Genomic DNA, 110640 nt, shown 5'->3' with positions numbered 1-110640 from the left:
CCCAGCGACACCGCCGCGCTCTGCCCGCTCAGCGGGTGCTCGCGCAGCAGGAACGCCAGGAAGAACGTCAGGAACCCGGACAGCCAGCGCAGGGACGCGTTGGCACCCAGGGCGTGGGTGACCGCGCTGCCGACCGTCCGCAGGCCGGGGCGCTTGACCGGACGGATGTGCGGACCGTGCAGGTGCTCCTCGTCGGCCGCGAGCAGCGCCCGGTCCTCCCCCTTGGCCGAGTCCACCTTCGGGGGCAGCGAGAAGGACAGGAACGTGCCCACGACGAAGATCACGAAGGCGCCGTAGAGCGGGTAGCGCGGGCCGAGGAGCTGCAGGCCCCCGCCCACCGGCGCGGCCACACCGGTGGCCAGGAGGCCGCCCAGGGTGACCCGGGAGTTGGCCTTGACCAGCGAGAAGCGCGGTGGCAGCAGGCGCGGCACGACGGCGCTCCTGACCACGCCGTACGCCTTCGACGCCACCAGCACGCCGAGGGCCGCCGGATACAGCTGGAGGCTGCCGCTGACGACGGCGCCGGACAGCACCAGGGCGAGGAGCGCCCGCGCGGCCATCGCGCCCGCCATCGCCGCGCGGCGGCCGTGCGGCAGCCTGTCGAGGAGGGGGCCGATCACCGGGGCGAGGAGCGTGAACGGGGCCATCGTGATGGCCAGGTAGAGCGCCACCCGGCCGCGGGCCTCGTCGGTGGGGACCGAGAAGAACACGGTCGAGGCGAGCGCGATGGTGATCATCACGTCGCCCGCGCCGTTCACGGCGTGCAGTTCGATCAGTTTGCCGAGCCCGGACTCGCCCGCGCCGTGCGCGTGCGTGGCCTTGCGGATGCCACGGGCGGTTCCGGTGAACGGCAGGTGCAGGGCACGGCCGATCGCGCGGACGGACCCGTTCACCCGGCCCGAACCGCTCACCCGGTTCCTCCCCTTGTAGCCCTTCGCCCCACCGGTCCCGGTGGCGCCCTGGGGTGTCCTTGCGGCTGCCACTCCGCCATAGTGCCCCGAGAAACCGGGATGTAGCGCGGTTGCCGCACGTATGGGCGCGCACTTTCCGGTTCACGGCCCGTTCCGCGGACGGGCCCTGCACGGCGTGCGCAGGGGCCGGGTCCGGACCGGCGCCGGGGGTCCGGGGCGGGGCCGGCGGGGGGACGAGTGCGCGGAAACTCGGCGCGGAGTGCCGTAGAAGCACCGTCGGTGTGGGATGAGCGGCCGCGAACAGGTAGCGTGCGTATCTCAGCCATCCCCCACAATGGATGGCACAGGTGCGCCCGAGCGCGATCGGACGCGGACGTCGACGCGGCCCACTGGTCCGCTCCGTCCGCTCCGCCGCCGGTGGCAACCGCACCCGAGTGACGGCGTAGGAGAGAAGCGATACCTGTGAGCGCAGCGACCACGCGAAGCCGCACCCCCGACCGCCTGTGCGCCGAGGCCGTCGACCTCGCCCGCGCGGCGGCAGAGGAGGCCGCCGCGCCCGGCGTGGTCGGGGAGCACGTAGGCGTCCTCTCCGAGGGCGACCGGGTGGTGACGCACTTCTTCGAGTGCAGGGAGCTCGGCTACCGGGGCTGGCGCTGGGCGGTGACCGTCGCGCGGGCCTCGCGGGCGAAGATCGTGACCCTGGACGAGGTGGTGCTGCTGCCCGGTCCGGACGCGGTGCTGGCCCCCGAGTGGGTCCCGTGGAGCGAACGCCTGCGCCCCGGCGACATGGGCCCCGGCGACCTCCTCCCCACGGACGCGGACGACCTGCGTCTGGAACCCGGCTACACCGGCGAGGACGCCCCGCTGGCCGGCTCGCCCGTCTCGGAGGAGATGGCGGAGCTGGCGGAGGCCGAGGACGCCGAGGTGACGGCGGCGCCGCCCGCGCTGCTGCCGGCCGTCCCGTCCCGCGGCTCCATTCCCGCGGTGGCGGAGGAGCTGGGGATGCGCCGGGCGCGCGTGCTGTCGCGCTACGGCCTGCACACCGCCGCCGACCGCTGGGAGGAGGCGTTCGGGGCCAAGACCCCGATGGCGCAGGCGGCGCCGGCCTCCTGCGTCAGCTGCGGCTTCCTCACGCCGATCGGAGGCTCCCTCGGGCAGGCCTTCGGGGTCTGCGCCAACGAGTTCTCCCCGGCCGACGGGCGCGTGGTGTCGCTGGCGTACGGCTGCGGCGGGCACTCGGAGGCGGCGGTCATGCCGAAGCCGCCCCGCCCGGCCCTGCCGGTGATCGACGAGAACCGGGTGGACCCCTTCCCGCTGCGGCCGTCCCCGGACTCCGGGTCGGTACCGGCGGTGACGGACGAGGAGTCGGCGGAGCTGGGCCACTCCTAAGCCACCCCGCTCCACCCCGCCGCCCCTTCCCGGCCCGGTCCCGGGGGCTGCCGTCCCGGCCCCCGCTTCCGGTCCGCACGGCCCGTCCTCGGATCGCCGGACGGGCCGGGACACCCGGCCTTCGCCTTTCGGCTCACCGAGTCGGGTGGTGGGCGGGCACAGGTCCGGGGGGCCAGGGGGCGGAGGCCCCTGGGCGGGACCGGAGGGGGCCGGCCTTCACGATGCGGAACCGGCGGAGCCGCAGCGCGGTACCTTCGAGCTCACGGCGATGAGGAGAGTGAACCGACGTGAGCAAGTTCGTGCGGCCCGCGGCCGAGGGGGCCGATCCGTTCGGAACGGCCCGACTGCGGCGCGGAGTGCTGGACGCCTGGGCCACAAGTCCCGCCCGTTTCCGGGAGGACGCGAACGCCGAGGAGGATCTGGTCCTCGGCGGCTACCGGGACCGCCTCGTCGTCGAGCTGGCGCAGAACGCCGCCGACGCGGCCGCCCGCGCCGGCGTGCCCGGCCGGCTGCGCCTCACCCTCCGCGAGGGCGTCCTGGTCGCCGCGAACACCGGCGCCCCGCTGGACGCGGCCGGCGTCGAGTCGCTCTCCACCCTGCGCGCCTCCGCGAAACGCGAGGCCCACCGGTCGGCGGTCGGCCGCTTCGGCGTCGGCTTCGCCGCCGTTCTCGCCGTCACCGACGAGCCGGCCGTGGTCGGCCGGCACGGCGGGGTCCGCTGGTCCCTGGCGGAGGCCCGCGTGCTGGCCTCCGAGACCGCCCGCCACAGTCCCGGCCTGGGCGACGAGATCCGCCGCCGCGAGGGCCATGTGCCGCTGCTGCGGCTGCCCTTCGCCGCCGAGGGCACCGCCCCCGACCCCTACGACACGGCCGTCATCCTGCCGCTGCGCGACACCGCCGCCGCCGATCTCGCGGAACGGCTGCTCACCGCCGTCGACGCCGCCCTCGTCCTCGCCCTGCCGGGTCTGGAGGAGGTCGTGATCGAGGTCGGCGACGCTGCCCCCCGCACCCTGCGCCGGGACACCGACGGCGCCCTCACGGTCGTGTCGGACACGCGGGAGGGCACGACCCGGTGGCGGATCGCCGCCGCGCACGGGCCCCTCACGCCCGACCTGCTCGCCGACCGGCCGGTGGAGGAGCGGCTGCGGCCCCACTGGTCGGTGACCTGGGCCGTACCGGTCGACGCGGACGGGTCCCCGGCCCGGCCCCGCACCAGCCCCGTCGTGCACGCGCCCACCCCCAGCGACGAGCCGCTCGGTGTGCCCGCGCTGCTGATCGCCTCCTTCCCCCTCGACACCACCCGGCGGCACGCGGCGCCCGGCCCGCTCACCGACCACCTCGTGCAGCGGGCGGCGGACGCGTACGCCGGACTGCTGGCCGGCTGGCGCCCGGTGACCGCCGGGCTCATCGACCTCGTGCCGGGCCCGCTGGGCAAGGGCGGGCTGGACGGCGCCCTGCGGCAGGCGATCCTGGAGCGGCTGCCGCGTACGGCGTTCCTGCCGCCCGCCGCCGAGCCGGTGGAGGGCGACGACGAGCTGCCCGAGGCGCTGCGGCCCCGGGACGCGGAGGTCGTCGAGGGCGCGGGCGCCGACACCGTACGGGTGCTCGCCGAAGTGCTGCCGACGCTGCTGCCGGCCGGGCTGGAGCGCCGGGTGGAGCTGCGCACGCTCGGAGTGGCGCGGGTCCCGCTCGCCGACGCGGTCGACCGGCTGGCCGGGCTGGAGAAGGACCCGCAGTGGTGGCACCGGCTCTACGAGAGCCTCGCCGGGGTCGACCCCGACCGCCTCTCCGGGCTGCCGGTGCCCCTCGCCGACGGACGCACGACGATCGGCCCCCGCCAGGTGCTGCTGCCCACCCCGGACGCGGCCCGGCTCGACACCGAGGTCCTCGCCCGGCTCGGCCTCAAGGTCGCGCACCCGGACGCCGCGCATCCGCTGCTGGAGAAGCTGGGGGCGCTGCCCGCGACCCCGCGCGCGGTCCTGACCACCCCGCAGGTGCGGGCCGCCGTGGCCGCGTCCCTGGACGACGACCGCGGGGCCTGGGACGACCAGGACACGCCGGACGCGGAGGAACTGGCCGACACGGTCCTCGCGCTGGTGCGCGACGCGGGCCTGGAACCCGGCGAGGAGCCCTGGCTGGGCGCCCTCGCGCTGCCCGACGAGGAGGGCGAGCTCGCCCCGGCCGGCGAACTCGTCCTGCCCGGCAGCCCGTTCGCGCAGGTCGTCCGTGAGGACGAACTCGCCTCCGTCGACCCGGAGCTGGCCGAGAGGTGGGGGGAGCAGCCGCTCGCCGCCTGCGGCGTCCTCGCGGACTTCGCGCTCGTGCGGGCCACGGACGTCGTCCTCGACCCGGACGAACTGGAGCCCCGCGAGGGCGACTTCGCCGAACCCGACGACGCGGGACTGCTGGACGCCGTGGACGTCTGGTGCGAGGACATCCTCGACCGCTTCCCCGACACGCCCGTGCCGCCGGTCGCCACCGAGCTGGTCGCCGTCCGCGACCTCGACCTCGTCGACGACGACCACTGGCCGCAGGCCCTCGCCCTGCTCGCCCGTCCGCCCCTGCGCGACGCCCTCACCCAGCCGGTCCGGATCCTCCTCCCGGACGGCACGCACGAGGTCGTACGCCCCTACACCGCCTGGTGGTTGCGCGGCCACCCCGTCCTCGACGGCCGCCGCCCGGCGGGCCTGCTCGCGGCCGGCGGCGACCCCCTCCTGCACGGCCTGTACGACCAGGCCGACGCGACCGGCTTCGACGACGAGCAGGTGCTGCGGGCCCTGGGCGTACGGACGTCCGTGGCCGCCCTCCTCGACGAGCCGGGCGGCGCGGCCGAACTGCTCGACCGCCTCGCGGACCCGGACCGCCCGGTGGGCTCCGCCCAACTGCACGGTCTCTACAGCGCGTTGGCCGAGCTGGATCCGGAACAGGTGACCCTGCCCGACGAGCTGAGGGCGGTCGTCGACGGCCGGGTCGAGGTCGTCGACGCGGCCGACGCGGTCGTCGTCGACTCCCCCGACCTGCTGCCCTTCACGGCGGGCGTCCCGCTGCTCCCCGTACGGCCCGCGCGGGCGGCGGAGCTGGCCGAGCTGTTCCAGGTCCGGCGCCTCAGCGAGTCCGTGACGGGCGAGATCCACTCCGAGGGCACCGAGCACGACGTCCCGGACCCGGTACGCACCCTCCTCGGCCCGCGCACCCCCGCCACCTACGTCGAACACGAGGAACTCGTGGTGGACGGCGTGGAGATCGACTGGCGCCTGACCGGCGACGGCGTGCTGCACGCCGCCACCCTGGAGGGCGTCGCCGCCGGCCTGGCCTGGGCGGCCGGCCAGTGGCCCCGCCGCTTCGAGGTGGCGGCCTTGCTGGAAGACCCGTCCAGGACGGGCGAGTTGGCGCGGGACCGCTGGTTCGACTGAGCGACCGCCCGCACGGGCGGGGTGCCCCGGATCCACCGGGGCACCCCGGGCGGGCCCGTCCGCGCGTCCGGGTTCCGACGTCCGCGCGTCCAGGTCCCGGCGTCCGGGCGGCCGGAATTCCGTACGAAAATCTCCATCGCTTTCGTACAACCCTTCACATCCGTCGTGCATCTGATCATGTGAGCCAACAGGCTCCGTGATCACCTGGGTCCTGCGCGATGACGATCCGTGAGGAACACCGCCGGCCAGGACCCTCTCTCCTCCCGGGGGAATGCATGCGCATCCGCGCCACCGTGGCCGCCGTTTCCGGTGCCCTGGCCCTGTCCGCCCTCGCCGTTCCGGCCGCGCAGGCCGACGGCCCCTCCTACCGCGAGAGGGCTGCCGAGGCCTTCGCCACCGCCCACGGCACCTCCGGAAAGTCCGCGTTCACCACCGCCGTCGAAGGCGACCTGAACGTGTCCTTCTCCAACTTCAAGATCGCCGCCGCGGTCAAGGTCGGCACCACCGGCCACGTCGCCACCACGGTCACCTACAAGCTGACGCACGGCGCCGAGGTGGACATCCACGCCGAGGACTTCGCCACCGGCCCGTACATCTACAAGGGCGCGTTCGCCGACCCGGACAACATGCTGTTCGGCAACTACGCGGCCACCTGCACCGACACCTCGGCGACCACCGCCACCTGCAAGGGCAACATCGACGTCTACCCGGCCGACGCCGAGCTGCTGAACTCCGACGCCGGCAGCTGGAAGGGCGGCGGGCTCGCCCTCAACTACAGCACCGACGACTACGCCGACCAGGGCGGTCTCGGCTCCACGCTGGTGCAGCGCAACTCGAAGCTGACCGTCAACGCCTCCCCGGAGCCCGTCGTCAAGGGCAGGACCATCACGGTCACCGGCAAGCTGTCCCGCGCGAACTGGGAGGACAACCTGTACCACGGTTACTCCACCCAGCCGGTGAAGCTGCAGTTCCGCAAGAGGGGCAGCAGCACCTACACCACCGTCAAGACCATCAACACCACCACGACGGGCGCCCTGAAGACGACCGTCAAGGCGACCGCGGACGGCTACTTCCGCTACAGCTTCGCGGGCACCTCGACCACCCCGGCCGTCAGCGCCGCGGGCGACTTCGTCGACGTGCGCTGAAGCGACCGACACCACCGAGGGGACGGCCCGCCCCCGCACCCGGCGGGGACCGTGCCGTCCCCTCGCACACCCCATTCCAGCTTCTCCGAGGAACCTGCATGCGCGTACGCGCCACCACCACCGTCGCCGCCGTCATCGGCGCCGTCGCCCTGTCCGCCCTCGCCGTGCCGGCCGCGCAGGCCGCGCCGGCCGGTCCGGCGGTCACCTTCTCCAACCTCAAGGTCAACGGCGGCAAGCCCGTCGTCGTCGGCCCCACGGCCCAGGTCACGGTCACCGCGACCTACACCGTGACGAAGCCCGCGAGCCTGAACCCGAACGCCCTCGGGACGGTGCCGGTCCTCTACCGCGGCGCCACGCTCGGCCTGACCTCCGACGACCTCATCGGCGGCGACGACGCCGGCACCTGCACGACGGTCTCCTCGACGGTCCTGAAGTGCACGGCCAAGATCCAGTTCCGCCCGAAGGCCACCTCCGGCGAGGACATCGACCTGGTCAACAGCCAGGCGGGCAGCTGGAAGCTGGGCGCCCTCGCGGCCAACGAGAGCGGCGGGCTCACCTGGCGGGGCGACCTCGGCACCGCCAAGCTGCTGCGCGCCTCGAAGCTGACCGCCGACGCCACCCCCGAGCCGGTGAAGAAGGGCAAGACCCTCACCGTCACGGGCAAGCTGTCCCGCGCCAACTGGGACAACAACACCTACGCCGGGTACTCCACCCAGCCGGTGAAGCTGCAGTTCCGCAAGAAGGGCAGCACCACCTACACCACGGTCAAGACCATCAAGACGAGCACGACCGGCGTCCTGAAGACGACCGTCAAGGCGACCGCGGACGGCTACTTCCGCTACACCTTCGCGGGCACCTCGACCACCCCGGCGGCCACCGCCACGGCTGACTTCGTCGACGTGCGCTGACCCGACCGACCGACAGAGGGCCCGGCTCCGCAACCAGCGGAGTACGGGCCCTTCCCGTCCGCGAGGACGCGGCAGCGTCGGACCCGCGGCGGCGTCGGGACCGCGTCTGCGGCATGATCCGCGGCGGCGTCGGGACCGCGTCTGCGGCATGATCCGCGGCGGCGTCGGGACCGCGTCTGCGGCATGATCCGCCGGGCAGGACCTGAGCCCTAAGCCGGCACGTGGCGGTCGATCCACCTCCACAGGAGTTCCAGGACGGCCCCCGCGACCGCGGCGACGCCCACCGCCGTCCACGGCATGGCCATGCCGACCAGTTTCAGCGCGAAGAAGTCCTGGAGCCACGGCACCGCCAGCACGAGCACGAAGGCCGCGCCCATGGACACCACCAGCAGGACCCGCCACCAGGTGTAGGGCCGGGCGATGATCGCCAGCACCCACATCGAGATCAGGAACAGGGTCAGCGTCGCCGCGCTCGTCTCGGCCTCCAGCGAGCCCGCCCCGGTGTAGTGGTGCCGGGCCACCAGGTACGTCACGAAGGTCGCCACTGCGGCCAGCACCCCGCCCGGGAGCGAGTACCGCATCACCCGCCGTACGAAGTGGGGCCGCGCGCGCTCCTTGTTGGGGGCGAGGGCGAGGAAGAACGCCGGGACGCCGATCGTCAGCGTCGACAGCAGGGTGAGGTGGCGGGGCAGGAACGGGTACTCCACCTGCCAGCACACCACCAGCAGCGCCAGCAGCACCGAGTACACGGTCTTCACCAGGAACAGCGTGGCCACCCGCGTGATGTTGCCGATGACCCGCCGGCCCTCCGCCACCACCGACGGGAGCGTGGCGAAGCTGTTGTCCAGCAGCACGATCTGGGCCACCGCCCGGGTGGCCTCCGAGCCGGAACCCATCGCCACGCCGATGTCCGCGTCCTTCAGCGCGAGGACGTCGTTGACGCCGTCCCCGGTCATCGCGACCGTGTGCCCGCCCGCCTGGAGGGCGCCGACCATGTCCCGTTTCTGCTGCGGGGTGACCCGTCCGAACACCGTGCCCTCGTCGAGCGCGGCGGCCATCGGCTCCCGCTCGGCGGGCAGCCGGCGCGCGTCCACCGCACGGCCGTCCAGACCCAGCTTGGCGGCCACGGCGCCCACGGACACCGCGTTGTCGCCGGAGATGACCTTGGCGCGGACGTCCTGTTCGGCGAAGTAGCGCAGGGTGTCGGCCGCGTCGGGGCGCAGCCGCTGCTCCAGGACGACCAGGGCGGTGGCGCGGGCGCCGCGGGCGGCCTCGGGGTCGTCGAGACCGTGCGGGGTGCGGGCGAGGAGCAGTACGCGCAGGCCCTGCTCGTTGAGCCGTTCCGTCTCGGCGAGGGCGGGGTCACCGTCGGCGAGGAGGACGTCGGGAGCGCCGAGCAGCCACGTGCTGTTCGCGCCGTCGCCCTCGGTGAAGGCGGCGCCGCTGTACTTGCGGGCGGAGGAGAAGGGCAGGGAGGCGGTGCGGCGCCAGTCCCCGGTGTCCGGGCAGGCGTCGATGATCGCCTGGAGGGAGGCGTTGGGGCGCGGGTCGGCCGCGCCGAGCGCGCCGAGCACCTTGCGGACGTGGCCGTCGTCGTCGCCGTCGAGGGTGCGGACCTCGGCGACGTCCATGCCGCCCTCGGTGAGGGTGCCGGTCTTGTCCAGGCAGACGGTGTCGACGCGGGCGAGGCCCTCGATGGCCGGCAGTTCCTGGACGAGGCACTGCTTGCGGCCGAGCCGGACGACGCCGATGGCGAAGGCGACGGAGGTCAGCAGGACGAGGCCCTCCGGGACCATCGGCACGATCCCGCCGACGGTCCTCGCGATCGACCCCTTGAGGTCGTTGTTCTTGACGAAGAGCTGGGTGATCACCAGGCCGATCGCGGCCGGGACCATCATCCACGTCACGTACTTGAGGATCGTGGAGATGCCGGTGCGCAGCTCGGAGTGGACGAGGGTGAAGCGGGACGCCTCCTCGGCGAGCTGGGCGGCGTACGCCTCGCGCCCGACCCTGGTGGCCCGGAAGGCGCCGCCGCCCGCCACCACGAAGCTGCCGGACATCACCTGGTCGCCGGGGTGTTTGACGACGGGGTCGGCCTCACCGGTGAGCAGCGACTCGTCGATCTCCAGACCGTCGGCCTCGACGCACACCCCGTCCACCACGACCTTGTCGCCGGGTCCGATCTCGACGATGTCGTCCAGGACGAGGGAGGAGGTGCCGACGGCGACGGCGGCCCCGTCGCGCCGGACGGTGGGGCGGGCCTCGCCGATGACGGCGAGGGAGTCCAGGGTCTTCTTCGCCCGCCACTCCTGGACGATGCCGATGCCGGTGTTGGCGAGGATGACGTACCCGAAGAGGCTGTCCTGCACCGGCGCGACGAACAGCATGACGATCCACAGGACGCCGATGATCGCGTTGAACCGGGTGAAGACGTTGGCCCGGACGATCTCGCCGACCGAGCGGCTGCTGCGGACGGGCACGTCGTTGACCTGGCCGCGCGCCACGCGCTCGGAGACCTCGGCGGCGGTGAGCCCGGTCGCCGCGGCGGCCCGGGCGGTGGCGGCGTCGGTGTGGGTCATGGGATCGACGGTACGTGCGGACGGAGGGGTTCACCCGCCGGAGTGGCGGAAGATCCGACCTGGGGAGGACGGCCGTCGTGCGGGGGTATCACGTGCCGGCCACGGGTTCCCCGACTTCCGGCTCAGGGGAACACTCCGACTCCCGGCTCCGAGGACGCTCCGACTTCCGCTCCGGGGTACACCCCGGCTCCGCGGCTACCGCTGTTCGGCGGCGCCCCGCTTGAGCGCCGCGTCCCGCCTGCGGACGTACCAGATGCCGATGAATCCCAGACCGCCGCCCGCGAGGCAGGTCCACAGCCACCAGAGGTGGCCGTGGTCGTCGAACCAGCCGTAGAAGGGCAGCTGGACGAGGAAGAGGGCGAACCAGAGGATCGTGCCGCCGGTGATGGTGGCGACCACGGGGCCCTCCAGGGGCTCCGGCGCCTCGTGCTTGGGGGTCCACTTCGCCATGGGGACAGCCTACGAGGCGATCAGGTCTACGCGCGGAGATGGTGTTCGCCGATTTATGTGTTCATACTGAATCCGTTTGCCTCTGACCATTTTCATTCGTAGGAAGCACCAAAGCGGCATGGGGGATGTCCGCCGGTGATGAGGTTCCACATGTCCACCTCGGCCCCCGCCAAGGTCCCCGCGCCCGGCGAGCCGGGCGGCGCGCCCGCCCATGGCGCGCTCGACCGCTTCTTCCGCATCTCCGAGCGGGGCAGCACGCTGCCCCGGGAGATCCGGGGCGGTTTCGCCACCTTCTTCGCGATGGCCTACATCATCGTGCTGAACCCGATCATCCTCGGCAGCGCGAAGGACATGTACGGGCACCAGCTCGACAACGGCCAGCTCGTCACCGCCACCTGCGTCACGGCCGCGTTCACGACGCTGCTGATGGGCGTCATCGGCAACGTGCCCATCGCGCTGGCCGCCGGCCTCGGCGTCAACTCCGTCGTCGCGCTCCAGCTCGCCCCCCGGATGGCCTGGCCGGACGCGATGGGCATGGTCGTCCTCGCCGGTCTCGTGGTCATGCTGCTGGTGGCGACCGGTCTGCGCGAGCGCGTCATGAACGCCGTGCCGTTCGGTCTGCGCAAGGCCATCAGCATCGGTATCGGCCTGTTCATCATGCTGATCGGTCTCGTCGACTCCGGCTTCGTCACCCGCATCCCGGACGTCGCCCAGACCACCGTCCCGCTCCAGCTCGGCGGCGACGGCCACCTCAACGGATGGCCGGTTCTCGTCTTCATCCTCGGCGCGCTGCTGACGCTCGCGCTGATCGTCCGCAAGGTGCCGGGCGCGATCCTCATCTCGATCGTCGCGATGACCGCGCTGGCGCTGATCATCAACGCGGTCGCCACCGTGCCGTCCTGGGGCCTGACCACCCCGGAGTGGCCCGGCAACCCCGTCGCCACCCCCGACTTCGGGCTCATCGGCGAGGTCAGCCTCTTCGGCGGCTTCGGCAAGGTCGGCGTGCTGACCGGCATCCTCTTCGTCTTCACCGTGCTGCTGTCGTGCTTCTTCGACGCGATGGGCACGATCATGGGCGTCAGCGACGAGGCCAAGCTGACCGACGCGCAGGGCCAGATGCCCGGCATCAACAAGGTCCTCTTCGTCGACGGTCTCGCCGTCGCCGCCGGCGGCGCCAGCTCCTCCTCCGCCACCACCGCCTTCGTGGAGTCCACGGCCGGCGTCGGCGAGGGCGCCCGCACCGGCTTCGCGAACCTCGTCACCGGCGGTCTCTTCACCGTCGCCCTGTTCCTGACCCCGGTCGCCACGATGGTCCCCTCCCAGGCGGCCACCCCGGCCCTGCTCGCGGTGGGCTTCCTGATCCTGGCCGGTTCGGTCAAGGAGATCGACTGGGCGGACCACACGATCGCGATCCCGGCCTTCGTCACGATGGTGATGATGCCGTTCACCTACTCGATCACCAACGGCATCGGCATGGGCTTCATCACCTTCGCGGTGCTGCGCCTGGCGGCCGGCCGCGGCCGTGAGGTGCCGGTCCCGATGTACGTGGTCTCCGCCGTGTTCGCCTTCTACTACCTGATGCCGGCCCTGGGCCTGACCTGAGCCGCGTGCCTGACCTGAGCCGCGTGCCCGGCCTGGGGCGCGTGCCCGGCCTGGGGCGCGTGTCTCGCCGGGTCGCGCGCCCGGCCCGCGCCGTACGGCCTCACCCGGACCGCTTCCCGCGGCTCAGGTGAGGCCGTAGAACTTCTCCGTCTCCTCGACCGCGGTCTGGAACCGCTCGTCGAAGTCGTCGCGCATGAGCGTCCGGACGACGTAGTCCTGGACGCTCATTCCTCTTCTGGCGGCATGGCGCCGGAGCCGTTCGAGCAGCTCGTGGTCCATTCGCAGGCTGAGCACATCGGTCCCCATGGCTATGAGGGTCGCGGCACGATCCGGGACGATGGGTGCCGTTCCGCGTCCACATCACCCGTTTGAGTGACATTGAGGTGATGTGGTGATGCAGTGGCGCGCGTCACGGGAAGCGGTGCGCCCCACGGTGTTCCTTAGCCAGAGTAATGAGTTACTCTAAATACATGCCGGACCTCGAACATGGCGACGACGCTGCCGCCGTGAACTCCCTGCGATCCGCCGTGATGCGGCTGTCCCGTCGGCTCAAGCACCAGCGCGTCGACGAGTCACTGAGCCCCACCGAGATGTCGGTGCTGGGCACCCTCTCCCTGTGCAGCAGTGCCACCCCCGGTGAGCTGGCCCGCAAGGAACACGTGCAGCCGCCGTCGATGACCCGCATCGTGGCGCTCCTGGAGGCCAAGGGCCTGGTCCGGCTGGAGCCTCATCCCGAGGACCGCCGCCAGAAGGTCGTCACGAAGACCGAGCAGGCCGAGGCCATGCTCGCGGAGAGCCGCGCCAAGCGGAACGCCTTCCTGGCCGCCCTGGTCGACGGTCTCGACGAGGACGAGTGGGCGAAGCTGCGCGCCGCCGCCCCCGTCCTGGAGAAGCTCGCACACCTGTAGGCACTTCGTGAGGAGGCGACCCTGTTGAGTACGGGACCCGGAGCACACTCCGCCCCCGCACCGACCACCCACGACTCTCCCCCCGGCCCGTCCGGGGGCACCCGCAGGTCCTCGATGTTCAGCTCCCTGAGGGTCAGGAACTACCGCCTGTTCTTCGCCGGCCAGGTCGTCTCCAACATCGGCACCTGGATGCAGCGCATCGCCCAGGACTGGCTGGTGCTGAGCCTCACCGGCTCCGCCACCGCCGTCGGCGTCACCACGGCCCTGCAGTTCCTGCCGATGCTCCTGTTCGGCCTCTACGGCGGCGTCCTCGTCGACCGCTGGCCCAAGCGCCGCACCCTCCTCTTCACCCAGCTGGCCATGGCCGTCACCGGGATCGCGCTCGCGCTGCTCACCCTCTCCGGGCACGTCGAGGTCTGGCACGTCTACGTCGCCGCCTTCGCCGTCGGACTCGCGACCGTCCTGGACAACCCGGCCCGCCAGTCCTTCGTCTCCGAGATGGTCGGCCCCGACCAGCTCCAGAACGCGGTCAGCCTCAACTCCGCGAACTTCCAGTCCGCCCGCCTCGTCGGCCCGGCCGTCGCCGGCCTGATGATCACCGGGGTGGGCACCGGCTGGGCGTTCCTCGCCAACGGCCTGTCCTTCGTCGCGCCCGTCGCCGGACTGCTGCTGATGCGGGGCCGCGAACTGCACGCCGTCCGGCGCGCCCCGCGCGGCAAGGGCCAGCTGCGGGAGGGTCTGCACTACGTCGCCGGCCGCCCGGACCTGATCTGGCCGATCGTCCTGGTCGGCTTCATCGGCACCTTCGGCTTCAACTTCCCCGTCTACCTCTCCGCCTTCGCCGACGACGTCTTCCACGCGGGCGCCGGCTCCTACAGCCTCTTCAACACGCTGATGGCCGTCGGCTCGCTCGCCGGCGCGCTGCTCGCCGCCCGCCGCGGGACCTCCCGCATGCGGGTGCTGATCGCGGCGGCCGCGGCGTTCGGCGTGATGGAACTGGTCGCCGCCGCCGCCCCGTCCCTGTGGCTGTTCGCGCTGCTCATGGCGCCGATCGGCATGTTCGGCATGACGGTCAACGTCACCGCGAACACCACCATCCAGATGGGCACCGACCCGGCCATGCGCGGCCGCGTCATGGCCCTCTACATGATGGTCTTCCTCGGCGGCTCCCCGGTCGGCGCGCCGATCGCCGGCTGGATCACCGACGCGTACGGCGTCCGGGCGGGCCTCGCGGCGGGCGGCGCGGTCTCCGCGCTCGCGGCGGCGGTCGTCGGCCTGGTCCTGGCCCGCGTCGGCGGCCTGCGGCTCTCCGTCGGCTGGCGCCGCGGCCACCCGGTCGTGCGGTTCGTGCCGCGGGAGCGGCGGAAGGAACTGGCGGCCGCGGTGTGACGCGGTCAGGGCCGGTGGTGACCCGTCAGGGCCGGTGGTGACCCGTCCGGGGCGGCGGTCACCGGTCCGGGGCGGCGGTCACCGGTCCGGGGCGGCGGTCACTGGTCCGGGGCGGCGGTCACTGGTCCGGGGGTGGCGATGACTCCTCCGGGTCCGGTGGCGGAAGGCACACTGGCCCCATGAGACTCTTCGCCGCCGTGCTGCCCCCGCGGGACGTGGCCGACGAGCTCGCCGCCGAGGTCGCCGCGCTGAAGCGGCTGCCCGGCGCCGACCGGCTGCGCTGGACCGGCCGCCCCGGCTGGCACCTCACCCTCGCCTTCTACGGCGAGGTCGCCGAGGAGGCCGTACCCGACCTGTCGGCGCGGCTGGAGCGGGCCGCGCGGCACACCGGGCCCTTCGTCCTGGCCCTGCGCGGCGGCGGGCAGTTCGGCCACGGGCGGGCGCTGTGGGCCGGGGCCGAGGGCGGCACGGCGGCGCTGCGGCTGCTGGCGGGCCGGGCGGAGGCGGCGGGCCGCAAGGCCGGTCTGGACCTCGGCGAGCACCGCCGCTACAAGGCCCACCTCACCCTGGCCCGCAGCCGTGACGCCGTCGACACCCGCCCGTACGTCGACCTGCTGCACGCCTTCGCCGGCCGCGAGTGGACCGTGCGGGAGCTGACGCTCGTGCGCAGCGACCTGCCGAGGTCCGGAGTGCCCGGGGAGCAGCCGCACTATGAGCCGGTCGGCCGCTGGGCGCTCGGCGCGGCCGGTTAGGCTCCCAGGGTGGACCCGAAGACCCGGAACCGGATCATGGCCGTTGCGCTCGTGCTGATGTTCGTCGTGGTGGCGGTGGCGGCAGCCCTCGGAAAGTGACCGCCCGCCGCCGCGCACCGCTGCCGCGGGCCTGACAGGGGCCTGACGGGGCGCCCTCCCCGGACGCCGGTCCGGCTGCCGTCAGCTCGCCCGTGACCGATCCTCGGGCAGCCGGGCAGCCGGGCAGCCGGGCAGCCGGGCAGCCGGGCCGCTGGGCAGCCGGGCAGTCGGGCAGCCGGGCCGCTGGGCAGCCGGGCAGTCGGGCAGTCGCCCTCGGCTCGCCGGACGCGGGCCTGCGGGCGGCCGGGCCCCCTGCCCGCCCGGAGCGGACCTCCGGGCAGGCGCGCCGTCGCCGCTCGCCTACCAGGCGAAGGCCTCCGGTGACGGGCCCGGACCGGGGAACACCTCGTCGAGACCCGCCAGCAGTTCCTCGCTCAGCTCCAGCTCGACCGCGCGCACGGCGGACGCGAGCTGCTCCGCCGTACGCGGGCCGACGATCGGCCCGGTCACGCCGGGCCGGGTGAGCAGCCAGGCCAGCGCGACCTCGCCGGGCTCCAGGCCGTGCTTCTCCAGCAGGTCCTCGTACGCCTGGATCTGCTCGCGCGCCTTGGTGTCCTTGAGCGTGTCGGCCGCCCGGCCGCTCGCCCGGCGCCCGCCCTCCGCCTGCTTCTTGATGACCCCGCCCAGCAGGCCGCCGTGCAGCGGCGACCAGGGGATCACCCCGAGGCCGTACTCCCGCGCCGCCGGAACGACCTCCATCTCGGCGCGCCGCTCGGCCAGGTTGTAGAGGCACTGCTCGCTGACCAGGCCGATGGTGCCGCCGCGCCGGGCGGCGATCTCGTTGGCCTGGGCGATCTTGTAGCCGGGGAAGTTGGAGGAGCCGACGTAGAGGATCTTGCCCTGCTGCACGAGCACGTCGATCGCCTGCCAGATCTCCTCGAAGGGAGTGTCCCGGTCGACGTGGTGGAACTGGTAGACGTCGATGTGGTCGGTCCGGAGCCGCTTCAGCGACGCGTCCACGGCCCGCCGGATGTTCAGCGCGGAGAGCTTGTCGTGGTTGGGCCAGGCGTCGCCGTCGGTGCCCATGTTGCCGTACACCTTGGTGGCGAGCACGACCTTGTCGCGCCGCTCGCCGCCCTTGGCGAACCAGTTCCCGATGATGGATTCCGTACGGCCCTTGTTCTCGCCCCACCCATAGACATTTGCGGTGTCGAAGAAGTTGATGCCCGCGTCCAGCGCCGCGTCCATGATCGTGTGACTGTCGGCTTCGTCTGTCTGCGGTCCGAAGTTCATGGTCCCGAGGACCAGTCGGCTGACCTTGAGTCCGGTGCGTCCGAGCTGCGTGTACTTCATGGACTCAAGCCAACGGCTTGGAGTGGGCTCCAGGCAAGGGGAGGCGGTCAGTCGCGGGGGAAGGCGTCGGTCTTGAGGGTGAGGTCGACGACGGTCGCCGTCAGGTCGACAGGTCCGCCGAAGTCGACCCTCGTGCACACGACGTAGTGACCTTCCTTGGGATCGGTGTAGACGTAGCAACGGCCCTGATAGGGATCCACGATGAGATAGACGGGCACCTCCGCGACCGCGTAGGCGGTCTTCTTCGGGCCGTAGTCGTTGACGGCCGTGCCCTGGGAGATGACCTCGGCGATGAACTCGACGTCCTCATGACGCCAGTGGCCTTCGTCGTCCTTCTCGGCGGAGTCCCGAAGCTTGGCCACGTCCGGACAGAAACCGTTCTCGTGGCCTGGGAAGTCGATACGGACGTCCGAGAAGACCTTGGCATCCACCCCGAACCGGTCCTCGACGGCCCGTACGATCCGGCGGATGATGCCCCAATGGGTGTCCCGCTGCGGTGTCATGAAGACGTTGCCCCCGACGATCTCGACCCTGAATCCTTCGGGGACGGGCATCTGCTCCAGCAGCTCGAACAACTCGTCCAAGCGCCTGGTGTTCGCGTCGGCCATGGCGATCCTGTCGTCTACGACGGTCATCGTGCCGCTCCTCCCCGGCTGCCCCAGCTCAGACGCAGCCGCGCGGTACAACGATACGCACGGTGACCTGGTCACACGGCGCGCACGGCATCGTCGCGCGCCCCCGGTGCGGTGCGGCCCCCGTACGGCCCGCCCAGCCCCCACCCCTGGTGCAGGGCCTTCGCGAAGGCCGACGCCAGCCGGTGTTCGCCGTTCGCGTTCGGGTGGGTGCCGTCGTAGGTGTCGGTGGCGATGTCCCAGGTCTCCGGGACCGGGGCCAGGAGGAGGGGGGAGGACGGCTCGTCCAGGTCGGCGGCCGTCTTCGCGAGGAGTTCGTTGAAGCGGGAGACCTGTGCGGCGAACGGCTCGTCCTGCGCGGCCCGGATGTTGGGGATCACCGGCAGGAGGACCATGCCGACCTTCGGGTTCGCCGCCCGCGCCTGCTCCACGAAGGCGCGGACGTTCTGCGCGGTCTGCTCGGCGTTGGTGTAGAAGCCGAGGTCGATCAGGCCGAGGGAGACCAGCAGGACGTCCGCCCGGCAGTCGCGGACCGCGTCGCCGACGAGCGGGGCCATGTGCAGCCAGCCCTCGCCCCAGCCGGCCAGGTGGCGGCGGGGGAAGCCGGGATCGGCGTACGCCAGCGACGTGGGGGCGTCCGCCGCCTTGTCGTACAGCGTCTCGCGGGGGCCGACGAGCGTGACCGGCCCCCCGTACGTCGCGCACAGGTGCCGCCACAGGCGGTGACGCCAGGTGTGCTCGCCCGCGCTGCCGATCGTCATCGAGTCGCCGACGGGCATGATCCTGAGCATCCGCTCATCATGAGGGATGGGAGTGGCGCGTGGGATGTGAGCCGGACCACGAGTCCGTGGCGCGTGGGATGTGAGCCGGGCCGCGCGTCCGTGACGCGCGGGACGAGGGTCCGCCCGGGAGTCCGCAACGCGTGGGCGGGATGGCAGGCTTGGGGGCATGCGCCGACCGTTCGCCCTCCTCGCCGGGGCCCTGCTCGTGGGTGCGCTCGCCGCGCCCGCCTCCGCCGCCGACGGCGACAAGAGCTTCACGATCGAGGACTCCAGGATCACCGAGTCCAGCGGTCTGGCCGCCTCCCGGCAGCACCCCGGCGTCTACTGGACGCACAACGACAGCGACGACGGCCCCTACCTCTACGCCGTCGACGGCTCCACGGGCAGGACGGTCGCCCGCCTCACCCTCACCGGCATCGGCACCCCGCGCGACGTCGAGGCGATCTCCATCGGCCCGGGCAACCGGATCCTCGTCGGGGACATCGGCGACAACCTCGGCGGCACCTGGCCGTACGTGTGGATCTACGAGCTGCCCGAGCCGAAGGAACTCAAGGACGCGACCGTGCGCGCCACGCAGTACGTCGTGACGTACTCCGACGGCGCCCGGGACGCCGAGTCGCTGCTCGTCCACCCCAAGACGGGGCGCGTCTACATCATCGACAAGAAGGAGGACGGCGGCCACCTGTACGAGGGTCCGGCGCGTCTCTCCGCCTCGGGGAGGAACGTCTTCCGCCCCGTCGCCCCCATCGACCTGTGGGCCACCGACGCCGCCCTCTCCCCGGACGGCGAACGGCTCGCCGTGCGCGGCTACTTCGGCGGCATCGACTACGACTGGAACGCCGGCGTCCCCAAGCGGCTGGGCCGCCTCGACGTGCCGTTGCAGCGGCAGGGCGAGTCCGTCACCTTCTCCGCCGACGGCTCGAAGCTGATGTACGGCACCGAGGGCGCCGGCAGCGAGGTCCAGGCGGAGGACGCGCCCGGGGACGGGTCGTCCAGGTCGCCTTCGGGAGGCGGGACTTCGGCCTCGTCCGATGAGGGCGGGGACTCCGGGACGAGCGGGAGCGTGAAGGTGGGCGCGGTCGCGGTGGCGGTCCTGTGCCTGGCCCTGTTCGGTCTCGGCCGGCTGCGGCGCAGACGCTGAGGGGCCCGTCCCCGCCGCGGGCGGAGCCGGAGTGCACCAGCTGACGTCGACCATCTTGACGTGTCCATGTGATCCCCTCTTCCATGGAGGCGCGGTTGTGGGAGCGCTCCCACTCTTTCCGGGCCGCACCCCGAAAGGAAGCAGCGACATGTTCCGCACCCTGCGCAGAGCACTGTGCACGGCCGCCGCCGCACTCCTGCTGCCACTGATCCCCCTGGCCGCGGCCCCGCAGGCGCAGGCCGCGGACGCCGGCGGAGCCGGGTACTGGCACACCAGCGGCCGCCAGATCCTGGACGCGTCCGGACAGCCGGTCCGCGTCGCCGGCATCAACTGGTTCGGCTTCGAGACCTCCAACAACGTCGTCCACGGCCTGTGGGCCCGCGACTACAAGAGCATGATCGACCAGATCAGGACGACGGGGTACAACACCCTCCGGATCCCGTTCAGCGACGACATCCTCAAACCCGGCGCCATGCCCAACAGCATCGACTTCTCCGCCGGGAAGAACGCCGACCTGCAGGGACTCACCTCCCTCCAGGTGCTGGACAAGATCGTCGGGTACGCCGGCCAGACCGGCGTCAAGGTCATCCTGGACCGGCACCGTCCGGACGGGGCCGGCCAGTCGGCGCTCTGGTACACCGCGGCGGTCCCGGAGTCGACGTGGATCGCCAACCTCAAGGCGGTGGCCGGGCGTTACGCCGGCAACCCCGCCGTCGTCGGCATCGACCTGCACAACGAGCCGCACGACCCCGCCTGCTGGGGCTGCGGCGACACGACGAGGGACTGGCGGCTGGCGGCCCAGCGCGCCGGGAACGCCGTCCTCTCCGTCAACCCGAACCTGCTGATCTTCGTGGAGGGCGTGCAGACCTTCGAGGGGGTCTCCGGCTGGTGGGGCGGCAACCTGATGGGGGTCGCCCGGTACCCGGTCCAGCTCGACGTCCCGAACCGGGTCGTCTACTCCGCCCACGACTACGCGACCAGCGTGGCCCAGCAGAGCTGGTTCAGCGACCCGTCGTTCCCCGCGAACATGCCCGGCGTCTGGGACAAGTACTGGGGCTACATCTTCAAGCAGAACATCGCCCCCGTGTGGGTGGGCGAGTTCGGCACGACCCTCCAGTCGACGGTCGACCAGAAGTGGCTCGCGGCACTGGTGGACTACCTGCGGCCCACGTCGACGTACGGCGCCGACTCCTTCCACTGGACGTTCTGGTCCTGGAACCCCAACTCCGGTGACACGGGCGGCATCCTGAAGGACGACTGGCAGACCGTGGACACGGTCAAGGACGGCTACCTGACGAGCGTCAAGGCACCGGGCTTCGCGCCGGGGACCGGGAGCGGAGACCCCGGCGACCCGGGCAACCCCGGTGACCCGGGCGGCGGTACGGCGGCCTGCACCGCCGCGTACACGGTCAGCAGCGACTGGGGCGGCGGCTTCAACGCCGACGTGAAGGTCACCAACACCGGTACCAAGGCCATCAGTTCGTGGAAGGTGACCTGGACCTGGTCCGGCTCCCAGAAGGTCACCAGCATGTGGAACGCGTCGTACACCCAGGCCGGCTCGACGGTCACCGCGACGAACGCCGCCCACAACGGGGCGCTCGCGGCGGGCGGTTCGGCGAGCTTCGGCTTCGGCGCGGCGCCGGGGGGCGGGAGCGTGCCGAGCGTGAGCTGCACGGCGGGCTGAGCTGTACGGCGGCGTGGGCGGTGCGCCGTAGGCAGGGGTGTCCGGTGGGGGCCGGGCACCCCTGGGGGTTCTTCCGGTCCAGCGGCCGATGGGCCGGTTCCGCGAGGGCATTCCGGTCCGGCCGGGACTTCTCCGACGTCCGTGACGGCGGGCTCTCGCCGAACGCGCCGGTCACTGCGCCGGGCGCAGCGCGTCGGCGTAGAGCGCGAACAGGCGGGGGGCGGGGGCCTGCCCTGCCGGCGGGGCTTCGCGCAGGCGCTCCCAGCAGTCGGCTGCCAGGCGGCGGGCGCGGGTTCCGGGCCATGGCTGGGGGAGGAGCTGCGGCGGCAGGAGCGGGTCGGGATCCATCGCCGCGGTGAACCGAGCGGCGAGCTCGACGGCCGTGGTGAGCCGCTCGGCGTCCTGCGCACGCGGCCCCTCGGCGAGCCGCGTCAGGCGTGCTTCGGCGAAGGTGGCGAGGGCTTCGTGCCGCTGGGCGATCTCGGCGAGGGGCCACAGCGCGGCGGCCAGCGCGCGGGGGTCGGTGGTGTCGCCGATCCGCAGGTCGGTGGTGGTCAGTCGGGTGAGGGTGTGGAGTACGCCGAGATCGCGGGCCTGGGCTTCGACGAGTTCGGCGACGGGGTTGGCGGTGACGTACAGGCCGCTGTGGACGGACGCGGCGCCGAGGTGGCGCAGGTGCTCGCGCAGGGTGTCGCGGGCGGTCCGGCGTGATTCGGGGACGGCGAAGGCGAACAGGTGCCAGGTGCCGTCCCAGGGGGCGAGTCCGGCGTCCTGCCGGTAGGCGTGGCGGACGTGGGCCGCGTCGGGTGCCAGGGATCCGGTGCCGTCGGCCACGGTGTGGAGGGTGGCTTTCCGGCCGCGTCCTTCCTGTGTGAACCGGCCTTCGGCGACGAGGCGTTTGACGCACAGCCTGATCTGCTGGTCGCTCATGCCGAGCAGGCCGGCGACGGTGTACAACTCGCCGGTGTCGACGGTGCCGTCCTCGCGGACCAGGGCGTGCACGAGCAGCCGGGTGGGGATCTCCGGCCCGTCGTCCGCGTTTCCGGCCGGGGTCGGGGTGCTGTTCACCGTGTCCTCCGTTCGTTCGTCGCGTCCGCCGGGGTGACCGGGCGGTGCATGGTGGTGACCGCGCCGAAGCCCATCGGGCCACGCAGCCAGGGGGTCCGCTCGGTGCGGTGGGCGGTGAAGCCGTGCCGTTCGTAGAGTGCCTTGGCGCGGGGGTTGGCGTCGATGACGTCCAGGCGGATCCGGCGGCAGCCCCGGTCGGCGGCGACGGCCCCGATCTCCCGCAGGAGGAGGCTGCCGACGCCCTTGCCCCGGTGCGCCGCCCCGACGGCGATGCCGTCCATGACCAGTTCGCCCGCGGCGGGGGTGCGTTCGAACAGGGCGAGGACCGCCAGCCGGGGCAGGCCGCGGAAGCAGCCGTAGGCGGACAGGACGTCCCGCACGCCGCCGCCGGTCAGGGCGCGGCCGCCGAGCCGGTAGCCGGCCACGCCGACCACTTTGCCGTCGGCGAGCGCGACGACGCCCCGGTCGTGGTGGAGGTGATCCGCCAGGAACGCCCGCCCGGTGCCGGGTGGGCCGAGCGCCGGGGCCAGCTTGCGGCCGAACGCTTCCCAGTACAGCGCCGCCACCTGTTCCTCGCTGCCTTCGGGGATGCCTCTGCGCACCACCGGCTCGCTTCCCGCTGAGTGCTGGGCATCGCCTGCTGTCGTCCGCACATCGCTCCTTCGTCGTCCACGGGACCACCTTGCGTGAACGATGGTAATACGTTCATTCTCAGAACGAGCGTTTTTGTTACGAACGATATGGGGGCCGGGATGTTCCGGACACGGGGTGGGCCGATGCGACGCGGGTGGCGCCGGGCGGTGTGGGCGTTGGTGGGGGTGCTGCTGGCGGCCGCCGGACTCACCGGGGTCGTGGTGTGGCAGAACACGTACGCGCTACAGGAGGAGAAGGTCTCGCTCCGGCACGACGGGAAGGTCCTCCAGGGCGTGCTCGCCCTGCCCGAGACGGGTGACGGACCGTTCGGGCTGGTCGTCTTCGTCCACGGCGACGGGCCGGTCGACGCGACGCACGAGACGTTCTACCGGCCGCTGTGGGAGTCCTTCGCCCGCGCGGGGTACGCCTCGCTGTCGTTCAGCAAGCCGGGGGTCGGGGGATCGGAGGGGGACTGGCTGGACCAGAGCATGACGGACCGGGCCGACGAGACACTGGCCGCCGTGCGGTGGGCCCGGAGCCGCCCCGACATCGACGACCGACGCATCGGGCTCTGGGGGGCGAGCCAGGCGGGCTGGGTCCTGCCCAAGGTCGCCGCGAGAGATGGCCAGTTGCAGTTCGTCATCGCCGTCTCCCCGGCCGTCAACTGGCTGCGGCAGGGCCGCTTCAACCTCGTCGCCGAACTGGAGCGGGACGGGGCCGGCGCCGAGCGGACGAACGCGGCGCTGCGCCGCCGGGAGACCACCCTGCGCCTGCTGGACGGGGGAGCGTCCTTCGCCGAGTACCGGGCCACCGTCGGGGACGTGGAGGGCATGACGAGCGCGCGGTGGGCGTTCGTCGCCAGGAACTACCGCTCGGACGCGACCGCCGACCTGCGCGCCGTGCGCGGCACTCCGGTCCTGCTGGTGCTGGCGGGCCACGACGTCAACGTGGACGTCGCCGAAACCGAGGCCGTCTACCGCGAGGTCCTGCCGGCGGAGTCCCTGACGGTCGCCCGCTATGCGGACGCCACCCACTCCCTGGTCGACCACGACCTGGAGAACTCCGAGTGGCGCCTGACGCTGACCGCCGTCCTCGCGCCCCGCCAGCTGTACACCGGCCGGTTCCTCGCGGACCAGGCCCGGTTCGTCCAGCGGCGACCGGTCGTCGGGGAGGCGCCGTGACTCCCCTCGGAGCGACGACGGGCGTGACATCCCGGCGAGGGATCAGTGCGTGCGGCGGTTGCCGCGACGGACGCCGCCCGCGGCAGGGCGCCGGCCGCCGGCGGTTCGGCGAGCTTCGGCTTCTGCGCAACGCCGGGGGGCGGGGGAGCACCTGGCGTGAGCCGCACGGCGGCCTGAAAGGCGTCACGGTCCGAGGACGTACGGGCGCACCACGTCCTCGTCGGTCCGCCAGGACGGTGGTGCGGGCGGGGGCGGGGTCGCCCAGCAGGCCTCGTCGCAGGGGAAAGGCGGATAGCGGCCGGTGGCGCGGGAGCGCTTGGACCAGCGGCGCCAGCGGGCGTCGTGGGGGTTCGGCAGCCGCCAGACGTAGGGGTCGGGCTGCCGGACCTCCCGCGCGAGGTCGACCGGCGGGGGTTCGCCGCGTCGTGGCCGGGTGAACAGGCGGGCGACCGCGTCACAGAGCAGCCGGAACATGCTCCCGCTCCTGCTGCTGTGCCTCCACCGGTGAGAACCGGGCCCACACGTGTTTCGTGTACGGCTCCTGCCGGCACCCCCAGGCGTCGGCCAGCGCCGCGACGAGCGCGAGGCCGCGACCGCCCTCCTCGTCCGGGCCGGAGTAGTGGAGCCGGGGGAGCCGGTCCCGGTCGGGGTCCGCGACCTCCAGGACCAGTTCGGTCCCGTGGAGGGTCAGCGTGACCTCGACCCGGGCGTCGGAGACGCGGCAGTGGGCCACGGCGTTGGTGACGAGTTCGTTGGCCAGGAGGGTGATCGAGTCGGCGAGTTGGCCGGTGACACCCCAGTCGGCGAGGGCCTTGCGGACGCGTTGGCGGGCGTCGGGGACGTGCCGTCGGTGTTTGGGGATGCGGAAGGTTTCGGTCGCGGACATGGGGGTGCCGTACCTCCTGACGTGTCGTCAAGATGCTGAACTGAAAGCGTCGGACTCCCATGAGGCTAGAGGTGCAGAAAATTGATCCGCAACTAATCCAGGTGCATACATGCTGTTGGATATATGTTCGGTTGCTTCATGCTCTACAGTTTGGCTGCGACAGAGAGGGGGTCGGGGTGCCTGTAGGTGGACGACCGACCGTGCGCAGCAGGCGACTTGGCGCTGCGCTCAAGACGTACCGGCTGGCGGCGAAGATGGACCAGGTCCAAGCCGCCGAGGTGATCGCGGCACACCAGACCAGGGTCAGTCGCATAGAGACCGGGCACGTCTCCGCCCGCCCCCTCGAAATCCGGGCCATGCTGGACGCGTACGGGGTGCGTGATTCCGAAGTACGCGAAAAGCTTGAGGAATTGGCTCGTCAGTCAAAGCGCCGGGGCTGGTGGCTGGAGCACGCGGCGCATCTCCGGCCGGACTACCTCGACCACATCGCGCTGGAGGACGACGCCACCTATATCCGCGAGTGGCAACCCGTCATGGTGCCGGGATTGTTGCAGACGCCGGCCTACGCGGAAGCGGTTATCGCCGGTGGTCCCCACTACATCGATCCCGAACGGGTTGCCCAGCTGGTGAAGGTGCGCGTGGGACGGCAGGCGAAGATCGAGGAGGGTGGGGCGTCGTACACGGCCATCCTCTGGGAATCAGTCGTCGCGCATCCGCTGGTGAACATCGAGATCCACCGGGAGCAGTTGTCCGCGATCCTGGAGATCGGAAAGCGGAAGAACGTCACCGTGCAGGTGCTGCCGTTCAGCGCGGGTGTCCTGGCCGGCTACTCCTCCGCCTTCTACTCCTTCAGCTTCGACGAGGAGCCGACGGTCGAAGCGGTCGCCATGGACAATCTGCGAGGTGCGTCGGTCCTCGAAGGGGCCGAGGACCTTGCCGCTTACGCCAACGCATACGACCTACTACGATCGTCGGCGTTGGCGCCGGATGCGAGCGCGAAGCTCATCCGGGGCGTACTGCGGAACTTGAAGGAAGACGCATCGTGACCGAGGTTATAAGCCCCTTCCGGAAGTCGTCGTACTCGGGACAGGAGAACGCTTGCGTCGAGGTCGCCGACACTGCCGCCGAGGGCCGTGCTGTCCGTGACAGCAAGTGGCAGGACGGTCCGTTGATCGTGGTCTCCGGTCGGAGCTGGCGGTCGTTCCTGGGGCAGTTCACGCAGGGAGAAGCGGCGCGGTGACCTGAGCGGTGGGCCCCCTCATGTCGCCCCCGTCCAGACAACGGCCCGTCCGGAGCTGTCCGGACGGGCCTTCCTGCGCCGATGCGGCCTGGTGGGTGACTACTTCAAGTGGCCGATCCCGTCGGTGGTGACGGTCGGACGCGCGGCCGTGCTGGATCCGCTGTGCGTGCGGGGAGGTCAGCCCACGAGGGCGACGGGGGCGTCCCAGGCGTTGCGGTCCACGGTGATCGTGTAACCGCCGCGGGTCTCCTTGCTGTTGACCATGTACTGGTGGCCGCGGCTGTGGTTCGTGTACAGCTTCGGGTCCCACGGCCAGTCGGTGGTGGTGGTGTTCTTCTTGTCCCACAGGGCGTACCAGAGGTTGCCCGGCAGATCCGTCTTGTTCGTCGCGGTGGCGATCGCCTTGGCGCTGGAGCTGCTGAAGCCGTAGAGCCCGGCGCGGTACGTCTTGGCTCGCAGGGTCTTGGTGAAGGAACGCACGTACATCAGGGTGGCGTCGTTGCACGCCTTGTTCGTGATGTCGTACGACTCCATGTTGAGGTAGATGGGGCTGCCGGGCTTCATGCCGAGTGCGGACGCCTTGGCGACGGCGTCCTCGGCGTTGCTCTTGCCGAGGGCGGCTGCTGTGGTGGCGGTGAACCTCTCCGGGTTCCTGCTGGTCTGGCAGGGCGGCTGGGCGCCGACGTAGAGGGGGATGAGCTTCCAGCCGGCCGTGTTGACGGACTTCACCCAGGACGCGGTGAGGTTGGCCTGGGTGCAGCCGCGGTTCTTGCCGCCGATGTAGACGGCGGCGGCGCCGTAGAAGCCGTCGCTCTTCCACGCCTTCATCGCGGCCTGCGAGGGCGCGGTGCAGGTGTCGAAGGCCCGGCCGGTGTACGTCTTCTGGGCGGGCCAGGTGGTGGCCGCCATCGAGGTCTGCGCGGCGATCCCGGCCCCGGCCACGACCACGACGCCCGCCGTCGACCAGGCTATGTAGCGGCCTTTTCTGGACATCCGGTGACTGGACAATTCCCACCCCATGTGAAAAGCGGCCCACGGCCGCAGCTGGTACGCCTGCAAGGACTGGCGCTCGCGGCCACACGGTGGCGTGGGTGCGGCGCTCGGCGACGCCTGCAACGGGCGCGGCATGGCCCCGGCGTTCGGGGCGTTCCGCACTTTATCCAAGTTCTGATGCCGGTTGGCTCCTGGGCATGACTTTTTGCCACTGCGGAGGGCGGGGCAGGCAGCAGCTCGCCACAACTGGCTGGGTGGTGAACGGCGTTCCGCCGAGATCCTCACCGGCCTGACGCTGACGGGTGCGCGCCTGTACGACCCGGTGAACCGCCCCGGGATCGGTGGAGGCTCCGGAGTGTCCTGAGTTTGGTGGAGTCGCCGGCCGCGACAGCACGCGGCAGGACGGGTCGCTGATCGCCGTCTCCTGTTGGATCCGGCAGGCGTTCTCGGAGCGGTTCGGGTAAGTGGTGATGAGGACGGTCAGCCGGGCCGGCCTCGGGTCGGTGCGTGCCGCGCGGCGGTGATCACGTCATGTGCTTCGGCTCCGTACACCGCGGATTCTCTCAGCGTGTTCCACACCCGTAGATACGTCGCGATGTTGTCGGAATCGTCCAGCCACAGCTCCGCGTGCCAGTCCTCGACGACCACCCTCCGTTCGTCGTAGACCCAGAATCCGTTCCCCGGACAGATCTTGAGGGCGGCTGCCAACGGCACGACGCCGGGTTCCACCGCGTCCGGGCCCATGGCGCTCGTGAGCCGGTCGAGCTGGGCGGCCGGTACCGGAGGTGGGCACACCAGCGTGTGCGGGGCGGCTTCCCACATCGGGATCCGGTACGTCCTGCCGGTGGTCCCGTCATGTCGGGAACCGGAGTGAGTGGCCGTCAGTTTCCGTTGTCGAGTTGGATGTGCTCGATGTCGTTGTCCAGGAAGGTGGTCAGGTCCCGGGCTTCGGTGTGGACGGCTTCTCGTTCCAGGGCGGTGAGGGGGCGCAGGGAGCTGATGCGGAGTCGGTGGTCGCGCACGGCCCAGGTGGCGGTGACGCGTCCGTCGACAAGGACGGTGCGATGGCCCGCGACGGACAGACCGAGGTGGGGGGCGTCGATGATCCGGCTGCGGTCGTGGTAGCCGAGGACGGCGTTGTCGAAAGCCGGGAGGAACCGGACGGGGGCGGGGGTGTCGGGGTGGGGGCGGGGCGCGTCGGGCAGGTCGAGCAGTTCGCGGCCGCGTTCGTCACGGAAGGCGACGAGTTCCTCTCGGGCGGCTTTGACGGCGGCGGGAAGGCCGGCGAGGCCGCACCAGGCACGTAGGTCCGCGCTGGCGGCGGGCCCGAATGCGGCGAGGTAGCGGTGCAGCAGTTGCTGTCCGACGGGATCACTGCCATCGGAGGGCAGGGGGTCGACGTCCCGTTCCAGCCAGGTGCTCAACGGCAGGTTGCGTACGCCGGCGGTCTGGTGCCACAGGCCGCGGGGCGGGAGCTGGGCCATGGGGACGAGGGCTGCGACGAGCAGCTCGCCCAGGACCCGGCGTGGTGGACCGGGCCAGCGGTCTTCGAGAGCCTGCACGAGCTCGGTCATGGTGCGGGGCTGCTGATCCGCCATGACCGCGCGGCCGGCGGCGGCTACCTCGTCCACGTCGATGCCGGCCAGTTCGCGCCGGTAGGTTCCCAGCACTCGCCGGCGCAGCATGGTGTCGTGGCGGGCTCGCCAGGTGAGCGCGTCGTCGGCGGTGACGAGGTGGACGGTGCGGCGCATCAGGTGGGTGCGCACCACCACGCGGCCGGTCAGCGCGTCGTCCAGTTGCCGAGGCTTGAAGTCGGACAGGCGGGACCACAGCCCGGTGAAGGGTTCCTGGGGTTCCTGCGCCTGCAGGCCGCACAGATGGGCCACCGCCTCCGGCACGGATGTGTCGCTGCGCTCGAGCAGGTGCTGGCGGGCGAGGGTGGCGCGGTTGAGGGCACGGGCGTCAAGGACGGTCATGGCATCCTCACGCGGCGGCTCGCTCGTGGGACGGGCGTCGGCGCAGGTCCGTGTGGGTGGGTGAGGGAGGGGTGAAGGAGACGTCCAGAGGGTCGATGTCGGTTTGTCACGGTGTCCCGTCTTCCTTCCGCTGCCGTACGTTGTTCGGTGCCTGCGCCGTCCGGGCCGCCCGCATCGCTGCGGCGGCCCGGACGGCGCAGGCGCGTCAGGCCGGTCGGCCGGTTCAGCCGTTGTAAGCGGCGGTGACGTCCAGGACCCAGGTGATGCCGAAGCGGTCGGTGAGCATGCCGTAAAGCGGTGCCCACTGCGCAGGCTCCAGCGGACGCACGATGCTCGAGCCCTCGGCTAGCTTGCCCCACAGGACACTGATCTCCTCGGCGTCGTCGCCACGCACGGAGACGAAGAACGGGTTCTCGCCCTGGTTCCAGGGCAGCTGCGAGGGCACGTCGTAGGCCATGACGTGGAAGCCGTTGTCGCCGGCCACCTCGCCCCACATCACCCAGTCCGCCTCGTTCTCGTCCTGCACGGCGCCCGCGTCCTTGTAGGTGACCGCGACCGTACGTCCGCCGAAGACGGACTGGTAGAAGTCCAGCGCCTCACGTGCAGTGCCCCGGAAGTTCAGGTGGGTGGTGGTCGTGACGGACATGACCTGCTCCTTGTTTCATGTGACGAATACGCCGCCGACCGTCCAAGTCCAGTGGCGGCTGCCGTGACCAGGAGAGGTGCCTCCCGAACGGCTCGTGTGCCACGATGGCGGAGGTAGAGGACAGGGTGTGTCCGGTACTGCAAGGAGATGGGTGTCGTGCATAAAACGTCCTCACGGCTGCTCGCGCTGCTCTCGCTGCTTCAGACACACCGTGACTGGTCCGGCGAGGCTCTCGCGGGACGTCTCGACATCACCTCGCGCACCGTGCGCCGTGACATCGACCGCCTGCGCGAACTCGGCTACCCGATCACCACCGTCAAAGGACCGGCCGGCGGCTACCGGCTGGAGGCCGGCACTCACATGCCGCCCCTGCTGTTCGACGACGGCCAGGCCGTCGCCCTGGCCGTCGCGCTGCAGACCGCGGCCGCCGGCACCACCGTCGCCGAAGACGCCTCCCGCGCCTTGGCCACCCTCCGCCAGGTCATGCCACCCCGCCTGCGCCACCGCATCGACCTGCTGCGAGTCACCGCTGTCCAGCCGCCCGCGGCTCGTGACACCCCCCGGGTCGAGGCTCAGGTCCTGATGGAACTGAGCCGCGTCGTCCACGCCCGCGAGGAACTGCGCTTCGACTACGCCCCGAGTTCGAGCACCCCGGCCGACAACCCCCGCCGAGTGCAACCCCACCACCTGGTCACCTGGCGTCATCGCTGGTACCTCGTGGCCTGGGACCTCCATCGCGAGGACTGGCGCACCTTCCGCGTCGACCGCATCCGGCCCCGCACACCCACCGGCCCCCGCTTCGCCCCGCGTGAACTTCCCGGCGGGGACGTCTCCACCTTCATCACCAGCCGGTTCCGCGGCAACGACGGCACCACCACCGACTGGCCGTGCCAGGGCGAAGTCGTCCTCCGCCTCCCGGCCGCCGACGTCGCACCCTTCGCCCAGGACGGAATCGTCGAGGAACTCGGCTCCCACCACTGCCGACTCACCCTCGGCTCCTGGTCGTGGACCGGACTCGCCACCGACATCGGACGCTTCGACACCGATATCGACGTCATCGGCCCGCCCCAACTGGCCGCCGCGTTCAAGGACCTCGCCGCCCGTTACGCCCACGCCGCACGCACCACAAGACCAGAGACCGGCCCGGCGCGGTGAGAACGGAACTCACCACGCCGCTCAGGCCCTCCGAACCTCCGGGGCCGACCCGACGCCCGGATACACGCGATGGGGACTGCAGCAGGGCTCGGTGACACCTGATCACGCAGCAGTCCCGGGTGGTGCGTCCGGTTTCCCATCGCAAGTCACGGCCCCGCACCGCTCGGAAGGGAAAGGTCCGTGACCGTCACGCTCGACAGCACATCGCTCATCCGTACCAGGGACCCGAAAGGGCTGCTCAACGCCGTCCAGCCCCACATCGGGCACCTGAGCGTCAACGTTCTGGACGGCGGCATGAGCCTGTGGGACCGCGAGGTCGCCCTGCTGCTGCGCGACCACACCATGGTCCGGGACATGGCGGAACGCGTCCTCGGGAACGCCGTCATGTACACCATCGGCTGCATGGAGCACCCCGAAGTGCACCTCGGTGTCGGCAAGCTCGTCGACATCGGTGTCCACCAGCTCATCCTCGACACCCCGGTCTGGTGGGCCCTCTGCGAGGTCTGCAACGAGGGCCGGTACAAGCACCACGCACCGTTCGTCGAGCGCCGCCGCGACGGCCTGTGCCTGCGCACCGCGGACTTCCTGAAGTCCATCGGCTTCGCCGTCGACGAGGAGTTGTGGGCCATCGACGGCACGGACTGCTCGCCGTGCGACAACAAGGTCCCCGACAGCCACTGAACCGCCCGGCGCCGATCCCTGCCCTCGTTCCGTCCCGAGGGCAGGGTGGCTGCTCCCCGAGAAGAGGAACACCCGCTGTGCCCGTTCCGCACGACATCCCCGCCGAGACCGAACTGTGGGACGCCTACGCCGAGTCCGCGTTCAAGGACGACGCCGAGCCGGTGTTCGGGTGGACGCAGTACGCCGGTCACGGCCCCGGTCCGGAACTGCTCGGCGCCCCGCGCAGCGTGCTGGAGATCGGGTGCGGCACCGGCCGCGCCCTCGCCCACCTCGCCCTGCGCGGTATCACCGCACACGGCGTCGATCTCTCCCCGGCCATGGTGAAGAAGAGCACCGAGCGGTGGGCGGGTACCGGCGCCGTCTTCGCCTGCGGTGAGGTTCTGGAGTGGCTTGCCGTCCCCGGCCGGACGTACGACGCCGTCTGTTCCGTCTTCGGCGCCGCGTGGTTCACCGACCCGGGCCGCCTGTTCCCGCTCGTACGGGCGCGGCTCAATCCGGGCGGGGTGTTCGTGTTCTCGCAGCCGCCCGCCATCCCGGGCGCGTACGGCCCGCAGGGCATGTACAAGGGCGGCTTCGCCGGGAGGGCCATGTTCACCTACCGCTACAGCTACCGCCCGGCCGTCTGGGAGCGCCTGCTGACGCGGGACGGGTTCGCCTCGGCCGAAGCGCGGGTGCTCGACGCCCCGGTGCCCGGCCACATCGGCACCCTGATCGTCCGCGCGGAGACGGCATCCTGAGCCTTGGTGGTCTCCGTACGGCGAGGGGCGCCCGGTGACCCACCGGGCGCCCCTCGCCGTCGTACAGGGAACCGCTACAGCTGCTCGATGACGTAGTCGACGCACTTCGTGAGGGCCTCGACGTCCGCCGGGTCGATCGCCGGGAACATGGCGACGCGGAGCTGGTTGCGGCCGAGCTTGCGGTAGGGCTCGGTGTCGACGATGCCGTTGGCGCGCAGGACCTTGGCGACGGCCGCCGCGTCGACCTCGTCGGTGAAGTCGATCGTGCCGATGACCTGGGAGCGCTTGGCCGGGTCGGCGACGAAGGGGCTCGCGTGCTTGGACTCCTCCGCCCACGCGTACAGGCGGGTCGAGGAGTCCTTCGTGCGGGCCGTGGACCAGTCCAGGCCGCCCTGGCCGTTGATCCACTCCAGCTGCTGGTTGAGGAGGAACAGCGTGGCCAGGGCCGGGGTGTTGTACGTCTGGTTCTTGCGGGAGTTGTCGATCGCCGTGGGCAGTGAGAAGAACTCCGGGATGTGGCGGCCGGACGCGTGGATCCGCTCCGCGCGCTCGATCGCGGCCGGGGAGAACACGCCGATCCACAGGCCGCCGTCGGAGGCGAAGGACTTCTGCGGGGCGAAGTAGTAGACGTCCGTCTCGGCGATGTCGACCGGCAGGCCGCCCGCGCCCGACGTGGCGTCGACCAGGACCAGCGCGCCCTCGTCGGCGCCCGCCACCCGCTTGATCGGGGCCGCGACACCGGTCGAGGTCTCGTTGTGGGTGAAGGCGTACACGTCGACGCCGGCCTCGGCCCGCGGGTCGGGGTGCGTGCCCGGGTCGGAGGAGACGACCGTCGGCTCGGCCAGCCACGGCGCCAGCTTGGCGGCCTTGGCGAACTTGGAGCTGAACTCGCCGAAGGTCAGGTGCTGCGACTTGTTCTCGATCAGGCCGTGCGTCGCGATGTCCCAGAAGGCGGTGGAGCCGCCGTTGCCGAGGACCACCTCGTAGCCCTCGGGGAGCCGGAACAGCTGGGAGATGCCCTCGCGCACCTGGCCGACCAGGTTCTTCACCGGAGCCTGTCGGTGGGAGGTGCCCAGCAGGGACGTGCCGGTCGCGGCCAGCGCGTCCAACGCTTCCGTCCGCACCTTGGAGGGGCCCGCGCCGAAACGACCGTCGGCGGGCTTGATGTCAGCGGGAATCTGGATCTCAGCCACGGACGGGAGCCTAGCGGCTCCGTGAAACCCGGGCGAAACGTCGTCCGGCCGCTGAGACACCGAGGGGGAGGTGCGGGGGGCCCGTTTCCCCCCGCACCGGACGGCTCAGCCGCGCAGGTTCACCGGCAGCTCGTACAGGTCGTTCTGCGTCACCACCGGCTTGTTGCGCAGCTCCGACGCCGGGACCGCCAGGTCCAGGCCGGGGAAACGCGCGTAGAGGGCGGGCAGTGCCACGCCCGCCTCCAGGCGGGACAGCGCCGCTCCGGGGCAGACGTGCGGGCCGTGACCGAAGGCGATGTGACGGTTGGCCGTGTCGCGGGTGATGTCGAAGACGCCCGCCGACGGGCCGTGCGCCTCCTCGTCGCGGCCGATCGCGGCGTACGACACGATCAGCGCGTCCCCGGCCGGCAGCACCCGGTCCCCGACCGGCACGTCCTCGGTGGCGAAGCGGATCAGGACGTGGGAGGTCGGGGTGGCGTAGCGCAGGGTCTCCTCCACCACCGCCGACCAGTCCGCCTCGCCGGACAGGACCAGGGCCCGCTGCTCGGGGTGGAGCGAGAGGTTGACGACGGCGTTGACGATCAGCGAGATCGTCGTCTCGTGGCCGGCCGCGACCATCAGCTGGAGCGTGGAGACGATCTCCTCGTCGGTGAGGCGGTCGCCGTCCTCGGACGCCGCTATCAGCGCGGACGTCAGGTCGTCGCCGGGGTTCTCGCGCTTCTCGGCGACCGCCGCCGCCATGATCCCAGCCAGCTCGGTCAGCGTCGCCACGACCTCGGCCGGCGGGGTCTGCGTCGAGAAGAACTTCTCGAACAGCTCCTTCAGACGCGGCAGCCGGTCCTCCGCGAGCCCCATCAGGTCGGCGATCACGTACATGGGCAGCGGGTAGGCGAACTCGGCCTTCAGGTCCACCGGGCCGGCCGGCAGCTCCGCGAGCCGGTCGAGCAGGCCCTCGGTCAGCTCGGCGATCCGCCCGCGCATCCGCTCCACCCGCCGGGGCGTGAGCGCCTGGGCGACCAGCGTGCGCAGCCGGCGGTGGTCCGCGCCGTCCACCGTCAGCATGGACCGGCCCGGGTTGGCCAGCCCGATCAGCGGCCAGTCGGGGGCGATCTCGCCGCGCTGCCAGGCGCCCCAGACGTTGATGTCCTTGACGATCCTGGGGTCGGTCAGCAGCCGCTTCGCCTCGGCGTGGCGGGTGACCGCCCACACCGGCACGCCGCCCGGCAGTTCCACCGCGGCGAGCGGACCGGCGGCCCGCAGCGCGGCGCTCTCCCCGTCCAGGTCGGTGACGAAGGGGTCGAGGGCGATGCGTTTGTGCTCCGTACCGTTCGGCGCGTCCGTAGCAGCCGTCATGAGAGCGTGCCTCCAAGGGCGGGGGTGGGGGTGAACGTCACCGGCAGTTCCGTCAGACCGCGCAGCCACGGCGACGGACGCCGGGTCAGGGAGTCCGCCGGTACGGCGAGGTCGATGTCCGGCAGCCGGTCCAGGACGACCTCGATGGCCGTCCGCGCGATGACCTCGGCGATCTCCTGCGCCGGGAACGGGCAGCGGTGCTCACCGTGGCCGAAGGAGAAGTGCGCGCTGTTGCCGCCGGTCAGCGCCGAGCCGTCGGTGCGCACCTGGGGATCGGAGTTGGCGCCCTGGAGGCCGAGCAGCAGCAGGTCGCCCGCGTGGACGTGGCGCCCGCCCAGATGGGTGTCGCGGGAGGCCCAGCGGCCGGCGACGTTCTGGGTGGGGGCGTCCTCCCACAGCACCTCGTTCATGGCCTCGGCGACGCTGTTGCGGCCGCCGAACAGGGAGGCCGCGAACCGGCTGTCCGTCAGCATCAGCCGCAGCGAGTTGCCGATCCAGTCGGCGGTCGGCTGGTGGCCGGCCGCCATCATCACCATCAGGTCCTGGACGATCTCCTCGCCGGTGAACCCGGAGGGGTCGGCGAGCATCCGCGAGACCACGTCGTCGGCCGGGGCCTGCGTGCGGTCGGCCACCAGCCGCATCATCGACGTGAACAGGTGGGTCTGGCCCGCCAGGGCCCGCTCCCGGCCGTCGATCATGTCGTTGAGCGCGGTGACCAGGGCCGGGCCCTCGTCGTCGGCGAAGCCGTAGAGGCGGGCCAGCACCCGCACCGGCAGCAGCATCGCGTACTCGCCGACGATGTCGGCCCGGCCGCGCGGACAGATGCCGTCGATCAGCTCGTCGGCGAACTTCTCGGCGTACCGGCGCAGTTCGAACGCGTCGACCGCCTCCAGCGCGTTGCCGAGCATCGCGGCCCGTTCGCGGTGCCGCTCGCCGACCGTGTACAGGATCGACGCCTGCTTGCGGCCGATCATCGGCAGCAGCGGCCAGTCGTCGGGGATGGCGTCCCACTGGCTCCACAGCTCGGAGTCACGGCTGAAGAGCACCGGATCGCCGGTGACCTGGTGCAGTTCGCGGTAGCCGAGCACCAGCCAGGCCGGTACGTCGCCGTCCAGCAGCACCGGTACGACGGGACCGTGCTCGCGCCGCATCTCCCGGTACACCCGGGTCGGGTCGTCCTGGAGCAGGGCGCCGCTGAGGAGGACGGGGGCGGGGGCGGCGGTCACACCAGCTCCTGGGGAAGGGCGGGGGCGGAGTCGGGGGCGGCGTACAGGGCCTGGATGTGTTCCACCAGGGAGATCAGCACCAGCTTGCTGGACGCCCGGGACCGCGCGTCGCAGGTGACCAGCGGCACGTGCGGGTCGAGGTCGAGGGCCTCGCGGACCTGCTCCGGGGCGAAGGCCGGGCCGCCGAAGTCGTTGCAGGCCACGATGAACGGCGTGCCGTGCTTCTCCAGGCGGTCGATGGCGTACCAGGAGTCGTCGATCCGCCGGGTGTCGACGAGCACGACCGCGCCCAGCGTCCCGGAGAACAACCGGTCCCACAGGAACCAGAACCGCTCCTGGCCGGGCGCGCCGAACAGGTACAGCACGTTGTGCGCGTCGAGGGTGATGCGGCCGAAGTCGAAGGCGACGGTGGTCGCGGTCTTGCCGCGCACGCCGCTCAGGTCGTCCACGGCCTCGCCGGCCTGGGTCATCGTCTCCTCGGTGTTGAGGGGACGGATCTCGCTGACCGAGCGGACCATCGTCGTCTTGCCGGCGCCGAAGCCGCCCACGACCACGATCTTGAGGCCGTTGTCGGCCGACGCGCGAAGTGGCGTGCGCGTCTCAGAGGTTGCGGAGTCCAACGAGCACCTGCTCCAGAATGTCGGGGTCGAGTACGGCGGCCTTGCGGGGGTGACGGGCACTGACCCGGCCCGAGGCGAGCAGGTCGGACAGCAGGATCCTGGTGATGCTCACCGGCAGCCCCAGCTCCGCCGCGATCTCGACGACCGCGGTGGGACGGTCGGTCATCCGCAGGATCGCCGCGTGCTCCGACTGCATGCCCGGCGTCGGATCGCACTCGGCGACGACCAGGGTCACCAGGTCGAAGGGACTGTCCGGGCCGGGCCGGCTGCGCCCGCCGGTGAGCGTGTACAGCCGGTCGGGCGCGTCGTCCCTGCCGGGCCTGCTCATGAGCTGCGCGGCGGGGCGGTCAGGTGCTCCCCGAGCTGCTCGACCAGTTCGCTCATGTTGTGGCCGACGAGGCCGGGGTCCGCGTCCTCGGTGGTGACGACGGCCAGGTGCGCGCCCTCACCGGCCTCCACGATGAACAGCACGCCCCCGTAGAACTCGGTCATCGCCGACCGGACGCCTCCGCTGCCGTCCCCGAACTCCACGGACGCGCCGTGCGACAGCGACTGGATGCCGGCGGCGATCGCCGCGAGCTGGTCGGCCTGGTCGTTGGACAGCTCGGGCGTACGGCACAGCTTCAGGCCGTCACGGGACAGCACGAGGGCGTGCCGAGTGCCCGGCGTGCGCGTCAGCAGGCCCTCTATCAGCCAGGTGAGCTTCTCGTCGGCGGTCGTCGTGCCGGTCATGAGGTGGGGTCGCCTTCCAGGTGGTTCTGCGCGTGCGGGGAGCGGGGGGTGGTGGGTTCGGGGGCGGTGTCGTCACCCCGGCCGGGCGGGGCGACGACCGGGGCGACGGTGGCGTCCCGCGCGTGCGGGGCCGCGGGGGCGTCCGGGGCGACGGTGGTGTCCCGCGCGTGCGGGGCCGCGGGGGCGTCCGGGGCGACGGTGGTGTCCCGCGCGTGCGGGACCGCGGTGGCGTCCGGGGCCGCGGTGGTGTTCTGCGCGTCCGGGGCCGCGGTGGTGTGCGGGGCTGCCTCCGCCTCCGGGGCGGCCACGGGTCCGGCGGGGGTGCGTGAGGCGTCCGGGGCGTCCGCAGTGGCCCCGGGGCCGGCGGTGCTCCGGGCGTCCGGGGGACCGGCCGGGTCCTGGGGCGGTGTGGGCGCGGAGCCGCGTACGGCCTGGCGGAAGTCGCTGAAGCGGGAGGCGCGGGCCCGGGTCTCCTCGGCCGTGGGGGCGGGGCGCGGCGTCGCGGCACGGCTGCCGGACCGGGCGCGCTCGGCCTCGGCGAGGGTGCGGCCGCGCCGGCGGCGGGGCAGTCCGAGCGCCGCCGCGTCCGGGGTGCGGCTGCCGTCCCGGTCCGCGGACTCGTGCCGGGGCAGCGGTTCGGGGTCCGGGGATCCGGCGGCGGCCAGTGCGGCGGCGTAGTCGGCCGGGGGGGCGGGCTGCGCGGCGTCCGTCGCGCCGGCCGGTGCCACGGCCGGGCGGGCGCCGCCGCGCCGGGGAAGCCGGTCGGGGGCGCCGGGCGCGGACCTGGGGGCCGGGACGTGGCCGGTGGGCGGTGCGGGGGCCGGGGCGGGCCGGGCCGGGGCGGCCGGAGTGACCGACGGGGCGGACACGGCGGGCGGGGCGGGCACGAGGGGCGTGCCGGGCGTGCCGTCCTGGGACACGAGGATGTCCTGCGGGATGAGCATCAGCACGCCTGTGCCGCCGCGCGCCGAGGGGCGGTAGGAGACCTTCATGCCGTACCGCCGGGCCAGCCGGCCGACGACGGCGAGGCCGAGGCGGGTGCCGGTGAGGCCGCCGATCCCGGCCGTCTCGCCCGAGACCGCGGCCTCGGCGCGCCGGAGCTGGGCCTCGCTCATGACGAGGCCGCTGTCCTCGACGGACACGATGACCCCGGCCGGCACCTCCTCCACGTACACGTGGACCTCGGCGGTCGGCGGCGAGAAGTTGGCCGCGTTGTCGAGGAGTTCGGCGAGCGCGTGCATGACGCCCTCGGCGGCGTGCCCGGCGACGGCGGTGTCGCTGGCGGAGTGGACGCGCACGCGCTGGTAGCCGCCGATGCGGCCCATGGCGCCGCGCAGGATCGACTCCATCGCGATGGGCCGGGCCCAGCGGCGGCCGGACCGGGCGCCGGTCAGGACGGCGACGGAGTCGGCGAGCCGGCCGGCCTGGGCGGTGCGGTGGTCGAGGTGGAGGAGGTCGGCGAGGACCTCCTCGTCGGCGTGCTTCTCCTCCATCGCGCGCAGGTCGGCCAGCATGCTGGTGGCCAGGGCCTGCATGCGCCCCGCGGCGTTGGCGGTGGCGGAGAGGGCGGCGGCCCGCGCGCTGGTGGCCTCCCGCAGCCGGGCGGCGAGCCGGGCGTTGCCGTCGGTGAGGCGGTCGCGTTCCTCGCCGAGGCGGGCCACCTGCGCGGTGTGCCCGTCGGTGAGCCGGGTCAGTTCGGCGGCGTGCTCCGCGGCCAGCCGGGCCAGCTCGGCGGTGTGCTCCTCGGTGAGGCGGGCCAGTTCCGCCGTGTGCTCGGCCGTGCGGCGGTCGTGCTCGACGGCCAGGGTCTCGGCGTGCAGGGCGCGTTCCCGCTCCAGTTCGGCCGCCAGCCGGGCCTGTTCCCGGGCGAGGTCGCCGGTCAGCCGTTCGTGCTGACGGCGGGAGTCCTCACCCAGCCGGGCACGTTCCTGGAACAGCCGGCCGAGGTCCTGGTTGGCGGATGCCAGCCGGGCGCGGGCCAGCCGCGCCGTCTGCCTGCCGTGCGCGGCCGCGGTGACGGCCGCGCAGAGCAGCAGGGCGGCCACCGCCCCGGTCAGCGCCACCGCTCCGCGCGCGGAGGCCGGTGCCAGCGCGGCGGCCGCGGCGACCGCGACCCCGGCCGCGGCCGCGGTGAGAGCGAAGGCGGGCAGCAGGTTGCGAAAGGAGGGGCGGTCGCCGGGGAGGGCGGGGGAGGTCATCAGTCGAATCCTCGGTCGGGTCCGCGGGCGTTCACCGGAGATCCGGGCCGGCCCTCGGGCGATTCATGAGGTAATCCGGCCTCTACTGGGGGCTAGAGCCGTCACCTGCGCGCAACTGCCGGTCACTATATGCAGGTTGGTGATCACTTTGGGAGGGTCCTGGTCAGGTTCTTGTAATTGATGTGGCCGAAAAGCGAAGGGCGCGGTCGGCCACCCTCCGCGGGCACGGATCCGCGGTCCCGGAGGAGGCCGCCGGCTTCCGGGGGCATCCTGAGGGGATGACCGAGATCGCGGAACTGCGGGCCGCGCTGCGGGCCGCCGTGCGCGGCGAGGTGGCCTTCGACGTCACCTCCCGGGCACTGGTCACCATGGACGCGTCCAACTACCGGCGCGTCCCCCTGGGCGTGGTCGCCCCCCGTGACGCCGACGACGTGGCGGCGGTACTGGAGGTGTGCCGGGCGCACGGCGTGCCGGTCGTGGCGCGCGGCGGGGGGACGTCGGTCGCCGGACAGGCGACCGGCACCGGCGTGGTGCTGGACTTCACCCGCCACCTGAACCGGCTCGTCCGCCTGGACCCCGACGCCCGTACGGCCGTCGTCCAGCCCGGTCTGGTGCTGGACCGCCTCCAGGAGGCCGCCGCCCCGCACGGACTGCGCTTCGGGCCCGACCCGTCCACTCACAGCCGCTGCACGCTCGGCGGGATGATCGGCAACAACTCCTGCGGCGCCCACTCGGTCGCCTGGGGGACGACCGCGGACCAGGTGCGCGAGCTGGACGTCGTCACCGCGCGCGGGCGGCGCCTGCGGCTCGGCCGGGGATGGGCCGGCGCGCCGGACGGACTGCGGGAACTCGTCGAGGGCGAGCGGGCACGGCTGCGCACCGGATTCCCCGAACTGCCCCGCCGCATCTCCGGGTACGCGCTGGACGCCCTGCTGCCGGAGCGGGGCGCCGACGTCGCCCGGTCCTTCTGCGGCTCCGAGGGCACCCTGGCCGTGCTCACGGAAGCGGTGGTCGATCTCGTCGAGGCGCCCCGCGCGCACGCGCTCGCGGTGCTCGGCTACGCCGACGAGGGCGCCGCCGCCGAGGCCGCGGCCGCTCTGGTGGCACGCTCGTCCCCCCGCTCGGGCGCGGCCGGGAGCGGGGGACGGCCGCTGACGGTCGAGGGCATGGCCGCCGACCTGGTGCCGTCGGCGGCGGGACTGCCGCGCGGCGGGGCGTGGCTGTTCGTGGAGACGGGCGGCGAGTCGCCCGGTGAGGCACGCGCGCGTGCGGAGGCGATCGCGCGGGCGGCCGACGCCGTGGACACGCTCGTGGTGACGGACGCCGCCGGGCAGCGCGCCCTGTGGCGGATCCGGGAGGACGCCAGCGGTACGGCCACCCGGATGCCCGACGGTATGGAGGCCTGGCCCGGCTGGGAGGACTGCGCGGTGCCGCCGGCCCGGCTCGGCGCGTACCTGCGGGACTTCCGCGCCCTGCTGACCGCGCACGGCCTGCGCGGCACGCCGTACGGGCACTTCGGGGACGGCTGCGTCCACGCCCGCATCGACTTCGACCTGCTCACCACGGCGGGCGTCGGCCGCTTCCGCCGCTTCTCGGAGGAACTGGCCGACCTGGTCGTCGCGCACGGCGGCTCGCTGTCCGGGGAGCACGGCGACGGGCAGGCGCGCGCCGAGCTGCTGCCGCGGATGTACGGCGAGGAGATGGTCGCCCTCTTCGCGCGCACGAAGGCCGTCTGGGACCCCGATGACCTCCTCAATCCCGGCATGCTGGTCCGCCCCGCCCCCCTCGACTCCCACCTGCGCTTCGCCGTCCTGCCCCGCGAGCCCGTCGACGTGGCCTTCGGCTACCCCGGCGACGGCGGCGACTTCACCGCCGCGGTCCGCCGCTGCGTGGGCGTCGCCAAGTGCCGTACGACGACGGCGTCCGGGCCCGCCGTGATGTGCCCCTCCTACCGGGCCACCGGCGAGGAACGGCACTCCACGCGCGGGCGGGCCCGGCTGCTGCACGAGATGCTCGCCGGTGAGGTGGTCACCGACGGCTGGCGGTCGCAGGAGGTGCGGGAGGCGCTCGACCTCTGCCTCTCCTGCAAGGGCTGCCGCTCGGACTGCCCGGTCGGGGTCGACATGGCCACGTACAAGGCGGAGTTCCTCCACCACCACTACGCCGGCCGCCGCCGCCCCGCCGCCCACTACGTCATGGGGCGCCTGCCGGCCTGGCTGCGCCGGGTGAGCCGTACGCGCACGGCGTCGCTCGCCAACGCGCTGGCGGCCGTGGGGCCGTTGGCGCGGGCCGCGAAACGGGTCGGCGGGATCGCCGCCGAGCGGGACCTCCCGCGACTGGCACGCGAGACCTTCAGCCGGTGGTGGCGGGGAAGGGCGCCCGAGGACGGCTCCGGTATCCGCGGCGACTCCGGCCCTCTCGGCGCTTCCGCTCCCCTCGTGGTCCTGTGGCCCGACACCTTCACCGAGCACTTCTCGCCCTCGGTCGGGCGGGCGGCCGTCGAGGTGCTGGAGACGGCGGGCCTGAGGGTGGCGCTGCCGCCGACCCTGCGGATGCGGGGGCGGCCGGTGGGGGACGGGCGGTCCAGGAGCGCGGCGGCCCTGCTGACGGCCCGCCGCGCGCGGGTCTGCTGCGGGCTGACGTACGTCTCCACCGGGCAGCTCGACCACGCGCGCGTGGTGCTGCGGCGCACCCTCGACCTGATGGAGCCGGTGCTGGCGGCGGACGTGCCGGTCGTCGTGCTGGAGCCCAGCTGCGCCGCGGCCCTGCGGAGCGACCTGCCCGAGCTGCTGCACGACGACCCGCGCGCGGCCCGCCTCGCCGCCCGCGTCCTCACCTTCGCCGAGGCCCTGGAACGGCACGCCCCCGACTGGCGGCCGCCCCGCCTCGACCGTCCCGTCGTCGGCCAGACCCACTGCCACCAGCACGCGGTCCTGGGCGACGCGGCCGACCGGCGGCTGCGCGAGGCCGCCGGGCTCGGCGGCGAGCTGAGCGGCGGCTGCTGCGGACTCGCCGGCAACTTCGGCTTCGAGAAGGGCCACTTCGAGGTGTCGCGGGCCTGCGCGGAGGAGACGCTCCTGCCGTCCGTGCGGGACGCCGCTCCGGACGCGGTGGTCCTCGCGGACGGCTTCTCCTGCCGGACCCAGCTCGAACAGCTGGCGGGCGTGCGGGGGCGCCACCTCGCGGAGGTCCTGGCGGAGGGGCTGGAGGAACGGCCGGAGGGTGCGGGGGACCGGCCGGAGGGGGCGCAGGACCGGCCGGAGGAGGCGCAGGACCGGCCGGAGAGGACGGGGGACCGGCAGGAGGGGGCGGGGGAGCGGTGAAGGGGCGTGGCGGTGAAGGGGTGACGGCCGCACGCGCGCGTGCGGGGGCGGGAACGGACACGCCCGCGCCCGGGACCCCGCGGTCCCCGTGACGGGCGCGTCCGGCTCCTACGCTGGCCGCACAGCCGTCGAAGGAGCCCCGCGCATGAGCCTGCGTGTCCAGCCGATCACCCGCGCCGAGCACCTGGCGTTCGTCGCGGGCCGCCCCTCCGTCAGCCACCTGCAGACTCCCGCGTGGGGGGACGTGAAACCGGACTGGCGGGCGGAGAGCCTCGGCTGGTTCGACGAGCGCGGGGCGCTGGTGGGGACGGGGCTGGTGCTGCTGCGGCCGCTGCCGAGGCTGAAGAGGTACCTGGCGTACCTGCCCGAGGGACCGGTCGTCGACTGGTTCGCGGCGGACCTCGTCGAGCGCTGGCTGGACCCGATGCTCGCCCACCTGAAGGCGCGGGGCGCGTTCTCCGTGAAGATGGGCCCGCCCGTCGTCGTACGCCGCTGGAGCGCCGACGCCGTGAAGGCGGCGATCGCCGATCCGGGTGCCCGGCGGCTGCGGGACGCGGCGCCCACCGTCACCGAGGCGCCCGCCCTCGGCGTCGCCGAGCGGCTGCGCGGCGCCGGCTGGCGGCAGACCGAACCGGGCGGCGAGGACGGCTTCGCCGCCGGACAGCCGCGGTACGTCTTCCAGGTCCCGTACGCCGGCCGGTCGCTGGAGGACGTCCAGGGCGGCTTCAACCAGCAGTGGCGGCGCAACATCAAGAAGGCGGAGAAGGCGGGCGTCAAGGTCGTCCGCGGCGACCTGACGGACCTGACGGTCTTCTACGGCCTGTACCTCGAGACCGCCGAACGGGACCGCTTCGTCCCGCGCCCCCTGCCCTACTTCCAGCGCATGTGGACCGCGCTCAACGCCGAACACCCCGACCGCATGCGCCTCTACCTCGCCCACCACGACGGCGAGGTCCTCGCCGCGGCCACCATGATCACCGTCGGCGAGCACGTCTGGTACTCCTACGGCGCCTCGACCGGCCGCAGACGCGAGGTCCAGCCGAACAACGCCCTGCAGTGGCGCATGATGTGCGACGCCCACGAGCTGGGCGCCGCCGTCTACGACCTGCGCGGCATCACCGACACCCTGGAGGACGCGAACCACCTCCTCGGCCTCCTGCGCTTCAAGGTGGGCACGGGCGGCCAGGCGGTGGAACACCTCGGCGAGTGGGACTTCCCGCTGAACCGGGTGCTCCACCGGGCGCTGGAGCTGTACATGGCGCGCCGCTGAGCCCGACGCGCCGGGCGGGCCTGGTAACGGCACCAGGCGATCGGTTCAGGCGGCGGCTGGATGCCCGGCGGCCCTGCCGGTGGCGTCCCGTCGCATGGCTGTCATGCCCAGGTCTGCCATGCGGGGAACGAAGGCGACGTCGAGTTCGTCGACCGGGTGGATCAGGCCCCGTTCGCAGGTCTCCGCCAGCCACACCGTGCAGTCGGCGGGGTAGGCGGGGTTGACGCCGATCTCGCCCTTCGGGAGGAAACCGTTGAACGGCGCCCGGATCTGGTGGTGGTTCCAGTAGTTCCAGGCCCGAAGGGCCTTGGCCTGCTCGAAGGCGAGGTAGAGCTGCGGGTAGCGCTGAAGAATGCGCATCTCGCGGAAGAGTGTCTGCCCCAGCAGGGACGGCGCAGCCTTGGCAAGGCTGTCGAAGTCCTGGTCGCGGAAGGCGAAGGCGGTCGCGTCCTGGCCGGGGGCGAGGGCCAGAGCGGTGAGCAGGTGGGAGAGGCGGTCTCGGGTGTACTGCGCTGCTCCGGGGGCGAGCGAGGGCTCGATGTCGGCGATCAGGTCGTGCAGGCGCTGGTGGTCGGGGTGGAAGCGGGACAGGTCGAACAGCTTGTCCATGCCGCTGACCGCGGAGAACGCCAGACGCTTGTAGAGGCGGTTGTTCATCTCGCCGACCTCCGCGAGCGCCCTCGTCTCGGTGCTGGTGGAGTGGAGCATCAGGTACTCCGACAGCACCTCGAAGTACACGTAGCCCAGGAACGGCAGATTCTGGACGGCGGCGGCGAGCTGGTCCACAAACGTGCCCGGCGCCGTCCTGCGTCCGGTAGCGCCTGCCAGGGCCATGTCCAGGAAGGGGGCGGCCGTACGGATCTGGTGCAGCGCTCTCCCGCGCAGCCGGAGGTCCTCGGCCTTGGTGAGGAAGCCGCGGTGGTCCAGGTAGGTGCTCAGGTGGACGCGGCCGAGCCGCAGGTAGTCGATGCCCTTGGCCGGCGCCGGGGCGGTGGGCTTGATCTCGATCATCAGAGTTCGAGTGTGCGACTTGGTCTGTAGCAGGTAGGCGCCGAGGTTGTGCGGACGCAGGCCTGCGGAGGTCTCGGTCAGCGGTGAGCAGTACAGCGCGGCGAGCAGGCATCCGGAGGAGGCGTAAAGCCGGCCACTGGCCCGGATGGCGTCCAGGGCCGTCGTGGTGTGCATCAGATGGATCGGGCGACCGCTGGTGAGTGCCTGGGTCATGGCGTTGCGGGCGAGCAGATGGCCGCCGGGGGTGTCGTGCTGTAGTCGGCGCCGCCAGTCGTCCTCGCTCTCGGCGAACCCGGCCGGGACGGGGCGGATGCGGGGGTGGGTGTAGTCGGTGTGGGCGTCGTCGAGGTCGGTGTCCATGAGAGGCACGAGAGGTCTCCTACTGGTCGGGGGTGAGGAAGCGTCGGGCGTCGGCGAGGGCGTGCTGGGGGTCGGCTCCGTCAAGGGCGGCTTGCTCACTGCGCACGACGAGGGCGAAGGCGGCCGGGGGCAGCCAGTCGGGCACCGGAATGCGCAGCCGGGCCAGGTCCGGCCACCACCGCTGAAGCGGCAGGCGATAGCGGTCCAGGCAGTCGGCCGCCTTGAGGACGTCAACGAGATGCGGAGCGCGCCGGTAGGCGTACTTCTGCTGTGCGGTGAAGTTTTCGTAGGGCACGTCGTGCACGGCGATCGCCTGCGCCGCCCGGTGCAGCGCGGCGGCCGGGACCTCGCGGCCCATCGCGCGGGTGACCGTGTCGGTGCGGCGGCGGAACCATGCTGCCGCTCGCCGTCCGTGACCGGGGTCGGTCCGGTCATCGCGCCGCCGGCAGTCGTGGACTGCCCCGGCGGCACAGAGCGCCGCGACGTCGTCGTCCTCCAGCCCGTACTCCTGGGCCAGGAGTACGGCGAGCAGGCTGACGCGGGCGTTGTGACGGACGCCGTGGTGGGAATCTGCCTGGCGCTTGGTGGTGAACCACGACCTGGCCGGTACGAGCATGTGTCCCGGGCGTGGGAAGCTGGGCGCGGCGTCGAAGTTCGCCGGACGGTTGTCCGTAATCCACCCAAGCGTCATCTGGTCCATCGGCTGGTGGACGGGCAGTCGGCGCTGGGAGGCGAGTTCATGCAGGCAGGCGTGGCCGGGCGCAGTGGTATCGGTCATGGCGTCCTTCACACAGACGGGTACGGAACAGACGTGAAGCTGGGCGTGGCGATCCTGACGATGGGCACCCGGCCCAAGGAGCTGGCGGAGCTGCTGGCCTCGGTCCATGCGCAGACGACCGGGGCGGCGCGGACGGTGGTGGTGGCCAACGGGTGTGCGATGCCCGATCTGCCGCCGTGGGTCGAGACGGTGCAGCTGGCGGAGAACCTGGGGGTGACCGGCGGCCGCAACGCCGCCCTGGAGCACCTGTCGGACATGGACCTGGTGCTGGACCTGGACGACGACGGCCTGCTGGTCTCCGACGACGTCTTCGCCACGATCACCGCGTTGTACGTGGCGGACCCGCGGCTGGGGATCGTCGGCTTCCGTATCGCCGACGAGACCGGAGTGACCCAGCGCCGCCACGTGCCCCGGCTGCGGGCCGGTGATCCGATGCGCGGCGGCCTGGTGACCGGCTTCCTCGGTGGAGCCCACGTCCTGTCCGTGAAGATGCTGGACGAGGTCGGCTGCTGGCCGGACGCGTTCTTCTTCGCGCACGAAGAGACCGACATGGCCTGGCGGGCGATCGACGCCGGCTGGCGGGTGCGCTACGCGCCGCAGTTGCTGCTCCAGCACCCGCGTACCTCCCCGGCCCGGCATGCGTTCTTCTACCAGGTCAACGCCCGCAACCGGGTCTACCTGGCACGCCGTCACCTGCCCGCGGTGCTCGTCCCGGTCTACCTGGGCGTGTGGGTGGCCCTGACGCTGGCCCGCACCCGCAGCCTCTCCGGGCTGCGGGCCTGGTTCGGCGGCTTCGCCGAGGGCTGGCGCACCGAGTGCGGGCGCCGGAAGCCGATGCGCTGGCGCACCGTGTTCCGACTGGCCCGCCTCGGCCGCCCCCCAGTGATCTGAGCGACTCACGCAGCGGTCCGGGCCTCGGTGTGCAGCCACGCCGGAATCGCCTCTGGGGTCCGCTCCAGCCACTTCAGGTAGCGGCGCACCCCATCCTCGATGTCCACTTGCGGAGCCCAGTCCAGCACGCTGCGCATGCGAGTGATGTCGGCGCAGGCGCCGAGCGGATCGCCCTGTGGCCGCGGGGTCTCGATGATCCGCGCACCGGGATGCCGGCGGCGCACCAGGTCGGCGACCTGCCGGATGGAAGTGGCGCGGCCGGTTCCGACGTTGAGCGTCGCACGGTCCGCGCGCTCGGTCACCGCTGACAGCAGCGTCGCCTCCGCGATGTCGTCGACGTGCACGAAGTCCCGCACCTGGTGGCCCCCGCCGTTGAGATGCAGCGGCAGACCGAGCGCGGCCCGCATGGCGAACCAGGCCACCACCCAGCTGTGACTGTTCTCCTTGACCACCTGCGGCTCCCCGTAGACGGAGAAGTACCGCACGATCGCGTACGAGTCGTCGGTGCCGCCCAGGGTCAGGGCGGTCTGATGCTCGCCCCACAGCTTGGTGTTGGCGTAGACCGACCCGGGCGTCAGCACGTCCTCCTCACCGAAGCGGGCCCCCGCGTCCGGCGAGCCGTTCCCGACGCCGTAGACGCTGGCGGAGGAGACGAAGACCAGCCGCCTCAGCGTGCCGCTGTGTCGGGCCGCTGCATCCAGCACGGTCTGGGTACCGCGGATATTGGCTTCCAGCGCCGCCGCCGGATTGCGGGTGCACTCCGCGACGTCGGCCAGCGCCGCGGCGTGGATGACGTAATCACTGCGAGACAGCAGGTCGTTCATCAGCGGGGCGTCGGTGATGTCGCCGGCGACGACGTCCGGGTTCCCGGGCGAGATGCCGAACACGGAGGAGCAGACGGAACTGCCGTAGGCGTCCAGTCGGCCCACGGCGAGCGGTTTGGCGCCCAGTGCGCGGAGTTTGTGCACGATGCGGCTGCCGACCAGTCCGAAGCCTCCGGTCACGGTGACGGTGGCGCCGGACAGATCGGCAAAGCGATACCTGGTGTTCACGCGAGGACCAGCCCTTCTCGACGGCGCCGCGCGGATGCGCGGCGTCACGCCGTCGAGGACACCACCAGGCCCCGCCGGGCTCCAGGGGATGACTGTGTGGCCGGTGTGTGCCCGGCCTCGGTGAAGCCTCCTCAACCCCCTCCCGAGTACGGCATGGTGAAGGGCGGCGTCAGTATCGGAGGGGGCGACATGGATCTGGACCGTCATCCGCTGGCGCACCTGCGCCGCAGTCACCACTGGTCCGGAGAGGACCTCGCCCGTCTGCTCCGTGCGCAGGCCCGCAGGCGTGGCCTGCGCAGCGGTATCGACCGAAACCGGATCTGGCGCTGGGAGACAGGAACTACACCGAGCGAGGAGAGCCAGTTGCTGCTGGCAGAGGTCCTCGACGTTCCCACCGCCGCGATCGAACATCTCCGATGGCCCGACTGGCTGCCCGCCTTCGAACAGCCCGCCCCGTTCAGTCCCTCGGGAAGCCGGGCCGCCCTGAGAGAGGTGCGGATCACCCGCATGGACCGACGATCCTTCCTGGTACTCAGCAGCAGCACCCTCATCGAGGTCGCTGCCGACTGGGCCCGCATCGAGCCACGCCACCTGTCCCAGGCCCTGGGCGGACAACGGATCGACGAGGAACTCCTGAGGTGGCTGGAGCAGCGTTCCAGCGAACTGCGCACCCTTGCCGCCGGGCCGCACCGGCAGGTCTCCGACCTCATCGACGTCCACCTGAACACTGCGATCGACCTGATCACCCAGAACCGTTACAGCTCAGCAATTGGCCGCCGCCTCCACGCCGTGGCCGCCGACCTCGCGCACTGCGCCGCGTGGCTGCGCTTCGATGCCGACCGGCACGCCGACGCCCAACGCCACTGGCAGGCCGCCGTCCACGCCGCGCACCAGGCCGGGGACCGCGATCTCGCCGCGGTCGCACTATCCGACCTCGGTTACCAGGCAACCTGGTTGTCCAGGCCCGCCGACGCGATCAAAGTGCTGGAGCACGCCCGCTCCCGGACCCGTACGCCGGCCGCCCGCTCCCTGCTCGACGTACGCCGCGCACGGGCTTGCGCCGTACTCCGAGATCACAATGGAACCGGACGTGCCCTGGCATCCGCCGAGGCCGAGCTGGACCGGATTCGCCCGCAGGACACACCCCCCGTGGTGTCCTGGATGTCGATGGCGGATGTCGACGCCGACGCCGGACGCTGCTGGCTCGACCTCGGCGACCCAGGTCGTGCCGGCCGCGCAATCGACTCCGGACTGGACGAGCTCGATCCGCGCCGGTCCCGTACGAGAGCGGTGTTCCTGACCTACCGGGCCGAAGGCTCGCTCCATGACCGGGACGCCTCCGCTGCCGCGGCCGATGCCCGCGCCGCTCTCGACACCGCCCTCGACTCCGGGGCCACTCGCTGCATCGACCTCGCTTCCGCACTCATCCGCCGCCTGGGCGACCGGACCGAGCAACCCATGATCGAGCTGCGTGAGTACGCCCGGGAACGACTCGCGGGGTGATCCGACAGCGGCCGGGGGCCGGCCCTGAGTGAAAGAGGGCCACAGCCGAGAAGTCCTGAAAGCCCCCAGCCGGATTACTTGTCGGTTGGTTCGCCGCTCGTTGACGGCACTCCATCCTGCGGGGAGTCCGGTGTCTGGGCCGCACCTCCCGTGGACAGCGGCAAATCCCCTTCACACCCCTGTCGTGGTCCATTACCCTGGACTGCACAGTGCATCGTGATGGACGCCCGTCCTGGCGCAGAGCCCACCGAACCCTTGGACCGCCCGTGAGCACCCCCGACACCACCGCGCCGAACCGGCAGCCCGTCACCCCGGCCGGCGCGGTCGCCCCGGCGAACCGGCCCGGCCCGGACGGCCCGGCTCCGGAGCCCGGCCGGTGGGCCGCCCTCGGCCCCGTCGGGCTGGTGCTCGCCGGAGGGGTGTCCGTCCAGTTCGGCGGCGCGCTCGCGGTGACCCTGATGCCGCGGGCGGGCGCGCTCGGCGTCGTCGCGCTGCGGCTGCTGGTCGCCGCCGTCGTCCTGCTCGTGGTCTGCAGGCCCCGGCTGCGCGGGTACTCGCGCGCCGACTGGGGCACGGTCGTCGTCTTCGGCGTGACCATGTCCGCGATGAACGGCCTCTTCTACCAGTCCGTCGACCGCATCCCCCTCGGCACCGCGGTCACCCTGGAGGTCCTCGGCCCGCTGGCCCTCTCCGTCCTGGTCTCGCGACGCGCCATGAACCTCGTGTGGGCCGGGCTCGCGCTCGCAGGGGTCTTCCTGCTCGGCGGCGGGGTCCGCGACCTCGACCCGCTGGGTGCCGCGTTCGCGCTGGCGGCGGGCGCGATGTGGGCGGCGTACATCGTCTTCAGCGGCCGTACCGGCCGCCGCTTCCCGCAGGCGGACGGGCTCGCGCTGGCGATGGCGGTGGGCGCGCTGCTGTTCCTGCCCCTGGGCGTCGCCGAGTCGGGCATGAAGCTCCTCGACCCGGTGACCCTCGGCCTGGGCGCGGGGGTGGCGGTCCTGTCCTCCGTGCTGCCCTACACCCTGGAGCTCCTCGCCCTGCGGCGCATGCCCGCCTCCACCTTCGCGATCATGATGAGCCTGGAGCCGGCCCTCGCGGCGACCGCCGGCTTCCTCGTCCTCGACCAGGCCCTGTCCGCCGTCGAGGCGGCCGCGATCGCCCTGGTCGTCGCCGCGAGCATGGGCGCGGTGCGGACCCAGACGGGGCGGCCGAAGGCGGCGGTCCCGGAAGCCTGAGGGGCCCGCCCGAGCGGCGGACCCCCGAGAGGGCCTGCGGGAGACCCCGAGACGGGGCCCACGGGGCCCACGGGGCCCACGGGGCGTCGGAAGGTCTCCCGGAAAGGCCTCTCAATAAATCATGCAAGCATGCTTGATTGTTTCTGGGGCCGCTGCCATGCTCCTCCCCATGGCCGACCCGACGCCCGTGCTCGACGACCTCCGTGCCGAAAGCGACGAACTCGACCGGCTGGTGGCCAAGGCCACCCCGGACCGCTGGGCCCTCCCGACGCCCGCCCCCGGCTGGACCGTCGCCCACCAGATCGCCCACCTCGCCTGGACCGACCACTCGGCCCTCCTCGCCGTCACGGACGAGGACGGGTTCCGCGCCCTGGTCGAACAGGCGCTCGCCGCCCCCGACTCCTTCGTCGACCGGGGCGCCGAGGAAGCCGCGGCGCTCCCGCCCGCCGAACTCCTCTCGCGCTGGCGGGCCGGCCGCACCGCCCTCGACGAGGCGCTCCGCAAGGCCCCGCCGGGCGCCCGTTTCCCCTGGTACGGCCCCCCGATGGCGGCCGCCTCCCTCGCCACCGCCCGCCTCATGGAGACCTGGGCCCACGGCCTGGACGTGGCCGACGCCCTCGGCGTCACCCGCGCCCCCACCGACCGCATCCGGCACATCGCCCGGCTGGGCGTGCGCACCCGCGACTTCGCCTTCGCCGTGCACGGGCTGCCCGCCCCCGCCGACCCCGTCCGGGTGGAACTCCTCGGCCCCTCCGGCGAGTCGTGGACCTACGGCCCCGAGGACGCCGCGCAGCGCGTCACCGGCCCCGCCCTCGACTTCTGCCTGCTGGTCACCCAGCGCGCCCACCGCACCGACCTCGCCCTGCGCGCCGAGGGCCCCGACGCCGACCGCTGGCTGGACATCGCGCAGGCCTTCGCCGGACTGCCCGGCCCCGGCCGCCCGCCGAAGGAAGCCGTCCGGTGACCGCCCGGCCCCTGCGCGTCGGCAACGCCTCCGGTTTCTACGGCGACCGCTTCGACGCGATGCGCGAGATGCTGACCGGCGGCGAACTGGACGTCCTGACCGGCGACTACCTCGCCGAGCTGACCATGCTGATCCTCGGCCGGGACCGCCTGAAGGACCCCGGCGCCGGGTACGCCCGCACCTTCCTGCGCCAGCTGGAGGAGTCCCTCGGCCTCGCCCGTGAACGCGGGGTCACGATCGTCACCAACGCCGGCGGCCTGAACCCGGCCGGACTCGCCGACGCCGTACGCGCCCTCGCGGAGCGGCTCGGCATCTCCTTACGGGTCGCGCACGTCGAGGGGGACGACCTCGGGCCCCGGTGTCCCGGCAGCCTCACCGCCCACGCCTACCTCGGCGGCTTCGGCATCGCCGCCTGCCTGCGGGCGGGCGCGGACGTCGTGGTGACCGGGCGGGTGACGGACGCGGCCCTGGTCACCGGGCCCGCCGCCGCCCACTTCGGCTGGGGGCCCGCCGACCACGACCGGCTCGCCGGGGCCGTCGTCGCCGGGCACGTCCTGGAGTGCGGGACGCAGGCCACCGGCGGCAACTACGCCTTCTTCGGCGAGGGCGGCCGCGACGTCCGCAGGCCCGGCTTCCCGCTCGCCGAGCTGCACGCCGACGGCAGCAGCGTGATCACCAAGCATCCGGGCACGGGCGGCTTCGTCGACGTCGGGACGGTCACCGCCCAGCTGCTCTACGAGACGGGCGGCGCCCGCTACGCCGGACCGGACGTCACCGCCCGGCTGGACACCGTACGGCTCACGCAGGACGGCCCCGACCGCGTCCGGATCGACGGCGTGCGCGGCGAGGCGCCGCCCCCGGACCTCAAGGTGGGCCGCACCCGGCTCGGCGGGTTCCGCAACGAGGTCGTCTTCGTGCTCACCGGCCTCGACATCGAGGCCAAGGCGGCGCTCGTGCGCGAACAGATGGCGGAGGCGTTCGCCAAGTCGGCTCCGGAAGAGGTCCGCTGGGACCTGGTCCGCACCGACCGCGCCGACGCGGGCACCGAGGAGACGGCGAGCGCGCTGCTGCGGCTCGTCGTGCGCGACCCGGACCAGGCCGTCGTCGGGCGGGCGCTGAGCGGCGCGGCCGTCGAACTGGCGCTGGCCAGCTATCCGGGCTTCCACGTCCTCGCCCCGCCCGGCAGGGGCGCCCCCTACGGGGTGTTCGAGGCCGCGTACGTCCCGCAGGGCGAGGTGGAGCACACCGCCGTCCTCGCCGACGGGCGCCGCGTCCCCGTGCCGGCGCCGGCCGCCACCCTGGCCCTGGACGACGTACCGCAGCCGGAGCCGCCCGGACCGCCGCCCGGCGGACCCGTGCGCCGGGCGCCCCTCGGGCAGGTCGCCGGAGCCCGCAGCGGCGACAAGGGCGGGGACGCCAACGTGGGCGTGTGGGTGCGGTCGGAGGCGGCCTGGCGGTGGCTCGCCCACACGCTGACCGTCGACCGGTTCCGCGAACTGATCCCCGAGAGCGCCGGGTTGCGCGTGACCCGGCACGTCCTGCCCGGACTGCGCGCCCTCAACTTCGTCGTCGAGGGCCTCCTCGGCGCCGGGGTCGCCTCCCAGCACCGCTTCGACCCGCAGGCCAAGGCGCTCGGCGAATGGCTGCGCTCCCGCCACCTGGACATACCGGAGGACCTGCTGTGACCGTCCTGCCGTCGACGCTGGACCCCCACGGACCCGACCACCGGGCCCGCCGCGACAGCATGCTCGCCAAGCTCGCCGCCCTCGACGAGGAGCACGCGAAGGCGCTGGCGGGCGGCGGCGAGAAGTACGTCGCCCGGCACCGCGGCCGCGGCAAGCTCCTGGCCCGCGAGCGGATCGAACTGCTTCTCGACCCCGACACCCCGTTCCTGGAGCTGTCGCCGCTGGCGGCCTGGGGCAGCGAGTACACGGTCGGCGCCTCCCTCGTCACCGGCATCGGCGTCGTCGAGGGCGTGGAGTGCCTGATCACCGCCAACGACCCGACCGTGCGCGGCGGAGCCAGCAACCCGTGGTCGCTGAAGAAGGCCCTGCGCGCCAACGACATCGCGCTCGCCAACCGGCTGCCCGTGATCAGCCTGGTGGAGTCCGGCGGGGCCGACCTGCCCTCGCAGAAGGAGATCTTCATCCCCGGCGGCGCGATCTTCCGGGACCTGACCCGGCTGTCCGCGGCCGGCATCCCGACCGTCGCCGTCGTCTTCGGCAACTCCACGGCCGGGGGCGCGTACGTCCCCGGCATGTCCGACCACGTCGTCATGGTCAAGGAGCGGGCGAAGGTGTTCCTCGGCGGGCCGCCGCTGGTCAAGATGGCGACCGGCGAGGAGAGCGACGACGAGTCGCTCGGCGGCGCGGAGATGCACGCGCGCGTGTCCGGCCTCGCCGACCACTTCGCCGTCGACGAACCGGACGCCCTGCGCCAGGCCCGGCGGATCGTCGCCCGCCTCAACCACCGCAAGGCGCACCCGGACCCGGGACCGGCCGCACCCCCGAAGCACGACCCGGAGGAACTCCTCGGCATCGTCCCCGGAGACCTCAAGGTGCCCTTCGACCCGCGCGAGGTGATCGCCCGGATCGTCGACGCCTCCGACTTCGACGAGTTCAAGCCGCTGTACGGGACGAGCCTGGTCACCGGCTGGGCGAGCCTGCACGGCTACCCGGTCGGCATCCTCGCCAACGCCCAGGGCGTGCTGTTCAGCGCCGAGTCCCAGAAGGCCGCCCAGTTCATCCAGCTCGCCAACCAGCGCGACATCCCGCTGGTCTTCCTGCACAACACCACCGGCTACATGGTCGGCAGGGAGTACGAGCAGGGCGGCATCATCAAACACGGCTCGATGATGATCAACGCGGTGTCCAACTCCAGGGTCCCGCACCTGTCCGTCCTCATGGGCGCCTCCTACGGCGCCGGCCACTACGGCATGTGCGGGCGCGCCTACGACCCCCGCTTCCTGTTCGCCTGGCCCAGCGCCAAGTCGGCCGTCATGGGCCCGCAGCAGCTCGCCGGGGTGCTCTCCATCGTCGCCCGCCAGTCGGCCGCCGCGAAGGGCCTGCCCTACGACGAGGACGGCGACGCCGCGCTGCGCGCGATGGTCGAGCAGCAGATCGAGTCCGAGTCGCTGCCCATGTTCCTGTCCGGGCGGCTGTACGACGACGGCGTCATCGACCCGCGCGACACCCGCACCGTCCTCGGCCTGTGCCTGTCGGCCGTCCACACTGCCCCCTTCGAGGGCGCGCGGGGCGGCTTCGGCGTCTTCCGGATGTGAGGGACCTTCCAGTGATCACTTCTGTGCTCGTCGCCAACCGCGGCGAGATCGCCTGCCGCATCTTCCGCACCTGCCGCGCGTCGGGGATCCGGACGGTCGCCGTGCACTCGGACGCCGACGAGGGGGCCCTCCACGCGCGCGTGGCCGACACCGCCGTACGGCTGCCCGGCGACACGCCCGCGGAGACGTACCTGCGGGCCGACCTGATCGTGAAGGCGGCCGTCGCCGCGGGCGCGGACGCCGTGCACCCCGGCTACGGCTTCCTCTCCGAGAACGCCGGCTTCGCGCGCGCCGTCCTGGACGCGGGCCTGACCTGGATCGGGCCGCCGCCCGAGGCGATCGAGGCGATGGCGTCCAAGACCCGGGCGAAGGCCCTCATGGGGCTCGCCCCGCTGAACGCCGACGAGGTGACCGAGTCCGACCTGCCGGTCCTGGTGAAGGCCGCCGCGGGCGGCGGCGGGCGCGGCATGCGCGTCGTGCGCCGCCTGGCGGAGCTGACGCCCGCGCTGGAGGGCGCGCGCGCCGAGGCCGCGAGCGCCTTCGGCGACGGCGAGGTCTTCGTCGAGCCGTACCTCGGGGGCGAGGCGGGCGGCCGCCACGTCGAGGTGCAGATCCTCGCCGACACGCACGGCACGGTCTGGGCGCTCGGCACTCGCGACTGCTCCCTCCAGCGCCGCCACCAGAAGGTCGTCGAGGAGGCCCCGGCACCCGGCCTCCCCGCGGACCTGGTGGACGAACTGCACGCGCTGGCCGTGCGGGCCGCGCGCGCCGTGGACTACACCGGCGCCGGGACCGTCGAGTTCCTCGTCGCGGGCGGCCGCGCCCACTTCCTGGAGATGAACACCCGCCTCCAGGTCGAACACCCCGTCACCGAGGCCGTCTTCGGCATCGACCTGGTGGCCGAGCAGATCCGCGTCGCGGAGGGCCACGCCCTGCCCGCCGAGCCGCCGCCCGCGCGCGGCCACGCCGTCGAGGCCCGCCTCTACGCCGAGGACCCGGCGGCCGGCTGGACCCCGCAGACCGGCACCCTGCACCGCCTCGCCGTCCCCGAGGGCGTCCGGCTCGACACCGGCTTCGGCGACGGCGACACCATCGGCGTCCACTACGACCCCATGCTCGCCAAGGTCGTCGCCCACGCCCCCACGCGCGCGGAGGCCGTCCGCACCCTCGCGGGCGCCCTGGAGCGGGCGGTCGTCCACGGCCCGGTCACCAACCGCGACCTCCTCGTCGCCTCCCTGCGCCACGAGGAGTTCACCTCCGGCCGCATGGACACCGGCTTCTACGACCGCCACCTCGCGGCCCTCACCGCACCCGCCCCCGACCCCCACGCCCCGCTGGCGGCGGCCCTCGCCGAGGCGCACGGCCGCTCCCGCTTCGGCGGCTGGCGCAACCTGCCCTCCCGGCCGCAGACCCGGCGCTACCTCATGGCGGGCGAGGAACACGAGGCCCGCTACCACCACACCCGCACCGGCCTCACGGTGGACGACGTGCACGGTGTCCACGTCGTACACGCCGACGCCTCCCTCGTCGTGCTGGAGGTGAACGGCGTACGGCGCAGGTTCCAGGTGGCCCGGTACGGCGACCGCGTCCACGTGAACGCCACCGCCCTCACCGCCCTGCCCCGCTTCCCCGAGCCCGAGGACCAGCGCGCCCCCGGTTCCCTGCTGGCCCCGATGCCCGGCACGGTCGTCAAGATCGCGGACGGTCTCGTCACCGGATCGAGTGTCGGGGCGGGCGAACCGATCGTGTGGCTCGAAGCGATGAAGATGCAACACGTCATCTCGGCGCCGGCGGCGGGGACGCTGACGGAGCTGCCGGTGACGACGGGACAGCAGGTGCAGGTCGGCGCCCTGCTGGCGGTGGTGCAGACGAGCTAGGCAGGCGGGGCCGTACCGGCACGCGGCTTTGCCGTGTGACCCCCCGTCCCACACGACCCGCACGCGAAGGAGCCACGATGACCACCCTGATCGAGTCCGACGAGCACAAGGCGCTGCGGGCCGCGGTGTCCGACTTCGCCCGGCACCGGCAGGCCTCCGACAACGGCACCCTGTGGCGGGAAGCCGCCAAGCTCGGCTACATCGGCGTCAACCTCCCCGAGGAGTACGGCGGCGGAGGCGGCGGCATCACCGAACTCTCCCTCGTCTCGGAGGAGCTCGGCGCCGCGGGCTCCCCCCTGCTGATGATGATCGTCAGCCCCGCCATCTGCGGCACCGTGATCTCCCGCTTCGGCACGGACGCCCAGAAGCGGGAATGGCTCCCCGCCCTCGCCGACGGCTCCCGCCTCATGGCCTTCGGCATCACCGAGCCCGACGCCGGCTCCAACAGCCACCGCATCACCACCACCGCCCGCCGCGACGAGGCGAGCGGCGACTGGCTGCTGACCGGCCGCAAGGTCTTCGTCTCCGGCGTGGACATCGCCGACGCCACCCTCATCGTCGGCAGGACGGAGGACTCCCGCACCGGCCGCCTCAAGCCCTGCCTGTTCATCGTCCCGCGCGACGCCCCCGGCTTCACCCGGCGGCCCATCGACATGGAACTGCACAGCGTGGAGAAGCAGTTCGAGCTGGTCCTCGACGACGTGAGGCTGCCCGCCGGGGCGCTCGTCGGCGACGAGGACGCGGGACTGCTCCAGCTGTTCGCCGGCCTCAACCCGGAGCGCATCATGACGGCCGCCTTCGCGATCGGCATGGGCCGCCACGCCCTCGGCAAGGCCATCGCCTACGCCCGCGAGCGCACCGTCTGGAAGACCCCCATCGGCGCCCACCAGGCCATCGCGCACCCCCTCGCCCAGGCCCACATCGACCTGGAACTGGCCCGCCTGATGATGCAGAAGGCGGCCCACCTGTACGACGCCGGGGACGACGTCGGCGCGGGCGAGGCCGCCAACATGGCCAAGTACGCCGCCGGGGAGGCCTGCGTACGGGCCGTCGACCAGGCGGTGCACACCCTCGGCGGCAACGGGCTCACCCGCGAGTTCGGCCTCGCCTCGCTGATAACGGCCTCGCGCGTGGCTCGTATCGCGCCCGTGAGCCGGGAGATGATTCTCAACTACGTCTCCCACCAGACCCTGGGCCTGCCCAAGTCGTACTGACCGCGCGGCCACCCGCCGGTCAGCGAGGAGGAACCATGTTCCGCAGCGCGTACGCAGACGTCCCGCCCGTAGAACTGCCCATCCACGAGGCCGTGCTGGGCCGTGCCGCCGAATTCGGCGACCTGCCGGCCCTCGTCGACGGCACCGACGGCACCACCCTCACCTACGAGCAGGTGGACCGGTTCCACCGGCGGATCGCCGCCGCCCTCGCCGAGGCCGGCGTCCGCAAGGGCGACGTACTCGCCCTGCACAGCCCCAACACGGTCGCCTTCCCCACCACGTTCTACGCCGCCACACGCGCGGGGGCCACCGTCACCACCGTGCACCCGCTCGCCACCGCCGAGGAGTTCGCCAAGCAGCTCGGCGACGCGGCGGCCCGCTGGATCGTCACCGTCTCCCCGCTGCTGGAGACGGCCCGCCGGGCGGCCGAACTGGCGGGCGGCGTCCAGGAGATCTTCGTCTGCGACAGCGCGCCCGGCCACCGCTCGCTCATCGACATGCTCGGGTCCACCGCACCCGAGCCGCAGGTCGCCATCGACCCCGCCCGGGACGTCGCGGCCCTGCCCTACTCCTCGGGCACCACGGGCGTCCCCAAGGGCGTGATGCTCACCCACCGGCAGATCGCCACCAACCTCGCCCAGCTCGAACCGGCGATCACGGCGGGCCCCGGCGACCGCATCCTCGCGGTGCTGCCCTTCTTCCACATCTACGGCCTCACGGCTCTCATGAACGCGCCGCTGCGCAAGGGCGCCACCGTCGTCGTCCTGCCCCGCTTCGACCTGGAGACGTTCCTCGCGGCCATCCAGAACCACCGCATCACCGGCCTGTACGTGGCCCCGCCGATCGTCCTCGCCCTCGCCAAACACCCGGCGGTCGCCCAGTACGACCTGTCGTCCCTGCGGTACGTCATCAGCGCCGCCGCCCCCCTGGACGCCGCCCTCGCCGCCGCCTGCGCCGCCCGCCTGAACCTGCCGTCCGTCGGCCAGGCCTACGGCATGACGGAACTGTCGCCCGGCACCCACGTCGTCCCCCTGGACGCCATGCACGAGGCCCCCGCCGGCACCGTCGGCAGACTCGTCGCCGGCACCGAGATGCGCATCGTCTCCCTCGACGACCCCGGCAAGGACCTCGGCGTCGGCGAAGCCGGCGAGATCCTCATCCGCGGCCCCCAGGTCATGAAGGGCTACCTGGGCCGTCCCGACGCCACCGCCGCCATGATCGACGCCGACGGCTGGCTGCACACCGGCGACATCGGCCGCGTCGACGGTGGGGGAGGCTGGCTGTTCGTCGTCGACCGGGTCAAGGAACTCATCAAGTACAAGGGCTTCCAGGTGGCCCCCGCCGAACTGGAGGCGCTCCTCCTCACCCACCCCGGCATCGCCGACGCCGCGGTCGTCGGCGAGTACGACGACGACGGCAACGAGGTGCCGCACGCCCACGTGGTCCGCCGGCCGGCCGCCCCCCGCCTCTCCGAGGGCGAGGTCGCCCTGTACGTCGCCGAACGCGTCGCCCCGTACAAACGCGTCCGCCTCGTCACCTTCGTCGACGCCGTCCCCCGGGCCGCCTCGGGGAAGATCCTGCGCCGCGAACTGAGGAAGCGCCCATGACGCCACCGGAGGAAGCACCCGTGACCACCCCGCGCGAAGCACCCGTGACCGCGCCGATCGGCCGCGCCCGCGACCGCGGCGTCGAGACGCTCAGCCTCGACGCCCCCGACACCCGCAACGCCCTCTCCGCCGCCCTCGTCGCGGAACTCGCCGACGCGCTCGCCGGCTGCGCCGAGGACCCCGGGGTCCGCGCGGTCGTCCTCACCCACACCGGCGGCACCTTCTGCGCCGGCGCCGACCTGCGCGACCCGCCCGACCCGGACGCCTTCGTCGCCCTGCTGCGGCAGCTCGTCGAGCTGCCCAAGCCGGTCGTCGCCCGCGTCACCGGACACGTCCGCGCCGGAGGCCTCGGCCTCCTCGCCGCCTGCGACATCACCGCCGCCTCCACCGCGTCGACGTTCGCCTTCACCGAGGTGCGCATCGGGGTCGCCCCGGCCGTCATCTCCCTGCCGCTCCTCCCGCGCACCGACCCCCGGGCCCTGTCCCGCTACTACCTCACCGGCGAACGCTTCGACGCCCCCGAGGCGGCCCGCATCGGCCTGCTCACCGCGGCCGCCGACGACGTCGACGCGGTGCTCGCCCCCGTCCTCGACGGCCTGCGCAAGGCCGCACCCCAGGGCCTGGCCGAGACGAAACGGCTGCTCACGGTTAGGGTGCTGGAGGCGTTCGAGCGGGACGCGGCCGCACTCACCGCGCTCTCCGCCCGCCTGTTCGCCTCCCCGCAGGCCCGCGAGGGAATGACGGCCTTTCTCGAACGACGGGAACCCGCATGGGTGTTGTGAGCCCGGTCGACCGCGACCGCGCCCCCAAGCAGGACCGCAGCCGGGCCACCCGGCAGCGGCTCCTGGAAGCCGCCGTGGCCTGCCTCGCCGAACGCGGCTGGGCGGGCTCCACGGTCTCCGTCGTCGCGGAACGGGCGGGCGTCTCCCGCGGCGCCGCCCAGCACCACTTCCCCACCCGCGAGGACCTCTTCACCGCCGCCGTCGAATACGTCGCCGAGGAACGCTCCCTCGCCCTGCGCGCCCTGTTCCCGCAGGGCGCCGCGGGCGACCGGCGCGCCGTCGTGTCCGCCCTCGTCGACCTCTACACCGGCCCCCTCTTCCGGGCCGCCCTGCACCTGTGGGTCGCCGCCTCCAACGAGGAACAGCTCCGCTCGCGCGTCACGGAACTCGAGGCCCGCGTCGGCCGCGAGACCCACCGCATAGCCGTCGACCTGCTCGACGCCGACGAATCCGGGCCCGGCGTCCGCGAGACCGTCCAGGGCCTGCTCGACATGGCCCGCGGCCTCGGCCTCGCGAACCTCCTCACCGACGACGGCCCCCGCCGCGACCGGGTCGTCACCCAGTGGGCGGCCCTGCTGGAACAGAACCTCGGCCGGTGAGCGACCGGTTCCGGGCGATCGCGCGGACGAGACGGCCGCCCCTCACGGGCTGAGCCGCTCCACCCGCCAGCCGCCGTCCGTCTCCGCCACGTAGCGCAGGCGGTCGTGCAGCCGGTTCTCCCGGCCCTGCCAGAACTCCACCGACTCCGGCACCACCCGGAAACCGCCCCAGTGCGGCGGCACCGGCACCTGCTCGCCCTCCGGGTAGCGGGCCGCCAGCTCGGCGTAGGAGGCGTCGAGATCGTCGCGGGACGTGATCACCGCGGACTGCACGCTCGCCCACGCGCCGAGCTGGGAGCCGTGCGGCCGGGTCCGGAAGTACGCCGCCGTCTCGTCCCGCCCGGTGCGCCGGGCCACCCCCCGCACGATGACCTGCCGGGCCACCGGATGCCACGGGAACAGCAGGCTGACGTGCGGGTTCTCCGCGAGGTCGCGGCCCTTGCGGGAGTCGTAGTTCGTGTAGAAGACGAAGCCGTGCGCGTCGAAGTGCTTCAGCAGCACCGTGCGGGAGGAGGGCCGCCCCTCGGCGTCCGCCGTGGAGACGACCATGGCGTTGGGCTCGAACAGGTGCGCCTCCGCCGCGGCCTGCCTGAACCAGCGCGCGAACTGCTCCACGGGAGTGGCGGCCAGATCGGCCTCGTCGAGGCCCTCCGCCCGGTACTGCTTGCGCATGGAGGCGGGATCGGGAGAAACGGTTTCTGCGTGGTCCACGCCGTCATCTTGCCGCACCGGAGCCGTCGGCAGCAGTGCCCCCGCCCACCCGAAGATGGCACTGAGTGCCGCGACACCTCCCCAAAGGTGGCACCCGGGGTTATGGTGCTTGTGCCATCCCGGTTGCGTGACCGCCGAGTGCGCGGGGCATCACCGGAGTGACCGCCCAGGACCGCGAGTCCCCGCACGGACCGCGGAGCCATCGGCGCCACCTGTCGCACACATCACGAGGAGCCGCCTGATGTCCGACTTCGTACCCGGACTCGAAGGAGTCGTCGCGTTCGAGACGGAGATCGCCGAACCCGACAAGGAGGGCGGCGCACTCCGGTACCGGGGTGTCGACATCGAGGACCTCGTCGGCCACGTCTCCTTCGGCAACGTGTGGGGCCTGCTCGTCGACGGCGCCTTCAACCCCGGCCTGCCGCCCGCCGAGCCGTTCCCCATCCCCGTCCACTCCGGCGACATCCGCGTCGACGTCCAGTCCGCGCTCGCCATGCTCGCCCCCGTCTGGGGCCTCAAACCGCTCCTCGACATCGACGCCGAGCAGGCCCGCGAGGACCTCGCCCGCGCCGCCGTCATGGCGCTGTCCTACGTCGCCCAGTCCGCCCGCGGACAGGGCCGCCCCATGGTCCCGCAGAGCGAGATCGACAAGGCCCGGTCCGTCGTCGAGCGGTTCATGATCCGCTGGCGCGGCGAGCCCGACCCCAAGCACGTCGCCGCGGTCGACGCCTACTGGACCTCCGCCGCCGAGCACGGCATGAACGCGTCCACCTTCACCGCCCGCGTCATCGCCTCCACCGGCGCGGACGTCGCCGCCGCCCTCTCCGGCGCGGTCGGTGCCATGTCCGGCCCGCTGCACGGCGGCGCCCCCTCGCGCGTCCTCGGCATGATCGAGGAGATCGAGCGCACCGGCGACGCCGAGGCCTACGTCAAGCAGGCCCTCGACAAGGGCGAACGCCTCATGGGCTTCGGCCACCGCGTCTACCGCGCCGAGGACCCCCGCGCCCGCGTGCTGCGCCGCACCGCCCGCGAGCTGGGCGCGCCGCGCTTCGAGATCGCCGAGGCCCTGGAGAAGGCCGCCCTCGCCGAACTCCACGCCCGTCGCCCGGACCGGGTCCTGGCGACCAACGTGGAGTTCTGGGCGGCCATCGTCCTCGACTTCGCCGAGGTCCCCGCCCACATGTTCACGTCGATGTTCACGTGCGCCCGCACCGCCGGCTGGTCGGCGCACATCCTGGAGCAGAAGCGCACCGGCCGCCTCGTCCGCCCCTCCGCCCGCTACACCGGCCCCGGCTCCCGCGGCCCCCGGGAGATCGAGGGATACACCGACATCGCTGACATCGCTGACATCGCTGACATCGCCGACGTCGCCCGCTGACCCGCCCGGGCGGCCGTCACGCGGGGCTGAGCAGCTCCGCGTGATGCCGCTCGGCCACCAGCGGATGGGCTCGCAGCTTGCCCTTCAGCTCGTTGAAGCCGTATTCGGCGAACAGCGGATTGGCCGGATCGTCGGTCACACCGGGCGCGGCGGAGGCGTACGGGAAGGGCAGCGGCTCCACCCGTGCGTCGAGGCGCGGGTTGTAGAAGAACGGCACGGAGAACCGCTCGACCGCGCTCGGCGGCGACACCACCCGGTGGTTGGTGGCCACCAGGTACCCGTTCGTCGCCACCTCCAGCAGCTCGCCGAGGTTGACGACGAACGCCCCGGGCAGCGGCGGGACGTCGTGGAAGAGCCCGTCCTCCCGCTGCACCTGGAGCCCGCCCACCCGGTCCTGGAGCAGCAGCGTCAGGAACCCGTAGTCCTTGTGGGCCCCCACCCCCTGACCGGTGCCGTCGCCCGCGCTCCCCGGATAGCGCACCAGCTTCAGGTGCGGATGAGCCCGCTCCCCGAACACCGGGTCGTAGAAGTCCGCGGGCGCCCCGATCGAGGCGAGCAGCTCGTGCAGCAGCCGCTGGGCGACGCCGCTGAGCCGCTCGACCCACCGCAGCGCGGCCACCCGCAGCTCGGGCAGCCCGGCGGGCCACTGGTTGGGTCCCTCCAGCCACCAGTACGCCGGCTCCCCGGGCCCCGGCACCCGCGCCGGCCGCTCCGCCCCGATGTCCAGCTGGTCCCGCCAGTCCTGCCGGCCCCCGGTCCGCTCGTCACCGGTGCGCGTGTAGCCCCGGAAGTGCGGCGAGTTCACGTTGTCGATCGCGAGCCGCTCGGCCTCGGGCAGCGCGAAGAACCGCCGCATCGCGGAGAGCAGCGCCGCCGTCTCCGCCTCGCTCACCCCGTGCCCCACGAGCTGGAAGAACCCCACGTCGTGCGCGGCGCCGTGCAGCTGCGCGCGCAACAGCTCCCGGGCCTCGGGCCCCCGGTCGGCGGCGGAGAGATCGATGATCGGCAGTTGCTGGTACGACGGGTTCGTCGACACGTTCGTCATGGTGCGTCCGCGGGGTGTACGGGGCCCGCGCGAGCGCCGTGGGTGGGGCGGGCGCACGGGTGCCAGGTGGGCAGAGAAAGGGGGGAATGCGGGCGGTTGCCGAACCGCGAAGGGGGCCGGACGGCTCAGAGGGAGCGTCGACAGCCCATGCTCGTGACGCGGACGTAGTCCACGTGGCGGCGCCGAACGAGCGAAAGCATGCGGTCAGGGTACTCCCCGCCCGCGCATTCGTGCGTGGCGTGCGTCACGTACCGGAGAATCCACGGTCGGCCTGCCCGGACGGCGGAGCCTCGAGGGGAGCCCGTGAACGCAGACGACCCGCGAGTCTGGTCCTCCGGGGGAGGGCCGGCCGGACGTACCGGCGACTCGCGGGTCGGGTGACTGCTGGGATTGGGCCGGCTGCACGCCTCTTTCACGTGCGGGTCCGGCACCGCACTCGGTGTGGTGACGGGCCGCTAGCCCGCAGCCACCTCACGCGTCCGGTTCTCGTACATTCGCCGAACCACCTCCCTTCTCGTGTGCTCGCCACCTTAAGAAGCGTCCCGCCGTCCGTTCAACCCCTTTTTCCGCGGACCCCTCCGGGGGCCGGTGGACGCGCGTGCGCCGCCCGCACGGCGCGGCGGGAACCGGGGCCGGACCCGCAACCGCGTTGACGCCCGCCCCGCCGCACGGTTGCCTGGTGCCGTGACCGATCTTCGTCTTCGCATCGCGCCGGTCGCCGGTGCGGCCATGCTCGAGCAGTGGCGGCACGTCCACAACACGATCGTGCCCCCGGCCGCCATGTCCCTCGACGAGGCACGCGCGCGTGCCGACCGCCACCGCCTGGAGAACGCCTACCTCGGTGACGTCCTCGTCGGCTGCTCGACGCTGCGGCCCCCGGCAGGCGAGGAGGCGGTGGCCACCGTCATCGCGCGCGTGCTGCCGCCGTACCGCCGCCGCGGACACGGCACCGCGCTGTACGAGAACGGTCTCGCCCACGCGCGCGTGCTGGGCGCCCGGGCGGTGGAGACGTGCGTGCTGGCCGTCAACGAGGACGGCCTGCGGTTCGCCGAGGCGCGCGGGTTCGTCGAGACGGAGCGGTACACGCTGGACGGCGAGGACGACGTCTGGGTCGACCTGCGGCTGGCCGCGCTCTAGCGGACAGCGGCGGGACCGGCGTACCCGGCGGGACCGGCGTACGACGATTCCCCGGAAATCTTGCGGGAACCATATGTGGGCTGCGTCACGTTCAAGTTGAATGAGGGCACGTGAGCGAAGCTGAGGGGGTCCGGGTGAGTGCTTCCCGCCGTAGTGGGACCACCGACGAACTGGGACCGGACGAGCCCGAGCGGCCCGGCCCGGAGGGTCCGGACGGCTCCGACCTGCTCGCCGCGCTGCTCGACGGGATGGACGCGGCCCTGTGCGCCTTCGACGCCGACGGCGTCGTCACCCACTGGAACCGCGAGGCGGAGCGCATCCTCGGCTGGACCGCCGCGGAGGCGGTCGGCCGGCGCGGCTTCGCCGGCTGGGCGGTGCGCGAGGCGGACGCCGAGGAGATCGAGGGCCGGCTGATGGCCGCGATGGGGGCGCCCGGCCGGCAGGTGCACGAGTTCGCGCTGCTCACCAAGGACGGCGGCCGGGTCCTGGTGCGCACCCAGTCCGCCGCCGTCCGCGGCCCCGACGGCAAGCCCGCCGGGCTGTACTGCGCGTTCAGCGAGGTGCACACCCAGATCGACCTGGAGCGCTCCATCGCCCTGAGCGAGGCCCTCTTCGCGGACGCGTCCTGGGGCGTGGTCCTCGTCGACGCCGACCTGCGCCCCGCCGTCGTCAACGCGCACGCCGCCCGCGCGCTCGGCACGGGCCGTACGGCGGTCCTGGGCCGTCCGCTGGGCGACCTGCTCACCCGGGGCGTCGAGGAGCTGGAGAACGCGCTCACGCACGTCCTCGCCGAGGGTGCCCCGCCCGCGCCCGCCGAGCTGTGGGTGGGGGTGCGGACCCCGGACGGCGAGAAGCGGCGCTGCTGGCGCAGCGGCTTCGTGCGGCTCGCCTCCCCGCTCGCCGAGGAGCCGGTGCCGCTCGGCGTCGGCTGGCTGTTCCAGGACGTCACCGAGGCCAAGAAGGTCGAGCAGGAGGCGGCCCTGCTGCGGTTCCGGACGAACCAGCTGCACCGGGCGTCGCGGGCTGCCGCCGAGTGCGAGGACCCGGCGGAGGCGGCGACCGTCCACCTCGACTTCGCCCTCGCCGGCTTCGCCGACCACGCCGTGATCGACCGGGTCGCCGGCGCGCCGAGGACGGACGGGGAGTCGGACGCCCCGCCGCGTCTGGTGCGGGTGGCGGCCACCCCCTCGGGCGGACCGGGCCCCAGCGTCCTCACCGGCCACGCCGGGCTGCCCGTGGGGTACGCGGAGAGCCACCCGGCGCTCCAGTGCGTGACCCGCGCCGGCTCGGTGCGCGCCTCCGCGGGCAAGGTGGCGCCGGACCGGGCCGTCGAGTGGGCGCGGGCGCGTCAGTGGCCCGAGGACACCGTGCACGCGCTCTGCGCGGTCCTGCGCAGCCGCGGCCGCACCCTGGGCGTCGTGACGTTCCTGCGCGCGGCGGGCCGTACGGCCTTCGAGCGCTCCGACGCGACCTACGCCGAGGACGTCGCCGTCCGGATGGCGGCCGCCCTCGACCTCGCCGGCCGCGTCGGTCCCGCCGGGAGCGGCGACGAGGTCTGACGCGCGCGGGAGCCCGTCACCGCGGGCGCGGCCCCTCAGCGCCGGTAGAAGATCCGGTCCCGGTACTCGTCCATGATCCGGCCGTTCCAGTCGTGGCCGCCGTCGACGTTGCCGGAGCGCAGCAGCGGGGGCTCGACGCCGCGTTCCGCGAGGGAGGCGGCCGCGGTGGCCACGACCGCCTGGAGCAGGGCCGTGGTGACGACGGTGGAGGCGGGCGCGAAGGGCGCGGGGACGGTGTCGAGGGTCAGCTCGGCGTCCCCGACGGCGATCTTCGAGTCCAGGACGAGGTCGCAGTGGTCCTTGAGGAACGTCCCCGACCGGTGCCGGGACGTCGTCTCGGCGGCGTACGCCACCGAGGTCACGCCGATGACCTTGACGCCCAGGGCGCGCGCGCCGAGGGCCATCTCCACCGGGAGGGCGTTGCGGCCCGACAGCGAGACGATCACCAGGGCGTCGCCCGCGCGCACCGGCGAGGTCTCCAGGACCGCGCTCGCCAGGCCGTCGACGCGCTCCAGGGCGGAGCCGAGGGTGGCGGGCGTGACGTCGACGCCCACGACGCCCGGCACCGCGAGCAGGTTCATCAGGGCCAGGCCTCCCGCGCGGTAGACGACGTCCTGCGCGGCGAGGGAGGAATGGCCGGCGCCGAAGGCGAACAGGCGTCCGCCGCAGGCCACGGTGTCGGCGAGGAGGACGCCGGCGGCCTCCACGGCCTCCGCCTCCTCGTCGCGAACCCGCTGCAACAGGCCGATCGCGGCGTCGAAGAACTGCGCGGCGGGCGTGCGGTCACTCATCCGAGGGGCCCCTTTGCCGAATCCGGTGTCCGTGTCCGTGTCGCGGATCACCGTGCGGTCCGGACCAGCGCCCTGTCAACACGGCCGGGGAGCCGCGGCCCCGGCGCAACCCCCTCGTTCCGGCGGCGCGGCACGCTTGTCGGTGGTATCCGGCAGAATTGAGGCCAGGGCCAGCGCACGAGCCGGAGAGCCGTCCAGCCTCCGGCCATCTCATCGAGGGGCACGTATGTCCGGACTGATCGACACCACGGAGATGTATCTCCGCACCATCCTCGAGCTGGAGGAGGAAGGTGTGGTCCCCATGCGCGCCCGGATCGCCGAGCGGCTCGACCAGAGCGGGCCGACGGTCAGCCAGACGGTGGCCCGTATGGAGCGGGACGGCCTGGTCTCCGTGGCCAGTGACCGGCACCTGGAGCTGACGGACGAGGGCCGCCGCCTCGCCACGCGCGTGATGCGCAAGCACCGCCTGGCCGAGTGTCTCCTCGTCGACGTGATCGGCCTGGAGTGGGAGCAGGTCCACGCGGAGGCGTGCCGCTGGGAGCACGTGATGAGCGAGGCCGTCGAGCGCCGGGTCCTCGAACTGCTGCGTCACCCCACCGAGTCGCCGTACGGCAACCCCATCCCGGGCCTGGAGGAGTTGGGGGAGAAGGACATCGCCGATCCCTTCCTGGACGAGGGCATGGTGTCGCTGGCCGACCTCGACCCGGGCCTGGAGGGCAAGACGGTCGTCGTGCGCCGCATCGGCGAGCCGATCCAGACGGACGCGCAGCTGATGTACACGCTGCGGCGGGCCGGCGTGCAGCCGGGCTCGGTGGTGAGCGTGACGGAGTCGGCCGGCGGCGTACTGGTCGGCAGTGGCGGCGAGGCGGCCGAACTGGGGGCGGACATCGCCTCCCACGTGTTCGTCGCCAAGCGTTGACGCCCGCGTCGGCCCACTTGCTGAGCGTTGTTCAACTCCTGAGGCTGCCGGGTTAGTTGAGGCGTCCTGTCGATCTCGTCGAATCGGTGATTCCCTGTGTCGAACCGCAGCGCTCCGGCGCCGTGCGTGCCAGGCTGTCGCGTGAGGCATATGACCTGAGGGGGCGGGATGATGTGCCGCGGATCATGGGAGGGCCCCGGCGCCCTGCGGCGCCGGGGCCTGTCCTCCCCTGTTCTGACCTGGAGCCCCGAGCTCTCAAGGTCATTCCCTGCGGACCGGTTTCCCCGAGCGGTCCGCCCCCTGCTGAAGATCTCCCCCCGGTGGCGGCGATCATTCCTTGAGGGGGGTCACTCGAACGAGGGGTGTTCCTCGCGGAAGCAGATGTTTTCGAATGGACACTCGATAGCGTGCGGGTGAGGGGCTCGTGCGGGACGCGGTGCGCGGGGCGCGCGGGCAGTGAGGCAGTGAGCAGCACAGCGGTACGACGGCGGACACGACGCGTGACCGGACCGGCCGGCTCGAGCGGGAGCGGGGGGTCCGAGCGGGAGCGAGGGGGTGCCAGGAGCTATGGCGCGACGCATCGACGTGACCGGGGCGGGCGGTGTACGCCTGGCGGCCTGGGAGTTCGGCGACCCACCCAAGAAGGACCCGGCGGAGAACGGGCCGGAAGCCGTGATTCCGTCCCAGTCGGCCGGGACACCGGGCGGTGAACCGGCCGGGGCGGGTGGGGAGTGGTCCGCACCGGCGGCCGCCGAGCGCACCACCGGGGTGCTGTTACTGCACGGTCTGATGGGCCGGGCCTCGCACTGGGCGTCCACCGCCCGCTGGCTCTCCGAGCGGCACCGCGCCGTCGCCCTCGACCAGCGGGGCCACGGCCGGAGCGACAAGCCGCCGCGGGCCGCCTTCACGCGCGAGGCGTACGTCGAGGACGCCGAGGCCGCCCTCGAACAGCTCGGCCTCGCCCCCGCCGTCCTCGTCGGCCACGCCATGGGCGCCCTGACCGCCTGGCAGCTCGCCGCCAAGCGCCCCGACCTGATCTCCGGCGTGATCATCTGCGACATGCGCGCCTCCGCGCTCGGCGCGGCCTCGCAGCGCGAGTGGGCCGACTGGTTCACGTCCTGGCCCCTCCCCTTCGCCACCCTCGCCGACGTCCGCAAGTGGTTCGGCGAGGACGACCCCTGGGTGGAGCGGCCCAACCCGGCGCGCGGCGAGTTCTACGCCGAGGTGATGCAGGAGTCCGCCGACGGCTGGCGCCCCGTCTTCGAACCCGAGCAGATGCTCAAGTCCCGTGAGACCTGGGTCTACGACGCCCACTGGGAGGAACTCGCCCAGGTCGACTGCCCCACCCTGGTCGTCCGCGGCCTGAACGGCGAACTGGGGCGCGCGGAGGCGCAGGAGATGGTGCGGGTGCTGCCGCGCGGGGAGTACGCGGAGGTGGCCGACGCCGGTCACCTCGTGCACTACGACCAGCCGGAGGGCTGGCGGGCGGCCATCGAGCCGTTCCTGGACGGGGTGCTGGCCCGCTGAGCGGGCCTGCGGGGGAGACCGGGCGCCTCCGCGCGAGGCGCCCCTCCGAAGACGCGCCTGGGGTCTACCGGTCCCTGCCGCACGCGTAGGCCAGCGGGGAGATCAGCTCCTCCGCGTCCGGCAGCCAGCGGTTGGCGGGCGTGGGCCGGCAGGCCCACTGCACGGCCCCCCGCGACCCGAACCGTGTGGGCGGCGCCGCCACGTACGCCCCCTCGCCCAGCGCGACGAGGTCGAGGGAGGACGGCGTCCACCCCAACGTGCGGAGGAGGTCCGGCACTTTGGCCGCGGCCCCGGGAAGGACGAAGAAGTGCATCCGCCGGTCCGGCGCCGACGTGACCGGGCCCAGCGTCGACTCCATCCGCTCCATCCGCGCCAGCGCCAGGAACCCGGCCGTCTCCGGCACGGAGATCGCGTCGAAGGTCCGCCCGGTCGGCAGCAGGATCGACGCGCCGGGCTGCTTCTGCCACATGCGCCGCGCGACGGTCGCGCTGCCCGTCGCCTGCGTCGCCCAGTCGGGCCGGGCCGGGTGCGCCCCGGGTGCCGGACACGCCGCGTCGCCGCAGGAGCAGCGCTGCGTCCCGTCGACGGCTTCCAGCCAGGTGCCGGGGACGACCTCCCAGTGGCGTTCCTCGACGTAGCGAACAGCGGTCTCCAGCAGCGATTCCCCGCGCTGCTTCGGGATCTGGGTGGCCTCGGCGCCCGCGATGGTCTCTTCCACGATGAACACAACTCCGGGCGTCACCAGGGGTTACGGCCCGCCCACGTGCGCGGGGGAGGAGCACCGGCTCCCCGTCCGGGGCGCACGGGTGCATGACCGGGGGCGCGCGGGAGGAACGAGCGCGTGAGCGGGTAGTGAGGCTTGGGGGAAGCTTCCGTCTTTACCCAGGCAATCCTCGCATGCCTCGCATTCTCGTCCTGTCCGCGGGGCATTGATCTTCACGGCCGGAACTTTTCGGTGGAAGACACATCAACTCGGTGCGCGGGAAAGGCACCGCAGCCACAGGGGGTAGTGCCAATGGCCGCAAGGCCTCTCGTCGCGCGGCAGCCGAACGAACGGCTGCAGGCGCTCATCCAGGAAGCCGGATGCTCGAACGCCGGGCTCGCCCGCCGCGTGAACATGTGCGGCGCCGAGCACGGTCTCGACCTGCGCTACGACAAGACGTCCGTGGCCCGTTGGCTGCGCGGACAGCAGCCGCGGGGACGCGCCCCGGCGGTCATCGCCGAGGCCCTGGGCCGCAAACTCGGCCGCACGGTCACGATCGACGAGATCGGCATGGCCAACGGCAAGAACCTCGCGTCGGGTGTCGGTCTCCAGTACTCGCCGACGGTACTGGGGGCCATCGAGCAGGTCTGCGAGCTGTGGCGCAGCGACGTGGGCCGGCGGGACTTCCTCTCGGGGGCGTCCGTGGCCGCCTCCGCGCTGGTCGAACCGAGCCGTGACTGGCTGATCTCCTCGCCCGACGCGCAGGTGGCGCGCTCGGCCGGCCCCCGGGTGGGCCTGTCCGACGTGGCGGCGGTGAAGGCGATGACCCGGGCGCTGGTCGAACTGGACCACCAGTACGGCAGCGGGCATGTGCGCCCGGTCGTCGTGCACTACCTCAACAGCGTCGTCTCCGGCCTGCTCGCCGGCTCCTACCGGGAGGCGGTGGGGCGCGAACTCTTCTCGTCCGCGGCCCGGCTCACCGAACTGGCGGGCTACATGGCCGTCGACACCGGGCAGCCCGGCCTCGCCCAGCGCTACTACATCCAGGCCCTGCGCCTCGCCCAGGCGGCGGGCGACCGCGGCTACGGCGGCTACGTGCTCGCCGCCTCCATGAGCCACCTCGCCGCCCAGCTCGGGAACCCGCGCGAGATCGCCCAGTTGGCGCGCGCGGCGCAGGAAGGGGCGCGAGGGCGGGTGACGCCGCGCGCGGAGGCCATGTTCCACGCCGCCGAGGCCCGCGGGCACGCCCTGCTGGGTGACGTACGGGCGGCTCACGCGGCGTCCGGGCGGGCCGTGTCGGCGCTGGAGGCGGCCGATCCGGCGGCCGGGGACGACCCGGCGTGGATCGCGCACTTCGACGAGGCCTATCTGGCCGACGAGTTGGCGCACTGCCACCGCGACCTCGGCCAGGCCGAGGCGGCGGCGCGCTGCGCGGAGCAGTCGCTGGCCGGGCACCCGGAGAGCCGGGCCCGCCGACGGGCCATCGGATATGTGCTGTTGGCCACGGCGCAGGTGCAGCAGCGGGAGGTCGAGCAGGCCTGCAACACCGGTACGAAAGCGGTGGAGTTGCTGGAGACGCTCCGTTCCGACCGCGGTGCCGAGTACCTGGAGGACCTCCAGCAGCGGCTGGAACCGTTCCGGGAGGAGCCCGTGGTCAGGGAGTTCGGGGCGCGGCTGGAACTCCAGGCCGCCGCGTGAACATCCGGGGCGCCGTGGCGTGAACGGCCGGGGAACGGCCCGCCGCCACACGGCCGGCGGCGGGTACGGCGCACGGCGCTCCGGTCCTTTGGCCGTCGCACGAAGGGGAGATCACGACCTGAGCTGCGTGGCACGGGGTTCCGGGGACCCGGTAGCGTGAGCCGACGATTCCGAAGGTCCCCCATCAGCAGGAGTCCCGGTGACGCAGAGTGGACAGGGCGAGGAGCCCTCGGCGCGGCCCGCGCGCGAAGGCATCGTGCTGCCCTCCGACGGCGGGGAACCCCTGCTGCCGGGCACGGCGAACGGCCCGCGGCACGATCCCCACGCCGGCCGGCAGCAGTACGGCCGGGAGCCCTCGCCCCCGCCGGCCGACGGGCAGACCTGGGACCCGTCCTGGGGACCGGGACAGCAGTCGGAGTACCAGCCCGGGCACCGGTCCGGGCAGCAGCCGGGGCAGGCCTGGCCGCCCCCGGCGGACCAGCAGCAGTGGGGCGGGGACCGGCAGTGGGACACCCCGCAGCCGACCGGCCCCGACGCGTGGCGGGCCGCACCGCAGCCCGGACCCGGTCAGGGCGCCGGCCCGCTGCCGCCCGAGGGCGCCCCCGCGCCGTCGTACGGCCACGGTGTGCCGGCCGCGCCGCTGCCTCCCATGGCCGACGGCGCCACCCAGTACATACCCCCCGTCTCCGCGTCCGGGCCCGCGCCCGTGGACGACGGGGCCACCCAGTACATACCGCCGGTCTCCGCGTCCGCGCCGCTGGACGAGGGGGCCACCCAGTACATACCGCCCGTCCCCGCACCGGGGCCGGGCGACGAGGGCGCGACGCAGTACCTCCCGCCGGTCGCGCCGGGCATGCCGGGCGCCCTGCCGCCCGAGTCCCCCTCGGAGTCCACCCACTTCCTGGGCCGCGCCCAGCACGGTCCGGGACCCCAGGCCGCCCACGGCGGGCAGCACGGCTCCCACGCCGACGCCGAGGCCACCCAGTACATCCCGCCGGTGACCGGCCAGGGTCCGTACGGCGCCGGCGAGAAGCAGCCGCCCGCCGAGTTCGACAACCTCTTCCGCAGCGGCCCCGCCGACGACGGCCCGGCCGGGTCCACGCAGCAGATGCCGCGCTTCTCGGAGCCGGAGCCCCCCGGCCGCGGCGCCCACCCCGCCGCCCACGCCCAGCCCTCGTACACGCCGCCCGGCGGCGGCTCCGGCGGTCGGCGCGCCATGCGTGACGACGACCACCGGGGCGGCGGCCGCAGCGGCTCGCGGGTGCCGCTGTTCGCGGCGGTCGGCGTGGCCCTCGTCGTCGTCGGGGTCGGCGCGGGCGCCCTGCTCTCCGGCGGGGGCGATGACGAGCAGGGCGACGACAACGCGACCGTCGCCGCGTCACAGCCCGCCGCCGAGGGCTCCGCCTCGGCGTCCGCCGATCCGGCCGAGCAGCAGGCGATCGCCCTGGACAAGCTGCTCGCGGACAGCGGCAGCAGCCGGGCGACCGTGATCGGCGCGGTCGCCGACGTGAAGAGGTGCGACAACCTCGCCCAGGCCGCCTCCGACCTGAGGGACGCGGCGAAGCAGCGCACCGGACTGGTGACCGCGCTGTCCGGCCTGGCCGTCGACAAGCTGCCGGACCACGCCAGGCTGACCGCCGCGCTCACCAAGGCGTGGCAGGCCTCGGCCTCCGCCGACGACCACTACGCGGCCTGGGCCGACCAGGTGGCCGCCGACAAGGGCAAGCTCTGCAAGAAGGGCCAGGCCCGCAGCACGGGCCGGACGCAGCAGGCCAACCGCGCGAGCGGCACGGCCAGCGCCCAGAAGACGCAGGCCGCCACGTTGTGGAACACGATCGCGAAGACGTACGGACTGACGGAGCGGCAGCCGACACAGCTGTGACCCGGGGAGGGGCCCGGCCGGCGTCGGCCTCAGTCGACGTCGGCGTTCTCCAGCGTCCTCGTGACGTCGACGAAGCCCTTCTTGGCCGCCGCCAGCCGGCCCTGCTTCACGGTCTGCAGGGTCACGTTGGCGTTGACCAGGCGGGGGAAGCCGATCGACGCGAGCTGGTCGGTGAACTCCCAGCGCAGGGTGGGCGTGAGCCCGCCCGTGCCGATCCGCAGGCCGTCGTCGAGGGCGCCGGTGACGGTGTCGGCGGTCACCGCGCCGCCGCCCAGCGACTCCACGGCCTTCCTGAACACGGTGTAGGCGATCCAGGTGGTCTGCACGCCCGTGTCCGCGGGGTCGATCCGGGTGTCGGAGAAGGCGCTCTCGCTGATCACCTTCTTCATCGGGTCCCAGCGCGGATCGCTCGCCACCGGGTACCAGCCGGTGACGTACGCCCCCTCGAAGGCGCTGGACGCGCCGCCGGTGGAGTTGATGACCGTCTGGTCGACGCTGCCGAGGACGGTGGCGGTGCTCACGTCGGGGTAGTCCCCGCGGGCGCGCCGGAAGGAGTCCATGAAGGTGCCGGTGCGGTCGCCGAGGGCGGGGACCACGCACCCGCCGTCGCCCTTGCCGGCCTTGCCCGTGCCGTCGGCCCGTCCGGTCCCGCTCGTCGAGGTCACCTCCTTCAGGGCGGCGTCGGCCTGGGCCGAGTACTCGGTGGCGTCCTCCGCGGCCAGCTGGTCCACGGCCTTGTCGTGGCCGCCCGCCGTGAGGCCGGCGTCGAGCATGGCGGGCAGGGTGTCGCCCGCGATGGTGTCGGGGCGCACGAGGGCGACGCGGTCGCAGTCCGCGGCGAGTTCCTTGCCGAGGCCGGCCAGCAGGGCCGGCTGGCCGCCGTTGACGGGGTAGGAGAGCGGACTGGTGAACTCGGCGTTGGTGACGCCGTAGCCGCCGATGTAGGGGATGCCGGCGCCTTCCAGGTACGGGAGGAAGGAGTCGGAGCGCTGGCTGTAGGAGCCGACGACGGCGACCGCCCCCGCCTTCACGGCCTGCCGCGCGCACTTCGCGGCGCCCACGCCGCTGTTGTGGTCGTTGCAGGTGAGGACCTCGAGCTTGCGGCCGTTCAGCCCGCCGCCGGCGTTGACCCACCGGGCGTAGGCGCGGGCGAAGGCGGGCATGCCGGGCTTGTTGGTGGCCGCGGTGCCCTCGGGCGCCCAGGTCATGACGACGATCGGGCCGTCCCCGGAGCCCCCCGTGGCACCGGGGACGAGCCCGCAGCCGGCAGCGAGCGACGCACACGCCACGAGGGCGCCCGCCGACCGGACGGTGGTGGTGAAAGACCTGGTGGGGCGGAGGAACCTGAGGAGGAAAGTGCTTCGCGTGCGTTGCCTGCCGGTCATGTCCCTGCACGATTCCGCCACACGGCCAACCTCCGAGTGACCCACGGTCAACGGAGGGTGACGGAGAGGTGAATTGCGGGGGCCGACGCGACCCGCGGGGCGGGGAAACGTACGATCGACGACCGTGCAAGGTTCGGAGAACTCTTCCCGTCGCGGCCGTCGCTCCTCCACCATGGGCGGCATGCCCCTCAACGACATGCCGTGGTGGCGCTGGCGCAGCAATGTGCGCTCCGCGCTGCACATGCTCTCCGACCCGGTGTTCCAGCGGGACGTCTGGCTGGCCGGCGTGGACGGGTACGGGGACGTCACCGACGCCGTGTACCGCCTGGTCGAGGACACCTGGCTCGACAACTGGTCCGCCGAGAAGTACGTCGGCACGATCTTCCGCGACTCGCAGGAGGCGGCGCTCGTCGACACCGCCGTCCTGCGCGTCCTGCGGATCATGCACCAGGTCGGGCCGGACGCCCCGGTCTCCGCCTACGTCGACCACGAGGGCTGGCCGGACGCGGTCCGGGCGGCGCGCGACGCCCACGTGCGCATGGCGGTGGCCGACGGCGAGGAGCCGGACACCCCGCCGCGCACGCTCGAAGTGCTGCGGATCATGACGCGGACGGCCTGACGGACGGCGTGACGGACGGGATTCCGCCCTGCGGACGGATTTCCCGCGGGTGCGACCTGTCGTGAGACCCTGTGCTGCATGAGTGAGCAGTCCACCCGCGCCACGGCGACCCTCGCCGACCAGTACGTCCTCACGCTGTCCTGCCCCGACAAGCAGGGCATCGTGCACGCCGTGTCCAGCTACCTGTTCATGACCGGCTGCAACATCGAGGACAGCCAGCAGTTCGGCGACCACGACACGGGACTGTTCTTCATGCGCGTCCACTTCTCGGCGGAGTCGCCGGTGACCGTGGACAAGCTGCGGGCGAGCTTCGCGGCGATCGGCGACTCCTTCCACATGGACTGGCAGATCAACCGGGCCGACGAGAAGATGCGCATCGTCCTGATGGTCAGCAGGTTCGGCCACTGCCTGAACGACCTGCTGTTCCGCGCCCGGACCGGCGCGCTGCCGGTGGAGATCGCGGCCGTGGTGTCCAACCACACCGACTTCGCCGAGCTGGTGGGTTCGTACGGCATCCCCTTCCACCACATCGCGGTGACGAAGGAGAACAAGGCCGAGGCGGAGGCGCGACTGCTGGAGATCGTCCGCGAGGAGGGCGTCGAGCTGGTCGTGCTGGCCCGCTACATGCAGGTCCTCTCGGACGACCTGTGCAAGCAGCTCAGCGGGAGGATCATCAACATCCACCACTCGTTCCTGCCGAGCTTCAAGGGCGCCAAGCCGTACCACCAGGCGCACGCGCGGGGCGTGAAGCTGATCGGCGCGACGGCCCACTACGTGACGGCCGACCTCGACGAGGGACCGATCATCGAGCAGGAGGTCGAGCGGGTCGGGCACGACGTCACGCCGGACCAGCTCGTGGCCGTCGGCCGGGACGTGGAGTGCCAGGCGCTGGCGCGGGCCGTGAAGTGGCACGCGGAGCGCCGGATCCTGCTGAACGGGCGGCGGACGGTCGTCTTCGCGTAGGCCGTTGCGCTGCGTGGTGCCACCGCCGGGCTCCGTTTGCTTCCCGGACGGCCCCTGGGGCCTCTCGTTCGGGTCAGGCCGGGCTCGCGGGCCCCGCTCCCTGATCCGGCCTGATCCAGACGAAAGACCCTACATCCGGCTCAGGGACGCCGCCGCGGACAGGACGTCGCGGATCGCCGTCCGGTCGCCCACCTGGCCGGCCGCCGCCTCCTCCGGGGAGACGTGGCCCGCCGCGAGCCGGCAGAACTCCACGTCGTCCAGGGCGACATGGGCCACCTCGTGGTCGGCGGAGCCCACCGCGGCCGGGGAGTCGAGCGGGATGAACCACTCGCCGCCGCCCCGGCCCTCGATCTCCAGCCGCAGGCTGCGGCCGGGACGGCCGGCGGTCACCAGGTGCCGGCGGTCGCCCGGCCCGGCCAGTCCCGCGCGGCGGCGTTCGGCGAGGACGGCCGGCAGCATCCGGGCGGCGAGGTCGACCATGCCGCGCAGGTGGCGCGGCGCGGGTGGGTCGTAGGGGTAGTCGACGGCCTCGGCGATGTCCACGGCGTGCACCCAGCATTCGAAGGCCCGGTCCACCAGCGCGTCCCGCAGCGGCAGTTCGAAGTCGCCGTACGACACCGCGACGGTGCCGGGGTCCTCGCCGCGCTCGGCTTCGCCCGCACGGGTGGTGCCCCGGTCGCCGTCCCCGTCGCTGAGGGACACCGTGCGGACGATCGCGTGGGCCTGTTCCCGCCAGGGGCCGCGCACGGACCGGGTCGGCGGGAAGTGCGAGGCTTCCCAGAACGCCTCCGTCCGCTCCGCGGGTGTGCCGGCCGGCTTGCCCGCGGTGCCGCCCGCGGCCGGGCCCAGCGGATCGTCGAGGCCCAGGGCGACGGCGACCAGCCCGTCCACCGCGAGCAGGTGGGCGATGACCCCGGCGACGGTCGTACGGCGGCTGGTGGCGTCCTGGCCGCGGAACCAGCGCAGCCGCACGGGCGCGTGCCACTCCGCGTCCCCGAAGTCCTGGAGCAGCGCGTCCAGCCGGGCGGTCTCCGCGTCGTACGCCGTCGCCCACTCGGGCACCGGGATGCGCGGCGGGCGCCGGTCCAGGCAGCTCTCCAGGACGCGGGTGCGCAGGCCCGGATCCAGGTCGAGGCTGTCGGGGCGCTGGAGCAGGCCGACCGCCTCGCGCAGCCGCCGTGCCTCGTCGGCGCAGACCCCGCAGTCGCCGAGGTGGTCCTCGACGGCGGCGGTCTCCTCGGCCGAGCAGGCGGCCAGCGCCCAGGCGCCCAACAGTGCCTTCAGCACCGGGTGTTCCAGGCGCGGCGGCGCCGCAACGGCGGGTTCCGGAGCGGGCCGCGGGAGGCCGCCGTCCGCCACGGAGGCACGCGGGGGCCGCGGGAGCGGCAGGCGGCCGGCTCCGGGGTTCCCGGGGAACCGGTCCTCGGTCATGCCGCACCCCCGTAGCGTCCGGGCGGGGCGCCGGGGGCGGCGTCGTGTGCCGTGGAGAGCAGTTGCAGGCCGAGCCGGAGGCGCCGGCGCGCCTCGTCCTCGGTGACGCCGAGGTCGGCGGCGGTCTGGCGGTAGTCGCGGCGCTGGAAGTACGCCAGCTCCAGGGCGGTGCGCAGCGGGGCCGGCATCGACTGGACGATGTAGTCGGCGCGGGCGGCGACCGAGGCGTGGCGCACCTTGTCCTCCAGCTCCTCGGTGCTGCCGGAGCCGTCCGGCGCGAGCGCCGCGGTCTCCGTGGCGCGCAGTCGCTGCACGGCCAGGCGGTGGGTCAGGTCGGCGACCCAGGTGCGCAGGGGGCCCTCCCGGTGGTCGTAGGAGTCCGGGTGCTCCCACACGTGCGCGAAGACCTCGTGGGTGACGCCGTCGGCGGCCCGTTCGTCCCCCAGCACGCGGTGGGCCAGGCCGTGCACGAGCGAAGCGAACCGGTCGTACAGCTCACCGAGGGCGGCGGCCTCCCCGCGCGCGAGGCGCTGCTGCATCCTGTGGTCCCAGCGGGGCGGTGCGTCCTTCTTCGCCATGCGGCCCCCTCAGCCCTGCCCGTGCCCGGCGCCCCCGCCGGGACCTGTCGCTGTCCAGCCTGCGTGCATCGTCACCTCGAATGTAGTCGGCACGTCCGACGACGCACGCCCCTTTGGTGCAATGTGCGCCCCCTGCACTTCGGAGGGTGGTAAAGGCATGCTCTGGGCACGCCTACCCGACTTGCCGGCGATCAGACTGGATCAGGGTTGATTGGGCCTTGTTCTGGTGAGATCGAACAGGACCGATAGCGATCGGAACAAGCCTCTTTCTCGAATTGGTTGTTTTTTGCTCGTCGTTTCGGGGAACGGCCGCTGGGCAGCCGCGCTGCGAGGAAGCGAAGGGACGGCTTCCGTTCGGGCGGACGAAGGGCGTGTGGGTGGCTTTCAAAGTGACCGTCGGCGAACGGAGCGGATGGGCCGTGCTCCGGGTGTCGGGCGAACTGGACCTGGTGACGTCCCCGTTGCTGCGTCAACGGGTGCACGACGAAGTGGCCGAGGGCCGCCACAGCCTCGTCCTGGACCTCTCCGAGGTGCATTTCTGCGACTCCAGCGGAGTCGGCGTCCTCATCGCCTCCCGGCGGCTGATCCGCTCCTGCCGGGGCCGCCTGCGGCTGATCCTGCCGGCGCGCGGCGCGGTCGAGGACTCCCACGTCAACCGGGTCCTCGGCGCGCTGGGGGTGCGCCGGCTGTTCGACGTGTACGGCGATGTCGCCGAGGCCGTGGACGGCACCGAGCCGCTGTCCGCGTAGGCACCGGCCGACTCCGCCCCGGGACCGTCGGCGTCGTACGCTCCCCTGCGGAGAGTTCACCCACACCCGACGCGACGACGTGAGGCGGCCCACAGACATGGTGAGCAGCGAGTACGAACGCAGGATCGCCGACCGGTTCGCCACCTTCGACCAGGACGGCAACGGCTACATCGACCGCGAGGACTTCGCCTCCGCCGCGAAGGCCGTACTCGCCGAGTTCGGAGTGCCGGCCCGGTCCGACAAGGGGCAGGCGCTGTACGCCGGTGCCGAGGCGTTCTGGCAGGGCATGGCCGGGATGGCCGACCGCGACGGGGATCAGCGCATCACCCGCGACGAGTTCGTGGGCGGGGCGGTCAAACGGCTCCGTGACAATCCCGAGCGGTTCGCCGAGATCGCCCGGCCGTTCCTGCACGCGGCGCTCGCCGTCGCGGACGGTGACGGAGACGGGCGGGCCACGGTCGACGACACGGTGCGGGTGCTGAGGGCGCTCGGTGCCGGCGAGGGCGTGGCCCGGGGGGCCGCGGGCGTGCTGGACGCCGACGCGGACGGGAAGGTGGGCGAGGCGGAGGTCGTGCCGGCGTTCGCCCGCTACTTCACCGTGCCGGAGTAGACGGCCGCCGCTGCGGGGTTGCCCCCGGACCCCGTCCTTTCCGGCCCGGCTCGGTGTGCCGGGCCCGACACGGGGCTTCGCCCCCGCCCCCCTCTCCGGACCTCTTGCCGTTCCCCTCCCCCCCCCCTCATCGCGGCCGGGCGGCTCGGTGGCGCCACGCGCGCGTGCGGGACGGCCCCGGCGTGAGCGAGGGTGGCGGCAACCTGATCGTTGCGCCACACGTGCGTGCGGGACGGCCGTGCAACACGCCCGGGCGCGGGAGCAGTTCGGACGGCCGATCGGCGCCTTCCCGGCCGTCGGGCATCCGTGCGCGGACCTGCCGGCGCGGGCGGGGGCGGCGCGGGCTGCCGTCGGCGCCGACGGCCTCGCGACGGCCCGGCTCCGCGCCGAGGAGGCCGCCGTGCGCGGCGCGCGCGACTGTCTCCAGGCGTGCGGCGGGACGGGGTTCACCTGCTGTTGAAGCGGGACCGGGCGGGTGCGCGGCGTACGGGAGTCGGTACACAGAGTGAGGGTCCGTCGGCTCGCCGCCCGCCGTCCGGGACGGTCTCCGAAGGCGTCGGCCTGCGGTGACGGCCACCGGCCGGGAGCCGTGTCGCTGATCGTGGCACGGAGTGGTGACGGAGCGTGAGTTGTGGTTGTGGCCGAGGCGTGACCCGTCACGGGCTGGAGTCGGGGGGTCGCTCCGGTACCTTCTGTGGGATGCGAGTGGCCACGAGCGCGAGCCGTGCCGGTGGTGCCCCCGGGGCAGTGCCGGATCCGACGGTGCGCGTGCCTGCTCGCAGGCCGGACGGGCGCGGGATCGCGGCCTGTTCGACTCTCCGCGACAAGCGTCGCACAGTATGCCGCACGCGTACTCCTTCGCGCTGGAATATGCCCGAAGCGCTTGTTGAGGTGACTGTATGTCAACCAAGCTGTCTCGTAAGGGAATCACGTTCCGTCACTCCGCCTCTGGTCGTTGTTCTGGCCATGCGGAAAATGGCTACGATCGTGGCCCTCGTCGTCATGGTGCTCGCGTGGCTTGCGTGGCTCACGTGGCGCGCGGCCATGTGTCCGCCGGTTCGGATGGTGTGAGCGGTGCAGGTGCTTCAAGTGCAGCTGGAGATCCGGCCCGACCCCGCTGAAGTGGGTCGCGCCAGGCGATGGGCCCGGTCGCGCCTCGCCGGGTCCGGGATAGAGGCCGACGAGCCGCTCGCCGAGACGCTGATCCTGCTCGTCTCCGAGCTGGTCACCAACGCCGTGGTGCACACCGGCTGTCCGGCCGTGCTGCGGCTCTCGCTGCCGGGCTTCGGGGCGGGGCGGGCCACGGTCCGGCTGGAGGTGGCCGACAGCAGCAGCCGGGCGCCCGTGCCCCGTTGTGTGGGTGACGGGGCGACGGGCGGCCGCGGACTGGCCCTCGTGGACGGCCTCGCGGACCGCTGGGGGTGGAGCGTCGAGGGCCCCGGCAAGCGCATCTGGTGCGAACTCGACCACTGCGCGCGGCCGGTGGACGACACCGACCCCACAAGCACGGCGGACCGCGGCGCGGCGACGGACCGCGGCGGAGCGGCCGGGGGCGGGACCCGCCCCTTCCGCGCGCCGGCCTACGGCGGGTTCGCGTACGAAGCCGTGTGACGCGGCCGTACGAGGCGGCCGTGTGGCGCCGTCGTGCGGCGCGGCCGTGCCCGAGCGGGGACCGATGTGGACCGGCGCGTCCCGGCCTGCGGCGACGGTGCGGGGGCGTGGAGGGAGCCGAGCGACGCGCGGGGTGCGGTGCACGGATGCAGAAAGCGCTGTCGGCCCGGCCGGGGCGGGCGGTGGTGCGCCTGGACGTGCTTCTGTGCGCGCCCGGCACAAAGGGTACGTAAGTCACAAATCCTCGACCGGGTGTTGACGTCAGGTGTCCGTTTGATCACGCTTGTGGGCAGCGATTCGCCGCGAGGGGACGACGAGGGTTCCGGTGACGGGGGCCCTCGCCGAGTGTGGGTCGTGATTCGGCGTCGGGTCCCTCGGGGCCGGGGGAGACCGGGGCGGGTACGCCGAGTCGGATGGTGGTGCGCGGTGCCGTGCTCGGGGCGGCACGGGGGCACCTCCCGCTCCGGTGTGGCCGAGAGCGGGGGGAGGCGCGCCGCCATCCGGCGTGCAGTCAGGGGCGGTTGGCCGCTGGGCGTCCCCGGTGTCCGGCGCGGGATCGCCCCGGCGTCACCGGCGTTCCGCCGCCGGCGAGCTGCTCGGGCCGCGCGCGGAGAGGGGGAGGCGCGCCCCTTGTCCACAGGCTGTGGACAAATGTTCGGGATTCCCGTTCCGGCCCTGCGCGATGCCCGCCCCACCGGGTCCCGGGCTGCCGCCACGGGGCGTCCTCACGTTCTGACGGCGCCGCTCTCCGTCCGGAACGTCCGCCGGTACGCCGTCGGCGTCACCCCGAGCGCCGCCTGCAGGTGCTGGCGCATCGACTGGGCGGTCCCGAAGCCGGCGTCCCGGGCGACCTGGTCGACGGAGAGGCCGGTGGACTCCAACAAATGCCGGGCGCGTTCGACGCGCTGCCGGGTGAGCCACTGGCCGGGACTGACCCCGACCTCCTCGCGGAAGCGGCGGGTGAACGTCCGTACCGACATGGCCTCCTGGGCGGCCATGTCCCGCAGCTGGATGGGCTCGTGGAGGCGGCCGAGCGCCCACGCGCGCGCCGCGGTCGTCCCGGGCAGCTGCGGATCGGGCACCGGCCGCTCGATGTACTGCGCCTGCCCGCCGTCGCGGTGCGGCGGTACGACCGTACGGCGGGCGACCTCGTTGGCGACGGCCGTGCCGTGGTCGCGGCGCACCATGTGCAGGCACAGGTCGATGCCGGCGGCGACGCCCGCCGACGTCAGGACGTCGCCGTCGTCGATGAAGAGGACGTCGGGGTCGACCCTGACGCTGGGGAACAGGCGCTGGAGCCGGGCGGCGTCGGCCCAGTGCGTGGTCGCGGGGCGGCCGTCGAGGACGCCGGCGGCGGCCAGGACGTACACGCCGGTGCAGATGGAGGCGAGGCGGGTGCCGGGGCGGACGAGGGCGAGCGCGGCGGCGAGGTCGTCGGTCAGGACGCCCTCCTCGAAGACCGGGCCGAGTTCGTACGACGCCGGGACGATCACGGTGTCGGCGGTGGCCAGTGCCTCCGGGCCGTGCGCGACCTGGACGGCGAAGTCGGCGTCCGTCTCGACCGGTCCCGGCGGCCGGACCGAGCAGGTGACGACCTCGTACAGGTGCCGTCCCCCGGGATCCTTGGGACGGCCGAAGATGCGGTGCGGGATGCCCAGCTCGAAGGGGAGCAGGCCGTCGAGGGCGAGGACGACGACGCGGTGCGGGCGGAAGCCTGAGGAGGGGCTCATGGCCCGATCCTAACGAACACCGGCCTTCGGGCCACTCGCTCCGGGCGGTCGCGGACCCGAAGCTCTATGACGTGACGCAGACAGACGTGACGCAGACAGACATGGCGGGGACCGGGGCGACCGGGGGCGGGGCCAACGGGGCCGGGGTGAACAAGGCCGGGGCGACCGGGACCGGGGCGACCGGGGCCGGGGTGAACAAGGCCGAGGTGGCCGGGGCACCGGATGCGGGTGTCTCCCGGGCGCCGGGGGCGGCCGCCGGTGGGGTCCCTCGTGCCGGGAGGCGGCGGCCGCGCGTCCACCGGGCGTGGTTCGTCGCCGCCGTCACCTTCGTCACGATCATCGGGGCGGCGGCCTTCCGCTCGCTGCCCGGCCTGCTCATCGAGCCGCTGAACGAGGACTTCGGCTGGTCGCGGGGCACGATCGGCGCGGCCGTGTCGGTCAACCTCGCCCTCTACGGGCTCACCGCGCCCTTCGCCGCGGCGCTGATGGACCGTTTCGGCATCCGCCGGGTGGTGGCCGTCGCGCTGACCGTGATCGCGCTCGGCTCCGGCCTGACGGTGTGGATGACGGCGGCCTGGCAACTGCTGCTGTGCTGGGGCCTGCTCGTGGGTCTCGGCTCGGGTTCGATGGCCCTCGCCTTCGCCGCGACGGTCACCAACCGCTGGTTCACCGAGCGCCGGGGCCTGGTCAGCGGCATCCTCACCGCGGCCTCCGCCTCCGGCCAGCTGATCTTCCTGCCGCTGCTCTCCTGGATGATCACCCGCCACGACTGGCGCCCGGCGGCGGTGACGGTCGCCCTCGCCGCCCTCGCGGTCGTCCCCTTCGTCTGGCTGCTGCTGCGCGACCATCCCGCCGACGTGGGCCAGAAGCCGTACGGGGCGACGGAGTTCGTCCCCAAGCCGGCCCCGGTGCCGGGCGCGGCGCGGCGTGCGGTCACGGTCCTGTTCTCGGCACTGCGCACCGGCCCGTTCTGGCTGCTGGCCGGGACCTTCGCGATCTGCGGCGCCTCCACGAACGGCCTGGTCCAGACCCACTTCGTGCCGGCCGCCCACGACCACCACATGCCGGTCACGGCGGCGGCCTCCCTGCTCGCGGTGATCGGCGTGTTCGACGTGGTCGGCACGATCGCCTCCGGCTGGTTCACGGACCGCTTCGAACCGCGCCGGCTGCTGGCGGTGTACTACGCGCTCCGCGGCGTCTCGCTCCTCTTCCTGCCGATCCTGCTGGCCCCGGCGGTCCACCCGCCGATGATCTTCTTCATCGTCTTCTACGGCCTCGACTGGGTCGCCACCGTCCCGCCCACCCTGGCCCTGTGCCGCGAGCACTACGGCGAGGACAGCGCCATCGTCTTCGGCTGGGTCCTGGCCTCCCACCAGGTCGGCGCGGCCCTGGTCGCCTTCCTCGGCGGCGTGGCCCGCGACGCCTTCGGCTCGTACGACGTGGTCTGGTACGCCTCGGGGGCGCTGTGCGCGGCGGCGGCGCTGATGGCGCTGGTGATCAGGCGCAGGCCCACGGCGCCCCTCGCGCCCACCGCGCCCGCGGTGGCCTGACGGCCGGCTCCCGCCGGAACCGTCCCCGGTGGGGCGGCGTCCCCTCAGCCCCGCCCCAGCCGGCGGCGTACCGCCTTCGCTATGCGTTCCGCGTCGAGGGACAGTTCGCGGAGGTTGCCGCTGATGGGGTTGGTGAAGCCGGTGAAGTAGAGGCCGGGGGCGCCGGCCGGGGTGCGGGGGCCGTGGGCGGTCGGTCTGCCCCGGGGGTCGAGGACGCCGAGGTGGCCGACCAGGTCTTCCAGGGCGCGGACGTAGCCGGTCGCGGCGATCACGGCGTCCGGCTGGACGCGGGTGCCGTCGGCGAGGACGACCTCGCCGTCCTCGAAGCCGTCCACCGCGGCCACGACCTCGACCTTCCCCGTGCGCACCGCGTCGATCAGGCCGACGTCCTGCACCGGGATGGCTCCTTCGCGGACGCGGGTGTAGAGCCCGGTGTCCGGTCGCGGCAGCCCCTGCGCCGACAGGTCCGGCACACTGACCCTGGCCAGGACCCGGCCGACGCGGTCGACGAGCTTGACGGGCAGCCGCCGTACGAGGATGCCGCTGTACTGGGCCGGCCAGCCGGCGGTGGAGCGGCGCACGATGTGCGGGACCGTGCGCACGGCCAGCCGTACCCGCCCGGCGCCGCTCTCCACCAGGTCGACGGCGATCTCGGCGCCGGTGTTGCCGACGCCGACGACGAGGACGTCCCGGCCCGCGTACGGCGTGCCGTTGCGGTAGGCGCAGGCGTGGACCAGCTCGCCGGTGAAGGTGTCGCGGCCGGGCCAGTCGGGCAGCGCCGGGGTGTGGTTGTGGCCGGTGGCGACGACGACCGCCGCGCCGGTCAGCTCGCGCCCCCCGGAGGCGTGCAGCAGCCAGCCCGTGCCGTCGGGGGTCCGCTCGACGCGGGACACCTCGACGCCGGTGACGATCTCCAGCCCGTGGTGCTCGGCGTACTTCTCCAGGTACCGCACCATGTCGTCGCGGGCGACCCACCGTCCGAAGCGGCGGGGCATCGGCAGGCCGGGCAGGGCCGAGCGGCGCCGGGTGGTGTGCAGGTGCAGCCGGTCGTAGTGCCGCCGCCAGGACGCGCCGACCCGGTCGGACTTCTCCACCACGACGGCGCGTACCCCCCGGGCGCGCAGCGCGTACGCGGTGGCGAGGCCGCCGGGGCCGCCGCCGATGACGTAGACCGGGCGGTCGGCCGCGTGCGCGGCGCTGTTCGCGGAGGGGTTCGGCTGCGGTGCGGAGTCTTCCATGAGCGCGAGCGTAATCATGCGCGGCATTGATGGGTCTCGGTCAAGACCGGAATTGGTTGCGGATCGATCACGCCTGTGCGAATGGTGTGTGCGGATGGTGACGCCGGTCACCTGGCGGCGGACAAGCCGCGACGCCGGGCCCGGCTGCGCGGGGTCCGGCGTCGCGGAGGACGGCGTCGATTCTTATGACGGGAAACGGACGCCGCCGTTCAGGGGCGGCCCGGCGGAGGCCGCGGGGGCTCGGCAAAGGCTGCCGGGGCTCGGCGGAGGCCGCCGCGAACTGGCGGAGGCCCCCGGGAGGGGGACTACTTCCGCCTGGCCTTGCGCCCCGTGACCTTGGCGATCCACTGGATGAAGTCGCCCGGGTCGGTGTTGGCGCCGTGGCCCTGGTCCCAGTAGTAGAGGTGGTTCACGTCGTCGCCGAGGCCGTGCGCGGCGGCGGCGATGTTCGCGGAGACCGTCAGGGACGTGTCGGAGTCCTTGGTGCCCAGCCGGATCCACCAGTGCCTGCTGCGACCGGCGTTGGGCTTGTCGACCAGGTGGTACATCGGGTTCATCAGCCGCAGCAGCTCGGGGATGTCGCCGTCGACCCGCTTGGCGGTGAGGCCGGTCGTGTCGTTCTTCTGGCCGTACGCCGTGAAGTGCCGGGCGAGCGTGGTGCCCTTGCCGAACTCGTTGTTCTCCCCGGAGGAGAGGTCGAAGGCGTCGAACGCCGGGACGTTCTTCTTGCGGGCACCGACGTGGGTGAGGAAGTCGGCCCAGGAGAAGGAGGCCCGGCCGTTCTTCCAGGTGATGAAGGGGTGGGCGGCGAGGTAGGTCGCCCGCGCCGCGTCCGACAGGGCGGCGAGGTGGGCGGTGGCCGACGGCTCCAGGTACTGCTTGACCAGGTACGCGTCGTAGTTGCGGGCGTTGAGCGTGCCGAAGCCGCCGAGTCCCTTGAGCTTGAGGGCGGCCTGGTACTCCGCGAACTGGGCCCGCAACTCCTTCGACACCGACTGGTCGACGGCCGCGCCGGCGGAGGTGGCGTTGGCGCCCCAGTTCCACTCGTAGGCGCCGTCGGCGTGCTCCAGGTCGGTGATCGGGCACCAGGCGCCGGTCGCGAAGATCGCCTCGGAGGCGTCGGCCGCGCCGATCTCCTTCAGGTAGGGCGCGTAGAGCGGGCTGTCGCCGGACGCGCCGAGCAGCGAGGACAGGGCGCCGCCCGCGCTGGTGCCGGCGGAGACGATCCGGTCGGTGTCGCCGGGGATGCGGCCCTTGTTGGCGCGGACGTACCGCACGGCCGCCTTGAGGTCGACGATCGCGGCGGGGGCGACGCCGTAGTACTCGCCGGCGGAGTTCTTGAGGGTACGGCCGCGGGCGCCGGGCTCGACCACGACGTAACCGGCGGCGAGGGCGAGCAGCTGGTTGGTGTTCAGGGCGCCGCCGGTGGCGTTGGTGTCGCCCGTCGCATTGGAGGCGGAGGGGCTGGGCGAGGCGGTCGGGGCGGACGGACCGCCGGGGGCGCCGCCGCCTCCCATGGGCCCGCCGGCGGGGCCGCCCACGCCGGTGGCGTCCGCGACGGAGGACGGCATGTACCCGCCGACGGAGTTCGCGAACAGGATCGGCGCGTCCGAGGCGTCCACCGCGGTGCCGTCGATCTTCACCGGGACGCTGACGTTGAGGCTCTGGTACTTCTCGTCCACCGGCTTGGCGACGTAGGTGATCGCCTTCCAGAAGTGGTAGGTCACGGAGTGCTCGGTGCCCTCGGTGTCCGTGACGGTGGTCGTCAGCTCGGTGTAGGCGTCCGGGTCGAAGGCCAGGGAGCCCAGGGAGTCCGAGCCGGACGAGGAAGAGGCCGAGGTCCCGTCGGCCGACGCCTGGGCGCTGAGGGCGAGGCCGCCCACCGCCGCGACGCCGGCGCCGGCCCCGATCCCCATGACGACCGACCTGCGCTTGACTGCCCTGTGCTTCACGGTTCGACTCCCTCGCTGCGGGTGCTGGCGTCAGCGAACGTAGCCGGATCGCAGACAAAATTGCCAACAATCCAGCGGACTTCATGGGGGATGCACAGGTTCACGGCGGAGGCACAGCCCGTTTTCATGGAACCGGGGGGACGGTGCATGCGGGCAGGGGCCCTTCCGGCGCGTGTGCGGGAGCGGCCGGTGTTCAATGGCGGGATGACCGACCTCCCCGAGCCGTACGACGGACCGTCCGCCCCCGTGCTCGACGGTCACGGCCTCCGGCTGCGGCCCTGGGACCCCGAGTCCGCCGCCGACGTCGACGCGTGGCTGCGCGTCCACCTCGACCCCGAGTTCCTGCGCTGGAACACCCCGTTGCGGGCCGTCACGGACACCGCCGGTGCGCGGGAGTCGCTGCGGGCGAGGACGGCGGCCACGGAGGCGGGGACCGCGGTCGTCCTCTGCGTCACGGACGCGGCGGACGGGACGATCCTCGGGCAGGTCGGCCTCAACGCGATCGACCGCGTCCGCAGCTGCGCCAACGTCGGCTACTGGGTGCTGCCCGAGGCCCGCGGCCGGCAGGTGGCCACCCGCTCCCTGAACCTGGCCACGGCCTGGTTCTTCACCCGCCTCGGCCTCCACCGGCTGGAGCTGGGCCACGCCCTCGGCCACGAGGTGTCCTGCCGCGTCGCCGAGCGCTGCGGGTTCCGCCACGAGGGCACCCTGCGCGGCGCGATGTGGGAGGCCGGCCGCCGGGACGCCTGGCGGGACGTGCACGGCCACGCCCGCCTCGCGACGGACCCCGACCCGGCCGGGCTCGGGTGACCTCGGGGGGCTCCGGCGTCCGCATCCACAGGCCCCGCGACGGCGGCGTCGTCCCCGGGCGTCTTCCGCTGCCGGATCCGCGCGACCGAGGCCCCTGTCCCGGGCCCGCGTGATTGACTCGCGGGCATGTCGACGACCCTCGGGGCGCCCCGGCCGGACCAGGCCGCCTACATGCTGCGGGCAGCGGCGGCGGAAGCCGGCCGCGCGTACAAGGCCTACCTGCTCGACCGGCTGGACCCCGCACCGGGGCAGACCCTGCTCGACGCGGGCTGCGGCCCCGGCACGGACCTGCCCGCGCTGGCCGAACGCGTGGGCGACGAGGGCACGGTGATCGGCGTCGACCGCGACCCGCGGATGCTGGAACGGGCGCGGGAGCGCACGGTCGGGCTGCGCGCCGTGGACCTGCGCGAGGGCGACGTCCACGCGCTGCCCGTCGCCTCCGGCACGGTGGACCGGGCCAAGACCGACCGCGTCCTGATGCACGTGGCCGATCCGGCCGGCGCCCTGGCCGAACTGCGCCGCGTCACTCGCCCCGGTGCCGTCGTCGCCCTCGCCGAACCGGACTGGGACACCCTCGTGGTGGACTCCGAGGACCTCGACACCAGCCGCGCCTTCACCCGCTACACCACCGGACACGTGGTCCGGAACGCCACCATCGGCCGCAGCCTCGCCCGCCTCGTCACCGCGGCCGGCTTCCAGGTCGACGACGTGAGCGCGACGACCCCGGTCTTCCGCGACTTCCCGGACGCCGACCACACCCTCGGCCTGGGCCGCAACCTCCAACAGGCCATCGAAGAAGGCCACATCGACGAGGAGCGGGGCCGCCGTTGGTTCGAGGGCCTGTCGCAGGGGCCGTTCTACGCGTCGTTCACCCTGGTGACGGTGACCGGCGTGCGCGCCCCGCTCACAGCAGGTGGTCCGCCTTCCCGGCCTTGATCTCCAGGATGAGGGCGCGGAGCGCTTCGCGGGTGTCGGTGAGGGGGGTGTCCTCCTGTCCGGCGACGGCGATGTAGGCGTTGCCGGTGGGGTCGGTGCCTATGCGGAAGCAGTTGGCGCCCTCGGCGCAGTAGGGGTCTTCCCAGGTGATCTCGGCCATCGGGATGCTCCTCAGAGTTGGCCCGCGATGCCGCGCATGAAGTCGCGCGACTCGGCGGGCGGTAGTGACGCGGATTCCATCCAGTCCAGATGGGATCGGTACTTGTCGAGTTGGGACTGCCCGTGGAGGAACTCCGGGCCGTGGGCCGAGTCGAGCTCCACCGTGTCGAGTTGGGTCACCGGCCCTTCGGCGTAGATGACGGCCTGTCCGGCACCGGGAAAGGCTCCGGCACGGAACGGAATCACGCGGACGTCGATGTTGTCGCGTTCGGAGAGTTCGCAGAGTCGGTCGAGCTGCGCCCGCATGACCTTGACGCCGCCGAACTCAACGCGCAGAGCGGCCTCGTGGACGTAACCGACGTAGACGACGGGGTTGTCGCGGTGCAGTACCTGCTGACGCTGCATGCGGAGCGCCACACGAAGTTCCACCTCGCTCGACGACAGGGGAGGCAGGGCGGCGGAGAACAGCGTACGGGCGTAGGCATCGGTCTGGAGGAGGCCCGGCACATGCATGGCCAGACCCGCTCGTATGCGACGGGCGTGCCACTCCAGCTCCGCGATGTCCATGAGAGGAGCGGGAAGTTGACCCCGGTACGAGTCCCACCAGCCGCGAGCGCTCTCGTTTGCCATGTCGGCCAGCGCGTCGACGTATGCCTGGTCGTGGCAGTCGTAGTTGCAGGCGAGGGTCCGCACGCGGTCCGGCGTGATGATCCGGACACCGGCCTCGATATTGGAGATCTTCGCGCGGTCGACGCCGAGGACCCCGGCCGCGTGTTCCGTCGACACCTGTGCGGCCAAGCGCATCTTCCGCAGCTCCGCTCCGAGGCGCCTCTGGCGCTGGCTGGGTGTGGCCCTTGGCGGCATGTGTCCCTTCCTCCCGTGGTCGCGGCGCCAGTCTGCCTTCTTCCGGCAGCACCGGTCCACCGACAGGAGTGGCAATTCTCGCGAATAAGTGGCAATGAGCCACCTAATTCTCTTACAGTCTGCAATGGCTCGACTACAGAGCCGTCACGGCACCCCGGAAGTGCATCACCCGTGCCCGCCCGCGTTCTCCTCCCCCGGGAGAGGCGGGCCGGTGTTGGGGGGACAGGCCACCGGGGCCCCAACTTCACCTCCGTGCAAGGGAATCGTCATGCACCTCGACACCGCGTCCTGTCAGTCGCCGACCGCCGCGTCCGCCTCCGGCCCCTTCCGCCAAGCGCTCCCCGAGGAACTCGTGTACAGCCTCACGCTGCCCGCCGCGCCACGAAGTCCCGGTGTCGCGCGGGCCGTCACGCGTACGGTGCTCCCCGCGCACGGCCTCGCCGGGGCGACCGACGCGGTCGTGCAGGTGGTGGGCGAACTGACCGCCTGCGCCTGCCGTTTCTCCGCGACGGACGTGTACGTGTCGCTGCGCTACCGGGAGGGCGGCCTGCGCGTCACGGTCTACGACGGCCACGCCCGCCACACCAACGCCCGCCTGGGCGCGGCCTGCGACCTGCGCCGCCGGGTCTCCCTCCGTGTGCTGGACCGGGTGGTCCGGGCCTGCCACGGCGAGTGGGGCATCGGCGGTGACCGAGAGTCGAGCACGGGCACCCGCATGTGGGCGGTGCTGCCGCATGCGGGGGCGAGCGGGTATCTCCCGGGCGACCGCACATATGAGTGACGGTGACAGTGAACGGAGTGCCGTGTCTCGCGGGAGTTCCTACGTTTGCGGAGTGACCGAACCCTATGTGATCGAGTTGGAGCCGGAAGTGCGGTTCTGGCTCGAGCACCTGTCCGCACAGCACTATCGCCAGGTCGAGGAGAAAGCCGACCTTCTCGCTGAGAAGCCGACGACGCTCGGGGAGCCGCATTCTCGTAACCTGGGAGAGGGAGTGCGTGAACTGCGATTCGTACTGAGCGGATGTGCCACGCGAGTCACGTACTGGCTGGCGCCTCGTCGAAGGATCGTGCTGCTCACCGTTTTCCGGAAGACCAGGATGCGGGAGGACGCAGAGGTCAAGCGCGCCAGACTGGCGAAAGAACGGTGCGAGGCGGAGCATGGCCCCGCGCATGACGAGTTCACTCGTGAGTTCCGGGAGGACCTGTGAGCCACACCCGCTGGAAGCTGTCGCGGGAGCGGAGAACTGCCGAGGGGGGTGCCGAGCCGCCGGAGGTGGTCGCGGAGCGGGAACAGATCCGGCTGGCCCATGCGCTGGGACAACTGGTTTACGACCGTCGTGTCGCCCTCGGGCTGACCCAGTCCGCGCTGGGGCTGCGGATCGGGATGTCCGAGGACGAGGTGGAGACCGTGGAACTCGGCGGCCTGCTGCCCCTCACCGCCGATCTGCTGGTCCGGCTGGCGGGAGCACTGGATGTCACGGTGGACCTGCATGTCGTCTCCGACGGGCACAACACGCTGGTATTCGAGGAGCGTGCCGCGTAACCGCGTAACCGCGTAACCGCGTAACCGCGTAACCGCGTAACCGCGTAACCGCGTAACCGCGTAACCGCGTAACCGCGGAGCCGTCAGCCGCTCACGGCCACCCGGTTCCCGCGCCAGGTCCCCGTGCAGCGAGCCGGTCACCCCCCGAACCGCTCCACCGCGGCCGGCCGGAGGCCCCGCCGTCCCGCGTCGCCCCGGAAGAACCGCACCGGCTCGGCCGGCCGCACGGACGGAGGGCCGGTCCGGCACCGGGGCACCTCCCCGAACGGCCTCACGCCCGGCGGAACGTGAGCCACCCGTGGCCGGGCCGTTGCCGTTCAACCGGCCGGGCGCCGGGTGGAGCGCCACAGGGAGCGGACCGCCAGGTAGAGCAGGTCGGCGACGAGGAGGAGTACGCCGATCGAGGCCAGGTAGAGCAGGCCGTCGACGGCCGCGCCGACGGCGACCAGAGCGATTCCGGCGGCGAGCAGGGTCAGGAAGAGGACCATGGCGGGATGCCTCCCGGGGCGTGCGGGTTCCGTGTGGCCCCTCCGGTGCGGCGGGGCACGCCGGGAAAGCGCCCGGGCGCCGCGTCGGCCGGCGGGTGGCGCGCGACGGCCCCGGCACACAGGCCGCCACCCGTGGCGTACGGGGGCCGGGCGGTACGTGGCCGGGTGGTTCGTGGCCGGTCGAGGTGAGAACCGGCTCAGCGCCTGGCGCGCGACCTGGGAGACGGTCTTCGTGACGACCCGGTCGGTGCCGGCGACCGCACCGCGCTCCCCGGGGGAACGACAGCACGCCGGTCGGCTTCACCGGTCACTGCCGCCAGTCCCCCCGGGCCCGTCGCCGGTCGTCGCGGATCCGCTCCTGCCGGTCCCGGCGGCGGACGAAGTCGCTCGGTTCGAGATCGCCTTCCATGAGCCGTCCGACCAGGAGACCGGCGACGCCCAGCCCCAGCACCAGCAGGAAGGTCCAGAAGTTGCCGAAATACGCGGCGAAACCGAGCGTCATTCCGGCCATCAGGCCCACCACGGCCTTGCTCATCACGCGCTCCTTCGCTCAGGGCTCATCACGCGCTCCGTCACTTGAACGTGCCGCTCCGCCCGGCTACTGGATCCGTTGCCGCTCCTCGCCCTCGTCCTCCTCGTCGGGCAGCTTCACGTCGCTGACCGTGATGTTGACCTCCACGACTTCCCGGCCCGCCATCCCCTCCACCGCGGAGATCACGTTCTCCCGCACCGCGCCGGCCACGTCCGTGATCGAGACGCCGTAGTCGACGACGATCTCCAGATCGATGGCCGCCTGAAGCTCTCCGACCTCGACGCTGACCCCGCGCGTGACGGACTTGCCGCTGCCGGCGCCGGGCATCCGCTCGCGCATGGATCCCATCGAGCGCGCGAATCCGCTGCCGAGGGCGTGGACGCCGAGCACGTCGCGTGCCGCCATTCCGGCGATCTTCTCCACCACCACGTCGGCGATGGACGTCCGGCCGCGAGAACCGGGTGCTCCACCGTGTCGTACGCCGGTGTTCTCAGTCATGGGGACATGCCTCCCTCGTGAGGCCCGCACGGCACTCACAAGTGAAATAATAGTCTTTTTGGTGCATTTCGCCGGAATTGCGGAGTGGGAGGGGAGTGCCCGGGCGGGCGGCCCGAGCCCCCTGACCGCCGTCCTCGTCACGGACGCCGGGCCTTAGCCGGGCTGGTCGACGCCCCTCCGGAGGAGTTCGTCCTCGACGGCGCGAAGCTTCTCGCGCCACTCCCGGGCGGCCTTGGGGCTGCGGCCCGCGCCCCGTGCCGCCGCCCGCTCGGCCCGCTGGGCGGCGAGGGCCCGGCGTTCCCGCAGCTGCTCGACGGACAGGCCGGGCAGATCGGCGTACCAGTGGGCGTAGAGCTTCCAGCGACTCATCGCCCCAGGGTGCCGAAGACCGTGCCCGGGCACCCAGCGGTTTTCCCGGCCGTTCGGGGGACGCGGCGCCCGCCGTCGGCGCGCTTCCCGCCCCGCGGGGCATCCCTTGACGGGAGGAAAGGGAGACACGATGCCGCTCTACCTGTCGAGGTTCAGCTACACGCCGCAGACCTGGGCGCGGCTGATCGACCACCCGGAGGACCGGGCACGGGCCGCTCAGTCGTACATCGAGTCCGTCGGCGGGACGCTCCACGGTTTCTGGTACGCCTTCGGCACGCACGACGGCTACAACCTGTGGGAGGCCCCGGACGACGTGTCCATGGCCGCGGTCGCGCTGGCGATCAGCGGCGGCGGTGCGCTCAGCTCGTTCGAGACGACCGTCCTGCTGACCGTCGACGAAACGTTGAAGGCCCTGCGCGCGGCCCAGCTCGTCCAGTACCGGGCTCCCGGCGCGTAGCGGCCACGCTCACTCGACCCTCACGGCCACAGCAGCCCCCGCGACCAGCCGTCCGCGGTCCGTCGGTACGCCAGCCGGACGTGCCGGCGCCGGGCCTCGCCCTGGAAGAACTCCACCTCGTCCGGGCGGAGCCGGTACAGGGTCCAGGTGGGCGACTCGGCGGTCGGCTCCGCGCGGGCCCGCTCCCAGGCGGCGGCCGACGCGGTCGCCAGCTCCTCCAGCGAGGCCAGGCTCTCGCTCTGGTGACCGGTGAGGGCGGCGGCCAGCGCTCCCGTCGACCGGGCGTGCAGGTCCGCCCGGGCTTCCGCGGCCGGGGCGGCCGTCACCGGGCCGCGCACGCGCACCTCGCGGCCCAGCACGGGCCAGTAGAAGGTGAGGGCCGCGAACGGACGGGCCGTGAGCTGGCCGCCCTTGCGGCTGGTCACGTGCGTGGCGAAGGACCAGCCGTCCTCGTCCGCGCCGTGCAGGATCACGATGCGCGCGTCCGGCAGGCCGTCCCCGTCCGCGGTCGACAGGGTCATGGTGTGCGGCTCCCGTTCGCCCGCCGCGACCGCCTCGGCGAACCAGCCGGTGAACAGCGCCAGCGGCTCGGCGGGGGCCGCCGCCGGGTCGAAGGGCGGCAGCTCGGTCACCTCCGGGTCCCACACCCGCAGCGACCTCAGCAGCTCGTGAAGATCCGTGGCATCCGTTCCCATGGTCCGAGTATCGGCCAGGGCGGGATGTGCGGTCGGTCCCGTCCCGGCCGGTCGTGCCTGTACCGGCTGGTTGTGCTCGTCCCCGCTGCTCGGTCCGTCCCCGCTGCTCGCCCCCGGCCGGTCGTGCCCGTCCAACGAGATCCGCCCGTTCCGGCCCGGCCGCCGGAGCCCGCCGCCGAGGCTCAGCCGCCGAGGGCCAGCCGCTGGACCAGGAGGAACGCCCCGATCCCCAGCATCGCCGCCCCCGACGTCCGGGTGACCGCGCGGGCCGCCGCCGGGCGGGCGCCCAGCAGCCTGCGGGCCAGGACGCCCACCGTCGCGTAGACGGCGGCGCAGCACGCCATGTGCAGCAGCCCGAGGACGGCGGTCTGCGCCGGGACCGGCAGGCGCGCGTCCCGGGTGACGAGGAACTGGGGCAGCACGGAGAGGTAGAGCAGCAGGCCCTTGGGGTTGAGGCCGCTGATCGTCGCGCCGCGCAGGAAGACGCGCCGCCGGTCCCGCTCCACCGCCTCACCCGCCCGCGGCACCCCCGGCCGGCGCAGCACGCTCCAGCCCAGCCACACCAGGTACGCCGCCCCGGCCACCGTCAGCGCGGTGAGCAGCCGCGGGGACCCCGCGACCAGGACCGCGAGGCCCGCCGCGGCCAGCGCCGTGTGCAGGGCGTAGCCGCTGACCAGGCCCGTCACGGCCAGGCCCACCGAGCGGCCGCGCAGCCCGGCGGCGATCACGTACGCCCAGTCGGCGCCCGGCACGCACACCAGCAGCAGGTCCACGGTGAGGAAGGAGATCAGGGTGGCGGAGTCCATGGAGGGGACATTAGGCGCGATTCGGCCGAAGGTGTTCCCGAAGTTTTCCCGGAACCGGGCCGACTGGGGAAGGATCTGCCCCATGGACGACGTGGACCGGAAGATTCTTGCCGAGCTGCAGCAGGACGGGCGGCTGACCGTGACCGAGCTGGCCGCGCGGGTGCGGCTGAGCGTCTCGCCGTGCCACCGGCGCCTGCGGGAGCTGGAGCGGTCCGGGGCGATCAGCGGCTACCGGGCGGTGGTGGAGCCGACCGCCGTCGGGCTGACCTTCGAGGCGCTGGTCTTCGTCTCGATGCGGCAGGAGGACCGGGACACGGTCGCGGAGTTCGAGCGGGCCGTCGGCGAGGTGGAGCACGTACTGGACGCGCAGCGGCTGTTCGGGGAGCCGGACTACCTGCTGCGGGTGGCCACCGCCGACCTCGCGGCCTTCCAGCGGCTGTACGACGAGCGGCTGGCGACCCTGCCCGGGGTGCAGCGGCTCACCTCGACGCTGGTCATGAAGCACGTGGTGCGGGACCGGCCGCTGCCGGGCTGACGCACGCCGTCCGGGCTGCCGCCCACCGGCCAGGGCTGACGCGTGCCGTCCGGGCTGTCGCCCACCGGCTCGGGTCGACGCGTGCCGTCCGGGCTGCTGCCCACCGGCCAGGGGTGACGCGTGCCGTCCGGGCTGCTGCCCACCGGCCAGGGGTGACGCGTGCCGTCCGGGCTGTCGCCCACCGGCTCGGGCCGACGCGTGCCGCGGGCGTCCGTCCTGGAGTCGGGCCCCACAGCGCGGCAGGCGGCGGCCCGTCCGGATCACCGGACGGACCGCCGCCTGCCAGACAGGACGTGGGACGTGGGAAAAAGAAGGGTCGCGGCTGCCGCGGGCTACTTCGTCGGCTTCTTGCCCGTCATGCCCAGGTGCACCAACAGCGCGACGTTCGGCTTGAGTTCAGCCTGCTTGACGCCCCACGCGGTGAAACCTTTCTGGTGCGAGGCGACCGCCGCGAGCATCGCGACCAGCGAACCGGCGATCGCGCCCGGGTTCACGTCCTTGTCGACCTTGCCCTTGGACTGCAACTCGGCTACGGCGTCCGCGAGGGAGCTGTTCACCGAGTTGAGGATCTTCATGCGGAGCTTGTAGAAACGCTTGTCGCCCTCGGCCGCGCCGAGGTCGACGACGCGCAGGATCGCGTCGTTGCGCTTCCAGAACTCCAGGAACTCGTCGACGAGTTCCTGCGCGGTCTGCCAGCCGGCCTTGCCGACCCAGGACCGCCCCTCCAGCACCTCGGTCAACCCGGCGCTCTCGGCGGCCATTTGCTCCGCGATCTCCAGGACGGCGCCCTCGACGTCCGGGAAGTACTGGTAGAAGGTCGCGGGCGAAGTGCCCGCCTTCCGGGCGACATCGATGACCTTGACGTCCCGGTAGGGAGAGGAGCTGAGCATCTCGCTGAGGCAGTCGAGCAATTTCTGCCGCGTCGCCTGCCCGCGCCGACCGGCCACGCGGCCGTCGACGGTACGCACTTGTCCTGTCATGCCGTCAGCTTACCGACGGGTGATGAGAGCGCGATTCGGCCGACTGCAAATGGGGTGCGCGGGGGCTCGGAGGCAGGTGTGCCTGGTCTGCGGCTTGCGTGAAGCGCCGTTAGGTTGGCTGTATGGCCGAAAACAGGGCATCGGTGTACGCGGAGGGCGTCCCCTGCTGGGTGGACGCGCAGCTCCCCGACGTGGACGCGGGCAAGCGGTTCTACGGGGAGCTGTTCGGGTGGGTCTTCGAGGAGGCGTACGGCTCCTCCGTGTGGGCCCGGCTGGACGGCGAGCCGGTCGCCGCGCTCGCCCACAAGACGGACGGCCGGATGCCCACGGTGTGGACGGTGTCCTTCGCGACCCCGGACGCGGAGGCGACCGTGCGCCGTATCCGCACGGCCGGCGGGCAGGTGGTGACCGCGCCGACGCCGGTCGACGGGGCGGGGGTCGCGGCCCTGGCCGCCGATCCCGAGGGCGCGGTCTTCGGCCTGTGGCAGGCGGGCGGCCACCCGGGTTTCGGGGTGCGGCACAGGCCCGGCGCGTTCGCCTGGGCGCAGCTGTACGCCCGTGACACCGGGGCCGCCAACACCTTCTACGGCCACCTCTTCCACGAGGCCCTGTTCGGACCGGGCGCCGAGCCCGACTTCGGGCGGGCGCCGGTCTCGGACGTCTTCCCCGAGGTCATGCCGCCGCACTTCCTCGTCCACTTCGGCGTCGAGGACTGCGAGGCGGTCCTCGGCACGGTGAGCCGGCTCGGGGGGCGGGTGCAGGCGGGTCCGTTCACCGCCTCGTACGGAACGGTGGCCGTCGTCACCGACAATCAGGGGGCGTCGTTCGCGCTGCTCCAGCGCTGAGCCGTCCCGGGCGTGCGGCCGGGGGCCGGTGCGGGGGCGGGCGCGGGGGACGTACGTGCGGGCCGGGCAGCTGTGCATGTGCCTACTTGCGCGTATATGAAATGAGACACCCCGATTGTCACGGGGTTCGCAACCGGTGGCCCGGCCAGGAAGAATCGGGGTGCGTGCCGCCATGGCGGTGCGGTGGTGAGACGCTGCACGGGGCCGCGTGCACATGTGGGTGACGCGGCCCGTACGGGGAGGTGGCAGGCAAGTGGTGGATCAGCTGACGCAGCACGATCCGCGGCGGATCGGGCCGTTCGAGGTGCTGGGACGGCTGGGGGCCGGCGGCATGGGGCTGGTCTATCTCGCACGGTCGGCCTCGGGCCGGCGGGTGGCGATCAAGACGGTCCGCACGGAACTGGCCGAGGACCAGCTGTTCCGGGTGCGCTTCACCCGCGAGGTGGAGGCGGCGCGGGCGGTCTCCGGCTTCTACACGGCCGCGGTCGTCGACGCCGATCCGCGGGCCGCCGTGCCGTGGCTGGCCACCGCCTACGTGCCCGCGCCCTCCCTCGAGGAGATAGTGAACGACTGCGGGCCGCTCCCGGCCCAGGCGGTGCGCTGGCTGGCGGCGGGCATCGCGGAGGCCCTCCAGTCCATCCACGGCGCCGGGCTCGTCCACCGCGACCTGAAGCCCTCCAACGTCCTCGTCGTCGAGGACGGCCCCCGGGTGATCGACTTCGGCATCGCCTCCGGCGTCTCGAACACCCGCCTGACGATGACCAACGTCGCCGTCGGCACCCCCGCCTACATGTCCCCGGAGCAGGCCAAGGACTCGCGCAGCGTCACCGGCGCCAGCGACGTCTTCTCCCTCGGCTCGACCCTCGTCTTCGCGGCCACCGGACACCCCCCGTTCCACGGCGCCAACCCGGTCGAGACGGTCTTCATGCTGCTGCGCGAGGGCCCCGACCTGTCCGGGCTCCCGGACGAGCTGCGCCCGCTCATCGACTCCTGCATGCAGATGGAGGCCACCGGCCGGCCCAGCCCCGCCGACCTCCAGGCCCAGCTGGCCCCGCACCTCTTCGGCTCCGGCTCCGACGACAGCGGTACGGCGTCGGCCTGGCTGCCCGAGAAGGCGGTCACCCTCATCGAGACGCGCCGCGGCGGCCGGCCGCCCGTCAAGGCGGCGGCGAGCCCCCGCGGCGGCGGCGTCGGCATGGCCCGCCCCGCCGTGCCGCCGCCGCCCGCGCACGACCCCGTGGTGCCCGCCCGTACGGCGCCCGCGCCGGTCGGGGCCGGCGCCCCCGGCACGGGGCCCGTCCGGCTCGCCGGAGCGGCCGTGCCGATCGGCCCCGGCCCGCGGGTCGCCGACGCGCGCGCCACCGCCGCCGTCAAGGCGCCCGTGCCCGATCCCGGCCTGGTCGCCTCCTGGTCCCGGCCCCGCCCCGGCGCCAACGGCGCCGAACCGGCCCCCACGGCCGCGCCCCCGGCCGCCGCCGTGACCCCGGCGGGCTGGCGCCCCTGGCGGTTCCGCATGTCCAACGACGTGTGGGGCACCCCGGCCGTCGCGGACGACCTCGTCTACGTCACCTCCTTCGAGGTGCACGCCCTGGACGTGGCCACCGGCCGGCGCCGCTTCAAGACGCGTGACGTGGCCTGGTCGATGGCGGTGGCGGACGGCCGTGTCGTCGCCTCCGACGGCCCCACCCTGTTCGCGCTGGACGCCCGCGAGGGCACCGACCTGTGGCGGCTGCCCACCGACTCCTGGGTGTACTGCCTCAGGGCCGACCGGGGCACCGTCGTCACCGGCACCCGCGGCGGCGGCGTCCAGGCCTGGGAGGCCTCCACCGGGCAGAAGCTGTGGGAGGTCACCGGCTGCCAGACCGACTTCGAGTCCCCCGAGGCGGGCCCCGCCCTCCACGACGGCACGGTCTACCTCTGGCAGGACGCCCGCCTGCGCGCCCTCGACGCCCGCACCGGCGACGAACGCTGGTCGTACCCCATCGGCGACGCCGCCTCCTGCGGCGGCGTCCCGGTCCGGGTCACCGCGGCCCCCGACGGCTACGTCTACGTCTCGGCCGGCACCCGCGTCCTCGCCGTCGACGTGGCGAGCGGCATGGTCCGCTGGCACTTCGAGGCCCCCGCGGTCTTCCTCTCCCCGCCCGCCTTCGTCCCCGGTCCGGCGGTCACGGGCGGCGGCGTCTACCTCGCCGACTACCTCGGCACGGTCTACGCCCTCGACGCCACCGACGGCCGCGACCGCTGGCGCATCGCCACCGAGGCCCGCTCCTCGGTCGACCCGGTGCTGGTCGCCGCGGGCCACGTCCACGTGGGCAGCGGCAAGGGCCTCTACACCCTCGACGCCGTCACCGGCACGCCCAAGTGGCGCTTCCAGGCGGGCGGCGACATCGTCGGCGCCCCCGTGGTGGCCGAGGGCCGCATCCACTTCGGCTCCACCGACCACCTCCTCTACACCCTCAAGGCCGACGACGGCCGCCTGCGCTGGAAGCTGGCGACCGGCGGCGAGATCACCGGCTCCCCGGTCGTCCGCGACGGCGTCGTCTACGCGTGCAGCAAGGACCGCTGCGTCTACGCCCTGGACGCGGAGAAGGGCACGGGCACGGCGCGCACGGCGTGACGCCCCGGGCGGGGCGGTGCGCCCGTGCCGAGGGGGACGACGGGAGCGGTGCGGGGCGCGCGGCGGGCGCCCCGCGTGGGCTCAGCCGAGGAGGCGGACGGCCTGGTAGTAGGTCCAGGCCGTGCTGTTGCAGGACGTCTTGGTGGCGCCGGTGTAGGTGGTGCACACGCGCTTGAGGTCCTCGTAGAAGGCGCTGTCGAGGCGGGACTTGTTGGCGTCGAAGGCGCCGGCGGCCTTGTAGTTGCGGTAGCCGAAGTCGTGCCGGGCGCAGGAGGTGGAGAAGGGGAAGCCGAACGGGTTGTCCGGCGAGGAGGAGCAGTAGTCGGTCGACCAGTCGAAGCCGTAGGCGGACCAGGCGGACTGGTTCGCGCGGGCGGCCGTCCACGAGCTGTAGCTCGACGCGCTGGTCTGCGTCCAGCCCGCGAGGACCTGGGGCTTGTCGGCGGGAGCGGCCTCGGCGGCGGTCGCCGTGACGAACACGGCACCGAGGGCGAGGGCCGGGGCGGCGAGAGCGGTGGCGAGTCTGCGGTGCATTCCCACACCTCCATACGGCTGTTGCCCGTCCCTCGGGCAACAGGTGCATGTCAAGATGGTTGCCGTCGGCGGGGTGTGCTCACACCCCGTCAGGCCGACGGCTCCGTGAACTCCGGGATGCGGCAGGCGAGCGGAACATGACGCACCGCTTCGCGCCGCCCCGTCGGCGCCCCCGGACACACCACGGCCGCGGCGGCCCCCCTCCGCGCCGCCGCGGCCGATCGGTCCCCGTCGGGATGAAGCCCTACTTGCCGCCGCCGCCCAGGTCCAGGGCGGGCGGAGCCGGCATGTTGTTGTCCATCGTCGTGATGGTCTCGTCCGTCTTCGGCGGCGCCGGCATGTTGTTGTCCATCGTGGTGATGGTCTCGTCCGTCTTCGGCGGGCTGGGCATGTTGTTGTCCAGGGCGGTGACGTCCGCGTTCTTCTTGTCGCTCATGGTCCTGATTCCTCTGCTGCGGATGACGAATGAGGAACGCCCGTCCAGAAACTCCCCCGAGGGCCGCCGGACGGGCGCTCGAAGCCGCACAGTAACCGCTCGGCTTCTGGTCAGACCGCCTGCCCCCCGACGCGACGGTGTGACACGTAAGAGAGTGGCGGACGGTGATAAACGAACGCTGAACGCGCCCGGAGCCGGTGGCCCGGTGCCGCCCTCTACGCCGCGGTGGCGGGTGAGAGCAGGGCGCGTACGTCGTCGGCCTCGTCCGCGCCGTTCTGCTCGTAGAGCTGGAGCGCCTCGCGCCAGCAGGCCTTCGACCGGTCCGCCTGGCCCAGCGAGGAGAGCGCGTGCCCGAGGAGCGTCAGGACACCACCTCGTGTCCGGTCTCCGCCGATGCACCCGATGGCGAGGGCCTGTTCGGCGTGCTGCGCCGCCTGGGCGGGGCGGCGCGCGGCGATGTGCGCCTCGGCGATCCTGAAGTGGGTGGTGCCTTCCCAGAGCCGCTGCCGGTGGTCCACGAAGATGGTCAGGGCCTCCGAGAACTGGCTGAGGGCCTCGGCGTGCCGGTCGGCCTTGGTCAGCGCCACCCCCAGCGCGTAGTACCCGTTCGCCAGCCGCATCGTGCTGCCCACCTCGATGTGGACGGCGAGGCCGCGCTGGGCGAACTCCACGGCTCTCGTGATGTCGCCCATCCCCATGTACGCCCGCGAGAGGTTGCACAGGGCGGTCGCCTCGCACAGCCCGTTGCCGGCTGCCCGGAAACCCGCGATGGCCTGGTCGAAGAAGACCTTGCCGTCCTCGTACCGGCGTTGGTGCAGGGCGATGAGCCCCCGGTCCTGGGCGGCCCAGCTCGCGGCGGTGGAGTCCCCGGCGGCAGTCGCGCTCTCCATGGCCAGTCGCGCCTCTTCCGCGGCCTGCTGGATACGGCCGGAGACCAGCCGCACGCTGGTGAGGGTATTGCGTGCCCTGCCTTCCGTCCGGACGTCCCCGGCTGCCTGCGCCGCTTCGCACATGGCCACGGCCGTCGTCTCGTACTGCCGGGAGTTGGCGCCCGATTCGACCAGGTCCCGGGCCGCCCAGAGCAGATCCACCGCCCGCCGCAGTCGTGCCGTCCCCGCCGCCTGCCGTACGCAGGCCAGCAAGGGAGCCGCCTCGGAATAGAGCCAGTCGAGGGCCGCCGAGCCCTCGGTGAAGGTCAGCCCCGTGTACTCCGTCGGCTCCAGGTCGTCCACCAGCCGGTCTCCCGGCCGCTCGATCGCGTACACCCCCGCCGCCGTGGCCAGGTAGAAGTCCAGCAACCGCGACAGTGCCTCCCCCCGCTCGCTCGGCGGCCACTCGTCCCGCTCCGCGCAGGCACGCGCGTAGAGCCGGACCAGATCGTGGAAGCGGTAGCGGCCCGGCGCGGCCGACTCCAGGAGGGAGGTGTCGACCAGCGACTCCAGCAGGTCCTCGGTCTCCTCCGGCGGCAGGTCGAGCACGGCCGCCGCCGCCGCGAGGGACATGTCGGGGCCGTCGGCCAGGCCGAGCAGGCGGAACGCGCGGGCCTGGGCCGGTTCCAGCTGGCCGTAGCCGAGTTCGAAGGTGGCCTTGACGGCGAGGTCGCCGGCCTGGAGTTCGTCGAGGCGGCGGCGTTCGTCGGCGAGCTTGGCGGCGAGGACGGACACCGTCCAGGTGCGCCGGGCGGCCAGCCGGGACGCGGCGATGCGGATCGCGAGGGGCAGGAAGCCGCAGGCGGCGACCACGTCCAGCGCGGCCTTGCGCTCCGACGCCACCCGCTCCTCGCCGACGATCTTCGTGAAGAGCGCGAGGGCCTCCTCGGGCGACATCACGTCCAGGTCGACCAGGTGCGCCCCGGCCAGGTCCACCATCCGCACCCGCGAGGTGACGAGGGCCGCGCAGCCCTCCGTGCCCGGCAGCAGCGGACGGACCTGCGCGGCGTCCCTGGCGTTGTCCAGCAGGACCAGCACGCGCCGGCCGTCCAGCACCGAGCGGTACAGCGCCGCCCGCTCCTCCAGGGAGTCCGGGATCGCCGAGTCGGGGGTGCCGAGGGCACGGAGGAAGGCGCCCAGGACCGTGACGGGTTCGGCGGCCCGCGCGCCGGCGCCCTGGAGGTCGACGTAGAGCTGCCCGTCGGGAAAGGCGGGGCGGGCCCCGTGGGCCACGTGCACGGCGAGGGTCGTCTTGCCGACGCCGCCGATGCCCGCCAGCGCCGACACGGCCATCACCCGGCCACCGCCGCCGCCCTCGCCGGACGCCCCGGCGAGCACCTCGCTCAGCTCGGTCACGAAGGCGGAGCGGCCCGTGAAGTCGGGCACCGTGGCCGGGAGTTGCGCGGGCCGCACCGGGGCCGCGGACGGCTCGGCCTGCGGCGCCGAGGGCTCCGCCAGGTCCGGGTCGGCCTGGAGGATGCGGCGCTGGAGCTCGCGCAGGCCCGGTCTCGGGTCGACGCCGAGCTCCTCCGCCAGCAGGCGCCGGGTGTCGGCGTACACGGCGAGGGCCTCCGCCTGCCGGCCGCCGCGGTACAGCGCCAGCATCAGCAGCTCCCGCAGCCGCTCGCGCAGCGGGTACGCCGCGGTCAGCGCGGTCAGTTCGGAGACGGCCTCCACGTGGCAGCCCTGCTCCAGGTCCAGGTCGAGGCGGGATTCGAGGAGGCCGAGCCGCCACTCCTCCAGCCGCACGCGCTGCGCCTCCGCGTACGGGCCGGGCACGCCGGCCAGCGTCTCCCCGTCCCACAGGCCGAGCGCGCGGTTCAGCAGGTCCCGAGCCCGGCCGAGGGCACCGGCCGCCCGCGCCTTCTCCGCCTCGACGGCCCACTCCTGAGCCACCGCCAGGTCCAGGGCGCCCTCGCCGAGCCCGCGCACCGCGTACCCGCCCGACTCGCTGACCAGGACGCCCGGGTCGAGGACCTTCCGCAGCCGGGAGGCGTACGTCCGCACCGCCGCCAGCGCCTGCGACGGCGGCTCCTCGCCCCACAGCGCGTCGATCAGCTCGGCGGCGGTGGCCGTACGGCCCTCGCGCAGCAGGAGGGCGGCGAGCAGGGCGCGTTGCTGGGGTGAGCCGGTGGCCAGCGGCTCCTCGCCGCGCCGGGCGCGCACCGGGCCGAGCACGTCGAAGCGCAACGTCGCCGGCTCCCGGTGGGAGTCGTGACGCTTCTGCTCCGGCACGCGCGGTACACGGTCGTCCATCGGGCTCCCCCTAGGCATGATGACCAACTATGTCAGTTTGCCCTGTACTTGCCCGGACCGTCAGCCGTGGGAGACGCCGATCACAGGGCGGCGCACGGGAGTCCACACGGTCACCACACGATCTGCGCACACTTCGTCCGCAGCCGCCCACCGAAGGCTCCCGGCACCGTCGATGACGATGCGTCAGATCAGTCTTCCCGCATCCTTGTCGATCAGGCGTCCAGATCCACCCGCACGGTCAGCAGGTTCGTCCCGAGGGCCCGCACCGCCACGCTGTTGAACCGGGGCAGGCCGCGCAGCCGTGCCACCGGTTCGTCGTCGGGCAGCAGCCGCGCCGTGCCCGTGTGCCACCGCCCGCCGATCCGCACCCGCACCCGCGGGTCGGCCTTGATGTTGCGCACGTACTGGGACCGCTCCCCGAACTCCGACACCAGCCAGAAGACGTCCCCCACCCGCCGGCCGCCCACCGGCGTCCGCCGGGGCAGCCCGGAGACCCGGCCGGTGGTCTCGACGACGGTCTGGAAGGGCAGGCGCCGCAGCAGCGGGTTGAGACGGCGCTGGAGGGCGGTGGTGGCACGGAACCGTCGGTCGTCGAGGCGGGACATCGTCGGTGCGACTCCTTCGTACGGCAGGCCGGTCGAACTGTCGTGTCCATCGTCCCGGACGCCTGCGCGACGAAGGCCGCGGGTGGCCGCGGATGCCGGCCGGCTCCGACGGGGTCAGTTCCGGCTCCGCCGGCCGATCAGGTCGAGGAGGGCGGCGAAGGCGGTGGGGGTGGTGGTGAGGACGGTTCGGGCGGGGTCGGCGGATTCGGTGAGGTGGATGGTGGCGGGGGAGGAGGCTATGTGGACGCAGGCGTCGCCTTCTTGGCAGTAGGACGACTTCTGCCAGCTGTACGGGGACATGGCGGCTCCTTCAGAGGCTCTGGGCGGTGGTGTGGATCAGGTCCCGGGATTTCTCAGTGTTGAGGGCGATGGTCTCCACGACGTCGAGAAGACTCCGGTACTTCTGGAGATGTGCCTCGGCGTCGAGCAGTAGGGGACCGTGGAACTGGTCGAGTTGAGCGGTGTCGAGCTGCGGTACGGCGCCGTACAGGTAGTTGATGGACTGACCCGAACCGGGGAACGCACCGATTCCGAACGGGATCACGCGAATGGAGATGTGCTCCCGTTCGCCCATGTCGAGCAGGTGCAGCAACTGGGCGCGGGCCACATCGCGGCCACCCACCCCCATGCGCAGGGCTGCCTCGTGGACGACCGCGCTGTACGGGGTCGGGTCGGCACGGTAGAGCACACCCTGTCGTTTGACGCGATGTGTGACGCGGTGCTCGACCTCGGGGGGTGTGGGCGTGGGAATGACGCGGCGGAAGATCTCTCTCGCGTGATCGGCGGTCTGCAGCAGACCTGGCATGTGAGACGTGTACGCCGTCCGTATCGCGATGGCGTGATGTTCCAGCTCGGCAAGGTCCAGGAGACCCGACGGCAACACTTCCCGGTAGGACTCCCACCAGCCGAGAGTCTTCTCGCTCGCCATCCCGACCAGGGCCTCCACGAAGGGCTGGTCGGGGCAGGAGTAGATGCGGGCGAGCGATCTGATCCGTTCGGGGCTCACTCCGAACCGGCCCGACTCCACATTGCTGAGTTGGCCCTGACTTGTGCCCAGCGTGCGTGCGGCGTCGGTCGCCGTCATGCCCGCCCGCTCACGCATCTTGCGTAGTTCCACGGCGAGCCGGAGGCGGCGGGCCGTCAGTGGGGGTCTTGCCGGCACGTCAATTCCTCTCGGACGCACGTTCTGATGGATCACTCACACAGCTGAGAAATAAGCACAAGTATCGCGACGACTCGCAAATGACATTTGCGATGCCCTACTTTCTTGCTCAGGCGCCCGTCCTGGAAGCGCACCGTGGGACGCCACGGCAGAGACACCAGGCACCCGTCCAACTCCCCTCAGTGACCGGAGACTTCTCATGGCCACCGTATCCCCGCCCTGGAACTACACCCTGCACCTCCCGCGAGATCCCCGCGCACCGGGTGTCGCGAGGGGCGCCCTGCGCCTGATTCTCGCTGCCCACGAACTGCCCGAGCTGACCCCGACCGCGGAACTGCTCGCGGCGGAACTGCTGACGAACTCGCACCGCCACACGACCGGCCTCTACGCCCTGAGGGTCCTGTCCCCGGAGCCCGGCCGGGTGCGCGTCGGCGTATGGGACACGGACCCGAGGGTCCCGCCCGGCTTCTCCGAGGACAAGGGGACCCCGCCCCTGGACGCCGAGAACGGCAGAGGCCTCCACCTCGTGCGGGCATGCGCGGACAAGGTCGGAGTGTCCGCGCTCGGACACCCGGGCGCGTCGAACGGCGGCAAGCTGCTGTGGGCGGACTGCGTGGGTGGGGCGGCGTGGTGAGGACGAGCCGTCCGCGCGGGCTCGGCGCGGCCATACTGGAAGCCGGAGCCAGGCCCGCCCACCAGGAGCAGATCATGAGCGCACAGCCCGAACACGGCTGGGGAGCGATGCCCCTCCCGGAGATCCGTACGGTGGACGACCTGCGCGGTGCGCTCAGCCGCTACGGGTTTCCGGGCGACCGGGAACGCTTCGAGGAGGAACTGGCGGCAGCCATAGGAGCCGCTCCCACCAACGACTTCGCAGGCGCCGCGGCAGTCGTCCGGGCCTACCGGCACCGGATCCTGATCAGGAACTCGCCCGAGGTCATGGCCGCCCTGGAAGACGCGCGAGCCGAAGGCGGCCGTACGTGAACGGAGTCCCGCTGGAGGAGGCCGAGCCTGCGAGGAAGGCGTTCGGCGACCTGACGGAGGGGGAACGGGAGGTGGTCCGGGAAGCACTCGCGGCCATCGGCCGGGACCCGGCGGTTGGCCGGGAGATTCCCGGATGGCGGCCACCGTCCGTCGAGTACACGTACACGACACCTCTGGCTCGCGACTCGGCCGAGGCGATCACGGTCGTCTATACGCACACTCACGGCATGGGTGTCACCGTCGTCTACTACTTCCGTGATCCACAGGTCGTGGACTGAACTACGCCGCCGGTCACCCCGTCACCGGTGTACCTCGCAGCCTCAAAGGGCGGGCGGCCCGGGGGCCGACCCGCCGAAATTCGCTTGTGCGTCCTCGTCGCACGAGGCACCGTCGCCCGATGACCACGAAGACCTCCCCCGTCGACCACGAACTCGTCCGGGCTGCCGCGCACGTCGCCCGTACTTGCTGCCGGGGCGACAACCACACCATGGCGGCGGCGGCCCGCGCCCGGGACGGCCGCATCGTCACCGCGGTGAACGCCTACCACTTCACCGGCGGCCCCTGCGCCGAACTGGTCCTCGTCGGCGCGGCGGCCGCCCAGGGCGTCTACGAACTGGACACGATCGTCGCCGTGGGCGATCGCGACCGTGGGGTCGTACCGCCCTGCGGTCGGTGCCGCCAGGTCCTCCTCGACTACTTCCCCGCCATCGAGGTCATCGTCGGTGAGGGTGACCGCATCCGTACGGTCCCCGTCGCCGACCTGCTCCCCGAGACCTACGTCTGGGCCGACCACCGGCTCGACGCCGAGTAGCCCGTGCCGTGCGGCAAGCACCGGCCTCGTCGGCCGACGGCGGAGGACGTCGCCCGACGGTGCGGGGCCCTAAGCGTCGGTGGAGCGTGAGCGTCCGCGTCGTCGCAGCGGTGCCGTCGCCCACACCGTCAGCCCCACGAGGGAGACGACCGGCGTTCCCCCGACGACGACGGGGACGGCCGCCGCGAGAGCGAAGGCGAGCAGGAGCTCCGCCCGGCCCGGCTCCTCGCCCATCGTGCTTCCCCCTGCATCATGCACGTCATGACGCGGACGGGATCCGGTCGGTTTCAGGGGCTCGTCCGGAATCCGGCGGTGCCCGCGGCCCGCGGGGCCGTACCGGCGGCACCCGGATACGGCGCCGCACCGACCGCACCCCGATATGCCGACCGGTCGGTATGGACACCGGTGTCGTCTCCCGGTACAGATGAGGGCGACGTCTCCCGCGTCGAGAGACTCGCGTCGAGAGAGCCGCACCAGCCGCACCCCAGAGCCGCCCGCCCCGAAAGGCCGCCCCATGCGCATCGCCGTGACCATCTTCCTCACCGACGGGACGATCACGCCCACCCGCCTCGCCCGTGAGCTGGAGCAGCGGGGCTTCGCCGGGCTGTACCTTCCCGAGCACACCCACATCCCCGTCGAGCGCACCACCCCGTACCCCGCGGGCGGCGACCTGCCTCCCGAG

107 protein-coding genes and 1 pseudogene (2 of these 108 cut by a window edge) are annotated in these 110640 nt (G+C 73.0%); 57 read left to right on the top strand and 51 right to left on the bottom strand.

The window, feature by feature from the left end; genetic code table 11:
* On the bottom strand, positions 1–983 hold the 5' portion of the coding sequence (locus ACH4N1_RS11830) for an MFS transporter (protein WP_398096464.1). The gene continues 451 nt to the left of window position 1, outside the view; 983 of the gene's 1434 nt are visible here — the first part of the coding sequence; it begins with the start codon at positions 981–983; the stop codon falls past the left edge of the window.
* A gap of 390 nt (positions 984–1373) precedes the next feature.
* Here ACH4N1_RS11830 and ACH4N1_RS11825 point away from each other — a divergent pair, with 390 nt between their 5' ends.
* From ACH4N1_RS11825 to ACH4N1_RS11810, 4 genes are all read left to right on the top strand, one after another.
* Positions 1374–2300 carry a DUF3027 domain-containing protein gene (locus ACH4N1_RS11825; RefSeq protein ID WP_398096462.1) on the top strand — a complete coding sequence of 309 codons (927 nt, stop codon included), beginning with the start codon at positions 1374–1376 and terminating at the stop codon, positions 2298–2300.
* A gap of 287 nt (positions 2301–2587) precedes the next feature.
* A complete protein-coding gene (locus ACH4N1_RS11820) occupies positions 2588–5713 on the top strand; it encodes a sacsin N-terminal ATP-binding-like domain-containing protein (protein ID WP_398096461.1) in 3126 nt (1041 codons plus the stop codon).
* Positions 5714–5988: 275 nt separating this feature from the next.
* A complete protein-coding gene (locus tag ACH4N1_RS11815) occupies positions 5989–6858 on the top strand; it encodes a hypothetical protein (RefSeq protein ID WP_398096459.1) in 870 nt (289 codons plus the stop codon).
* A 98-nt stretch (positions 6859–6956) separates the two neighbouring features.
* Positions 6957–7766 (top strand): hypothetical protein, encoded by an 810-nt coding sequence (locus ACH4N1_RS11810; RefSeq protein ID WP_398096457.1) that lies wholly within the window; start codon positions 6957–6959, stop codon positions 7764–7766.
* Between the two features lie 209 nt (positions 7767–7975).
* On the opposite strand, the gene ACH4N1_RS11805 is transcribed toward ACH4N1_RS11810, so the two are convergent.
* Entirely contained in the window at positions 7976–10345 is a 2370-nt protein-coding gene (locus tag ACH4N1_RS11805) for an HAD-IC family P-type ATPase (protein ID WP_398096455.1), read from the bottom strand.
* Between the two features lie 195 nt (positions 10346–10540).
* Complete coding sequence (locus ACH4N1_RS11800) at positions 10541–10795, bottom strand: DUF2530 domain-containing protein (RefSeq protein WP_398096454.1); 255 nt, start codon at positions 10793–10795, stop codon at positions 10541–10543.
* Between the two features lie 150 nt (positions 10796–10945).
* On the opposite strand from ACH4N1_RS11800, the gene ACH4N1_RS11795 reads away from it, so the two are divergent.
* The gene (locus ACH4N1_RS11795; protein WP_398096452.1) at positions 10946–12397 is read left to right on the top strand and encodes an NCS2 family permease; all 1452 of its coding nucleotides are present in this window, start codon (positions 10946–10948) and stop codon (positions 12395–12397) included.
* 123 nt (positions 12398–12520) lie between these two features.
* Here the strand turns inward: ACH4N1_RS11795 and ACH4N1_RS11790 are convergent, their stop codons facing one another.
* Positions 12521–12703 carry a ribbon-helix-helix protein, CopG family gene (locus ACH4N1_RS11790; protein ID WP_398096450.1) on the bottom strand — a complete coding sequence of 61 codons (183 nt, stop codon included), beginning with the start codon at positions 12701–12703 and terminating at the stop codon, positions 12521–12523.
* 164 nt (positions 12704–12867) lie between these two features.
* On the opposite strand from ACH4N1_RS11790, the gene ACH4N1_RS11785 reads away from it, so the two are divergent.
* The 3 genes from ACH4N1_RS11785 (at position 12868) to thpR (ending at position 15446) form a co-directional block, all read left to right on the top strand.
* Positions 12868–13305: a MarR family winged helix-turn-helix transcriptional regulator gene (locus ACH4N1_RS11785; RefSeq protein WP_398096449.1), complete on the top strand. Its 438-nt coding sequence runs from the start codon at positions 12868–12870 to the stop codon at positions 13303–13305.
* Between the two features lie 24 nt (positions 13306–13329).
* Positions 13330–14694, top strand: coding sequence for an MFS transporter (locus ACH4N1_RS11780; RefSeq protein ID WP_398096447.1), 1365 nt, complete (start codon positions 13330–13332; stop codon positions 14692–14694).
* A gap of 179 nt (positions 14695–14873) precedes the next feature.
* Positions 14874–15446 (top strand): RNA 2',3'-cyclic phosphodiesterase, encoded by a 573-nt coding sequence (gene thpR / locus ACH4N1_RS11775; RefSeq protein WP_398096446.1) that lies wholly within the window; start codon positions 14874–14876, stop codon positions 15444–15446.
* Positions 15447–15845: 399 nt separating this feature from the next.
* Here the strand turns inward: thpR and ACH4N1_RS11770 are convergent, their stop codons facing one another.
* From ACH4N1_RS11770 to ACH4N1_RS11760, 3 genes are all read right to left on the bottom strand, one after another.
* The gene (locus tag ACH4N1_RS11770) at positions 15846–16838 is read right to left on the bottom strand and encodes an aldo/keto reductase (protein WP_398096445.1); all 993 of its coding nucleotides are present in this window, start codon (positions 16836–16838) and stop codon (positions 15846–15848) included.
* A 47-nt stretch (positions 16839–16885) separates the two neighbouring features.
* Positions 16886–17473, bottom strand: a complete 588-nt coding sequence (locus tag ACH4N1_RS11765) for a Uma2 family endonuclease (RefSeq protein WP_398096443.1) — start codon at positions 17471–17473, stop codon at positions 16886–16888.
* Between the two features lie 71 nt (positions 17474–17544).
* Positions 17545–18261 (bottom strand): SGNH/GDSL hydrolase family protein, encoded by a 717-nt coding sequence (locus tag ACH4N1_RS11760; RefSeq protein WP_398096442.1) that lies wholly within the window; start codon positions 18259–18261, stop codon positions 17545–17547.
* Between the two features lie 157 nt (positions 18262–18418).
* On the opposite strand from ACH4N1_RS11760, the gene ACH4N1_RS11755 reads away from it, so the two are divergent.
* Positions 18419–19393 carry a WD40 repeat domain-containing protein gene (locus tag ACH4N1_RS11755; RefSeq protein WP_398096441.1) on the top strand — a complete coding sequence of 325 codons (975 nt, stop codon included), beginning with the start codon at positions 18419–18421 and terminating at the stop codon, positions 19391–19393.
* 148 nt (positions 19394–19541) lie between these two features.
* On the top strand, positions 19542–21077 hold the full coding sequence (locus ACH4N1_RS11750; protein WP_398096440.1) for a cellulase family glycosylhydrolase: 1536 nt from the start codon (positions 19542–19544) through the stop codon (positions 21075–21077).
* 171 nt (positions 21078–21248) lie between these two features.
* On the opposite strand, the gene ACH4N1_RS11745 is transcribed toward ACH4N1_RS11750, so the two are convergent.
* Both ACH4N1_RS11745 and ACH4N1_RS11740 read right to left on the bottom strand, forming a co-directional pair.
* Positions 21249–22145, bottom strand: a complete 897-nt coding sequence (locus tag ACH4N1_RS11745) for a PaaX family transcriptional regulator C-terminal domain-containing protein (protein ID WP_398096439.1) — start codon at positions 22143–22145, stop codon at positions 21249–21251.
* Entirely contained in the window at positions 22142–22798 is a 657-nt protein-coding gene (locus ACH4N1_RS11740) for a GNAT family N-acetyltransferase (protein ID WP_398096438.1), read from the bottom strand. The genes ACH4N1_RS11745 and ACH4N1_RS11740 overlap by 4 nt, the downstream gene beginning before the upstream one ends.
* A gap of 123 nt (positions 22799–22921) precedes the next feature.
* On the opposite strand from ACH4N1_RS11740, the gene ACH4N1_RS11735 reads away from it, so the two are divergent.
* Positions 22922–23959 (top strand): alpha/beta hydrolase family protein, encoded by a 1038-nt coding sequence (locus tag ACH4N1_RS11735; protein ID WP_398096436.1) that lies wholly within the window; start codon positions 22922–22924, stop codon positions 23957–23959.
* Between the two features lie 183 nt (positions 23960–24142).
* Here ACH4N1_RS11735 and ACH4N1_RS11730 read toward each other — a convergent pair whose 3' ends face one another.
* Together ACH4N1_RS11730 and ACH4N1_RS11725 are read right to left on the bottom strand one after the other, a co-directional pair.
* Positions 24143–24433 carry a hypothetical protein gene (locus ACH4N1_RS11730; RefSeq protein ID WP_398096434.1) on the bottom strand — a complete coding sequence of 97 codons (291 nt, stop codon included), beginning with the start codon at positions 24431–24433 and terminating at the stop codon, positions 24143–24145.
* Positions 24414–24845 (bottom strand): ATP-binding protein, encoded by a 432-nt coding sequence (locus ACH4N1_RS11725; RefSeq protein ID WP_398096433.1) that lies wholly within the window; start codon positions 24843–24845, stop codon positions 24414–24416. Before ACH4N1_RS11725 ends, ACH4N1_RS11730 begins: the two co-directional genes overlap by 20 nt.
* Positions 24846–25045: 200 nt before the next feature.
* Here ACH4N1_RS11725 and ACH4N1_RS11720 point away from each other — a divergent pair, with 200 nt between their 5' ends.
* Positions 25046–25891, top strand: a complete 846-nt coding sequence (locus ACH4N1_RS11720; protein ID WP_398096432.1) for a helix-turn-helix domain-containing protein — start codon at positions 25046–25048, stop codon at positions 25889–25891.
* Entirely contained in the window at positions 25888–26085 is a 198-nt protein-coding gene (locus tag ACH4N1_RS11715; RefSeq protein WP_398096430.1) for a DUF397 domain-containing protein, read from the top strand. The genes ACH4N1_RS11720 and ACH4N1_RS11715 overlap by 4 nt, the downstream gene beginning before the upstream one ends.
* Before the next feature lie 177 nt (positions 26086–26262).
* Here ACH4N1_RS11715 and ACH4N1_RS11710 read toward each other — a convergent pair whose 3' ends face one another.
* From ACH4N1_RS11710 to ACH4N1_RS11695, 4 genes and pseudogenes are all read right to left on the bottom strand, one after another.
* Positions 26263–27093, bottom strand: coding sequence for a glycoside hydrolase domain-containing protein (locus tag ACH4N1_RS11710; RefSeq protein WP_398096428.1), 831 nt, complete (start codon positions 27091–27093; stop codon positions 26263–26265).
* A gap of 465 nt (positions 27094–27558) precedes the next feature.
* Positions 27559–27921 (bottom strand): annotated as a pseudogene (locus ACH4N1_RS11705) (Scr1 family TA system antitoxin-like transcriptional regulator); the annotation flags it as partial.
* Positions 27922–27959: 38 nt separating this feature from the next.
* Positions 27960–29054: a winged helix DNA-binding domain-containing protein gene (locus ACH4N1_RS11700; RefSeq protein WP_398096427.1), complete on the bottom strand. Its 1095-nt coding sequence runs from the start codon at positions 29052–29054 to the stop codon at positions 27960–27962.
* Between the two features lie 223 nt (positions 29055–29277).
* A complete protein-coding gene (locus ACH4N1_RS11695) occupies positions 29278–29700 on the bottom strand; it encodes a VOC family protein (RefSeq protein ID WP_398096426.1) in 423 nt (140 codons plus the stop codon).
* 147 nt (positions 29701–29847) lie between these two features.
* Here ACH4N1_RS11695 and ACH4N1_RS11690 point away from each other — a divergent pair, with 147 nt between their 5' ends.
* From ACH4N1_RS11690 to ACH4N1_RS11680, 3 genes are all read left to right on the top strand, one after another.
* Entirely contained in the window at positions 29848–30855 is a 1008-nt protein-coding gene (locus tag ACH4N1_RS11690; RefSeq protein ID WP_398096425.1) for a helix-turn-helix transcriptional regulator, read from the top strand.
* A 180-nt stretch (positions 30856–31035) separates the two neighbouring features.
* Positions 31036–31536 (top strand): hypothetical protein, encoded by a 501-nt coding sequence (locus ACH4N1_RS11685; RefSeq protein WP_398096424.1) that lies wholly within the window; start codon positions 31036–31038, stop codon positions 31534–31536.
* A 77-nt stretch (positions 31537–31613) separates the two neighbouring features.
* The gene (locus ACH4N1_RS11680; protein WP_398096423.1) at positions 31614–32273 is read left to right on the top strand and encodes a class I SAM-dependent methyltransferase; all 660 of its coding nucleotides are present in this window, start codon (positions 31614–31616) and stop codon (positions 32271–32273) included.
* A gap of 74 nt (positions 32274–32347) precedes the next feature.
* Here the strand turns inward: ACH4N1_RS11680 and serC are convergent, their stop codons facing one another.
* The 7 genes from serC to ACH4N1_RS11645 form a co-directional block, all read right to left on the bottom strand.
* A complete protein-coding gene (serC, locus tag ACH4N1_RS11675) occupies positions 32348–33466 on the bottom strand; it encodes a phosphoserine transaminase (RefSeq protein ID WP_398096422.1) in 1119 nt (372 codons plus the stop codon).
* A gap of 105 nt (positions 33467–33571) precedes the next feature.
* On the bottom strand, positions 33572–34819 hold the full coding sequence (locus ACH4N1_RS11670; protein ID WP_398096421.1) for a cytochrome P450: 1248 nt from the start codon (positions 34817–34819) through the stop codon (positions 33572–33574).
* Positions 34816–36045 (bottom strand): cytochrome P450, encoded by a 1230-nt coding sequence (locus ACH4N1_RS11665; protein WP_398096419.1) that lies wholly within the window; start codon positions 36043–36045, stop codon positions 34816–34818. The genes ACH4N1_RS11670 and ACH4N1_RS11665 overlap by 4 nt, the downstream gene beginning before the upstream one ends.
* Positions 36042–36665, bottom strand: a complete 624-nt coding sequence (locus ACH4N1_RS11660) for a GTP-binding protein (RefSeq protein ID WP_398096418.1) — start codon at positions 36663–36665, stop codon at positions 36042–36044. Before ACH4N1_RS11660 ends, ACH4N1_RS11665 begins: the two co-directional genes overlap by 4 nt.
* Positions 36646–36993, bottom strand: a complete 348-nt coding sequence (locus ACH4N1_RS11655; protein ID WP_366060337.1) for a DUF742 domain-containing protein — start codon at positions 36991–36993, stop codon at positions 36646–36648. Before ACH4N1_RS11655 ends, ACH4N1_RS11660 begins: the two co-directional genes overlap by 20 nt.
* Positions 36990–37397 carry a roadblock/LC7 domain-containing protein gene (locus ACH4N1_RS11650; protein ID WP_363086752.1) on the bottom strand — a complete coding sequence of 136 codons (408 nt, stop codon included), beginning with the start codon at positions 37395–37397 and terminating at the stop codon, positions 36990–36992. The genes ACH4N1_RS11655 and ACH4N1_RS11650 overlap by 4 nt, the downstream gene beginning before the upstream one ends.
* A complete protein-coding gene (locus ACH4N1_RS11645; RefSeq protein WP_398096417.1) occupies positions 37394–39595 on the bottom strand; it encodes an ATP-binding protein in 2202 nt (733 codons plus the stop codon). Before ACH4N1_RS11645 ends, ACH4N1_RS11650 begins: the two co-directional genes overlap by 4 nt.
* 278 nt (positions 39596–39873) lie before the next feature.
* On the opposite strand from ACH4N1_RS11645, the gene ACH4N1_RS11640 reads away from it, so the two are divergent.
* Complete coding sequence (locus tag ACH4N1_RS11640) at positions 39874–42918, top strand: FAD-binding and (Fe-S)-binding domain-containing protein (protein ID WP_398096415.1); 3045 nt, start codon at positions 39874–39876, stop codon at positions 42916–42918.
* Between the two features lie 145 nt (positions 42919–43063).
* A complete protein-coding gene (locus ACH4N1_RS11635; protein ID WP_398096414.1) occupies positions 43064–44188 on the top strand; it encodes a lipid II:glycine glycyltransferase FemX in 1125 nt (374 codons plus the stop codon).
* A gap of 45 nt (positions 44189–44233) precedes the next feature.
* Here ACH4N1_RS11635 and ACH4N1_RS11630 read toward each other — a convergent pair whose 3' ends face one another.
* Together ACH4N1_RS11630 and ACH4N1_RS11625 are read right to left on the bottom strand one after the other, a co-directional pair.
* The gene (locus tag ACH4N1_RS11630) at positions 44234–45559 is read right to left on the bottom strand and encodes a hypothetical protein (RefSeq protein ID WP_398096691.1); all 1326 of its coding nucleotides are present in this window, start codon (positions 45557–45559) and stop codon (positions 44234–44236) included.
* A gap of 19 nt (positions 45560–45578) precedes the next feature.
* Positions 45579–46337, bottom strand: a complete 759-nt coding sequence (locus tag ACH4N1_RS11625) for a hypothetical protein (protein WP_398096412.1) — start codon at positions 46335–46337, stop codon at positions 45579–45581.
* A gap of 60 nt (positions 46338–46397) precedes the next feature.
* On the opposite strand from ACH4N1_RS11625, the gene ACH4N1_RS11620 reads away from it, so the two are divergent.
* On the top strand, positions 46398–47228 hold the full coding sequence (locus tag ACH4N1_RS11620) for a glycosyltransferase family 2 protein (protein ID WP_398096689.1): 831 nt from the start codon (positions 46398–46400) through the stop codon (positions 47226–47228).
* Between the two features lie 5 nt (positions 47229–47233).
* Here the strand turns inward: ACH4N1_RS11620 and ACH4N1_RS11615 are convergent, their stop codons facing one another.
* Positions 47234–48328, bottom strand: a complete 1095-nt coding sequence (locus tag ACH4N1_RS11615; RefSeq protein ID WP_398096411.1) for an NAD-dependent epimerase/dehydratase family protein — start codon at positions 48326–48328, stop codon at positions 47234–47236.
* A 141-nt stretch (positions 48329–48469) separates the two neighbouring features.
* Between ACH4N1_RS11615 and ACH4N1_RS11610 the strand changes: the two genes are divergently transcribed.
* The 10 genes from ACH4N1_RS11610 to ACH4N1_RS11565 all read left to right on the top strand — a co-directional run bounded on the left by ACH4N1_RS11610 (position 48470) and on the right by ACH4N1_RS11565 (position 61341).
* The gene (locus ACH4N1_RS11610) at positions 48470–49783 is read left to right on the top strand and encodes an XRE family transcriptional regulator (RefSeq protein ID WP_398096409.1); all 1314 of its coding nucleotides are present in this window, start codon (positions 48470–48472) and stop codon (positions 49781–49783) included.
* Between the two features lie 266 nt (positions 49784–50049).
* Positions 50050–51018, top strand: a complete 969-nt coding sequence (locus ACH4N1_RS11605) for an EamA family transporter (protein WP_398096407.1) — start codon at positions 50050–50052, stop codon at positions 51016–51018.
* 169 nt (positions 51019–51187) lie between these two features.
* Positions 51188–51982: a TIGR03084 family metal-binding protein gene (locus tag ACH4N1_RS11600; RefSeq protein ID WP_398096405.1), complete on the top strand. Its 795-nt coding sequence runs from the start codon at positions 51188–51190 to the stop codon at positions 51980–51982.
* Positions 51979–53667 carry an acyclic terpene utilization AtuA family protein gene (locus ACH4N1_RS11595; protein ID WP_398096404.1) on the top strand — a complete coding sequence of 563 codons (1689 nt, stop codon included), beginning with the start codon at positions 51979–51981 and terminating at the stop codon, positions 53665–53667. The genes ACH4N1_RS11600 and ACH4N1_RS11595 overlap by 4 nt, the downstream gene beginning before the upstream one ends.
* Positions 53664–55262, top strand: a complete 1599-nt coding sequence (locus tag ACH4N1_RS11590; protein WP_398096402.1) for an acyl-CoA carboxylase subunit beta — start codon at positions 53664–53666, stop codon at positions 55260–55262. The genes ACH4N1_RS11595 and ACH4N1_RS11590 overlap by 4 nt, the downstream gene beginning before the upstream one ends.
* Positions 55263–55273: 11 nt before the next feature.
* A complete protein-coding gene (locus ACH4N1_RS11585) occupies positions 55274–57139 on the top strand; it encodes an acetyl/propionyl/methylcrotonyl-CoA carboxylase subunit alpha (protein ID WP_398096400.1) in 1866 nt (621 codons plus the stop codon).
* 77 nt (positions 57140–57216) lie between these two features.
* A complete protein-coding gene (locus ACH4N1_RS11580) occupies positions 57217–58353 on the top strand; it encodes an acyl-CoA dehydrogenase family protein (RefSeq protein WP_398096399.1) in 1137 nt (378 codons plus the stop codon).
* 35 nt (positions 58354–58388) lie between these two features.
* Positions 58389–59960 (top strand): 4-coumarate--CoA ligase family protein, encoded by a 1572-nt coding sequence (locus ACH4N1_RS11575; protein ID WP_398096397.1) that lies wholly within the window; start codon positions 58389–58391, stop codon positions 59958–59960.
* A complete protein-coding gene (locus tag ACH4N1_RS11570) occupies positions 59957–60742 on the top strand; it encodes an enoyl-CoA hydratase family protein (RefSeq protein WP_398096395.1) in 786 nt (261 codons plus the stop codon). Before ACH4N1_RS11575 ends, ACH4N1_RS11570 begins: the two co-directional genes overlap by 4 nt.
* Positions 60730–61341: a TetR/AcrR family transcriptional regulator gene (locus tag ACH4N1_RS11565; protein WP_398096394.1), complete on the top strand. Its 612-nt coding sequence runs from the start codon at positions 60730–60732 to the stop codon at positions 61339–61341. The genes ACH4N1_RS11570 and ACH4N1_RS11565 overlap by 13 nt, the downstream gene beginning before the upstream one ends.
* A 42-nt stretch (positions 61342–61383) precedes the next feature.
* Here the strand turns inward: ACH4N1_RS11565 and pdxH are convergent, their stop codons facing one another.
* The gene (gene pdxH / locus ACH4N1_RS11560) at positions 61384–62013 is read right to left on the bottom strand and encodes a pyridoxamine 5'-phosphate oxidase (protein ID WP_398096687.1); all 630 of its coding nucleotides are present in this window, start codon (positions 62011–62013) and stop codon (positions 61384–61386) included.
* 280 nt (positions 62014–62293) lie between these two features.
* Between pdxH and ACH4N1_RS11555 the strand changes: the two genes are divergently transcribed.
* A complete protein-coding gene (locus ACH4N1_RS11555) occupies positions 62294–63430 on the top strand; it encodes a citrate synthase 2 (RefSeq protein WP_398096392.1) in 1137 nt (378 codons plus the stop codon).
* A gap of 16 nt (positions 63431–63446) precedes the next feature.
* Here ACH4N1_RS11555 and ACH4N1_RS11550 read toward each other — a convergent pair whose 3' ends face one another.
* Entirely contained in the window at positions 63447–64475 is a 1029-nt protein-coding gene (locus ACH4N1_RS11550; RefSeq protein ID WP_366060352.1) for a 2-oxoglutarate and iron-dependent oxygenase domain-containing protein, read from the bottom strand.
* 684 nt (positions 64476–65159) lie between these two features.
* On the opposite strand from ACH4N1_RS11550, the gene ACH4N1_RS11545 reads away from it, so the two are divergent.
* A complete protein-coding gene (locus ACH4N1_RS11545) occupies positions 65160–65612 on the top strand; it encodes a GNAT family N-acetyltransferase (protein WP_398096390.1) in 453 nt (150 codons plus the stop codon).
* Positions 65613–65746: 134 nt separating this feature from the next.
* The gene (locus ACH4N1_RS11540; protein ID WP_398096685.1) at positions 65747–67171 is read left to right on the top strand and encodes a PAS domain-containing protein; all 1425 of its coding nucleotides are present in this window, start codon (positions 65747–65749) and stop codon (positions 67169–67171) included.
* A 35-nt stretch (positions 67172–67206) separates the two neighbouring features.
* Here ACH4N1_RS11540 and ACH4N1_RS11535 read toward each other — a convergent pair whose 3' ends face one another.
* On the bottom strand, positions 67207–67962 hold the full coding sequence (locus ACH4N1_RS11535) for an SIS domain-containing protein (protein WP_398096388.1): 756 nt from the start codon (positions 67960–67962) through the stop codon (positions 67207–67209).
* Between the two features lie 226 nt (positions 67963–68188).
* Between ACH4N1_RS11535 and ACH4N1_RS11530 the strand changes: the two genes are divergently transcribed.
* Together ACH4N1_RS11530 and ACH4N1_RS11525 are read left to right on the top strand one after the other, a co-directional pair.
* Positions 68189–68881: a metal-dependent transcriptional regulator gene (locus ACH4N1_RS11530; protein WP_392243534.1), complete on the top strand. Its 693-nt coding sequence runs from the start codon at positions 68189–68191 to the stop codon at positions 68879–68881.
* Between the two features lie 567 nt (positions 68882–69448).
* A complete protein-coding gene (locus ACH4N1_RS11525) occupies positions 69449–70408 on the top strand; it encodes an alpha/beta fold hydrolase (RefSeq protein ID WP_398096387.1) in 960 nt (319 codons plus the stop codon).
* A gap of 64 nt (positions 70409–70472) precedes the next feature.
* Here the strand turns inward: ACH4N1_RS11525 and ACH4N1_RS11520 are convergent, their stop codons facing one another.
* Positions 70473–71135 carry a bifunctional DNA primase/polymerase gene (locus ACH4N1_RS11520; RefSeq protein ID WP_398096385.1) on the bottom strand — a complete coding sequence of 221 codons (663 nt, stop codon included), beginning with the start codon at positions 71133–71135 and terminating at the stop codon, positions 70473–70475.
* Positions 71136–71423: 288 nt separating this feature from the next.
* Between ACH4N1_RS11520 and ACH4N1_RS11515 the strand changes: the two genes are divergently transcribed.
* Entirely contained in the window at positions 71424–72809 is a 1386-nt protein-coding gene (locus tag ACH4N1_RS11515) for a transcriptional regulator (protein ID WP_398096383.1), read from the top strand.
* 199 nt (positions 72810–73008) lie between these two features.
* A complete protein-coding gene (locus tag ACH4N1_RS11510; RefSeq protein ID WP_398096382.1) occupies positions 73009–74691 on the top strand; it encodes a hypothetical protein in 1683 nt (560 codons plus the stop codon).
* Positions 74692–74720: 29 nt separating this feature from the next.
* On the opposite strand, the gene ACH4N1_RS11505 is transcribed toward ACH4N1_RS11510, so the two are convergent.
* Positions 74721–76076 (bottom strand): ABC transporter substrate-binding protein, encoded by a 1356-nt coding sequence (locus tag ACH4N1_RS11505; RefSeq protein WP_398096380.1) that lies wholly within the window; start codon positions 76074–76076, stop codon positions 74721–74723.
* A 172-nt stretch (positions 76077–76248) separates the two neighbouring features.
* Here ACH4N1_RS11505 and ACH4N1_RS11500 point away from each other — a divergent pair, with 172 nt between their 5' ends.
* Together ACH4N1_RS11500 and purU are read left to right on the top strand one after the other, a co-directional pair.
* Positions 76249–76695, top strand: coding sequence for a hypothetical protein (locus ACH4N1_RS11500; protein WP_398096684.1), 447 nt, complete (start codon positions 76249–76251; stop codon positions 76693–76695).
* 78 nt (positions 76696–76773) lie between these two features.
* On the top strand, positions 76774–77658 hold the full coding sequence (gene purU, locus ACH4N1_RS11495; protein WP_382787888.1) for a formyltetrahydrofolate deformylase: 885 nt from the start codon (positions 76774–76776) through the stop codon (positions 77656–77658).
* 129 nt (positions 77659–77787) lie between these two features.
* On the opposite strand, the gene ACH4N1_RS11490 is transcribed toward purU, so the two are convergent.
* Entirely contained in the window at positions 77788–79089 is a 1302-nt protein-coding gene (locus ACH4N1_RS11490) for an MDMPI N domain containing protein (RefSeq protein WP_398096379.1), read from the bottom strand.
* A complete protein-coding gene (locus tag ACH4N1_RS11485; protein ID WP_398096378.1) occupies positions 79086–79667 on the bottom strand; it encodes a sigma-70 family RNA polymerase sigma factor in 582 nt (193 codons plus the stop codon). Before ACH4N1_RS11485 ends, ACH4N1_RS11490 begins: the two co-directional genes overlap by 4 nt.
* A gap of 371 nt (positions 79668–80038) precedes the next feature.
* Here ACH4N1_RS11485 and ACH4N1_RS11480 point away from each other — a divergent pair, with 371 nt between their 5' ends.
* The 4 genes from ACH4N1_RS11480 (at position 80039) to ACH4N1_RS11465 (ending at position 82637) form a co-directional block, all read left to right on the top strand.
* Positions 80039–80416, top strand: a complete 378-nt coding sequence (locus ACH4N1_RS11480; RefSeq protein WP_366060364.1) for an STAS domain-containing protein — start codon at positions 80039–80041, stop codon at positions 80414–80416.
* 97 nt (positions 80417–80513) lie between these two features.
* Entirely contained in the window at positions 80514–81026 is a 513-nt protein-coding gene (locus ACH4N1_RS11475; RefSeq protein WP_398096376.1) for an EF-hand domain-containing protein, read from the top strand.
* A 238-nt stretch (positions 81027–81264) separates the two neighbouring features.
* Positions 81265–81486, top strand: a complete 222-nt coding sequence (locus ACH4N1_RS11470; RefSeq protein WP_398096374.1) for an acyl-CoA dehydrogenase family protein — start codon at positions 81265–81267, stop codon at positions 81484–81486.
* 629 nt (positions 81487–82115) lie between these two features.
* Complete coding sequence (locus ACH4N1_RS11465) at positions 82116–82637, top strand: ATP-binding protein (RefSeq protein ID WP_398096682.1); 522 nt, start codon at positions 82116–82118, stop codon at positions 82635–82637.
* Between the two features lie 725 nt (positions 82638–83362).
* On the opposite strand, the gene ACH4N1_RS11460 is transcribed toward ACH4N1_RS11465, so the two are convergent.
* The gene (locus tag ACH4N1_RS11460) at positions 83363–84367 is read right to left on the bottom strand and encodes a GlxA family transcriptional regulator (RefSeq protein ID WP_398096372.1); all 1005 of its coding nucleotides are present in this window, start codon (positions 84365–84367) and stop codon (positions 83363–83365) included.
* An 86-nt stretch (positions 84368–84453) separates the two neighbouring features.
* Between ACH4N1_RS11460 and ACH4N1_RS11455 the strand changes: the two genes are divergently transcribed.
* Positions 84454–85917, top strand: coding sequence for an MFS transporter (locus ACH4N1_RS11455; protein WP_398096371.1), 1464 nt, complete (start codon positions 84454–84456; stop codon positions 85915–85917).
* 44 nt (positions 85918–85961) lie between these two features.
* Here the strand turns inward: ACH4N1_RS11455 and ACH4N1_RS11450 are convergent, their stop codons facing one another.
* Positions 85962–87155, bottom strand: a complete 1194-nt coding sequence (locus ACH4N1_RS11450) for a flavin-containing monooxygenase (RefSeq protein ID WP_398096369.1) — start codon at positions 87153–87155, stop codon at positions 85962–85964.
* 305 nt (positions 87156–87460) lie between these two features.
* Positions 87461–89071, bottom strand: a complete 1611-nt coding sequence (locus ACH4N1_RS11445; protein WP_398096680.1) for a subtype B tannase — start codon at positions 89069–89071, stop codon at positions 87461–87463.
* A 240-nt stretch (positions 89072–89311) separates the two neighbouring features.
* Between ACH4N1_RS11445 and ACH4N1_RS11440 the strand changes: the two genes are divergently transcribed.
* Together ACH4N1_RS11440 and ACH4N1_RS11435 are read left to right on the top strand one after the other, a co-directional pair.
* A complete protein-coding gene (locus ACH4N1_RS11440; protein WP_398096367.1) occupies positions 89312–89917 on the top strand; it encodes a GNAT family N-acetyltransferase in 606 nt (201 codons plus the stop codon).
* A gap of 126 nt (positions 89918–90043) precedes the next feature.
* Positions 90044–90853 (top strand): methyltransferase domain-containing protein, encoded by an 810-nt coding sequence (locus tag ACH4N1_RS11435; protein WP_398096366.1) that lies wholly within the window; start codon positions 90044–90046, stop codon positions 90851–90853.
* On the opposite strand, the gene ACH4N1_RS11430 is transcribed toward ACH4N1_RS11435, so the two are convergent.
* Positions 90822–91013, bottom strand: a complete 192-nt coding sequence (locus ACH4N1_RS11430) for a hypothetical protein (RefSeq protein WP_398096364.1) — start codon at positions 91011–91013, stop codon at positions 90822–90824. The two genes, ACH4N1_RS11435 and ACH4N1_RS11430, sit on opposite strands and share 32 nt — an antisense overlap.
* A gap of 11 nt (positions 91014–91024) precedes the next feature.
* Positions 91025–91876: a helix-turn-helix domain-containing protein gene (locus ACH4N1_RS11425; RefSeq protein ID WP_398096362.1), complete on the bottom strand. Its 852-nt coding sequence runs from the start codon at positions 91874–91876 to the stop codon at positions 91025–91027.
* A 268-nt stretch (positions 91877–92144) separates the two neighbouring features.
* Between ACH4N1_RS11425 and ACH4N1_RS11420 the strand changes: the two genes are divergently transcribed.
* The 3 genes from ACH4N1_RS11420 to ACH4N1_RS11410 are packed head-to-tail and all read left to right on the top strand — an operon-like array spanning position 92145 to position 93419.
* Positions 92145–92657: an ATP-binding protein gene (locus ACH4N1_RS11420; protein WP_398096361.1), complete on the top strand. Its 513-nt coding sequence runs from the start codon at positions 92145–92147 to the stop codon at positions 92655–92657.
* 52 nt (positions 92658–92709) lie between these two features.
* Positions 92710–93084: a type II toxin-antitoxin system RelE/ParE family toxin gene (locus ACH4N1_RS11415; RefSeq protein WP_398096360.1), complete on the top strand. Its 375-nt coding sequence runs from the start codon at positions 92710–92712 to the stop codon at positions 93082–93084.
* Complete coding sequence (locus ACH4N1_RS11410; RefSeq protein ID WP_392243955.1) at positions 93081–93419, top strand: helix-turn-helix domain-containing protein; 339 nt, start codon at positions 93081–93083, stop codon at positions 93417–93419. The genes ACH4N1_RS11415 and ACH4N1_RS11410 overlap by 4 nt, the downstream gene beginning before the upstream one ends.
* A 317-nt stretch (positions 93420–93736) precedes the next feature.
* On the opposite strand, the gene ACH4N1_RS11405 is transcribed toward ACH4N1_RS11410, so the two are convergent.
* The 4 genes from ACH4N1_RS11405 to ACH4N1_RS11390 form a co-directional block, all read right to left on the bottom strand.
* Positions 93737–93907 carry a hypothetical protein gene (locus ACH4N1_RS11405; protein WP_398096357.1) on the bottom strand — a complete coding sequence of 57 codons (171 nt, stop codon included), beginning with the start codon at positions 93905–93907 and terminating at the stop codon, positions 93737–93739.
* A gap of 307 nt (positions 93908–94214) precedes the next feature.
* Positions 94215–94442, bottom strand: a complete 228-nt coding sequence (locus ACH4N1_RS11400) for a hypothetical protein (protein WP_398096356.1) — start codon at positions 94440–94442, stop codon at positions 94215–94217.
* Positions 94443–94505: 63 nt separating this feature from the next.
* A complete protein-coding gene (locus tag ACH4N1_RS11395; RefSeq protein ID WP_398096354.1) occupies positions 94506–94937 on the bottom strand; it encodes an Asp23/Gls24 family envelope stress response protein in 432 nt (143 codons plus the stop codon).
* A 153-nt stretch (positions 94938–95090) separates the two neighbouring features.
* On the bottom strand, positions 95091–95306 hold the full coding sequence (locus ACH4N1_RS11390) for a hypothetical protein (RefSeq protein ID WP_398096352.1): 216 nt from the start codon (positions 95304–95306) through the stop codon (positions 95091–95093).
* A gap of 130 nt (positions 95307–95436) precedes the next feature.
* On the opposite strand from ACH4N1_RS11390, the gene ACH4N1_RS11385 reads away from it, so the two are divergent.
* Positions 95437–95763: a GYD domain-containing protein gene (locus ACH4N1_RS11385; RefSeq protein ID WP_398096351.1), complete on the top strand. Its 327-nt coding sequence runs from the start codon at positions 95437–95439 to the stop codon at positions 95761–95763.
* A gap of 20 nt (positions 95764–95783) precedes the next feature.
* On the opposite strand, the gene ACH4N1_RS11380 is transcribed toward ACH4N1_RS11385, so the two are convergent.
* Positions 95784–96458 carry a pyridoxal 5'-phosphate synthase gene (locus ACH4N1_RS11380; protein WP_398096349.1) on the bottom strand — a complete coding sequence of 225 codons (675 nt, stop codon included), beginning with the start codon at positions 96456–96458 and terminating at the stop codon, positions 95784–95786.
* Positions 96459–96640: 182 nt separating this feature from the next.
* Positions 96641–97264 (bottom strand): LysE family translocator, encoded by a 624-nt coding sequence (locus tag ACH4N1_RS11375; RefSeq protein WP_398096347.1) that lies wholly within the window; start codon positions 97262–97264, stop codon positions 96641–96643.
* Positions 97265–97346: 82 nt separating this feature from the next.
* On the opposite strand from ACH4N1_RS11375, the gene ACH4N1_RS11370 reads away from it, so the two are divergent.
* Positions 97347–97799, top strand: coding sequence for an Lrp/AsnC family transcriptional regulator (locus tag ACH4N1_RS11370; protein ID WP_073493728.1), 453 nt, complete (start codon positions 97347–97349; stop codon positions 97797–97799).
* Positions 97800–98131: 332 nt separating this feature from the next.
* On the opposite strand, the gene ACH4N1_RS11365 is transcribed toward ACH4N1_RS11370, so the two are convergent.
* Positions 98132–98767, bottom strand: coding sequence for a TetR family transcriptional regulator (locus ACH4N1_RS11365; protein WP_382793383.1), 636 nt, complete (start codon positions 98765–98767; stop codon positions 98132–98134).
* 134 nt (positions 98768–98901) lie between these two features.
* On the opposite strand from ACH4N1_RS11365, the gene ACH4N1_RS11360 reads away from it, so the two are divergent.
* A complete protein-coding gene (locus ACH4N1_RS11360) occupies positions 98902–99624 on the top strand; it encodes a VOC family protein (protein ID WP_398096345.1) in 723 nt (240 codons plus the stop codon).
* A gap of 253 nt (positions 99625–99877) precedes the next feature.
* On the top strand, positions 99878–102241 hold the full coding sequence (locus tag ACH4N1_RS11355; RefSeq protein ID WP_398096343.1) for a PQQ-binding-like beta-propeller repeat protein: 2364 nt from the start codon (positions 99878–99880) through the stop codon (positions 102239–102241).
* 81 nt (positions 102242–102322) lie between these two features.
* On the opposite strand, the gene ACH4N1_RS11350 is transcribed toward ACH4N1_RS11355, so the two are convergent.
* The 6 genes from ACH4N1_RS11350 to ACH4N1_RS11325 form a co-directional block, all read right to left on the bottom strand.
* Complete coding sequence (locus tag ACH4N1_RS11350) at positions 102323–102775, bottom strand: phospholipase (RefSeq protein WP_398096341.1); 453 nt, start codon at positions 102773–102775, stop codon at positions 102323–102325.
* 244 nt (positions 102776–103019) lie between these two features.
* Positions 103020–103211: a hypothetical protein gene (locus ACH4N1_RS11345; RefSeq protein WP_398096340.1), complete on the bottom strand. Its 192-nt coding sequence runs from the start codon at positions 103209–103211 to the stop codon at positions 103020–103022.
* A 215-nt stretch (positions 103212–103426) separates the two neighbouring features.
* On the bottom strand, positions 103427–106396 hold the full coding sequence (locus ACH4N1_RS11340) for an AfsR/SARP family transcriptional regulator (protein WP_398096338.1): 2970 nt from the start codon (positions 106394–106396) through the stop codon (positions 103427–103429).
* 212 nt (positions 106397–106608) lie between these two features.
* The gene (locus ACH4N1_RS11335; RefSeq protein WP_398096337.1) at positions 106609–107001 is read right to left on the bottom strand and encodes a nitroreductase/quinone reductase family protein; all 393 of its coding nucleotides are present in this window, start codon (positions 106999–107001) and stop codon (positions 106609–106611) included.
* A 114-nt stretch (positions 107002–107115) separates the two neighbouring features.
* The gene (locus tag ACH4N1_RS11330; protein WP_398096335.1) at positions 107116–107301 is read right to left on the bottom strand and encodes a DUF397 domain-containing protein; all 186 of its coding nucleotides are present in this window, start codon (positions 107299–107301) and stop codon (positions 107116–107118) included.
* Positions 107302–107311: 10 nt separating this feature from the next.
* Entirely contained in the window at positions 107312–108196 is an 885-nt protein-coding gene (locus ACH4N1_RS11325; RefSeq protein WP_398096678.1) for a helix-turn-helix transcriptional regulator, read from the bottom strand.
* Between the two features lie 166 nt (positions 108197–108362).
* On the opposite strand from ACH4N1_RS11325, the gene ACH4N1_RS11320 reads away from it, so the two are divergent.
* The 4 genes from ACH4N1_RS11320 to ACH4N1_RS11305 all read left to right on the top strand — a co-directional run bounded on the left by ACH4N1_RS11320 (position 108363) and on the right by ACH4N1_RS11305 (position 109958).
* Positions 108363–108797: an ATP-binding protein gene (locus tag ACH4N1_RS11320; RefSeq protein ID WP_398096333.1), complete on the top strand. Its 435-nt coding sequence runs from the start codon at positions 108363–108365 to the stop codon at positions 108795–108797.
* 74 nt (positions 108798–108871) lie between these two features.
* Positions 108872–109147, top strand: a complete 276-nt coding sequence (locus tag ACH4N1_RS11315; protein ID WP_382789654.1) for a hypothetical protein — start codon at positions 108872–108874, stop codon at positions 109145–109147.
* Positions 109144–109425: a hypothetical protein gene (locus ACH4N1_RS11310; RefSeq protein ID WP_398096331.1), complete on the top strand. Its 282-nt coding sequence runs from the start codon at positions 109144–109146 to the stop codon at positions 109423–109425. Before ACH4N1_RS11315 ends, ACH4N1_RS11310 begins: the two co-directional genes overlap by 4 nt.
* 119 nt (positions 109426–109544) lie before the next feature.
* Complete coding sequence (locus tag ACH4N1_RS11305) at positions 109545–109958, top strand: cytidine deaminase family protein (RefSeq protein ID WP_398096330.1); 414 nt, start codon at positions 109545–109547, stop codon at positions 109956–109958.
* Positions 109959–110027: 69 nt separating this feature from the next.
* On the opposite strand, the gene ACH4N1_RS11300 is transcribed toward ACH4N1_RS11305, so the two are convergent.
* Entirely contained in the window at positions 110028–110192 is a 165-nt protein-coding gene (locus ACH4N1_RS11300) for a hypothetical protein (protein WP_398096328.1), read from the bottom strand.
* A 280-nt stretch (positions 110193–110472) separates the two neighbouring features.
* Here ACH4N1_RS11300 and ACH4N1_RS11295 point away from each other — a divergent pair, with 280 nt between their 5' ends.
* Positions 110473–110640, top strand: the 5' portion of a protein-coding gene (locus ACH4N1_RS11295; protein WP_398096327.1) for an LLM class F420-dependent oxidoreductase. The gene runs 699 nt beyond the window's last position; only the first 168 of its 867 coding nucleotides appear in the window; the start codon lies at positions 110473–110475; the stop codon falls past the right edge of the window.

The sequence above is a fragment of the Streptomyces sp. NPDC017202 genome, from assembly GCF_044331705.1.
Lineage (GTDB): Bacteria > Actinomycetota > Actinomycetes > Streptomycetales > Streptomycetaceae > Streptomyces.
Note: the sequence above shows the minus strand (reverse complement) of the source record. Positions and strands in the feature narration are given on the sequence as shown.

Coding starts and splice junctions, on each gene's coding strand:
- ACH4N1_RS11730 (WP_398096434.1), bottom strand. CDS start 24,433: ATGTTCCGGCTGCTCTGTGACGCGGTCGCCCGCCTGTTCACCCGGCCA.
- ACH4N1_RS11640 (WP_398096415.1), top strand. CDS start 39,874: ATGACCGAGATCGCGGAACTGCGGGCCGCGCTGCGGGCCGCCGTGCGC.
- ACH4N1_RS11815 (WP_398096459.1), top strand. CDS start 5,989: ATGCGCATCCGCGCCACCGTGGCCGCCGTTTCCGGTGCCCTGGCCCTG.
- ACH4N1_RS11320 (WP_398096333.1), top strand. CDS start 108,363: ATGGCCACCGTATCCCCGCCCTGGAACTACACCCTGCACCTCCCGCGA.
- ACH4N1_RS11475 (WP_398096376.1), top strand. CDS start 80,514: ATGGTGAGCAGCGAGTACGAACGCAGGATCGCCGACCGGTTCGCCACC.
- ACH4N1_RS11460 (WP_398096372.1), bottom strand. CDS start 84,367: ATGAGCCCCTCCTCAGGCTTCCGCCCGCACCGCGTCGTCGTCCTCGCC.
- ACH4N1_RS11580 (WP_398096399.1), top strand. CDS start 57,217: ATGACCACCCTGATCGAGTCCGACGAGCACAAGGCGCTGCGGGCCGCG.
- ACH4N1_RS11700 (WP_398096427.1), bottom strand. CDS start 29,054: ATGACCGTCCTTGACGCCCGTGCCCTCAACCGCGCCACCCTCGCCCGC.
- ACH4N1_RS11420 (WP_398096361.1), top strand. CDS start 92,145: ATGCACCTCGACACCGCGTCCTGTCAGTCGCCGACCGCCGCGTCCGCC.
- ACH4N1_RS11610 (WP_398096409.1), top strand. CDS start 48,470: ATGGATCTGGACCGTCATCCGCTGGCGCACCTGCGCCGCAGTCACCAC.
- ACH4N1_RS11505 (WP_398096380.1), bottom strand. CDS start 76,076: ATGACCGGCAGGCAACGCACGCGAAGCACTTTCCTCCTCAGGTTCCTC.
- ACH4N1_RS11635 (WP_398096414.1), top strand. CDS start 43,064: ATGAGCCTGCGTGTCCAGCCGATCACCCGCGCCGAGCACCTGGCGTTC.
- ACH4N1_RS11380 (WP_398096349.1), bottom strand. CDS start 96,458: ATGGGAACGGATGCCACGGATCTTCACGAGCTGCTGAGGTCGCTGCGG.
- ACH4N1_RS11525 (WP_398096387.1), top strand. CDS start 69,449: ATGGCGCGACGCATCGACGTGACCGGGGCGGGCGGTGTACGCCTGGCG.
- purU (WP_382787888.1), top strand. CDS start 76,774: ATGAGTGAGCAGTCCACCCGCGCCACGGCGACCCTCGCCGACCAGTAC.
- ACH4N1_RS11440 (WP_398096367.1), top strand. CDS start 89,312: ATGACCGACCTCCCCGAGCCGTACGACGGACCGTCCGCCCCCGTGCTC.
- ACH4N1_RS11625 (WP_398096412.1), bottom strand. CDS start 46,337: ATGACCGATACCACTGCGCCCGGCCACGCCTGCCTGCATGAACTCGCC.
- ACH4N1_RS11535 (WP_398096388.1), bottom strand. CDS start 67,962: ATGAGTGACCGCACGCCCGCCGCGCAGTTCTTCGACGCCGCGATCGGC.
- ACH4N1_RS11375 (WP_398096347.1), bottom strand. CDS start 97,264: ATGGACTCCGCCACCCTGATCTCCTTCCTCACCGTGGACCTGCTGCTG.
- ACH4N1_RS11800 (WP_398096454.1), bottom strand. CDS start 10,795: ATGGCGAAGTGGACCCCCAAGCACGAGGCGCCGGAGCCCCTGGAGGGC.
- ACH4N1_RS11330 (WP_398096335.1), bottom strand. CDS start 107,301: ATGTCCCCGTACAGCTGGCAGAAGTCGTCCTACTGCCAAGAAGGCGAC.
- ACH4N1_RS11670 (WP_398096421.1), bottom strand. CDS start 34,819: ATGACGGCTGCTACGGACGCGCCGAACGGTACGGAGCACAAACGCATC.
- ACH4N1_RS11690 (WP_398096425.1), top strand. CDS start 29,848: ATGGGTGTCGTGCATAAAACGTCCTCACGGCTGCTCGCGCTGCTCTCG.
- ACH4N1_RS11490 (WP_398096379.1), bottom strand. CDS start 79,089: ATGACCGAGGACCGGTTCCCCGGGAACCCCGGAGCCGGCCGCCTGCCG.
- ACH4N1_RS11385 (WP_398096351.1), top strand. CDS start 95,437: ATGCCGCTCTACCTGTCGAGGTTCAGCTACACGCCGCAGACCTGGGCG.
- ACH4N1_RS11570 (WP_398096395.1), top strand. CDS start 59,957: ATGACGCCACCGGAGGAAGCACCCGTGACCACCCCGCGCGAAGCACCC.
- ACH4N1_RS11430 (WP_398096364.1), bottom strand. CDS start 91,013: ATGGCCGAGATCACCTGGGAAGACCCCTACTGCGCCGAGGGCGCCAAC.
- ACH4N1_RS11765 (WP_398096443.1), bottom strand. CDS start 17,473: ATGACCGTCGTAGACGACAGGATCGCCATGGCCGACGCGAACACCAGG.
- ACH4N1_RS11630 (WP_398096691.1), bottom strand. CDS start 45,559: ATGGACACCGACCTCGACGACGCCCACACCGACTACACCCACCCCCGC.
- ACH4N1_RS11435 (WP_398096366.1), top strand. CDS start 90,044: ATGTCGACGACCCTCGGGGCGCCCCGGCCGGACCAGGCCGCCTACATG.
- pdxH (WP_398096687.1), bottom strand. CDS start 62,013: ATGCGCAAGCAGTACCGGGCGGAGGGCCTCGACGAGGCCGATCTGGCC.
- ACH4N1_RS11360 (WP_398096345.1), top strand. CDS start 98,902: ATGGCCGAAAACAGGGCATCGGTGTACGCGGAGGGCGTCCCCTGCTGG.
- ACH4N1_RS11370 (WP_073493728.1), top strand. CDS start 97,347: ATGGACGACGTGGACCGGAAGATTCTTGCCGAGCTGCAGCAGGACGGG.
- ACH4N1_RS11810 (WP_398096457.1), top strand. CDS start 6,957: ATGCGCGTACGCGCCACCACCACCGTCGCCGCCGTCATCGGCGCCGTC.
- ACH4N1_RS11390 (WP_398096352.1), bottom strand. CDS start 95,306: ATGAGTCGCTGGAAGCTCTACGCCCACTGGTACGCCGATCTGCCCGGC.
- thpR (WP_398096446.1), top strand. CDS start 14,874: ATGAGACTCTTCGCCGCCGTGCTGCCCCCGCGGGACGTGGCCGACGAG.
- ACH4N1_RS11655 (WP_366060337.1), bottom strand. CDS start 36,993: ATGAGCAGGCCCGGCAGGGACGACGCGCCCGACCGGCTGTACACGCTC.
- ACH4N1_RS11795 (WP_398096452.1), top strand. CDS start 10,946: ATGTCCACCTCGGCCCCCGCCAAGGTCCCCGCGCCCGGCGAGCCGGGC.
- ACH4N1_RS11315 (WP_382789654.1), top strand. CDS start 108,872: ATGAGCGCACAGCCCGAACACGGCTGGGGAGCGATGCCCCTCCCGGAG.
- ACH4N1_RS11530 (WP_392243534.1), top strand. CDS start 68,189: ATGTCCGGACTGATCGACACCACGGAGATGTATCTCCGCACCATCCTC.
- ACH4N1_RS11785 (WP_398096449.1), top strand. CDS start 12,868: ATGCCGGACCTCGAACATGGCGACGACGCTGCCGCCGTGAACTCCCTG.
- ACH4N1_RS11500 (WP_398096684.1), top strand. CDS start 76,249: ATGGGCGGCATGCCCCTCAACGACATGCCGTGGTGGCGCTGGCGCAGC.
- ACH4N1_RS11650 (WP_363086752.1), bottom strand. CDS start 37,397: ATGACCGGCACGACGACCGCCGACGAGAAGCTCACCTGGCTGATAGAG.
- ACH4N1_RS11405 (WP_398096357.1), bottom strand. CDS start 93,907: ATGGTCCTCTTCCTGACCCTGCTCGCCGCCGGAATCGCTCTGGTCGCC.
- ACH4N1_RS11565 (WP_398096394.1), top strand. CDS start 60,730: ATGGGTGTTGTGAGCCCGGTCGACCGCGACCGCGCCCCCAAGCAGGAC.
- ACH4N1_RS11645 (WP_398096417.1), bottom strand. CDS start 39,595: ATGACCTCCCCCGCCCTCCCCGGCGACCGCCCCTCCTTTCGCAACCTG.
- ACH4N1_RS11600 (WP_398096405.1), top strand. CDS start 51,188: ATGGCCGACCCGACGCCCGTGCTCGACGACCTCCGTGCCGAAAGCGAC.
- ACH4N1_RS11550 (WP_366060352.1), bottom strand. CDS start 64,475: ATGACGAACGTGTCGACGAACCCGTCGTACCAGCAACTGCCGATCATC.
- ACH4N1_RS11790 (WP_398096450.1), bottom strand. CDS start 12,703: ATGGGGACCGATGTGCTCAGCCTGCGAATGGACCACGAGCTGCTCGAA.
- ACH4N1_RS11515 (WP_398096383.1), top strand. CDS start 71,424: ATGGCCGCAAGGCCTCTCGTCGCGCGGCAGCCGAACGAACGGCTGCAG.
- ACH4N1_RS11425 (WP_398096362.1), bottom strand. CDS start 91,876: ATGCCGCCAAGGGCCACACCCAGCCAGCGCCAGAGGCGCCTCGGAGCG.
- ACH4N1_RS11725 (WP_398096433.1), bottom strand. CDS start 24,845: ATGTCCGCGACCGAAACCTTCCGCATCCCCAAACACCGACGGCACGTC.
- ACH4N1_RS11350 (WP_398096341.1), bottom strand. CDS start 102,775: ATGCACCGCAGACTCGCCACCGCTCTCGCCGCCCCGGCCCTCGCCCTC.
- ACH4N1_RS11305 (WP_398096330.1), top strand. CDS start 109,545: ATGACCACGAAGACCTCCCCCGTCGACCACGAACTCGTCCGGGCTGCC.
- ACH4N1_RS11735 (WP_398096436.1), top strand. CDS start 22,922: ATGCGACGCGGGTGGCGCCGGGCGGTGTGGGCGTTGGTGGGGGTGCTG.
- ACH4N1_RS11445 (WP_398096680.1), bottom strand. CDS start 89,071: ATGGGGATCGGGGCCGGCGCCGGCGTCGCGGCGGTGGGCGGCCTCGCC.
- ACH4N1_RS11400 (WP_398096356.1), bottom strand. CDS start 94,442: ATGAGCAAGGCCGTGGTGGGCCTGATGGCCGGAATGACGCTCGGTTTC.
- ACH4N1_RS11485 (WP_398096378.1), bottom strand. CDS start 79,667: ATGGCGAAGAAGGACGCACCGCCCCGCTGGGACCACAGGATGCAGCAG.
- ACH4N1_RS11695 (WP_398096426.1), bottom strand. CDS start 29,700: ATGTCCGTCACGACCACCACCCACCTGAACTTCCGGGGCACTGCACGT.
- ACH4N1_RS11555 (WP_398096392.1), top strand. CDS start 62,294: ATGTCCGACTTCGTACCCGGACTCGAAGGAGTCGTCGCGTTCGAGACG.
- ACH4N1_RS11345 (WP_398096340.1), bottom strand. CDS start 103,211: ATGAGCGACAAGAAGAACGCGGACGTCACCGCCCTGGACAACAACATG.
- ACH4N1_RS11755 (WP_398096441.1), top strand. CDS start 18,419: ATGCGCCGACCGTTCGCCCTCCTCGCCGGGGCCCTGCTCGTGGGTGCG.
- ACH4N1_RS11340 (WP_398096338.1), bottom strand. CDS start 106,396: ATGGACGACCGTGTACCGCGCGTGCCGGAGCAGAAGCGTCACGACTCC.
- ACH4N1_RS11300 (WP_398096328.1), bottom strand. CDS start 110,192: ATGGGCGAGGAGCCGGGCCGGGCGGAGCTCCTGCTCGCCTTCGCTCTC.
- ACH4N1_RS11620 (WP_398096689.1), top strand. CDS start 46,398: ATGGGCACCCGGCCCAAGGAGCTGGCGGAGCTGCTGGCCTCGGTCCAT.
- ACH4N1_RS11450 (WP_398096369.1), bottom strand. CDS start 87,155: ATGGAAGACTCCGCACCGCAGCCGAACCCCTCCGCGAACAGCGCCGCG.
- ACH4N1_RS11575 (WP_398096397.1), top strand. CDS start 58,389: ATGTTCCGCAGCGCGTACGCAGACGTCCCGCCCGTAGAACTGCCCATC.
- ACH4N1_RS11760 (WP_398096442.1), bottom strand. CDS start 18,261: ATGCTCAGGATCATGCCCGTCGGCGACTCGATGACGATCGGCAGCGCG.
- ACH4N1_RS11770 (WP_398096445.1), bottom strand. CDS start 16,838: ATGAAGTACACGCAGCTCGGACGCACCGGACTCAAGGTCAGCCGACTG.
- ACH4N1_RS11335 (WP_398096337.1), bottom strand. CDS start 107,001: ATGTCCCGCCTCGACGACCGACGGTTCCGTGCCACCACCGCCCTCCAG.
- ACH4N1_RS11750 (WP_398096440.1), top strand. CDS start 19,542: ATGTTCCGCACCCTGCGCAGAGCACTGTGCACGGCCGCCGCCGCACTC.
- ACH4N1_RS11395 (WP_398096354.1), bottom strand. CDS start 94,937: ATGACTGAGAACACCGGCGTACGACACGGTGGAGCACCCGGTTCTCGC.
- ACH4N1_RS11805 (WP_398096455.1), bottom strand. CDS start 10,345: ATGACCCACACCGACGCCGCCACCGCCCGGGCCGCCGCGGCGACCGGG.